Annotated in this window: 92 protein-coding genes and 1 tRNA gene (1 of these 93 cut by a window edge); 50 read left to right on the top strand and 43 right to left on the bottom strand. The window is 51.9% G+C overall.

Annotated elements, in window-relative coordinates; genetic code table 11:
• The 9 genes from F0P93_RS03190 to rpe form a co-directional block, all read right to left on the bottom strand.
• A protein-coding gene (locus tag F0P93_RS03190; RefSeq protein WP_150874903.1) for a hypothetical protein crosses the window boundary here: on the bottom strand, window positions 1-419 show its 5' end (the start). The gene continues 1372 nt to the left of window position 1, outside the view; 419 of the gene's 1791 nt are visible here — the first part of the coding sequence; the start codon lies at window positions 417-419; its stop codon lies off the left edge, out of view.
• On the bottom strand, window positions 307-2007 hold the full coding sequence (locus F0P93_RS03185; protein ID WP_150874902.1) for a hypothetical protein: 1701 nt from the start codon (window positions 2005-2007) through the stop codon (window positions 307-309). The genes F0P93_RS03190 and F0P93_RS03185 overlap by 113 nt, the downstream gene beginning before the upstream one ends.
• 69 nt (window positions 2008-2076) lie before the next feature.
• Complete coding sequence (locus F0P93_RS03180; protein ID WP_150874901.1) at window positions 2077-2988, bottom strand: transketolase family protein; 912 nt, start codon at window positions 2986-2988, stop codon at window positions 2077-2079.
• 122 nt (window positions 2989-3110) lie between these two features.
• Entirely contained in the window at window positions 3111-5108 is a 1998-nt protein-coding gene (locus F0P93_RS03175; protein WP_138994087.1) for an NAD-dependent epimerase/dehydratase family protein, read from the bottom strand.
• Window positions 5109-5191: 83 nt separating this feature from the next.
• On the bottom strand, window positions 5192-6007 hold the full coding sequence (locus tag F0P93_RS03170; protein WP_150874900.1) for a transketolase: 816 nt from the start codon (window positions 6005-6007) through the stop codon (window positions 5192-5194).
• Window positions 6008-7741, bottom strand: a complete 1734-nt coding sequence (locus F0P93_RS03165) for a glycosyltransferase family 39 protein (protein WP_310587978.1) — start codon at window positions 7739-7741, stop codon at window positions 6008-6010.
• 110 nt (window positions 7742-7851) lie between these two features.
• Entirely contained in the window at window positions 7852-9888 is a 2037-nt protein-coding gene (locus F0P93_RS03160) for an OmpA family protein (RefSeq protein WP_150874898.1), read from the bottom strand.
• A gap of 121 nt (window positions 9889-10009) precedes the next feature.
• Complete coding sequence (locus F0P93_RS03155) at window positions 10010-11425, bottom strand: alpha-amylase family glycosyl hydrolase (RefSeq protein WP_150874897.1); 1416 nt, start codon at window positions 11423-11425, stop codon at window positions 10010-10012.
• A gap of 40 nt (window positions 11426-11465) precedes the next feature.
• Entirely contained in the window at window positions 11466-12158 is a 693-nt protein-coding gene (gene rpe / locus F0P93_RS03150; RefSeq protein ID WP_150874896.1) for a ribulose-phosphate 3-epimerase, read from the bottom strand.
• Window positions 12159-12336: 178 nt separating this feature from the next.
• On the opposite strand from rpe, the gene ligA reads away from it, so the two are divergent.
• Both ligA and dapA read left to right on the top strand, forming a co-directional pair.
• Window positions 12337-14382 (top strand): NAD-dependent DNA ligase LigA, encoded by a 2046-nt coding sequence (ligA, locus tag F0P93_RS03145; protein WP_150874895.1) that lies wholly within the window; start codon window positions 12337-12339, stop codon window positions 14380-14382.
• An 88-nt stretch (window positions 14383-14470) separates the two neighbouring features.
• Window positions 14471-15367 (top strand): 4-hydroxy-tetrahydrodipicolinate synthase, encoded by an 897-nt coding sequence (gene dapA, locus F0P93_RS03140; protein WP_150874894.1) that lies wholly within the window; start codon window positions 14471-14473, stop codon window positions 15365-15367.
• Between the two features lie 45 nt (window positions 15368-15412).
• Here dapA and F0P93_RS31950 read toward each other — a convergent pair whose 3' ends face one another.
• The 4 genes from F0P93_RS31950 to F0P93_RS03120 form a co-directional block, all read right to left on the bottom strand.
• Complete coding sequence (locus tag F0P93_RS31950; RefSeq protein ID WP_310587977.1) at window positions 15413-17146, bottom strand: TSUP family transporter; 1734 nt, start codon at window positions 17144-17146, stop codon at window positions 15413-15415.
• Between the two features lie 49 nt (window positions 17147-17195).
• Entirely contained in the window at window positions 17196-17888 is a 693-nt protein-coding gene (locus F0P93_RS03130; RefSeq protein ID WP_150874893.1) for a hypothetical protein, read from the bottom strand.
• A 329-nt stretch (window positions 17889-18217) separates the two neighbouring features.
• Window positions 18218-18409, bottom strand: a complete 192-nt coding sequence (locus tag F0P93_RS03125) for a hypothetical protein (RefSeq protein WP_150874892.1) — start codon at window positions 18407-18409, stop codon at window positions 18218-18220.
• Between the two features lie 65 nt (window positions 18410-18474).
• Window positions 18475-20673: a carbohydrate binding family 9 domain-containing protein gene (locus F0P93_RS03120; RefSeq protein WP_150874891.1), complete on the bottom strand. Its 2199-nt coding sequence runs from the start codon at window positions 20671-20673 to the stop codon at window positions 18475-18477.
• A gap of 626 nt (window positions 20674-21299) precedes the next feature.
• On the opposite strand from F0P93_RS03120, the gene F0P93_RS03115 reads away from it, so the two are divergent.
• Window positions 21300-24137: a Kelch repeat-containing protein gene (locus tag F0P93_RS03115; protein WP_191908715.1), complete on the top strand. Its 2838-nt coding sequence runs from the start codon at window positions 21300-21302 to the stop codon at window positions 24135-24137.
• Window positions 24138-24236: 99 nt separating this feature from the next.
• Here the strand turns inward: F0P93_RS03115 and F0P93_RS03110 are convergent, their stop codons facing one another.
• A complete protein-coding gene (locus F0P93_RS03110) occupies window positions 24237-26813 on the bottom strand; it encodes a M14 family metallopeptidase (RefSeq protein ID WP_150874889.1) in 2577 nt (858 codons plus the stop codon).
• A 190-nt stretch (window positions 26814-27003) separates the two neighbouring features.
• Between F0P93_RS03110 and F0P93_RS03105 the strand changes: the two genes are divergently transcribed.
• From F0P93_RS03105 to F0P93_RS03095, 3 genes are all read left to right on the top strand, one after another.
• Window positions 27004-27075: transfer RNA gene (locus F0P93_RS03105), tRNA-Glu, on the top strand.
• A 1006-nt stretch (window positions 27076-28081) separates the two neighbouring features.
• Entirely contained in the window at window positions 28082-28351 is a 270-nt protein-coding gene (locus F0P93_RS03100; RefSeq protein WP_150874888.1) for a hypothetical protein, read from the top strand.
• Between the two features lie 532 nt (window positions 28352-28883).
• A complete protein-coding gene (locus F0P93_RS03095) occupies window positions 28884-29078 on the top strand; it encodes a hypothetical protein (RefSeq protein ID WP_150874887.1) in 195 nt (64 codons plus the stop codon).
• A 128-nt stretch (window positions 29079-29206) separates the two neighbouring features.
• On the opposite strand, the gene F0P93_RS03090 is transcribed toward F0P93_RS03095, so the two are convergent.
• Complete coding sequence (locus F0P93_RS03090; RefSeq protein ID WP_150874886.1) at window positions 29207-29485, bottom strand: hypothetical protein; 279 nt, start codon at window positions 29483-29485, stop codon at window positions 29207-29209.
• 207 nt (window positions 29486-29692) lie between these two features.
• Complete coding sequence (locus F0P93_RS03085) at window positions 29693-30442, bottom strand: SDR family NAD(P)-dependent oxidoreductase (protein ID WP_150874885.1); 750 nt, start codon at window positions 30440-30442, stop codon at window positions 29693-29695.
• 43 nt (window positions 30443-30485) lie between these two features.
• Here F0P93_RS03085 and F0P93_RS03080 point away from each other — a divergent pair, with 43 nt between their 5' ends.
• From F0P93_RS03080 to F0P93_RS03070, 3 genes are read left to right on the top strand one after another with little or no spacing between them, the layout of a single operon-like run.
• Complete coding sequence (locus F0P93_RS03080) at window positions 30486-31388, top strand: histone deacetylase family protein (RefSeq protein ID WP_150874884.1); 903 nt, start codon at window positions 30486-30488, stop codon at window positions 31386-31388.
• Between the two features lie 19 nt (window positions 31389-31407).
• The gene (locus F0P93_RS03075) at window positions 31408-31914 is read left to right on the top strand and encodes an immunoglobulin domain-containing protein (protein ID WP_150874883.1); all 507 of its coding nucleotides are present in this window, start codon (window positions 31408-31410) and stop codon (window positions 31912-31914) included.
• 29 nt (window positions 31915-31943) lie between these two features.
• Window positions 31944-33248 (top strand): hydantoinase/oxoprolinase family protein, encoded by a 1305-nt coding sequence (locus tag F0P93_RS03070; protein ID WP_150874882.1) that lies wholly within the window; start codon window positions 31944-31946, stop codon window positions 33246-33248.
• Between the two features lie 94 nt (window positions 33249-33342).
• On the opposite strand, the gene F0P93_RS03065 is transcribed toward F0P93_RS03070, so the two are convergent.
• The 3 genes from F0P93_RS03065 to F0P93_RS03055 all read right to left on the bottom strand — a co-directional run bounded on the left by F0P93_RS03065 (window position 33343) and on the right by F0P93_RS03055 (window position 36053).
• A complete protein-coding gene (locus tag F0P93_RS03065) occupies window positions 33343-34317 on the bottom strand; it encodes a transglutaminase domain-containing protein (RefSeq protein WP_150874881.1) in 975 nt (324 codons plus the stop codon).
• 81 nt (window positions 34318-34398) lie between these two features.
• Window positions 34399-35412 (bottom strand): bestrophin family protein, encoded by a 1014-nt coding sequence (locus F0P93_RS03060; protein WP_150874880.1) that lies wholly within the window; start codon window positions 35410-35412, stop codon window positions 34399-34401.
• Window positions 35413-35513: 101 nt separating this feature from the next.
• A complete protein-coding gene (locus F0P93_RS03055) occupies window positions 35514-36053 on the bottom strand; it encodes a DUF6580 family putative transport protein (RefSeq protein ID WP_150874879.1) in 540 nt (179 codons plus the stop codon).
• A 136-nt stretch (window positions 36054-36189) separates the two neighbouring features.
• Between F0P93_RS03055 and F0P93_RS03050 the strand changes: the two genes are divergently transcribed.
• On the top strand, window positions 36190-36684 hold the full coding sequence (locus F0P93_RS03050; RefSeq protein ID WP_150875838.1) for a DUF421 domain-containing protein: 495 nt from the start codon (window positions 36190-36192) through the stop codon (window positions 36682-36684).
• Between the two features lie 60 nt (window positions 36685-36744).
• Here the strand turns inward: F0P93_RS03050 and F0P93_RS03045 are convergent, their stop codons facing one another.
• Window positions 36745-37302, bottom strand: coding sequence for an RNA polymerase sigma factor (locus F0P93_RS03045; RefSeq protein ID WP_150874878.1), 558 nt, complete (start codon window positions 37300-37302; stop codon window positions 36745-36747).
• A gap of 410 nt (window positions 37303-37712) precedes the next feature.
• Between F0P93_RS03045 and F0P93_RS03040 the strand changes: the two genes are divergently transcribed.
• From F0P93_RS03040 to rplT, 8 genes are all read left to right on the top strand, one after another.
• On the top strand, window positions 37713-38267 hold the full coding sequence (locus tag F0P93_RS03040) for a DinB family protein (RefSeq protein ID WP_114409361.1): 555 nt from the start codon (window positions 37713-37715) through the stop codon (window positions 38265-38267).
• Window positions 38268-38331: 64 nt separating this feature from the next.
• Window positions 38332-38739, top strand: coding sequence for an EVE domain-containing protein (locus F0P93_RS03035; protein ID WP_150874877.1), 408 nt, complete (start codon window positions 38332-38334; stop codon window positions 38737-38739).
• Window positions 38736-39635 carry a class I SAM-dependent methyltransferase gene (locus tag F0P93_RS03030; protein WP_191908714.1) on the top strand — a complete coding sequence of 300 codons (900 nt, stop codon included), beginning with the start codon at window positions 38736-38738 and terminating at the stop codon, window positions 39633-39635. Before F0P93_RS03035 ends, F0P93_RS03030 begins: the two co-directional genes overlap by 4 nt.
• A gap of 135 nt (window positions 39636-39770) precedes the next feature.
• Window positions 39771-40895 (top strand): tetratricopeptide repeat protein, encoded by a 1125-nt coding sequence (locus F0P93_RS03025; protein WP_191908713.1) that lies wholly within the window; start codon window positions 39771-39773, stop codon window positions 40893-40895.
• 146 nt (window positions 40896-41041) lie between these two features.
• The gene (gene thrS, locus F0P93_RS03020) at window positions 41042-42991 is read left to right on the top strand and encodes a threonine--tRNA ligase (protein WP_150874875.1); all 1950 of its coding nucleotides are present in this window, start codon (window positions 41042-41044) and stop codon (window positions 42989-42991) included.
• Between the two features lie 207 nt (window positions 42992-43198).
• Window positions 43199-43759 carry a translation initiation factor IF-3 gene (gene infC, locus F0P93_RS03015; protein ID WP_114409339.1) on the top strand — a complete coding sequence of 187 codons (561 nt, stop codon included), beginning with the start codon at window positions 43199-43201 and terminating at the stop codon, window positions 43757-43759.
• A gap of 172 nt (window positions 43760-43931) precedes the next feature.
• Window positions 43932-44129, top strand: coding sequence for a 50S ribosomal protein L35 (gene rpmI, locus F0P93_RS03010; RefSeq protein ID WP_114409338.1), 198 nt, complete (start codon window positions 43932-43934; stop codon window positions 44127-44129).
• 206 nt (window positions 44130-44335) lie between these two features.
• Window positions 44336-44680 (top strand): 50S ribosomal protein L20, encoded by a 345-nt coding sequence (gene rplT, locus F0P93_RS03005; protein WP_114409337.1) that lies wholly within the window; start codon window positions 44336-44338, stop codon window positions 44678-44680.
• A 39-nt stretch (window positions 44681-44719) separates the two neighbouring features.
• On the opposite strand, the gene F0P93_RS03000 is transcribed toward rplT, so the two are convergent.
• Window positions 44720-45130, bottom strand: coding sequence for a nuclease A inhibitor family protein (locus F0P93_RS03000; RefSeq protein ID WP_150874874.1), 411 nt, complete (start codon window positions 45128-45130; stop codon window positions 44720-44722).
• A 131-nt stretch (window positions 45131-45261) separates the two neighbouring features.
• On the opposite strand from F0P93_RS03000, the gene F0P93_RS02995 reads away from it, so the two are divergent.
• Both F0P93_RS02995 and dnaK read left to right on the top strand, forming a co-directional pair.
• On the top strand, window positions 45262-45840 hold the full coding sequence (locus tag F0P93_RS02995; RefSeq protein ID WP_150874873.1) for a hypothetical protein: 579 nt from the start codon (window positions 45262-45264) through the stop codon (window positions 45838-45840).
• A 290-nt stretch (window positions 45841-46130) separates the two neighbouring features.
• The gene (gene dnaK / locus F0P93_RS02990) at window positions 46131-48062 is read left to right on the top strand and encodes a molecular chaperone DnaK (RefSeq protein ID WP_150874872.1); all 1932 of its coding nucleotides are present in this window, start codon (window positions 46131-46133) and stop codon (window positions 48060-48062) included.
• Window positions 48063-48133: 71 nt separating this feature from the next.
• Here dnaK and F0P93_RS02985 read toward each other — a convergent pair whose 3' ends face one another.
• Window positions 48134-48805 (bottom strand): class I SAM-dependent methyltransferase, encoded by a 672-nt coding sequence (locus F0P93_RS02985; RefSeq protein WP_150874871.1) that lies wholly within the window; start codon window positions 48803-48805, stop codon window positions 48134-48136.
• Window positions 48806-48906: 101 nt separating this feature from the next.
• On the opposite strand from F0P93_RS02985, the gene F0P93_RS02980 reads away from it, so the two are divergent.
• A complete protein-coding gene (locus F0P93_RS02980) occupies window positions 48907-49686 on the top strand; it encodes a hypothetical protein (RefSeq protein WP_150874870.1) in 780 nt (259 codons plus the stop codon).
• 1 nt (window position 49687) lies between these two features.
• On the opposite strand, the gene F0P93_RS02975 is transcribed toward F0P93_RS02980, so the two are convergent.
• The 6 genes from F0P93_RS02975 to F0P93_RS02950 form a co-directional block, all read right to left on the bottom strand.
• Window positions 49688-52141, bottom strand: coding sequence for a hypothetical protein (locus tag F0P93_RS02975; protein ID WP_150874869.1), 2454 nt, complete (start codon window positions 52139-52141; stop codon window positions 49688-49690).
• Window positions 52104-53156, bottom strand: coding sequence for a hypothetical protein (locus F0P93_RS02970; RefSeq protein ID WP_150874868.1), 1053 nt, complete (start codon window positions 53154-53156; stop codon window positions 52104-52106). The genes F0P93_RS02975 and F0P93_RS02970 overlap by 38 nt, the downstream gene beginning before the upstream one ends.
• Window positions 53157-53274: 118 nt before the next feature.
• Window positions 53275-55605 (bottom strand): glycoside hydrolase family 65 protein, encoded by a 2331-nt coding sequence (locus F0P93_RS02965; RefSeq protein ID WP_150874867.1) that lies wholly within the window; start codon window positions 55603-55605, stop codon window positions 53275-53277.
• 116 nt (window positions 55606-55721) lie between these two features.
• Window positions 55722-56294: a DinB family protein gene (locus F0P93_RS02960; protein WP_150874866.1), complete on the bottom strand. Its 573-nt coding sequence runs from the start codon at window positions 56292-56294 to the stop codon at window positions 55722-55724.
• A gap of 192 nt (window positions 56295-56486) precedes the next feature.
• The gene (gene pgmB, locus F0P93_RS02955; RefSeq protein ID WP_150874865.1) at window positions 56487-57152 is read right to left on the bottom strand and encodes a beta-phosphoglucomutase; all 666 of its coding nucleotides are present in this window, start codon (window positions 57150-57152) and stop codon (window positions 56487-56489) included.
• A 90-nt stretch (window positions 57153-57242) separates the two neighbouring features.
• Window positions 57243-59120 (bottom strand): glycoside hydrolase family 13 protein, encoded by a 1878-nt coding sequence (locus F0P93_RS02950; RefSeq protein WP_150874864.1) that lies wholly within the window; start codon window positions 59118-59120, stop codon window positions 57243-57245.
• Window positions 59121-59387: 267 nt separating this feature from the next.
• On the opposite strand from F0P93_RS02950, the gene F0P93_RS02945 reads away from it, so the two are divergent.
• Both F0P93_RS02945 and F0P93_RS02940 read left to right on the top strand, forming a co-directional pair.
• Complete coding sequence (locus F0P93_RS02945) at window positions 59388-61133, top strand: alpha-amylase family glycosyl hydrolase (RefSeq protein ID WP_374756766.1); 1746 nt, start codon at window positions 59388-59390, stop codon at window positions 61131-61133.
• A 95-nt stretch (window positions 61134-61228) separates the two neighbouring features.
• Window positions 61229-62125: an N-acetylmuramoyl-L-alanine amidase-like domain-containing protein gene (locus F0P93_RS02940; protein WP_150874862.1), complete on the top strand. Its 897-nt coding sequence runs from the start codon at window positions 61229-61231 to the stop codon at window positions 62123-62125.
• On the opposite strand, the gene F0P93_RS02935 is transcribed toward F0P93_RS02940, so the two are convergent.
• From F0P93_RS02935 to F0P93_RS02925, 3 genes are all read right to left on the bottom strand, one after another.
• Entirely contained in the window at window positions 62098-63114 is a 1017-nt protein-coding gene (locus tag F0P93_RS02935; RefSeq protein WP_114409311.1) for a GntR family transcriptional regulator, read from the bottom strand. The two genes, F0P93_RS02940 and F0P93_RS02935, sit on opposite strands and share 28 nt — an antisense overlap.
• Before the next feature lie 9 nt (window positions 63115-63123).
• Entirely contained in the window at window positions 63124-63948 is an 825-nt protein-coding gene (gene menB / locus F0P93_RS02930) for a 1,4-dihydroxy-2-naphthoyl-CoA synthase (protein ID WP_114409310.1), read from the bottom strand.
• Window positions 63949-64105: 157 nt separating this feature from the next.
• Window positions 64106-64564 (bottom strand): DUF2452 domain-containing protein, encoded by a 459-nt coding sequence (locus F0P93_RS02925; protein ID WP_150874861.1) that lies wholly within the window; start codon window positions 64562-64564, stop codon window positions 64106-64108.
• 175 nt (window positions 64565-64739) lie between these two features.
• On the opposite strand from F0P93_RS02925, the gene F0P93_RS02920 reads away from it, so the two are divergent.
• Together F0P93_RS02920 and F0P93_RS02915 are read left to right on the top strand one after the other, a co-directional pair.
• Window positions 64740-65792 carry an AMP-binding protein gene (locus F0P93_RS02920; RefSeq protein ID WP_150874860.1) on the top strand — a complete coding sequence of 351 codons (1053 nt, stop codon included), beginning with the start codon at window positions 64740-64742 and terminating at the stop codon, window positions 65790-65792.
• 44 nt (window positions 65793-65836) lie between these two features.
• Complete coding sequence (locus tag F0P93_RS02915) at window positions 65837-66616, top strand: hypothetical protein (protein WP_150874859.1); 780 nt, start codon at window positions 65837-65839, stop codon at window positions 66614-66616.
• Window positions 66617-66625: 9 nt separating this feature from the next.
• Here the strand turns inward: F0P93_RS02915 and F0P93_RS02910 are convergent, their stop codons facing one another.
• Window positions 66626-67885 (bottom strand): hypothetical protein, encoded by a 1260-nt coding sequence (locus tag F0P93_RS02910; protein WP_150874858.1) that lies wholly within the window; start codon window positions 67883-67885, stop codon window positions 66626-66628.
• 515 nt (window positions 67886-68400) lie between these two features.
• Window positions 68401-69501: a helix-turn-helix transcriptional regulator gene (locus F0P93_RS02905; RefSeq protein ID WP_150874857.1), complete on the bottom strand. Its 1101-nt coding sequence runs from the start codon at window positions 69499-69501 to the stop codon at window positions 68401-68403.
• A 73-nt stretch (window positions 69502-69574) separates the two neighbouring features.
• Here F0P93_RS02905 and F0P93_RS02900 point away from each other — a divergent pair, with 73 nt between their 5' ends.
• Window positions 69575-71005: an aldehyde dehydrogenase family protein gene (locus tag F0P93_RS02900; RefSeq protein ID WP_150874856.1), complete on the top strand. Its 1431-nt coding sequence runs from the start codon at window positions 69575-69577 to the stop codon at window positions 71003-71005.
• Window positions 71006-71078: 73 nt separating this feature from the next.
• Window positions 71079-72080, top strand: a complete 1002-nt coding sequence (locus F0P93_RS02895) for a hypothetical protein (protein ID WP_150874855.1) — start codon at window positions 71079-71081, stop codon at window positions 72078-72080.
• A 23-nt stretch (window positions 72081-72103) separates the two neighbouring features.
• Here F0P93_RS02895 and F0P93_RS02890 read toward each other — a convergent pair whose 3' ends face one another.
• Entirely contained in the window at window positions 72104-72544 is a 441-nt protein-coding gene (locus F0P93_RS02890) for a response regulator (RefSeq protein WP_138991940.1), read from the bottom strand.
• Window positions 72545-72708: 164 nt separating this feature from the next.
• Here F0P93_RS02890 and F0P93_RS02885 point away from each other — a divergent pair, with 164 nt between their 5' ends.
• The gene (locus F0P93_RS02885) at window positions 72709-75597 is read left to right on the top strand and encodes a hypothetical protein (protein ID WP_225309349.1); all 2889 of its coding nucleotides are present in this window, start codon (window positions 72709-72711) and stop codon (window positions 75595-75597) included.
• A 64-nt stretch (window positions 75598-75661) separates the two neighbouring features.
• Here the strand turns inward: F0P93_RS02885 and F0P93_RS02880 are convergent, their stop codons facing one another.
• Window positions 75662-76543, bottom strand: a complete 882-nt coding sequence (locus F0P93_RS02880) for a bifunctional 5,10-methylenetetrahydrofolate dehydrogenase/5,10-methenyltetrahydrofolate cyclohydrolase (protein ID WP_150874853.1) — start codon at window positions 76541-76543, stop codon at window positions 75662-75664.
• Between the two features lie 190 nt (window positions 76544-76733).
• Here F0P93_RS02880 and F0P93_RS02875 point away from each other — a divergent pair, with 190 nt between their 5' ends.
• Complete coding sequence (locus tag F0P93_RS02875) at window positions 76734-77075, top strand: hypothetical protein (RefSeq protein ID WP_150874852.1); 342 nt, start codon at window positions 76734-76736, stop codon at window positions 77073-77075.
• Window positions 77076-77230: 155 nt separating this feature from the next.
• Window positions 77231-78121, top strand: a complete 891-nt coding sequence (locus tag F0P93_RS02870) for a YitT family protein (RefSeq protein WP_150874851.1) — start codon at window positions 77231-77233, stop codon at window positions 78119-78121.
• Here F0P93_RS02870 and F0P93_RS02865 read toward each other — a convergent pair.
• Together F0P93_RS02865 and topA are read right to left on the bottom strand one after the other, a co-directional pair.
• Window positions 78099-78809 carry an SIR2 family NAD-dependent protein deacylase gene (locus tag F0P93_RS02865; protein WP_150874850.1) on the bottom strand — a complete coding sequence of 237 codons (711 nt, stop codon included), beginning with the start codon at window positions 78807-78809 and terminating at the stop codon, window positions 78099-78101. The genes F0P93_RS02870 and F0P93_RS02865 overlap by 23 nt on opposite strands.
• Window positions 78810-78973: 164 nt before the next feature.
• Window positions 78974-81526 (bottom strand): type I DNA topoisomerase, encoded by a 2553-nt coding sequence (gene topA, locus F0P93_RS02860; RefSeq protein ID WP_150874849.1) that lies wholly within the window; start codon window positions 81524-81526, stop codon window positions 78974-78976.
• A gap of 424 nt (window positions 81527-81950) precedes the next feature.
• Here topA and F0P93_RS02855 point away from each other — a divergent pair, with 424 nt between their 5' ends.
• The 8 genes from F0P93_RS02855 (at window position 81951) to F0P93_RS02820 (ending at window position 91397) form a co-directional block, all read left to right on the top strand.
• Window positions 81951-83669 (top strand): LIC_10190 family membrane protein, encoded by a 1719-nt coding sequence (locus F0P93_RS02855; RefSeq protein WP_150874848.1) that lies wholly within the window; start codon window positions 81951-81953, stop codon window positions 83667-83669.
• Between the two features lie 60 nt (window positions 83670-83729).
• The gene (locus tag F0P93_RS02850) at window positions 83730-84503 is read left to right on the top strand and encodes a glycosyltransferase family 2 protein (RefSeq protein WP_150874847.1); all 774 of its coding nucleotides are present in this window, start codon (window positions 83730-83732) and stop codon (window positions 84501-84503) included.
• 206 nt (window positions 84504-84709) lie between these two features.
• Window positions 84710-86977, top strand: coding sequence for an aconitate hydratase (locus tag F0P93_RS02845; RefSeq protein WP_150874846.1), 2268 nt, complete (start codon window positions 84710-84712; stop codon window positions 86975-86977).
• Between the two features lie 236 nt (window positions 86978-87213).
• Entirely contained in the window at window positions 87214-88551 is a 1338-nt protein-coding gene (locus F0P93_RS02840) for a sensor histidine kinase (RefSeq protein WP_150874845.1), read from the top strand.
• 117 nt (window positions 88552-88668) lie between these two features.
• On the top strand, window positions 88669-89817 hold the full coding sequence (locus tag F0P93_RS02835) for an FAD-dependent monooxygenase (RefSeq protein WP_225309347.1): 1149 nt from the start codon (window positions 88669-88671) through the stop codon (window positions 89815-89817).
• A gap of 27 nt (window positions 89818-89844) precedes the next feature.
• Window positions 89845-90414, top strand: a complete 570-nt coding sequence (locus tag F0P93_RS02830; protein ID WP_150874844.1) for a Crp/Fnr family transcriptional regulator — start codon at window positions 89845-89847, stop codon at window positions 90412-90414.
• A 151-nt stretch (window positions 90415-90565) separates the two neighbouring features.
• Window positions 90566-90916, top strand: a complete 351-nt coding sequence (locus tag F0P93_RS02825; RefSeq protein WP_225309346.1) for a hypothetical protein — start codon at window positions 90566-90568, stop codon at window positions 90914-90916.
• A 10-nt stretch (window positions 90917-90926) separates the two neighbouring features.
• Window positions 90927-91397, top strand: coding sequence for an SRPBCC family protein (locus tag F0P93_RS02820; RefSeq protein ID WP_150874842.1), 471 nt, complete (start codon window positions 90927-90929; stop codon window positions 91395-91397).
• A 9-nt stretch (window positions 91398-91406) separates the two neighbouring features.
• Here the strand turns inward: F0P93_RS02820 and F0P93_RS02815 are convergent, their stop codons facing one another.
• The 4 genes from F0P93_RS02815 to F0P93_RS02800 form a co-directional block, all read right to left on the bottom strand.
• On the bottom strand, window positions 91407-92183 hold the full coding sequence (locus F0P93_RS02815; RefSeq protein ID WP_150874841.1) for a LytR/AlgR family response regulator transcription factor: 777 nt from the start codon (window positions 92181-92183) through the stop codon (window positions 91407-91409).
• 162 nt (window positions 92184-92345) lie between these two features.
• Window positions 92346-93404, bottom strand: coding sequence for a sensor histidine kinase (locus F0P93_RS02810; protein WP_150874840.1), 1059 nt, complete (start codon window positions 93402-93404; stop codon window positions 92346-92348).
• Between the two features lie 30 nt (window positions 93405-93434).
• On the bottom strand, window positions 93435-94484 hold the full coding sequence (locus tag F0P93_RS02805; protein WP_225309345.1) for a sensor histidine kinase: 1050 nt from the start codon (window positions 94482-94484) through the stop codon (window positions 93435-93437).
• A gap of 15 nt (window positions 94485-94499) precedes the next feature.
• The gene (locus tag F0P93_RS02800) at window positions 94500-95570 is read right to left on the bottom strand and encodes a sensor histidine kinase (RefSeq protein WP_150874839.1); all 1071 of its coding nucleotides are present in this window, start codon (window positions 95568-95570) and stop codon (window positions 94500-94502) included.
• Window positions 95571-95757: 187 nt separating this feature from the next.
• Here F0P93_RS02800 and F0P93_RS02795 point away from each other — a divergent pair, with 187 nt between their 5' ends.
• The 3 genes from F0P93_RS02795 to F0P93_RS02785 all read left to right on the top strand — a co-directional run bounded on the left by F0P93_RS02795 (window position 95758) and on the right by F0P93_RS02785 (window position 98854).
• Complete coding sequence (locus tag F0P93_RS02795; RefSeq protein WP_150874838.1) at window positions 95758-97836, top strand: TonB-dependent receptor; 2079 nt, start codon at window positions 95758-95760, stop codon at window positions 97834-97836.
• Between the two features lie 89 nt (window positions 97837-97925).
• On the top strand, window positions 97926-98318 hold the full coding sequence (locus F0P93_RS02790; RefSeq protein WP_150874837.1) for a MauE/DoxX family redox-associated membrane protein: 393 nt from the start codon (window positions 97926-97928) through the stop codon (window positions 98316-98318).
• Between the two features lie 128 nt (window positions 98319-98446).
• Window positions 98447-98854, top strand: coding sequence for a DUF4332 domain-containing protein (locus F0P93_RS02785; RefSeq protein ID WP_150874836.1), 408 nt, complete (start codon window positions 98447-98449; stop codon window positions 98852-98854).
• 104 nt (window positions 98855-98958) lie between these two features.
• Here the strand turns inward: F0P93_RS02785 and F0P93_RS02780 are convergent, their stop codons facing one another.
• Window positions 98959-99669 (bottom strand): DUF2461 domain-containing protein, encoded by a 711-nt coding sequence (locus F0P93_RS02780; RefSeq protein ID WP_150874835.1) that lies wholly within the window; start codon window positions 99667-99669, stop codon window positions 98959-98961.
• Window positions 99670-99824: 155 nt separating this feature from the next.
• Between F0P93_RS02780 and trpS the strand changes: the two genes are divergently transcribed.
• The 4 genes from trpS to F0P93_RS02760 all read left to right on the top strand — a co-directional run bounded on the left by trpS (window position 99825) and on the right by F0P93_RS02760 (window position 103286).
• Entirely contained in the window at window positions 99825-100799 is a 975-nt protein-coding gene (gene trpS / locus F0P93_RS02775; protein ID WP_150874834.1) for a tryptophan--tRNA ligase, read from the top strand.
• 96 nt (window positions 100800-100895) lie between these two features.
• Window positions 100896-101465 (top strand): phosphatase PAP2 family protein, encoded by a 570-nt coding sequence (locus F0P93_RS02770; RefSeq protein WP_225309344.1) that lies wholly within the window; start codon window positions 100896-100898, stop codon window positions 101463-101465.
• Window positions 101466-101607: 142 nt separating this feature from the next.
• Entirely contained in the window at window positions 101608-102549 is a 942-nt protein-coding gene (locus F0P93_RS02765; RefSeq protein WP_150874833.1) for a ribose-phosphate pyrophosphokinase, read from the top strand.
• 173 nt (window positions 102550-102722) lie between these two features.
• Entirely contained in the window at window positions 102723-103286 is a 564-nt protein-coding gene (locus F0P93_RS02760) for a 50S ribosomal protein L25/general stress protein Ctc (RefSeq protein ID WP_114409278.1), read from the top strand.
• A gap of 166 nt (window positions 103287-103452) precedes the next feature.
• On the opposite strand, the gene F0P93_RS02755 is transcribed toward F0P93_RS02760, so the two are convergent.
• A complete protein-coding gene (locus F0P93_RS02755; RefSeq protein ID WP_150874832.1) occupies window positions 103453-106137 on the bottom strand; it encodes a sodium-translocating pyrophosphatase in 2685 nt (894 codons plus the stop codon).
• Window positions 106138-106361: 224 nt separating this feature from the next.
• Here F0P93_RS02755 and F0P93_RS02750 point away from each other — a divergent pair, with 224 nt between their 5' ends.
• From F0P93_RS02750 to F0P93_RS02730, 5 genes are all read left to right on the top strand, one after another.
• On the top strand, window positions 106362-108884 hold the full coding sequence (locus F0P93_RS02750) for a PIG-L family deacetylase (RefSeq protein ID WP_150874831.1): 2523 nt from the start codon (window positions 106362-106364) through the stop codon (window positions 108882-108884).
• 16 nt (window positions 108885-108900) lie between these two features.
• Window positions 108901-112713, top strand: coding sequence for a hydantoinase B/oxoprolinase family protein (locus F0P93_RS02745; protein WP_150874830.1), 3813 nt, complete (start codon window positions 108901-108903; stop codon window positions 112711-112713).
• Window positions 112714-112725: 12 nt separating this feature from the next.
• Entirely contained in the window at window positions 112726-113919 is a 1194-nt protein-coding gene (locus F0P93_RS02740) for an NRAMP family divalent metal transporter (protein WP_225309343.1), read from the top strand.
• 92 nt (window positions 113920-114011) lie between these two features.
• Window positions 114012-114815 (top strand): hypothetical protein, encoded by an 804-nt coding sequence (locus tag F0P93_RS02735; protein ID WP_150874829.1) that lies wholly within the window; start codon window positions 114012-114014, stop codon window positions 114813-114815.
• Between the two features lie 156 nt (window positions 114816-114971).
• Entirely contained in the window at window positions 114972-115340 is a 369-nt protein-coding gene (locus F0P93_RS02730; protein WP_225309342.1) for a hypothetical protein, read from the top strand.
• Window positions 115341-115343 lie beyond the last annotated feature (3 nt).

The raw sequence follows: 115343 nt of genomic DNA, 5'->3' as shown, positions 1-115343 counted from the left end.
AGCAAAACCACCAGACCGCTGAACCCGACCAGCGTGAGGTTATAGTAGTTGAGTTGACCAGTGAGTTTGTAATATAGAAAGAAAATGCTGCGGGTCCACACAATCCGGTGTTCCCAGTGCTGGTCGAACAGCCGACTGAGTTTGCGGAGGGTTCCTGTGTCGCTTTTCAGGGAAATCAAATGCGTCTGAACCAGGTAATCATCCCAGTACGGAAGGTCGATGGCGTATTTTAAAACCGTTGCGCCAACCAGAAAAACCGGCGTCAGCAGTAAAAATAGCGTGATCGATTTGCGGAATACCTGCATACTACCAGTTTTTCTTAAAGGATTCCAGCGGTTTTCCAGTCGAAACAACCTGGCGTCCGGTGCTATAAAACCGCCACTCCGAATCGGGGCCGACGGCCAGAATCTGGAGGTCATACGTACCCGCTTCCAGTTCGGCTTCGAGAAATTGCGCCGTAAAACCGGAGCCGAACGTGGCCGCCGGTTTAATCCATCGCTTGCGACTGCCGGAAAGATTCTGACGGGTTGGAAAAAGATAGATCCGGCGGGGCGACCGCACAATCAGGTAGGCACCCTGGTCGCGAATTCCCAGCGTCGGAAAGGAGTCTACCCGCATCACAAACTCGTTTCCGGATTTGTAAAGGGTATCCAACCGCATCACGGCTGCCGGTTTGGTTTCCTGATAGAGAGCCGACAACTGCGCATCGTAAAAAGCCGGAGCGTTATCGACCCATTCGCGGGTTTGGGCATCGATAGTTGAAACCGGCCGGTTTTGGGTATACGTCCAGTTGAATTGCATGGTGGCCAGGTAGTTGCGCAAATTGACGGTTTCGTCTAAATAGGTCGTATAAGAAAAAAAAGCGATCAGCAGACTGAAACCGGAAGCTACACCCGCCGTCAGAAACCGGCGTGAAGGGCGGGCGTTGGCGATCCAGAACGAAAACAGCAAAGCCAGCAGGGTTAAGGAGTAGATTTTGTAACGACTGGTCGTGAGCGTGCCCAGGCCAAACCCCACGCGGTTGAAGGCCACAATGAGGCCCGTTCCGACCAGAAAGGCCACACCACCCAAAAAAAACAACTGCCACGGGCTCAGTTTAATCCCGCGAAAACGTTGCCAAAGCATGGAAAAACCCATCCAGACGGCCAGTCCGACCACCGCAACGCCCAGAATCAGGCAGGTGAGCATGAAATTCTGAATTGGGAAAGCCTCGGCGGAAGCGCCGTTAAAAAGAAACCAGCCGTGAATCTGATCCAGCAACGTACCCTGATTGGCGGGATTGCCGGGCGGTTTTTGGTAGCTCAGAAAATAGAGCCGGAAGGTGACGGCCAGTGCGGCCAGCCAGCGCAGAACGCCCACGTAATCCTGCCGCAGAAAAATCATCACCAGACCCACGGGCCAGATCAACAGGCCATTGCCGCTGGTGATCGTGGCCGCAACGGCCAGCAGAATGGCCACCCAGCTCACCCGGTTTTTAAACGCCAGATCGGAGAAGGCGGCAATGGCGAGCACAACCACCGTGAAATTTTGCAGGGCCGCCATGCCCCAGAACATATTTTCCCAGTGGGACAGGTTGAAAAGCAGCAGCGAAACCGGCAGGGCCATCCAGACAGGCGCATCGGCCTTTCGCAAGGCCTTGACAAACACCATCAGTAGTACAACCAGGCTGAGGCTTCCCACCACCATGAGGTGGATGTAGTTCAGCTTACAGGTCAGGTTGTAATCCAGCCAGGTGATCAGCCGGTCGTAGACGATGCGGTGCTCGTTGTGTTGCCGGAAAAATTCGTACACCGTGTCGCGCACCGTGTCGGCTTGCTTCAGATTGAAGAGAAAGGTCTTCAAAATGTGGTCTTCAAACTTCGGAACATTGATGGCATACCGGCTGAATACCCAAAAATAGACCAGGATCGGGATCAGCAACACCAGCCCGCCCAGGAAGACGGATCGTTGAGAAACCGCTTTTGGTCGGATTTCCTGAACCGCTCCCGCTTGTGTTTTCGATTCCATACGGTCAACTCAACAAATCCTCTCTGATTCCCTCTGATGTTCTCTGATCAACCCTGTGTAACGATCGTATCACAAAAAAGCCGCCAGTTTTTCCTGAATAGACGTAGCATCCAGACCGGATTGCTGCTGGTGATAACTCTGATCGCCATACAAACCGTCGGGATAACCCTGCGCCGACAAACTGACAAACTGACGGAACGACAGGCCGTTTTCGAGCAGCTTAACCGACAACTGCTGGGCCAGACCGCCGATGCTGACGTGTTCTTCCACAACCAAAAGATTTTTTGCTTCCGCCCATTGCTGGCCCAGGCCCGTCGGCAAGTCCAGTGGCAGATTGAGGGCAGTATAGACGTCGAACTGGTTGCCCAGAGCATCGGACGTTTGCAGGGCTTTCAGCACATTGGCGGCAACCGGCCCCAGGGCCACAACGGTTCCTTTCGGATTTTCGCTGCTCACCACTTTCTTGAACGATCCGGTGGTTTCGCTGCCTTCGGGGGTTTTCGCTCCGGCGCCGAGCCGCAAATAGGCCGGGCGACCTTCGGAGACGATGCTATCAACAATCGAATCGATCTCGTCGGCAAAGGCCGGAATCCAGGTTTTTACGTTCTGCAAACCGCTCAGACAGGCCAAATCTTCGATGGCGTGGTGCGTGGAGCCCATGATGCCGTAGCCATAGCCTCCGCCGTTGCCAACCAGAAAAACCGGCAAATTGTGCAGACAGGCATCGTTGCGAAACTGTTCGAGACAGCGATACACCGCAAACGGCGCGATGCTGTAACAGAACACTTTATACCCTTTGTAAGCCATTCCGGCGGCCACGCCGACCATGTTCTGTTCGGCCACCCCCGCGTTGATGAAGCGCGGCCCCATGATGGCGGCCACGTTTTCAAGCGCATTATATCCCAGATCGCCCGTGATGAAGATGATTTTCTCATCAGCCGCAGCAATCCGTTCCATTGCAGCAGAAAATTCTTTACGCATGCTAGTATGGTTTTGGTTTCGCGGAGTTGAGCTGAGAAAAGGGGGAGATAAGCGGAGTTTTTATACCTCTCCGCTTATCTCTTCTTTTCTCAGCTCAACTCCGCGAAACAACTTTTACTTCTCTATTTTGTTTTTCTCGCTTCCACCAGCGCCCGGATTTCGGATGCGGTTTTGTAGAGGTGCTCGCCTTTTCGAACCTTGGTGCGGATGAATTTGGGTCGCTTTTTCGTTTCTTCAAAAATCTTGCTGATGTATTCGCCGACAAATGACACCCCCAGCAAATTGATGCCACCGAACAGCATAACCAGCACAATGATGGTCGAGATACCGGCGGGGGTGTTGGGGAAGAACACAAATTTAGCCAAAATCTGCCAGAGAATGCCCAGCAGCGACAGCCCGGTTAGCAGGAATCCGGCGTAGGACATCAGTTCGAGCGGGGCAAAACTGAAGGAGAAAATGGCTTTTTTGGCCCACCAGATGTTTTTCGTCCAATTGTTGGTCGATACGCCGAACATCCGCTCCGGCCGCACGTAACCGACGCCGGTTTGCTTGAATCCCACCCAGGCCCGCAGACCACGCAGAAACTGCTCGGTTTCGGGCAGGGCCACGAGTTCACGCACCACTTTCTGATCGATCATCGAGAAATCTCCCGCATCGACCGGAATGTTGATGTACGACATTTTCTTGAACAGCCGGTAGAATGTCCGGTAAAAGAAATGAACGTGGGGTGGCATTTCGCGCTGCACCCGAACGCCGTACGTGACGTCAAAACCCTGCTGCCATTTTTCGTAGAAGCTGGGAATGATTTCGGGGGGGTCCTGCAAATCGCCGTCCATCAGCACCACGGCGTCGCCCGACGAAATTTCCATGCCGCTCAGAAAAGCCGACTGCGAACCGAAGTTGCGCGAATGGGTAATGCCGATCACGTTGGGATCTTTCGCGCAAATTCCGTCGATGACTTCTTCCTGGTTGTCCGGTGAATTGTCGTTCACGAAAATGATTTCGTACCGCACCTTCATCTCGTTGAACGTCTTGACCAGCCGATCATACATATACGGAATGGCCTGTGCGTCTTTGTAGCAGGCAATGATGGCCGTGATGACGGGGTTGAGCGTCGGGTTGGCAAACGCAGGCAACACGCGTTCGGCATAGTCGTGCTGGATCTGCCAGTCGGCGGTTTTTCGGAGTCCGACGCCCAGGGGCGTCCGGGCTTTCCAGCCCAGGTCGGCGTTGGCGGCTTCGGGATCGCCATACCAGTCGCTGAGGTCCCACTGCCGGTTTCCCATGCTGCCCCAGACGGGATCGATGGTCAACCCAAATGTGTTGCGGGTTTCGTCAACCAGCTCGCGCATGGTTGTTTTCTGACCCGTTGCGATGTTATACGACCGTCCGCTGATGGTTTTGTCGACTTTCAGGGCGGCCTGAACAAAGGCTTCCACGCAATCGTCGATGTAAACAAAATCGCGGCTGATGTCGGGCGAAACCAGCGGAGGCAGGGTGTCTTTCCGGGCTTCTTCCACCAGGCGGGGAATCAGCCGGTCGGGTTCTTCCCAGCCGCCATAAATCGAATACAACCGCAGGTTCAGGGTTTTGAGGCCGTGGACGCGGGCGTAAAATTCCAGCATGTAAGCCGCCGAAACTTTCGAAACGGCGTAGTGGCTGTTGGGCTCGACGCGGTCGGTTTCTTTCGGGGCAGTGCAGTTAAAACCGTATTCCGAGCTGCTGCCGGCGTGAATATACACCGTGTCGGGCGTGCAGTTTTCGAGAATGTTGACCGTACCGTTGACGTTGGTTTCGTAGGTCAGGTTGACGTTTTTCTGTTTGCTGTAGGCCCCGTATGCCGCCAGGTTGAAGATGGTGCGGGGTTTGTAGCGGTCAAAAATTTCCTGAACCGATTTATGGGAAAGTATATCGCAGTGAATGACATTTTCCGTCGGAACGTTCAGCAACTTCAGCCGCCAGGCTTTGGTTGCGTCGTGCGTCAGGGCGTAGCAATCCTTGCGGAGCTGAAAAATCTGATCGAATAAATTGGCACCGATAAAGCCGCTGGCTCCGAAGACGAAAATGGGTCCTTTTAGTTGAAGGATGCTGTCCTGGTACGGAAGGATCTGTTTAGACATTCGTGGTTAACTGGTAAATGTAGTAACATTTTTACTGACACCTGTCAGGTTTTGAAAACCTGACAGGTGTCAGTAAAAATGTCTCAAGCGGTAAAATACCGGTCGTTTATATCGTTGCAGGCCTGGTCGTAGAGGTCGGCAGTCATCGGCAAATAATGCCATTCAAGCCGGTTTTCCATATACGAAACGCCTTTGCCTTTCACCGTGTGGGCAATAATGACTTTGGGTTTGCCATTGGTTTGCAGCCGTAGCGTGTCGAGGATCACGAGCAGGGCTTCCACATCATGACCATCAGCTTCGACCACGTCAAACCCGATGGCTTTCCATTTCGCCACGTCGGCCGTGTCGCCAAACACCTCGGCGGTGGGGCCAAACCCCTGCAAACCGTTCTTGTCGATCAGCACTGTCAGGTTATCCAGTCCCTGTTGCAGGGCGTAGTGGGCGGCTTCCCAGGTGGTGCCTTCGTTGGTTTCCCCGTCCGACATCAGCACATACACGGCGTTGGTGTTGCCCTGTAATTTGTTCGCGTGCGCAATACCCGACGCAATGGGAAAACCGTGGCCGAGTGAGCCGGTGGCAAACGGAATGCCTTTGTGTTTGTTGGGTGCGGGGTGAGCGGGCAGGGTGGTGCCGTTTTTGTAGAACGATTGCAATTGTTCGTCCGAGATTTCGCCCAGATGATTGAGGCAGACGTATAAGGCCGCTGCGGCATGACCTTTCGACAGAATGAACGTATCTTCTTCCTGTTTACGCAGAATCAGCGAGGCAATCATCATATCGAGGCAGCTCAGCGAGCAGCCAATGTGGCCGGCATGGGCCTTATTATACAATTCGAGGACCTTCAGCCGCAGTTGGCCGCTGAGGGTCGTAATATCGGTTGTGAGTGCTGGTGAAGTCATTTAATACCTGTATTTCGTTCCTTCGAGGTCAAAGATAGTGATTTTCTGGCCCGTCTTGCCTTTGACCAGTACAATCTTATCCCGTTCCATGGGGTCGATGCGCTGGAAATAGGTGGCGTCTTTCGGCAAATAGATGTTAACCAACTGGGCATCGATAATGGCATAGGGTCGACCGCTTTTGTCGATATCGGAGTATTCCCGGCGTTTCAGCGACGGGTACAAAACCGTATCGCCGGGGACATAGAGTGCTTCAATTTTTTTCGCGGATTCCCGAAACGGATTGGTGGTGCGGGGAACGGAAAACGACGTATACTTGGCTGCCGTATCGTTATAGATGCGTTGCAGCAGTTGAATGACCAAACCGCCCTGAATGATCAAAACCGCCGTCAGGGGTAAACTAAGCCATAATTTTTGCGTCGCGAGTTTTCGAATCAGGATGGCAACCAGGATGATCACGTACGGAAATGAAAAGCCCGAATACCGCTGGGTCAGCCCGTAGGTATGCCCGGAGCGGAACGCCATCAGGATCAGAAACAGAGTGGGAACCACGGAAAGCAATACCAGAAAAACGATCAACGGGCGGTCGTTCGTCCTGAAATCTTCCAGCAGAGCCACCATCATCAGGTAAAAAAGCGGCAGCGTCGCCGACAAAACCAGGTGCTGCAACGGATAGATGCTGTAGAAAGCCAGCCCGGCCAGCATCAGAACGGGCAGCACGAATTTGACCCATTGAGGGGGCTGGCGCTGGTTCCGATACCGGTAAATAAGAAATACCGATAGCAGACCGATGAGCAGTGCAACCCCCACATTCCGGTAACCGGCCGTTGCAGTCGCCAGGCCGTTGGTAAACAACACCAGATCGCTCCAGATGGGCAACGATCGCCAGAAAACGTTGGGAATCGTGGCTGGCAGAATAAGGCCAAATCCGCTATTTACAGGGTTTGTCAGCGCCAGGTTACGATAGAATACGGCCTGATGGTTTAGAGTGAAAAACGTGGATTGCCCCCCGCCGAAAATCATCCACAGCGATACGAACCCAATGGCAACGGCAAAGGATGCACCCAGTTTATACCACATCGGCCATTTGCGGACGTAGAGCAGGGTGTACAGACCGTGACACAGAAAAACCGTAACCGTCAGGTAATGAGATAGAATTGAAATAGCAATGAGCGCGCAATAGCCTGCATAGAGTTTTGTCGGAGCTTTCTTTTTCTGCTCTTTTTCCATGATGATCAGAAAAACGTGCGTCGACAGCAGCGTCAGAAAGAACGTCATCGAATAGTTGCGGGCGATGTGGCTGTGGGCAATGAACAACGGCTCGATGGCGGCAATGAACGCGCTGATGAACGCCAGCCGGGTCGCCGATTCCGGTTCCAGCCGGAAATGACGCTTGGCAAAAAAATAAACGAGTAAAACCGTTAGTGTGCTGAAGATGATCGAAGGAAACCGGATCGATAAATCGCTGAGGCCGAAAATCTCTTCCCAAATCCATAAAACCGCATAATAAGCGGGGCTGTGGCCAATGTCACTCCGTTGAACGGCTTCACTGAAGTCGGCGAAGGTTTTGGGTTTCCAGAACTCTTTGGGCGTAAAATAAGGCGAATCTTTCTTGTCGAATACATCGTGCTGATTAGCTCCTTCCATCGCAATGCACTGGCTGATGAGGAGCGTCGCCTTTTCGTCAAACCAGATACCGTAGGTGTCGGATCGGTAAATCCGGAGGATAAAAGCCAACAGAATAATTCCGGACAGAATAAAAACAGACGTTCGACGAGGGGGCGATAGAGACATTAATCCAATACTATAACTTTTCTGCGGGTAAAATTAAACTGATTTGTGGGACTTTACATTTTCAGGATCGTAAATTCTACTCTTCGGTTCAATCGACGCTTCTCTTCGGTCTCGTTACTGGCGATCGGTTTGCTCGGTCCCCAGGCTTTGGTCTGGATGCGGAGGTCGGGGATGCCCTGCGCCAGCAGGTACTCTTTCACGACCCGGACCCGGTCCTGCGACAGTTTCATGTTGAGGTCCCAAATGCCCTGGTTATCAGTGTGTCCATCGACCTGAATTTCCATCGTTGGGTATTCTTTCAGCATCTGCACCACGCGGTCGAGTTCGGCCGTGGAGCCGGTTAAAAGAATGGCTTTGCTTTGTTCGAACAGGACGTCGCGCAGGACGACCCGCTGCCCGGCTTTGATGGGCGTTAAAATGAGATTTTTCCGGATTTCCTTGAAGCGTTTGTCTTTGCTGAGGTCAACCAGTTCGGTAGACGGGAAGTAGCCTTCGCGTTTGGCCGTCAGGTTATAACTGCTCGACATGGCCAGCAACAGCTTGAAATCGCCGGTTTCGGGATCGTAATTAACCCGGCTGTTTTCTTTGTTTTCGGGGGCAATTGTTGAAAAAACCTCCGCAGCGACCGGCTTTTTGGTAACACCGTCGATGACCTGGCCCGACACGATGGCCACGGGATCGGGTTTGATGGCTGGGTACAGTTTCAGCCGAAAAATATCTTCGCCACCCATCGAATTCTGGATGGAACTCAGGTAGGCGTAATCGCCGGTGGCCGGAATGGTGAAATACCCATCCCATTCCGGGGTGTTGATGACCGGCCCCAGGTTTTCCGGTTCCGACCAGTTGGTCCAGGAATCATCGAGCCGTCGGCTGACAAAAATATCTCCATTGCCGTATTCGGGCCGCCCGGCCGACGTAAAATAGAGCGTGCGGGAGTCGGAAGCCACGAAGGGAGCCCCTTCGTATTCGGCGGTATTCAGAACCGGGCCCATGCTGAGCGGTTCGCTCCAGGTTTGATTCGGCTGTAAAAACGAGACGTATAAATCCTTGTTTCCCAATGAATTCCGGCGCTGAACAGACAGAATCATCGTTTTGCCATCTGGCACAATGGCGTATTCGGTGTAGGCATTGCGGTGCAGGTTGTGGTTGTTGGCAATTACACACTCGACCGGAAACGACCAGCCGTTCTTGCCCAGCGTCGACTTGGATAAACCGTAGGTAACAGAACCGTCGGGTTTGTAGACGTTGATGAGGTAAATGGTTCGGCCATCCGGCGACATGCCACTGACGGCATTATCGGCGGTCGTATTGATTGGCGGTCCAATGTTGATCGCGTTTCCCCATTCGCCATTGGGTTGCAGGGTCGAATACCAGACATCCTGGCTTTTGGGGTCGCCGGTATTGCGTTCGTGTTGACCCCGGGTGAAATAGAGTGTTTTGCCATCCGGCGAAATCACCGGAGCCACTTCCTGACCCCGCGAATTGACCTGCGAACCGATGTTTTCTTTTACCAGATCTTTTGGAGCGTCTTTGGACACGTTGATGGCAATGTCGATGGGCTGAGGGTCGGACGAAATCCCGATGGCGTCGATCTGGTTGGGCCCTTTAATCCGGTTGGGGCTGATGACCAGTTTAACGGTGTTGGCGGTGATAACCGGGTCGGTGGGGGCGATGCGAAGAATGGGAGTTTGGCCACTCTCGGCAATCTGGGCAGATGGCCCCATTTTGTACACGGGGATTTCCCGGCCCGAACCGTCGATGATCAGAACCTGGCTGATGGCTCCGGGGTTTCCGCTCTGGAAGATGGCGATCTGGTGAATGGGAATCGTTTCGGCAAACCGGACGGTAATCCACTCCTCGTTCGGACCGTCGGGGTAGAGCGGTGACCAGGCGCAGACGTTGTCACCGACCTGCGGGAGCCGATTCGGTTTTCCTAAAATCTGATTGGCCCGGTATTGCTGCGTGTAGGCTTCCCCCCGGCCTTCCGACGAAAAACCCACGACGGAGCTGGCCCACTGCACGGTTTGACCCGAAACCGCAGGTAAAAGAAGCACCACACATCCCAGCACCAGTAAGACTCCCCGGATCATGCAAGTTAATTTAGGATTGAAGAGTTAAGAATTATGAGTGAAGAATTAAGAGTTAAAAGGATGAATGCGCATCCTTAAACCAAGATAGCACTTATAATTCATAACTCTTCACTCATAACTCTTAATTGGTATACACCTTATATTCCCACGGTTTGAGTGCGAACGTCAGGGAGTTGCGCAGTTCGGCGGGCTGGCGGCTGAACACCTCGGTATAAACGCCCTCAAAACCGTCGCCGTTCAGCCGAATGGTTTGGGGCGTAGGGCTGAGGTTGACGATGACGATGACCCGGTCGTTTTCCTGCTGGCGGTAAAAAGCGTACACTTTGTCGTCTTTCTCCGTCGGAATTTTGATGAGGGAACCACCGGCCAGGCCGTTCCAGAGAGCGCGGTTGCGGTGTTTCAGCGTCAACAGGGTTTTGTAGAAATCCGTTTTGCTGTAATTGCCCCAGTAAATCGGGTCTTTTTCATAGAATTTCAGTCGTTTATTCAGGTTGGACTCCATTCCGTTATACACCAGCGGCATGCCATCGAAGGTGAACGCCAGTACCGTGAAGGCATCGACGCCATTGCCAAATAGTTCGGTTGGGGTGCCGACCCAGGCATTTTCGTCGTGATTCTGCGTAAACTGCATCTGATAATACCCACGCGGAAACCGTTCCTTATTGTGGGCCAGCAGCGAATCGAGGGCAGAAGCCGGGCGTTTGCCTTTCGCAATCAACTTCATAAGCTGGTAGGTACTCCAGCTATAATTCATGTTAAAACATTCCTTGAAATGCTCGGGCTTGTCTTCCCACTCGGCCAGCATAAAGACGGTTTTGATGCTGTCGAGTTTGGGGCGGACTTCGCTCCAGAAATCATCCGGGACATAGCCGGCGACTTCGCAACGGTAGCCGTCGATGTCGCATTCGCGCACCCAAAACTGCATGGCGTCCATCATGGCGCTCCGGAGTTCCGGGTTCTTGTAGTTGAGGTCGAACACGTCGGGTCGATCGGTCACCTTGCCCTGGTCGTCAATCGGCGGACTCATCTTGCCGTTGATTTGAGTATACCAGTCGGGGTGCTGTTTCACCCAGGTGTGCGCGCGGCCGGTGTGATTAGGCACCCAGTCAATGATCACGTGCATGCCCAGGTCGTGGGCCTGTTTGACGAGGGCCTTGAAATCGGCCAGCGTGCCATAGTCGGGATTGACGGCCTTGTAATCTTCTACGGCATACGGATTGCCGGGCAGGGTGCGCTGGTTTTCCTTGCTGATGGGGTGAATGGGCATGAACCAGAGAATATCGACACCCAGTTCTTTCAGGCGCGTGAGTTGCGTTTCAACGGCTTTGAACGTGCCTTCCGGTGAAAATTGCCGGATATTGATCTCATATATGGTCGCGTTTTTGGCCCAATCCACGGTAGGAATTCGACTTTGTACCACGCTCGAATCATTGACATTGGTCGGATCGTTCCCGGTGGTTGGTGTTTGCTTGCAGGACAGAACCGAGAACAACAGCAAACTTCCCAACAGTAAACCACAAAATATTTTCGTATACATGCCTGATTAAAAAGGTCGTGTAAATTGACTAAGCTTCCGTTTATACCGGCCGGGCGGTTTGGCCGAAGTGTTTCAGCGTATGAATCGCTTCAGTGGGGTCGTCGGCCCGAAAAACGGAACTGCCGGCCACCAGCACATCGGCACCAGCCTCTACCAAAGCCGCCACATTATCATTCCCTACTCCACCATCTACCTCGATAAACGCAGTTTGACCCGAAGCCGCCAGGAGCCTGCGCAGTTTCCGGATTTTCTGCAAGGTATGGGGAATAAATGATTGTCCGCCAAATCCCGGATTGACCGACATCAGCAGAATCAGATCAATTTCATCAAGCACATCTGCCAGCAACTCCACCGGCGAGTGCGGATTCAGCGCAACGCCCGCCCGGCAGCCGGTTTCCCGGATTTGGGTTAGCGTCCGGTGCAGGTGTGTACAGGCTTCAAGGTGAACGGTAATCGTGCCGGGTCGGTCGGGATGGGCAGCCCCCGCCCGGGCAAACGCATCGATATACCGTTCGGGTTGCACAATCATCAGGTGAACGTCTAACGGTTTGGTAGCGTGGCGGTTAACGGCTTCGCAGACGGGAATGCCAAACGAAATATTGGGTACAAAAACGCCATCCATCACGTCCACGTGAATCCAATCAGCCTCACTGCGGTTGAGAATTTCAACGTCGCGTTGCAGGTTTGCAAAATCAGCAGCCAGGATAGATGGGGCAATCAAAGGTGGAATCATGAAGGCGTTTTTAGTGAAATAATGTTTCCGAATTGCAAAAGTTGACACCAAAATTAATTCTTTTGTTTGAACAATTCGAACCGGATGCCCGAGTCCGTACAGGATTTAGTAAGATTGCAGTCTAATTCGATTTTACTGACGCTGTGAAAACCCGGTGCAATTTTAGTTTAAAAATAGAATGAATCCTCAGGAACGAATCGCTGAACTTACTGATCGGCTTAATCAGTATAACTTCCAGTACTACCAAAACAGTATTTCAGAGGTCGATGATTTTACCTTTGACCAACTGCTGGAGGAACTAACGGCCCTGGAACGGCAACACCCCGAGTTCAGCCGTCCCGACTCTCCGACGCACCGCGTGGGCGGCACCATCAGCAAGGAATTTGCCACGGTTTTTCACCGGTTTCCGATGCTGTCGCTGGGCAATACCTACTCGGAAGCGGAGTTGACGGAGTTCGATGTCCGGGTGCAAAAAGGGCTCAACGGAGCGGCTTACGACTACATCTGCGAACTGAAATTCGACGGCGTTGCCCTGAGCCTGGCCTACGAAAACGGGATTCTGGTGCGGGGCGTTACCCGGGGCGACGGCGTCCGGGGGGATGACATTACCGCCAATGTCCGTACCATTCGTACGCTACCCCTGAAAATAAATGGTTCCAACGTGCCGCCTTTGTTTGAAGTCCGGGGCGAAGGCTTCTTGCCACTCGCTGAATTTGAGCGCATTAACCGCGAACGCGAAGACATTGGCGAACCGTTGCTGGCCAATCCGCGCAATGCGGCTTCCGGCACCTTCAAGCAGCAGGACTCCGGGGCGGTGGCCAAACGGCGGCTGGATTGTTATCTCTACTCGTTTTTGTCGGACCCGGAAGTGTTTGAAACCCACGAAGAAAGTCTGGTGGTCATGAAGCAATGGGGCTTTAATGTGTCGCCCACCTGGCGGAAATGCGGTTCAATTCAGGAAGTGATGGCGTTCATCGCCGAGTGGGAAACCCGGCGGTTCGAACTGCCGCTGGCGACGGATGGCATTGTCATCAAAATCAATCGCTACGACCAGCAGCGCGAACTCGGCTTCACGGCCAAGAGTCCGCGCTGGGCCATTGCCTTCAAATACAAGGCGATGGCGGCCACAACGGTGCTCAACAGCGTCTCATACCAGGTTGGTCGGACAGGGGCGGTGACGCCGGTGGCCAATCTGAAACCGGTTTTGCTGGCCGGAACGGTCGTTAAACGCGCGTCGCTGCACAATTCCAACGAAATTCAGCGGCTGGGCGTGATGCTGAACGATGTGGTTTTTATCGAAAAAGGCGGAGAAATTATTCCCAAAATAACCGGTGTCGACCTCAGTCAGCGAACCGAGGCCAGTTTGCCCATCGTCTATCCGGCGGTTTGCCCGGCCTGCGAAACGCCTTTGGTGCGAAAAGAAGGCGAGGCTCACTTTTACTGCCCGAACGAGAAAGCGTGCCCTCCGCAGTTGCAAGCCCGTTTCGAACATTTTATTCAACGGAGGGCCATGAACATTGAAAGCCTGGGCGAAGGCAAGATCGAAATGCTGATCGACCGGGGGCTGGTGCGTAGCCCGGCTGATTTGTACGAGCTGACGGTGGAGAAACTGCTGGGTTTGGAGAAGGCATTTGTGGATTTGGAAACCGGTAAAAAGCGGGTCGTCAGTTTGCGGGAAAAATCCGTCGAAAACATCCTGACGGCCATCGAACGCTCGAAAGCCCAGCCCTTTTCGAATGTGCTGTTTGCCATCGGCATCCGGTATGTTGGCAACACGACGGCCGAAAAACTCGCGGATTATTTCGGCAACATCGACGCGCTCCGGGCGGCTTCCCACGAGGCCTTGCTGGGCGTTCCGGAAGTAGGCGATCGGATTGCCCAGAGCGTGGTGGCCTGGTTTGCCGACTCCGAAAACCAGGTGTTCATCGAGCGGTTGCGGCTGGCGGGTTTGCAAATGGAAACCGACCGCGTGGCGGTGGAGAAAAAAGGGGAGACGCTAGTCGGCAAGACTTTTTTGTATACCGGCACGTTCGCCAATTTCAGTCGCGAAGAACTCGAAAACGAAATTGAAGCCCACGGTGGAAAGCTGTTGAGCGGGGTTTCCAAGAAATTGAATTACCTGATTGTCGGCGAAAATCCGGGGCCGTCGAAAGTGGAGAAAGCCACCAGAATGGCGGTTCCGATGATTGGAGAGGACGAGTTTCTGGCGATGTTGAGCAGTTAGGTCAACAGAAATACGGTTTCATACTGAAAAACCGTACCTTTGTCCCAATTTCCGATTTGCATATTCCTTCTAATCCAGTACGAAATACATGAATGCTCGTTTCCACGGCGTTGGGGTCGCCATTGTTACCCCGTTTAACGACGACCTGACCATCGATTTCGATGGTTTTGGCCGGGTCGTTCAGCACATTACCGACGGAGGTGTCGATTACATTGTGCTGCAAGGTACCACGGGTGAATCGCCGACGGTGACGAAATCGGAAAAGAAACAGCTACTTCAGTATCTTAAGGAAAATAACCCGAAAAAATTGCCGATCGTCTACGGCATTGGCGGCAATGCCACGCCGGAAGTCATTGAAACCATCAAAGATACCGATTTCGAAGGCATCGACGCCATTTTGTCGGTGTGTCCGTATTACAACAAACCGGGCCGACGCGGGGTGATCGAACACTTTACGCGCATCGCCGACGCCAGCCCGGTGCCGGTTATTCTCTACAACATTCCGCCCCGGACCGGCATCAACATGACCGCCGAAACCGTGTGCACCCTGGCCGAACACCCGAACATCATCGGCGTAAAAGAAGCCTCGTGCATCATCGAACAGTGCATGGAAATTGTCCGCGACAAACCGGAGGACTTCCTGTTGATTTCGGGCGACGATGTGCAGGGCGTTCCCATCATCAGCATCGGGGGCGTTGGTGTGATGTCGGTAGTTGCCAATGCGTTACCGGCCAAGTTTACGAACATGATCCACGCGGCCCTGCAAGGTGATTTTGCGTTTGCCCGCACCGAACTCGGCCATTTCCTGCGCATCGATCCGCTGTTGTATGAAGAAGGAAACCCGGTGGGAATCAAGAAAATTCTGGAAATTCTCGGTCTGATTTCTTCCACGGTGCGTCTGCCGCTTTACACGGCATCGGACGATCTGGGCGACCGGATGCGGGAGGTTTTGCAACGCGATAAACTGGTGGAACTGGTGGCCTAAACCGTTCCGTCGAGAAAATACAGGGACTGAAAAGCAACCGGAACGCTATCCGGTTGCTTTTTTTCGGTATTGATCAATCGGTTTGAAGGGGCCGTATTTGTGTTGCTGTTCGGAAAAAGGGTCGGCAAAGGGGCCAAACGGGTGATCGACGGGTTTTCCTTCGATTCGGGGCCAGTCTTTCCGGAATTCCTTCAAGGGTCTGGGTTGTGAATTGATGTAAGCGGCTAAATCCCAGGCTTCTTCATCCGTGAGCTGCGGTTTGTCCCAGGTGGCTCCCAGTGGCATGTTGGCTTTGATATACCCCGCAAAGCGGGAAAGGCGGTACAAACCTGCTCCGGTGTTGTAGCTGTTTTTACCCCAAAGGGGCGGATAGACGAAACCTGAACCACCGGTACTGCGTTTTCCGCGACCGGTGAGACCGTGGCAGACGACGCATTTTTGCCGGAAAACCAGTTCCCCTTTCTCGGGATCAGCCGCGCGCTCCAGAAACGGCAGGGGCCAGATTCCCGACCCTTTCGGGCTTTCCCCTTTGGATACTGACTGTCCGACAAACTGGATGTAGGCCACCATCGCCCGCATTTCCCGACTGGCCGTGTCGGGAGGAAAACCGTTCAAGCTGCGTTCGAAGCAATCGCTAATTCGTTTCACCACCGTCTCCAGGCTTCCGGAGCGTTCGCGAAACCGGGGGTAAGTAGCTGCCACGGCTCCAAAGTTATTGCCCCAGGGCTTGGTTCCGGCATCCAAATGGCAATTCTGACAATTCATCCCGTTGGAGAGTGGGATTACCTTGCCTTTCGGACCCAGATAATAGGCCGTATTGGCAATTAATTCCCGCCCATACCGGACCAGTTGCGCATCCGGTTGTTGGGTGATTTCGGCAGGGTTCGGGGCTTTCCAGGGAATTTGATGGTACGAGCGTTGCCGTTGAGCAACGGTTTTGGCCGAAACCGGCGAAGGAGCAATCAGGATTTCGTGACTGAGAATAAACACGCACAGGGCAACTAAAAACCAGCCAAAAGTCCGCCGGAGCCAGTAGCCGGAAATAGACTTCGCATAGTGGGAACCAACCAGAATTCCGACGACTGAAAACGCGGTGAAGGCCGTTAAAAACGGCCAGTTGATTGAAATGACTGGCAGATCACCCCAAAAACTGACCAGAGATTTGATGGTGATGATCAATAACGACGTTCCGATCGCTTTTTTCATCGGCAGACGAACCAGCAAAACCAGGGCAGGAATAATCAGGAAACCGCCCCCGATGCCGACCACCCCGGTCACTGCGCCGATAAAAAAACCGGCTAAAGCGACGAGGGAATCGTGAAATCGAACAGAAGGCGTTGCGACGGTTGTTTCTGTGTGCCGGTCCCTTAGCATAGAAATGGAAGCGACGAGCATGAGCAGCGCAAAAAAAACCATGATGAGGCTGTCTTTGCTCAGCAGGTAGGTCTCGGTTAGCCACCAACGATCGGGTATTCTGGCCAGTAGAAAGTTGCGGACGAGAAAGATGGACAAGAGCGATGGAAGTGAAAAAATGAAAGCTACCCGGTAATTGATTTCGTCTTTCTGAATGGAGTGAATCGAGCCAATGAGCGAAGTGATTCCCACCACGAACAGCGAATAGGCCGTAGAAACTACGGGGTTGATTCCCAGCAGATAGACCAGCACCGGGAGGGTCAGCATACTCCCCCCGCCCCCCAGAAGGCCGAGACTGATGCCAATTAACAGCGAACAAAAAAAGCCAAGAACCTGCATGAGCGTCATACCAGGTTGGTGATGCATGACCTGGAAAAAAGACTGGCAGAACCGGAACGTCTACCAGCCTTCTTTTTTATCCCGCAAAAATGTAGGCACAGTTTTTCTCCTGGGCCCTTCCCAACGCCCACACACCGGAAGGGACCGGTTGAATACCCGGCAATAAACCCGCCATCCAGTCTTTTTTTACATCTTCCGCTTTCAGATTCATGCCCTGCGCCACGGCGGCTGAGTAAACGCCAATGGCCGCACTGCACACGCAAAACATGACCCCGCTCGCCTGTAATTCATTGATACCGATGGCCACTTCGCCAATCCCCGGAAATTTATACGCACCCGGTTTGGGTTTCCAGAACGGGTTGCGCGTTGAAGCGGTTTTGGTGGCCGGATCGTCGGCCTTGAAGAGTTCTCCGAATTTATACTTCTCCCACAGCCGGTCTTCGAAGGCATAGGGAATCGCGTCGTGTCGCAAAACCACCACCACACTATTTTCTTTTTCCGGTGTGCCCGTCGCTGCGTTGGTGAGCAGAAATACGCGGGGCCATGCAAAAGGAAACAATTCGTGGGGACGGGGTACATCAAAAACTACCCGGTGTTTTCCTTTGATCCCTTCAAACCAGGCGTTGGTATCATCCAGGTTGAGGGGTCGATCGGCAAGGGCAGCTTGCGCAGGTAGCAACGTGGCCACACTGAGGGCGGCCGCACCGGCGGTGAGTGAACCTAAAAATTCACGACGCCGGGTTGAGTGACGGGTTTTGGAAGATTTCATAATTCGAGGATGGTAGTTTGGACGTGAAATGTTTCCGGCGTCGGCCTGCAGGCTTTCCCGGGAAGGCAACTGAATGTAAGAGAAGAAGGTGACGTATTGTACTTTTACTTTACTATTCGGTCGAAGTTCTGATTTAACGGTTGGTGTGTACGTTGTTGTCTAACGTTATGATAATCAGATCATTGAAACCTATGAGAAAGCCGGTGAGCTGGAAAATGAAGGGCTGGAATGTGGCATTGGGCAAAAGAATCCGGTACGGCGGCAAGGGTATAAAAAAGCAGCTACTGGTTTGACGGTAGCTGCTATACGAATAAGGGGCCATTGACAAACTAATCGCTCCGGCCACCGCCGAACACTTTTCTAAAGAGCCAGATGGCCACGAATAACACGAGAATAAATCCTATGCCATAAACCCAAAGACCAGCTTTGAAAATATCGCCGACCAGTTCGCAACTGGTCATCCCGACCAGCAGAAAAAGAGAGATCGCCAGTGTAGACAGAAAATGAGTGAAATTACGCATGGTTTGTGGGGTTAATGTTCAGCTAATCAACTCCCGATTTTAAGTATTTGTTTACAGAAAGTAGACTACACATTCCACCAATAGGTGAGCTTCAGCACCAGCGCGCGGCTTTTGACCGAAAGGGAGCCCGGCAAATAGTTGTCGGTATACACCAGAAAGATGTCGGAAGCAGGTTGGTAGCGCCACTGGAACCGGGCGTTCAGATTCACGTTCCGGGCCTGTTCGTTGTACTGCATGAACGTCGTGAAAAAGACCCGGTTCGTCATCGTCAGGTCGATGCGGGGGCCAACCAGCCAAAATTTGGTCGAGGAGTTCGTTTCGGGCAACCGGATGTCGTTGTAATTGGCACTCAGCGCCAAACTCACGTAGGGCTGAAACCGATAGCCCAGATCGGTAGACAGAAACAAGCGGGTTCCGTTGGCGTAATACCCGCCATATCGACCCGAAAAAGCATAGGTAAACACACTCTGCGGTTTGGAAATGTAATCGACGCCAACAGCATTCCAGCGGTGTTCGGTTCCGCGTGCCAGCGTGTCGCGACCGGTGTTGGTGGGGTCGAACGGTTGCAAAAGCCGGACAAAATCACGCCCAGCCCAGACCGCGAACACACTCTTGGTTCGAAACGTTGTGAGGTACATCGCCACGGTTTCATTATCCGTCTTTCGGAACGATTCGTTGTAAACGTAGTAGGAGGTAATCTGCGGACCATGACTCAACACTTTTCCGCCTTTCGGAAACATCAGGTAACTGACCGTGGGATTGGCTTTGATGTACCCCCGTCGCGGGACGTACCCGACTTCGGCCGTGTAGTTATTGCCGACGTATTCATGCTGCCAGCCAACGATCCACTTGCGGGTACTGTACAGCAGGTTGGCGGCATGAACGTGGTTCCGCTTTCCGCCCGTTTGGGGATCGAACGACTTCATAAACAGGACCTTGCCCGTCCAGGCATTGTTGGATGAGGCTAGATTGTATTCCAGTCCGATGTTCCGGTTGTATCTGGAATAGGCCGGTTTTCCGGCTTCGGGCTCGTAGTTAAGCGATTCCTTGTTGATGAAAATGGCGCCGATGTTGGAGCGCGAGAAAATCCGCCGTTGCAGTGCGACGACCGCAAAATTCTGGGCGGGCAAGCCGGTTTCAGCCACTTTCCCGGTCTGCATATCCATCAAACCAATGCGCCAGTCCTTGTTGAGTTTGCCGCTCAGCCGCGCTCCGAAGCGAATGGGCACGCCCAGACCGATCCGACGGGAAAAAAACGGGCGAATGTTGGCGTAGCCGAAGTTGGTGAACAGGTCGCCGTTTTCCAGAAAAAACTGCCTTCGCTCCGGGAAAAACAACTCAAACCGGTCGAGGTTCGTCACCTGACGGTCGACGTCGACCTGGGAAAAATCCGGATTGACGGTCAAATCCAGATTCAGCGACGAAGTTACGGCCACTTTGGCATCCAGACCGACATCACCCCGGTAGGAAGACGGTTTTTGGTTGGCGTAGTCGCGCGTCAACCCGCCGAGGGCGTAGGGGATCAGCGAAATGTTGGAGCCAACCTGCGGAGGAGCCTGATCCCAGACGATGGTGCCGGTGTAGGCCAGCGAAGCCGTCGGAAACTGCCGCGGAACCGGCGCCCAGCTCGACTTTTCGGTGGTTCGTAAATCCTGGCGGCTGAAATTGATTCCCCAACGGGTAATGCCTTTTTTGTACCGGATGGTTTTGAACGGAATGGCGGCTTCGAACACATAGCGGTCGTCGTAATTTTTTACTTCCGAATACCACTTGTTATCCCAGCTCAGGTTGGCTTTTCCACCTTCATACAACAAACCGTCCCACTGCGCCCCAACGGCATTGGCCCCGAATGTAAAACCGTTGGTCTGGTCGTCGAAGGGGTCCATGAAGAAAATGAAATTGTCATTTTTGCCAAATTCCCAATCACGGCGGAGCGACTGGACAAACGGTCGGTTTTGCCGAACTGAAGCGGTGGGATCGTAATAACAAACCGCGATGATGTACAGATTTTGCTGATCGTACGTCATTTTGACGTCCGTCCGAAGGCGGGCAAAACTGGTGTCCATCGGCAGAACCATGTAAAAATTGGTCGCTGTATCGGCTTCGAGCCAGCCCGGCTCGTCCATCACCCCATCGATTCGGACGGGCGAGGTCGTCTGTCGAATGTGGTATTGATAGGTTTCGTTTTTCTTTTGGGCATAAAGGGAAGTACAAAAAATCAGGCAGGGAAGGAACAACCGGAAAAATCTCACAAATGCTCGCAATTTTAGTGGTTTTCAAAAGTAAACAGACAAAGATACGGCAAGTCATGGCGGGATGATTAAAATCGTATTTGTATTTTTTGTGGACTGAATTCCTGCCATTTCTACGCGTCAGCCGGGAGTGACATCAGGTTGATCTCTGCCATCAACTGCCGGATTTGATGCTTTTCCGGGTCAGCATAATGGGGCAAGTGTGAGTCTTTAACGTTTTGATAAGCAGAGAGTTATACAAAGAACTAGTAAGTCTGTCAGGGTAAATAGCCGGTGCTTTCAGGCTGATTTCTGTTTTTTTTAATCCCGGCAAGTTGCACACTTGTCGGGATTTTTTGTCTGGTAAAGTAGTAGCTTACCTTTTTTTTCATATGTTTAGATCTGTCATTAGTATTATTTTATTATTTATTCATATTTTGCAATGTCTTATAAATCCTGTCCCCTTATCGCTCAATTGAATGAAATTTACGCTACGGATTTCCCGATCTCCAGTCCCCGTTTTTAAGACGTATTTCCCGATTCTTACAACGGTTAACACCGCCTGATTGTACCTCTTTTCGTTCAGTATCTGATCCGGACATTTGATGCCCGGGGCAGCGTTTTATTTTACCCATTCCAAACCCTCTAATCCCTTTTTTATGAAGAAAAATTTCCAGTTTTCCTTGTCCTTTTGTCTGTTGCTTGCCTGGGGATTGCACATACCCGGTGCTTTGGCGCAGTGGACCACCGCCAGTATAAGCCAGAGTCGCAACAAGCTGGCCGGTACGAGTGCCGGTGGCAAAGCCTTTTTTGGGGGCGGTTTTGAAGGCCTGACGGCTACCAACCGGGTCGACATCTATACCCTGGGTACGGATTCCTGGTCGCAGGCCGATTTGAGCGAAAGCCGGGGTGACCTGACCGCAACCGCTTCACCGGATTCCGTATTTTTTGCCGGCGGAGGTAGTTTAGACCAGAAGGGTTTTTCCAAACGCGTAGACATCTACAGCGTTGCCAATGCTACGTGGTCCCAGACCAATCTCTCGGTGAGTCGTTCCTTACTGGCATCGGCCCAGGCAGGACGAAAAGTCCTTTTTGCCGGCGGTATTCACCTGGAAGGTAGTTTTATTAAACTCCTTACAACGGTTAAAACCGTCGATATTTACGATTTAATTGATAAAAACTGGACGACTGGCGAATTATCGGAAGCCCGCTCCAGTCTGGCTGGGGTTGCGGCCAATGGCAAGATCTATTTTGCCGGAGGGTACAAAAGTCTGGTGGGCGGTTTTTCAAAAAAGGTGGATATTTATGATGTTGCTACCAGCACCTGGTCGACAGCGAGTGACTTATCGGAAGCCCGGGGTGGTCTAGCTGCCGTGGTTGCCGGGGGTAAGATTTTTTTTGCGGGCGGTGTTAAAGGTTTATTAGATTACTCCGACCGGGTAGATATCTATGACCTCGCTACCAGTACCTGGTCGCAGGCTACCTTATCCAGTAAACGAACCAATCTGACCGCAACTACCGTGGGTGACAAGGTCTTTTTTGCCGGCGGTGAAAATCTTTCGGGGAGCTCGACCGTCGTCGATGTTTACGATATGACTTTAGACACTTGGACAACGGACAATCTTACCAAGAAGCGGAAAGATCTGGCATCAGCCAGTGTCGGAAATAAAGCGCTTTTTGCCGGAGGCTTTGTTGGCGTTTTGGACGGGGGATCAACGGTTCTGGTCGACATTTACACGGCAACAGCCGTTGATCAGCAACCATCCCCCGGTTCGTCTACGGTTTGCCAGGGCAGCACCGTTACCACGACCATCACGGCGTTGGGTGATAACCTGACCTATCAATGGTACAAAGGATCGGCCAGCACCTCGGCTGCCGTCGTGACGGATCAAACCTCGGCTACCCTAACGTTGACGAATGTGCAGACTACCGATTCGGATTCTTACTATTGCCGGGTTAGCGGTGACGGTGGAGTCGCCTGGTCGGAAGCCTTCGCCCTGACGGTTCTTTCGCTGCCTCCGACTCCCACCGTGGCTTTCTCGGGCCAGAGCAATGTGACGGTTTTTCAGAATACCCCTTTTACGAAGCTTTCTATCACCGGTTGTGAGGCCGGGTCGGTATCGTGGACAGGGCCGGGTGGCAGCAGTGGTTCCGGCACCAGTATTTCAGTACCGACCTCCGCAACGGCGACCCTGGTTTATTCGGCAACCTGCACCATTGGCAGTTGCACAAGCTTGCCAGGAAGCGCCACGGTTGTCGTGGCGCCAGGTACCGCAGTTGGTAGTTTCGACGGCTTTATCTACGGTGCCGATTGCAGCACGTTCCGGGGCTGGGCCTGGGATCGTAACAAGGTCAACACCGCCGTTTCAGTTGAAATTCTGGATGGGCCAAACGTTATTGCTACCATTCAGGCGGATGTTTTCCGGCAGGATTTGCTGAACGCGGGCAAAGGAAACGGGAAGCATGCCTTTCTGTTTGCCATCCCGGAATCGATTAAAGACAACCAGTCGCACCTACTGTCGGCCCGGGTGACCAACAGCAGCTTTATTCTGAAAGATTCGCCAAAAGCTCTGATTTGCCAGGGCAGCGGGGCCAATCCGGGCAACGAACTGCCCAAACCACCGACTCCGACGGTCATGATCGCCCCCCTGGCCGCCCAGGTGGGTGTACCGTTTTCGGCCACACTGGTCGCCTTTACCGATCCGGAAGGAACGACGCTTTCGTACGGGTTGACGGGACTTCCCAGCGGTTTATCCCTGGATATGTCCACCCGCATCATCACCGGAATTCCAACGGTGGACGGAACCTTTGTGTTAACGTATCAGGCCACGGATGAGGGTGGAGCCAGCAACAGTGTGAGCTTTCCGCTGACGGTTAGCCCGGCTTCTTCCGGTGGTGTTACCGGCGATTTTGAAGGCTATCTGGACAAAGTGGAATGCGGCACGATTCGCGGCTGGGTCTGGGATCGCAAGAAGCCCAATGCCCCGGTGACGGTCGAATTCTATACCATCAGCACAAGTACGGTGTGGGGCAGCACGGTGGCCAACATTTACCGGGTCGATTTGAAGAATGCCGGGAAGGGCAACGGGTCACATGCCTACAGTTTTGTGGTGCCGGAAACCCTGAAAGGCATCGGTCCAACCGTAATTCACGCCCGGGTGCAGGGCAGCACCTACATTCTGAAGGATTCCGGCAAAACCCTGAATTGTCCTTCCCCGGGTCGGCTTTCGGCTGAACGGACCGAAGGTATTCAGGTGACTGTGCTGGGCAATCCGGTGAACGATCGGGTAGAGGTGGAAGTTCGCGGAGCCGAAGGCCAGCCGCTGCGGTTTTCTCTGACGGACGTTCAGGGCCGGGTCATTGGTGAGCGCCAGATTCAAAAAGCGGCTCTCAATGATAGACAAAGCTTCGGTATTTCCGGTGTTCCGGCAGGTCTGCTGTTTCTGAACGTGAGCAGCAACGGCCAGAGTCAGACGCTGAAGCTGGTTAAAAGGTAGATCAGACTAGAGAGAAAAGACAAGAGAGTAAAGACAAACCGGTTTTTTGAAAACACGGCTAATCTTTACTCTCTTGTCTTTTCTCTTTCCTCTAAAAACTCAATTCCCCACCATAAACACGGCATTGCCGAACAACAACTTCCCGTTGTACCAAAAACCGCGGAACAGCGGGTTGTCCATCATGTAGACGATGCTTCCTTTGCCGAGTTCCTGCACGCCATACAGCAAGGTATTGTTGAGCTTCGACCGGGCATTTTTTCCCACAAAACCGGCCACGTAATTGTCTTTCTTCAAATAGCCGACATTCCAGCCATCTTTCAGGAAATCATAGTCGTAGACGTTCTGAACCAGCGCGTGATAGCCGTTGGGATAGCCAAAGGCCAGCGGATGCGTCCGGTCCAGATCGACGCGGTAGACACTGCCCGGCGTTTCTTCCGAAATCGCTTCGCGTTCGCGTTCGCCGTATTCCCGCAGCGACTCGTCGGTATCAGTACCCGGCTTTTTATCAGTTTTCTCTTTTTTGGCGTCCGGTTTATCCACCTTTTTCTTGAGACCAAAGTCCGGTTTTTCGGCAAAAAATGAGGTGACGCGTTCCATCACAATGAGTTTGCCGCCCGCCTGAACCCATTCTTTCAACTTGGTCAACGTCCGGTCGTTCAGAATTTTTCCGTAGCCGTATCCCTGCGGCATAATCAGCACATCGATCTCGGCGAGTGAAGCATTCGGGAAGGAATTGGCTTCGATCAACGTCAGTGGATAATCGAGGTCCTGATCAAAATAATGCCAGACTTCGCCCATGGACGTCGGGGAGGTGACGTCGCCGGAAATAACGGCAACCCGGGGGGTTCTGAGGGAGAAAACACTACCCGAACCAAAGTCGGCTCCTTCAGCCACAAAACCGGTCGATGCGGGGATGAGCGGGATGTTCCGTTTGCTGGCTTCCTGCTGGATGATCTGGTAAAAACGGTCACCCAGGCGTTCGTTTCCGGCGCGGGTGATGATGAGTGTACCCGCTTCAAACCGTTGTTCGCCCTGCTTGAACGTCCGTTCCGCCACCCGAACCCGCACTTTGTTTTTCAGCAAACCAGCCAGGAACTGCACCTCCTGCGCCGATTGCCAGCGCACCAGGTAGGCATACGGTTTTGGCCCGGAACCGGTGGCTCCCGGTACCGTCGCAGTCGCCGGACTGATATACGCCACCGGCGTCAGTTTTTCCTTCAAACCGTAGGCTTTCAAACCGTAGGCGTAGGGAATACACCAGGAGGTGATGTCGTAGGTCACCGAATCTTCCAGCGTCGATTTGGGTTCGAAGAGAATTTTCAGGAGCGTTGATTTGGGTTGGTAGGCGCTGATCACCAGGTCATTACTTTCCGTCGTGACTGCTTCGTTTTTCTGGTTTTGGTAATTGAAACCCGTCAGTTTCTGGGATTTCCCGGCCAGCCCATAGCAGATCTGGTTGTTGTCGAGCAGTTTCCGGAGTGCCGTTATCCGGCCTTCATCGTTGGCGGTTTTGATGACGTAACTTTTGAATTCACCCACTGGATTGGTCAGCGATTTTTCGAAAAAGCGGTTGAAGTTTTTAACGACATCATCCGGGCGGTCGGCCACGGATTCGAGGGTAGCGAAACTGGCAGTGTAGTGGTGGTCGATGCGTTCGCGCAGGGTGAGCGTGTCGCCGTCATTTTTGCGATAGGCCAGTCCGGCCCGGCCACCACCGCCCTGCTCAAAGGTCATGCCGATGGCGCCGTTGTAGGTTGGCCAGGTATCGCCGTAGCTCGGATAGAACAAGTCGAAATTCTCCCGCGTGTAATACAACCACCCGTTTTTATCAAAATACCGGGTGTTGTACTGTCCGATAATCTGCTGGAATTCCCGCTGCCAGGGCGTAATGTCTTCGTGGTAAGGCTTGGCCGAAGGGGCAAAATAATACGGACTTTCCGGTCCCATTTCGTGAAAGTCACCGTGCAGGTGAGGCATCCATTGTTGGTATAGTGCCATTCGTTGCTGCGTGATTTCCTGGGTTTGCCAGGCCCAATCGCGGTTCGGATCGAACAGGTAGTGGGTGTAGCGGCCACCGGGCCAGGGCTCGCTGTGTTCGCGCGCCAGGGGCGTTGGGTCGGGGTTGGCTCCACTCATCTGGTTATACCAGTTGACATACCGGTCGTGGCCGTCGGGGTTCAGGCCGGGGTCCAGGATGACGACGGTATTGGACAGGATTTTCTGGGAAACCGAATTCGTGGGATTGAGCAAATCGTGGAGGACCAGCATGAAGGCTTCGGAGCTGATGGCTTCGTTGCCGTGGACGTTGTAACTCAGCCAGGCAATGGGCGGCTGCGTCGAATTAGCGGCCTGTGGCGTTGCAGCGGGGGTATTTCCCAGCCCGATCTGTTTGAGGTGCGTGGTACGGATTTCTTCCAGCCGCGCCATGTTTTTTTCGGAGGCCACCACCACCGCCAGCAGTTGGCGACCTTCAAAAGTGGTTCCGTACGGAATTATTTTTACCCGCGAAGGAGCTTGCCGGGCAACCTGTTCGGCGTAGGCCAGCACCCGGTGGTGGGGCGAAAACCGCTTGCCGATGGTGTATCCTAAAAACTGATCGGGATGTTGTAACGTGTTCTGAGCGAGCGTAGTCAAAGCCATTAACAGGCATAGACCAAATAAGGAGAGTCTTTTCATGAAGTGCAAATAATGAATTTATCGGGCAATCCCCAAAAATAAGTCGAAACCACAAAACCCCGTCAAATCGCAGAAAAATCATTTTTTTTTAGTTGGAGATTTGCAGCTATCAATTTTAGCCGTATCTTTGCACCACAATTTCAGAATCAGGGTTGGCAAATGAGTCGCCGACCAACTGAAAACTGGATATGGCCGATTCGTCTAGCGGTTAGGACGCGGCCCTTTCACGGCTGAAACACGGGTTCGATTCCCGTATTGGTCACTCCGATAACCCCGACAAACTTTGTCGGGGTTATTTTTTTGTGGAAAATTGACTCCGCCCGCTTCGTCAAAACTACTCAATTTCGGATGCTGCATTCCTTCAATTGCACCAGTTGAAAAAAAAACGTGCCCGACGATAAAATTCGTGCAATGAGGCTCAGAGCCAGTCCCGGTTTTATTGTGCATAAAAGTGTTGAATAATCGTAGAATCGTACCATATTTTGACGGTTATCAGCCCTAATTTTGCAAGGAAGGCTCATAATCTTCCGTTAATAGAGATTGGTAAGCAAACAGACCCGGAATCATTTCACGGGTCTTGTTTTTAAGACGAATGCCGAAACGCGCTTTCGGCTTCTTCTGGTCGTTTTTTTTCCTGTAGATTGGTATTTAGACACGTATTTATGGCTCGCCCTGCAAAGAGGTCGGGCTATTTTTTTGCGTTTTCTACCCGTTTTGGACCGTATTATCAATATTCAGAATTCAAGATTAAACCGGCATCTGATTTGATTGTCATAGTATTCAATTAATCATTTGAATAATTGAGTATGTTAGCGGATCGATCAGTGCTTGTGTGGCAAAATTCACTGCACCAGGCATTTGCTCATCCCATCGAACACTAGACCGGAAAAAAACGAAGCGTGAAAACCTACAAAGTAACTTTTTTAAAAGGGGATGAGTCCTGGACCACCTATGTTGAAGCGAGCAACCGGCTAGATGCCAAACGAAGATTTCTCGCCCAAAACGCGGGAACACTGGTTAGGGTTAACAAAGCCATTACCAAATACGATGGTAGTTCGACTGCCAATGTGGAAGAAAAGCTTCTATAAATTCACCAAAATGATTGGTTCCGGTGGCTGATTGCAACCGGCATCAGGTAGGTAGTCATAACGGCTGGTCTGGGAGTCTTTCCGGCACCAAGCCAGTGTTGTCGGATTGGGGCTGATTGCACCCTGTTTTTGCAACAATCCTGCGGGAATGCGGGTTAATGCAGTCAAACCCTAATATCCATGAAAAAGCTGCTGACACTCTTTCTGACGGCTTCTGTTTCTTTCACCCTCCTGAGTTGCGATCCTCTGGATAAAAAATACGATCCGGAAAAGTATTCGAAAGTAATGGAAGCTCATGCCGATTCTGTGAGTCGGTCGGCATTCAACCGGGCTACGGTTGAAAATGAAATCAATGACGTCCGCAACGAAGATTTTACCTACCAGGAATTAATTGAACAGGGCAAGGTCTTACAGAAAAAAGAACAGATTAATAAAAATGTGGCACGCTGAATGTGCACCTTTTTTTTAAGATGAATACGTGCAACCTAACCCGGCAAAGTATATTGCTTGTGCAATAAATTATTTACAGCTTGTAAAACAAAAATGTCCGAATGCAAAGCTTCCGGACATTCGTTTCACCATCGTAAAGTAAATCTGATCTTTATATCCGAAACAGGGAGAGGTTTTCCGAGATAAATGGGGTCATTCTGACGGTATAGACCCGAATAGAGGAGCAATGGTTGCACAGAAGCAGCCAAAAAGAAATCTGTTCGTCTTTTTAAAATAATTATAAATTAAGAAAATATGTAATTATACATAGTGCTCTTGGTTTGATTTTTGCTCGATTTAAAAGGAGTTGATAACTCATTAGACCGGTAATCAAAATTCGTTTTTCCATTCTTTTTATTCGTAACCTCCGCCCTTTAATTCGAGTAAATTGCGAAAAGACTTCAATGAGTTGAATTGATTTTGATTGCCTGTCTGTACGGTTTTAATGCACCCCCTCTCTGTATGCTGAACTTTAATGATCATGAACATGGAAATGAAAACTCTGCGAGGAACCTTGAACAAAAAGAAGTTCAAATGCACGGTATATGCCAAAGATGGCACGTATTTGGCAAGCCGCATTTACAATTCATACACGGAAGAAGGGGCACTCATGCAGCTTGAAGAGTGGCTGGAGGTGCATATTCCAACCACTTATGATCCGGGTACCATAAAAGTTGAAACCCTGTAGAACACCACGAAAATTGACTGCAAAAGAAACCCCGGCACCTGTGCCGGGGTTATTTTTTATGTAGGACAGAGAAAAGCGGGAATGCAGATTGGAACGCGTGCCGGGTTGAAAACCCGATTCAGAATCCATTACGTCCGGAGTTGATTGAGTTCCAGATCGATCTGGTCTTTGAGTTGAATCAAAATCTGGCTGTGAGCGTGTTTTTTTTGCAGTCGCTCCACCTGAGTTGAAACAACGGATTCAATCTCGGTCAACGATTCGGCCAAAAGGTGGGTCAGTGTATCCAGCACATGCTGCTGCAGGGTTGTCAACCGAAAAACGGTTTTCTGATTGTTTACCGGATTTTGTTCTAGTTGTTCGATCAGGTCAATCAATACATTGTGTTGCTGCTGGATTTCATTTACCATAGTCAACCATCGGGTTTCAATCACCGAATGACTGGGTAAATTAGTTTCCTTTTTGTTTGACATTTGAGCAACCACGCGAATGGCGATCTACCGTAAATGACTAAATCGTTGCGTAAAAATACATAAGTAATTATACATAAAAAACACATGTAAGTTTATTTTTTTTACTTGGCATTAAGTATTTGTCGATCAGTAAGTTATGACCAGTTATGTATAAATCATTTTTCGCGAAATTCCGCCGTCTACAGTGAAATTTTGTCCGGTAATAAACGAGTTGGAATCGTTGATCAGAAAAAGGATCATCCGGGCGATGTCGTCGGCCTGTCCAACCCGGCCGGCGGGATGCTGCGCGTGGTCCTCGGGTCGGAGCTGTTCGTTCCGGGCTTTGCCTTTTTTCTTCAGTGCCGCCACATCGATCCAGCCCGGACTGATGCAGTTGACCCGGACGTCCGGCCCCAGACTAACCGCCAGCGAGTGGGTCAGGGCAAAAATACCGCCCTTCGACGCCGAATAGGCAAAGGTTTCCGGTTCCGACTGAAAGGCACGGGTAGAGCAGAGGTTGACAATGCTGCCCTGTTGTTCGGCGAGGTGTGGGGCGGTATATTTGGAGCAGAGAAAGGTGCCAGTCAGGTTGGTGCCAATGACTTTATTCCAGTCTTCGAGCGTAAACCGTTCGAGCGGTTTTTCAATCTGGATGGCGGCATTGTTGATCAGGTGATTGATTTGTCCGAATCGCTCGATGGTGGATTTGACCGCGTTTTTTACGGCGGTTTCGGAGGTGATGTCACAATTGAGCACGAGCGCCTTGGAGTTCGACGATTTCATGGTTTCGCTGAACTCTTCGAGCGCTTCGGCGTCGCTTTCCCAAATGGCAACCCGGTAGCCGTGGGTCAATAAATACTGAGTCGTTACGCGCCCGATACCCTGGGCTCCTCCGGTCACAATGACAGTTTGCATAAGTGGATACATAGCTGGTTACTGTCCGCTAACTTACCGATGGATGTTGAAAATTGCTTATAATCCTATTTACCGACACCCGCTACCCGAAGGCCACCGCTTTCCGATGTCGAAATATGAATTGATTTATGATCAGTTGTTGTATGAGGGCACGTGTCGGCCTGGTAACTTTTTTTCCCCCGGTCTGGTCGATGATCGCTGGGTACTGGCGGTTCATACTTCCGACTATGTCCGGCAGTTAAAAACGCTGAGTGTTCCGCCGGTTATGGTGCGCCGGATCGGTTTTCCGCTGTCAGAGGGCTTAATTCAGCGGGAGTGGATGATTACGCAGGGAACCATCGATTGTTGCCTGATTGCCTTAAAATCCGGTATCTCCCTCAACATTGCGGGCGGCACCCACCACGCCTTCCCGGATCGGGGCGAAGGGTTTTGCCTCCTGAACGACGTGGCCGTGGCGGCCCGGTATATACTCGATCAGCAACTCGCGCAGAAAGTATTGATTATCGATCTGGATGTTCACCAGGGAAACGGGACGGCAGTTATTTTTCGGCAGGAGCCGAGAGTTTTTACCTTCAGTATGCACGGCAAAGACAATTACCCGTTGCACAAGGAACAGTCGGATCTGGACGTGGAATTGCCGACCGGAATGTCCGACAAAGCCTACCTTCAACAGTTGGCCGATACCTTGCCCCGTCTGGTAAAAGAACAAAAGCCCGATTTTCTGTTTTATATTTCCGGTGTCGATGTGTTAAAGTCCGACCGGCTTGGGAAGCTGAGCCTGACCCGTGAGGGCTGCAAACAGCGCGACGAGTTTGTCTTTGAGCAGGCCCGCAAAGCTGGCTTGCCGATCGTGGTTTCGATGGGGGGCGGTTATTCGCCCCGAATGGCCGACATTGTGGAAGCGCATTGCAATACGTTTCGATTGGCAGAAAAACTTTACTTTTGAGCGACGAAAACGAAAACAAATGAAACTACAACTGTTGATACTCGTGTTGGGAATGGGATTTTCGGCATCTGCCGTAGCCCAGCAAACGACGCCAAACCAGGCAAAAGAAGACACGCAACGGCGTTTGCGCCGTACGGAAACCCGCACCACGACCACGAAACTGTATCCGGAGCGGGATTCAATTCTGGTACTGCTCAAAAGCCGCATGGCCGTTCTGAATCCTGGTTCGGGCACCCCAAGCAGTGTAGCGACCTGGTTTTCGGAAGAGGCAAAGATCACCGATTCGGACGGTAGCCGGAAATCCCCGGCGGAATACCAGGCGTCGGGTGGAAAAATAAAGTACCAGAATTATCGCGTCCGGAAGCTGGAAATCAACGAAAACACGGCCCAATCCGTTGAAGTATACTCGTATGTTCCGGCCGAAACGACCGGTTCGGCGTCCCGTTCTGCAACGGTAACCAGCCAATTACGGAAAGACCCGGACGGCCGGTGGCGGATTACGGACATGCGCATTACGTCAAAGTAGAATCGTTTCTCACAGCCAAAAAGACTACCATGAGTCGTTACCGTTTTAGCATTGATTTGGGAGAAACGTTTACGGATTTTGTGTTGATGGACGACGCTGGCCGTCTATCCATCAAGAAAATTCCCACCACCATTCATGATTCAACTGAGCGATTGGTTGAGGAAATCGGGTATTTCATGGCAGAAAAAAATGTGGATCCGGCGGTGGTGGAAGCCCTGGTGGTGGGAATGAGCGTACAAATTCCGCCGTCCATGGCCATCACCTGCGCCCGGGATCTGGAAGAGAAACTGTTGGCGGCCGGTTGGGCAACACCGATTCGGCTGGTAACCGGCCACGGACGTCTACTTCTCCTCGATGAAGCGGTTGAACATCCCGAATCCATTATGTCGCCCCGGATTGGCGGGCTCATGACCGGGCGGTATTTTGGGGACCAGATCGGGCAGAAAAACCTCGTGGTACTGCGAATTGGCGGATCGTCGGCGTTTGTCTCCCTGCAGAACGAACTGTCGGCCACTTCGATGGATTCACTGGATCAATCGCTGGAAAGTCAGGTACGCAGTTTCGATATGGGAGGCAATAGTTACATCGGGCTGAATGAAAATAAAGAACCCGTTCTGCTTGCCGAGCATGCCACTCCCGGACCTGGCCCGGCTTGCTTCGATCGGGGGGGGACCGTGCCGACGTTGACGGATGTGGATTTGGTGTTGGGGTATCTGAATAAAGATTATTTTCTATATGGGGCCATTCCCCTCAAGGTGGATTTGGCCAAAAAGGCCATTCGGGAACACCTCGCAACGCCCCTCAACATTTCGGTGGAAGAAGCCGCCATGCGGGTCTCCAACGGCGTTGAAGCGAATCTGACGGCACAAATCCGAGAATTAACCGGGGCGCATACCGCTGAACTGGAGACGTATAGCCTGTTGGCGTTTGGGGGTGCCGGACCGGTTCATGCCTGTGAAATTGCCCGGCAGTTGGGCATTAAACAGGTGGTGGTGCCGGTAGGAGCCGGGGTGTCGTCGGCCTTGGGGTATCTGCTCGTGTTGGCCGAAAATGACCCGGAATGGCAAATACCGGCGGCTATGCAGCGCGCTGGCTACTACAACCCAACCCATCGGACGGGTGATTTTCACGCCCTGAAAGGCTATCGCTCGGTGTATTACGAGAAGGATTTGACTCCCTGCGGTTGCCCGATCTACGACCGCGCCGGTATTCGCTCCGAAGACACTTTGTCGGGACCGGCGATCATTGAAGGCCCGGAATCCACGGTGGTGATGCACGAAAAAAGCTACGCCCGCATGGACGCCTTCCGGAATCTGCGGATTTTTTTGCGGTAGGTTAGAATAGATAAGAGAGGATAGACAAGAGAATAGAGAATGGGAAACCTTCCTGTTTTGGTCTCTACTCTCTTGTCTATCCTCTCATGTCTATTCACGAATTATAGATCGAGAACGACGCGATGCAGTCGTATTTCTTCACGCGGGCGTTCCCACGGGATCGGGCAAAAATATGGAGCGTCGACCAGCCCCGGATCGGGACGTTGAACTGCAACTGGTGCTGATTGCCGGAACGGGCCACTCTCACCGGAACTTCTGACCCCTTCGATTGTCCGAAGCGACTGACCGTGCAGAGGTATTCCAGCGCCTGTTCGTTTTGTAGGGTCAGTTCGGCTTTTCCCTGAGCCCGAATCTGGCCGTCGCGCGGGAAGTCCGGCCCAAATCCCATCTGGAAATACGGATCATAGAGTTTGGGAAACCGGTCGAATTCACTTTTGCTGAGCGGCTGATCCAGAAACTGCCAGCGGGAGTCTGTAGGAAAGTGTTGGGAAACGAATACTTCAGGTGGCGTCAGGAAATAGAAATCATTGCTGCCAGCCCCTTCCGAAGCGGTGGTAACGGCCCAGGCCAGATCCAGCAAAAACCATTCATCCTCAATGTTAACGGCGTTCCATTCGTGGTCGACCACCGCAACGGGGCGTCCCGCTTCCTTATCCTCCGTGCGCGCATACCCCCGGATGTTGACGGCCTGAACACCCGCCCGTTTCAGGAGGTATTTGAACAACAGCGCATACCCGGTGCAGAGCCCTTTTCGCTGGCGCAGAACGCGGTTGGCGTATTCAAATTCAGAATAATACTTTTGCGAACTCCGGTTGTGAACGGCCTCCTGATCGTAGCGGATGTGGGAAACCATCCAGGCGTAAATCACCCGAACTTTGTCCATATCCGTGCGGGCAGGAGCCGTCAGGTAGTCCGATAAACTGGTAATGCTGCGGGCGTACGAGTCCGGAGCATGACGCGCGTAGTAATCGATCTGGCCGTAGTGATCGCTGGGCGACACCACCGACGCAGGCTTCAATCCGACGCAAAAAACCAATACAAGTACGATGGGCAGGAATCGGCGACACATATTCGTTCTACACTTGTCGATAAAACTGAAAACCGCCCCCGTTTATTGTTTTCCGCCGGTGAATTCCTCCTCTGGTGCCATCTAGAGCAGAATATTATCAACGGCCTGCATGCGCTCCGGCAGTTTGGTTTCGCCCAGCATTTCACGCAAATCAATCTCCACATTGCGGCAGATGGCCGTCATCGGCACGTCGTTGATGCTGTTTTCGAACGGATTTTCGCTCGTATCGCCAATGATCTCCATCGTATTGAATACCCAGGAGATGAGGGTATAAAACGGAATGGTGAGCCAGACGTACCAGTCGCCCAGTTTAGCCATTTCGCCGAGCAAACCGTAGGGCAGAATCAGGACGAAAAGCCAGATGAAGATGTAGCTGAAAAAGGCGTACTGGCGGGGAAACGGAAACGTCTTGATCCGTTCGCAGGCGCCCTGCTGGCTGTAACATTCGACCAGCAGGCGTTCCATTTCAGCGTGATAATACTCCGAAATCAGCCCTTTGGCCCGCAGTTCTTTGAGCTGGGCGGATTGGTTCCGGATCAGGTGCGTGGCGGCATTCTGTCGCTTGATGATCAATTCCATTTCTTCGGGGGCTAAAAACGGCGCCAGGTCTTCATCCAGTTGGTGTAGCCGAAAGGCTTCGATGCGTTCGATCAGGGTATGTTCGGCCCCCACACAGGCTTCCCAAACCGTGCGACGGCGGAGCTGGAGCCGCAAGGCATTCAGAAAGGCCAGTTGGCGGTAGATCAAACTTTGGTGGGCCGCCTTTACTTCCTGCTCCGAAACCGGCCCGGTGGCGTTCAGGGGGGTGACATAGTCTAGCACCATGATGGCCCACGACCGGCTGACGTTGACGAGACTGCCCCAGATCCGTCGCCCTTCCCACAGCCGTTCATAAGAGGAATTGTTTTTGAAACCGACGTAGAACGCAACGGCGGTTCCGATCAGGCCGATGGGCAGAAATGGGATGGCCAGACACTGCCAGCCCGCCATGACATACAACAGACAAATGAGGGTGGAATAGCCCAGAAAGAATAAAACCGAGCGCCAGGCGAACGGAATAATAAGGTGAAGAGGAACCCGTTTGGAGGTATACATGATGGATAGGAAGTTGGTTGAGTCGGTGGAAGATCACTAAAAAAAGACCTGCAAGGTTTGAAAGCTTACAGGTCTTTAGGGTATCGATAAGATGACTGAATTTATCGGGCGAGCCTGAAAACCGGAAACTGTCGTTGTAAAAGGTAATAACTGCCGAATAAAACCGTGCTGAAAGTCAGATCGCCCAGCACGGCATTCAGAAAAAACGATTGGCCGTTGTAGAACGCCAGACCGGCTGCATAGCTGGCCAGGAGGCCCTGGGGTGTTTGCGGGTAAAATGAGCTGCCGTACCAAACCGCGAAATTAGTGATCAAAAAAAACAGGGCGGAAGACAGGAGCGAAGCGGTTAAGACCCGGCCAAAGGTGACTTTGCGTAACAGAACAACGCCCAGCAACCAGATTACGGTGAAAGCACTGTAGACGCTCATCATCCCGCTGTGAAAACCAAGAAAGAGGTCACTGAGCAACATGGCGGCCAGCGGAATGGCCAGCCCGAGCCATTTGCGCTCAAAGGTGGCCGCGCCAAAAAGAGCCAGGGCAGCAATGGGTGTAAAATTATACGGGTGAGGTAACAAGCGACTCAGAGCCGTTACTACGATGATGGCTGCTAACGATGCCGTACGAATGTGAATAAGCTTCATGGCGTGAAGTTACACCGAAAATTAAAAACTGTCAAAACCTCAATCGAATTGGGAGGCCAAACGCTCAATTTGCTGCTATCTTTCCGCTGCTTTCTGGAGCGAATCCGTTTCAGATGTCTACTCTACTACAGACATGATGGAAAAACTAATTGGCGTCGACTGGCAATCCGTGTTCATACCCACAACGTCCATTCTGGAGATGGTGATCCGCGGGACATTGACCTACTGGTTTATTTTTGTGTACCTGCGGTTTTTCAGGCGCGGCACCGGGCAACTGAATCTCAGCGACTTGCTGCTCATCACGATGATTTCGGATGCCGCTCAAAATGCAATGGCCGGGCCGTACGAATCCGTGACGGAAGGTTTCGTTCTGGTCGGAACACTGGTTTTCTGGGACTATTCGATCGACTGGTTGGGGTATCAATCCGTTCTTCTGAAAAGAATCGTGGAGCCCGATCCCATTTTACTGGTGAAAGACGGTCAGTTGATGCGCCAGAATATGAAGCGGGAAATGATCACGGAAGAAGAATTGGTCAGCATCCTCCGGGAAAAGGGCGTTGACGATTATCAGAAAGTAAAAAAATGCTACCTCGAAGGCAGCGGAAACATCAGCGTAGTCGAAAAAAAATAACCGGGTAAAATGGCCTGAAATCCAGACGGCTTTAGGCCATTTTACCCGGTCTATTCGGAATCAATTCAATTGATAAAAAATGAGTATATCTTTTACTTTATCCCGAACGCGTTTCAGTCGCATCTTGACGGCACTGTCTTTAACCTGTAGTAGTATTGCCATTTCCCGGATGTTCATGTTATCTTCATACTTCATTCGCAAATACATCGACTCGCTGGGGGCGATTTTTTCCAGAATCAGATCCACGAGCTGGTAGCGTTCTTCCATCCCGGCGTAATCGTTGGTTTCGGCCAGCGTCTTGACGATCTCGTGATCCAGTTCGACCCAGTCACTTCGCCGGCGGCCCATTTTCATGCGATCCATGCAATAGTTGGTCGAAACCGTGTAGAGCCAGGTCGAGAAGGTGGACTTTTCCTTGAAATTGTGTAGCCCGGACAAAACCCGCATAAAAATGTCCTGCGTGAAATCTTCCGCATCGACGGGGTCTTTGGTAATGGTCAAACACCGGCGGTATACCTTGTTTGAATAACGCTTGTAGAGTTGACCAAAATAGTCGCTTTGTTGGGTAGCAAGGTAATACCGTACCAGCTCCTCGTCGGTGTGACGATTGGTGTTCATAAGTTGATAGCACAGAAATCGTGAACTATGTATTGAACACAAAGAGGAGGCTGACCCTTTGAGTAATAATAACTGAGCAATCGCTCAATGATCCAAAACTATTGATTGTCCATACAAATGTCAAGGGGTAACTTTACTTTTATTTGATTTTCACCATTAGTTTATAAACAGTCCATCCTGAAAAAATATTGGATTGATTATAGGAGATGAACCGGATTCAGAAGACGGACTTGTATTATTGTCAGGAGTGGGAAAAAGTGCCTTTTTAGTCATATTCTTCAATAAGTTATATCTTTTTTTTGGGATAGAATCGGGAAGTAACACAATGAAAAAATAACAAACCCTTTTACCTTTGCCGAAAGAACCGAAAGAGGCCTCACGCCCTCCGATCATTTTTCAACACGATTCCAATGGTACAGAACGACGAATTGATACGAATCATTGACCTGCTCAATACCACCTACGAAGGGGAGGAAGCCTGGCACGGGCCTTCACTGGTAGAAGTGCTGAGTGGCGTTTCTCCCGAAATGGCGGGTCACCGGTTGACGCCTAACACGCATTCCATCGCCGAACTGGTTTTCCACATGACGAGCTGGCGGATTTTTTGCGTTAAAAAAATGCAGGGAGATAAGGATTTCGACATCAAGACGCCGGAGAAAAATTTCGGGTCGTTTCAGGTTATCGACGATTTTGAATGGGAAGCCCTGCAAATGGAACTGAGCCTGAGTCAGGAAGAATTGATCAACGAACTCGACAAACGCGACGATGATGAATTTCTGGAAGATATCGTTCCCGGTAGGGACTATACGTACTACGATATGTTACACGGGATTATCAACCACGATACCTACCACTCCGGGCAGATTTCTATCATTAAGAAAGGACTGAAATTCAAAGGGCTGGACGAAGACCATTCGCACGACGAGTTCGGGTCCAAATACGGCGACGAATTCGACGACTATTAAACCGTCGGCGACCCGTTCCAGCCTTTTTAACCATCAAACCAAAACCATTTAATACACCAACGCTTTGAACTACTGGCTCGTTAAGTCCGAACCGGACGCGTATTCGTGGGACGATTTCGTCAGGCAGGGAAAGGCCGTGTGGGATGGCGTGCGCAACTACCAGGCCCGGAACAACCTTGCTTCGATGCGCCTGGGCGATCCGGTCCTGTTTTACCACAGTGTGGAGGGCAAAGAAGTGGTCGGATTGGCCAAAGTGAGCCACGAAGCCTATCCTGATCCGACCATTCCGGAAGATCCACGGTGGGTGGTGGTGGAACTTGAGCCCGTCACCCGGCTTTCGAGACCGGTTTCACTACAGCAGATCAAAGCGGAACCGCTGTTGCAGAATCTGTTGCTGGTCCGGCAGTCCCGGCTGTCCGTCGTTCCCGTGAGCGTCAACGAATTTGAGTGTATTTTAGCCCTGGGCTCATGAGTAACAACCATTTGACGCTGCTGACCCCCGAAAGCTGGTCTTCCTATGAATTAATCGACACGGGCGGTTTTGAAAAACTCGAACGCTTTGGCTCCGTTGTCCTCAGTCGCCCGGAACCGCAGGCCATCTGGCCCAAGTCATTGACGGATGCTGAATGGCAAAACCGGGCTCATGCAGTTTTCAAAAAAGACAAGGGATCGCAGGAAAAAGGGGAGTGGGTGCTAAACGCCAAAATGGACGAGAAATGGTTCATTCCGTATCAGCAACAAGGTCTGGATCTGACGTTCAAACTCTCGCTTTCGTCCTTCAAACACGTCGGAATTTTCCCGGAGCAGGCCGTCAACTGGCCATTTATTCACCGGAACGTATCGGCACTACCCGTCGAAAAACCGCGTATTTTGAACCTGTTTGCTTATACCGGTGCGGCATCGCTGTCGGCCCGGCAGGCTGGTGCGGAGGTGACCCACGTCGATGCCGTTCGGCAGGTCATTACCTGGTCGCGGGAAAACATGGAAGCCAGCGGGCTCGACAACATCCGCTGGGTGGTGGAAGATGCGCTGAAGTTTGTGAAACGGGAAGTTCGTCGGGGCAACACCTACCACGGCTTGATTCTGGACCCTCCGGCCTACGGTCGCGGACCGGAAGGGGAGAAGTGGCTGCTGGAAGAACACCTCAATGAGTTGTTGCAGGTTTGCGCCGAATTACTGGACAAGGAGCAGTATTTTTTGATCATCAACCTCTACTCCCTCGGTTTTTCCGCGCTGATTCTGGAAAACCTCATGAAAGCCCATTTTGGCGAGCGTGCCAACTCCGAATTTGGCGAATTATATCTCCGCGATGGTTTTTCCAAACGCCTTCCCCTGGGCGTATTTTATCGGTTTTCTTCCATCGAATGACCTATATTTGCAGTTGGAAACGAACTGGGCTGTCTGGCCATCCGGTATTTCGGAAGCGGCAGTCCGCCTTGATTTCCGGGAATTAGAATGGGCAAATTTTGTAGCCTCTGGTGTCTGATTACTGTTTGTTTTCTGATGGCCTGTTCCGACGATGACCGCCGGCAGACCCGGATTCCGGCTGTGCCGGAAAATTCGGCTGACATCCGGAATCAGGCCGCTCTGGAAGCCCTGACGCGGGCGATCAACCAAAGCGGCCCGGCGTCGGCCTACGCCAAACGGGCGGCTCTGTACATGGATCTCGGAAAAACCGATGAAGCCCTGGCCGACATCAACGAAGCCCTCGAACGGGAAAACAACGAAGGGCGGTATCACTTTGTGAAGGCGCAGGTATTGCGGAAAAAGCAGTTGTATGACGATGGGCTGGAAAGTGCCTTACGGGCCGAAGGGCTGGGCGTCAACACCCCGGAATTATACATTGCCATCGGGGATTTGCTCCAGCACGAAAAACAGTTGGACCGCGCCCGGTTTTACCTCGTGAAAGCCCTGCAAATGGCGCCCTACGAAGGCGAAGCGTTTTACCTGAACGGTCTGGTAGCGGCCAAATCGGGAGACACCACCCGGGCGGTTACGTTTTATAAACGGGCCCTGACGCTGAAACCCCGGTTTCTGGAACCGTATGTGCAGTTGTCGATCATCCATTCTGTTCGGGGTGATTATGCGTCGGCCATTGCTTACAACAAACGGGGTGCCAGTTACTTCCCGAACGACCCCGGTTTGCTGTATGCCCTCGGCCACATTTACCAGCAAACGGCTGCGTCCGACAGTGCCTACTTTTTTTACCAGAAAGCCTTGCGACTCGACCCCACCATGGTGCAGGCGCATTTTCAGTCGGGTCTGGTAATGATGAAGCTGCGGAACATGGCGCAGGCCCTGCAGCATTTCGATCAGGTGGTGAAACAGGCCCCGCAATTTCCCCGCATCCATTATTACATCGCCATGTGCTACGAACAATTCCGGGAGTGGGAACAAGCCGGTAAACAATATGCGTTAGCGATGCAGGAGAATGCCGCCGATCAGCAGGCCTATTATGGCTACTGGCGGGTGCAGAAGAAAAAAATGTATGGCGATGCCACCGATCTTCCGTACGAAGAACGCCCCGCTCCGCTAACCCGTCCCGGTCAGGTGCTCGACACCACGCGCGTTCGCGTCATGATGATTCAGCCCCGATCCCGATTTAGCCGCGATTCAACCAGAAATTGAGATGAAGAAAAATGCTAAATGTAAAATGAGAAATGGTGAATGTAAAAGTAGTTAGAGTGTATTCAATTTTACATTCACCATTTCTCATTTTACATTTAGCATTCAAAAGAATTGCCGATTGAGTACCACTGATAAACTTTATAAAAATGAGTGACCAAATTCGCATTACACTGCCCGACGGCAGTGTCCGGGAGTATCCCAACGGAGTAACCAGTCTGGAAATTGCCCTGAGCATCAGCGAAGGGCTGGCGCGCAATGTGTTGGCTGCCAAAGTGAATGGCACCGTGCAGGATGCCACGCGCCCCATCACAACGGATGCAGCGGTTACCCTTTTGACGTGGAACGATACCGAAGGAAAAGCGACATTCTGGCATTCATCCGCCCACTTGCTGGCCGAAGCCCTGGAAGAACTGTATCCGGGCATTCAGTTCGGGATCGGACCGCCGATTGAGAAAGGCTTCTATTACGACGTCGATCTGAACGGGCAGCATTTCTCGCAGGAGGATTTTAAAAAGGTGGAAGACAAAATGCTCGAATTGGCGCGGCAGAAACAGGAATTTATCCGTCAGCCGATCAGCAAAGCCGAAGCCGTCGCCTATTTTGAAAAGAAAAGTGATCCCTACAAACTCGACCTGCTGGAACGGCTCGAAGACGGAACGATTTCGTTCTACACCCAGGGCAACTTCACCGACCTCTGTCGGGGACCGCACATTCCGCATACCGGTTTTATCAAAGCCGTGAAACTGATGAATGTGGCTGGGGCCTATTGGCGGGGCGACGAGAAGAACAAGATGCTGACCCGCGTCTATGCCGTCACGTTCCCGAAACAGAAAGAACTGGACGATTACCTGCACCTGCTGGAGGAAGCCAAAAAACGCGACCACCGGAAACTGGGCAAGGAACTGGAACTGTTTGCTTTTTCGGAAAAAGTCGGCGCCGGTTTGCCGCTGTGGTTGCCAAAAGGAACGATGCTGCGCGAACGGCTGGAGAATTTTCTGCGGAAAGCGCAGGTTCGGGCCGGTTATCAGCAGGTCGTTACGCCCCACATCGGTTCGAAGCAATTGTATGTGACCTCGGGCCACTGGGAGAAATACGGTGAAGACTCGTTCAAGCCCATTCTGACGCCGGAAGCGGGCGAGGAGTTTCTGCTGAAACCCATGAACTGCCCGCACCACTGCGAAATTTACAAAACCAAACCCCGTTCCTACCGGGATTTGCCCCTGCGGCTGGCGGAGTTTGGCACGGTTTATCGGTATGAACAAAGCGGTGAACTGCACGGCTTGACCCGGGTTCGCGGTTTTACGCAGGACGATGCACACATTTTCTGCCGCCCGGATCAGGTGAAAGAGGAGTTTATCAAAGTCATCGACCTGGTGCTGTATGTTTTCAAATCGCTGGGTTTCGACGATTACAGCGCCCAGATCTCATTGCGCGATCCCGAAAACAAGCAGAAATACATTGGTTCGGATGAGCTGTGGGAAAAAGCCGAAGCAGCCATCATCGAAGCGTCGGCCGAACGGGGCCTGAGAACCGTGACTGAACTGGGCGAAGCGGCTTTTTACGGCCCCAAGCTGGATTTCATGGTCCGGGATGCCCTGGGCCGCAAATGGCAATTGGGAACCATCCAGGTCGACTACAACCTGCCCGAACGGTTTGAACTGGAATACACCGGTTCCGACAACCAGAAATACCGGCCGGTGATGATTCACCGTGCGCCGTTTGGTTCGATGGAACGGTTTATTGCGATCCTGATCGAGAACTCGGGAGGCAACTTCCCGCTCTGGCTGTCGCCCGACCAAATTGCGGTTTTGCCGATTTCGGAGAAATATGAGGACTATTCCAACGAAGTTTTCCTAACTTTGCAGGAAAGCGACATTCGGGGGTACGTCGATCACCGCGATGAGAAGATCGGTCGCAAGATCCGGGATTCGGAATTGAACAAGGTGCCATTCATGCTGATTCTGGGCGAAAAGGAGCAGGCCGAAGGGCGTGTTTCCGTTCGCAAGAAAGGCGAAGGCGACATTGGATCGATGACCATTGATGAATTTGTGGCGTTTTTCCAGAATGAAATCAAGCCCGTAGCGAAGGCCGTTTGATGAAATATATGAACAAGGAACGGGGTTCATGAACAGACCGGGTGGTTTTCCACTATGCATTACGCCCGGTTAATTGTTCATTAACCTCATTTTCTTGCTCCGAATGCTCAAAATGCGTATTTTACGGGAAACTTTATAATACACATTACGTTATAGGCACGTAATCACCCGCAACAGCGGACCCATTTTCAACTCTAAATATTATCTATGGCATTACAGCGCAGACCCATGCGCCCACCGCGTGTGGTCGAAGAACCTTACCGGATCAACGGCCGTATTCTAGCCCGTTCGGTTCGGGTAGTTGGTGAAAACGTCGAACAGGGCGTTTACGATATTCAGCAGGCCCTTGACCTGGCCAAGTCGCAGGCCCTCGACCTGGTCGAAATTTCTCCCAACGCCGTGCCGCCCGTCTGCCGGATTGTCGACTACTCGAAGTTCAAATACGAACAGAAGAAGAAGCAAAAGGAAATCAAGGCGAAGGCTCAGAAAGTCGTTATCAAAGAAATCCGGTTCGGTCCGAATACCGACGACCACGATTTTGAATTTAAATTGAAACACGCCATTAACTTCCTGAAAGAAGGTTCGAAGGTGAAGGCATACGTCCAGTTTGTGGGGCGTTCCATCGTCTTCAAAGAACGCGGTGTTGAACTGCTCCAGCGGTTTGCCAAAGGATTGGAAGACATCGGCCGCGTTGAGGCTGAGCCCAAACTGGAAGGCAAGCGGATGAGTATGTTCCTGGCACCCAAAGTGGTTCAGGTGAAGAAATAAATCCGTTTAAGGTTTAGTACGATTTGAGGTTTAGCGTGTGAAGTTTAACGTTGCCACTATCCCGGTAACGTTAAACCTTATACTTTAAACCTCAAACGCTTACTAAACCTTACACTTTTTTTGCCTATCTTTGCGGCCTGTTTCACAATCAGCAACATTTCTGTTTAAAGCAATGCCAAAAGTAAAAACCAATTCGGGCGCCAAGAAGCGTTTCAAGCTGACTGGTACCGGCAAAATCAAACGGAAGCATGCCTTCCACAGCCATATCCTGACGAAAAAGTCGACCAAACGCAAGCGGAACCTGGTTCACGATGCGCTGGTTTTCAAAGGCGATGAGCGTCGGATCAAGGTTATGCTCAACCTGGCGTAAGCAACGCCCCCTTTCGCGGATTCTCCGCGCGGTTTCATGTTCAACCCGATCTCAGGCCTTTCAAGTGCAGTTAAAGGTTAAAAGTTAAAAATTAAAAGTGAAAACCGGTTTTCGAATACTGCGGTGTTCAGGCCTATTTTTAACTTTTCATTCTTAATTTTTAATTGATTTTTGTCGCCTGTTGTCAAAAACAAACAAAATCAAAAATGCCACGTTCAGTGAACCACGTAGCCTCCAGGGCGCGTCGCAAGAAAGTAATGAAATTGGCCAAAGGATACTTTGGTCGTCGTAAAAATGTTTGGACGGTAGCGAAAAACGCGGTTGAAAAAGGCCTCGTTTATGCATTTCGCGACCGTCGCCAGAAGAAACGCGATTTCCGCGCCCTCTGGATTCAGCGGATCAACGCCGGTGCGCGTCTGCACGGTGTTTCCTACTCGGCCCTGATGGGAAAAATTCACTCAGCCGGTATTGAATTAAACAGAAAGGTATTGGCTGATCTGGCCATGAACCACCCCGAGGCTTTCAAAGCCGTTGTTGAAACTGTGAAATAACTAGTCCGCAGGCAGCCCTCACCGGCTGCCTGCTTTTTTTTAGGTTTCTACGACCAGCGTTTTCAGTCCCACCCAGCAGCCGTCCGCTTTTCGGCCCAGCAAATACAACCCCACTTCCGTTTCACCAACCCGAAACACCTGACGATCGCTCAAGGTAGCCTGAACGGTTTTTTGCAGTTCGATAAACCGGGCCGTTCGCTTTTTTTCATCCTCATCATACCAATCCTGATCGGTGACAACCGGTTTCCAAAAACCGTCTTCCGGGATTTCTTCAACGTAAATTTCTGGCGTTATCAGTAACAAATCCTTCACCTGGCTAACGGTCAACGGCGGCTCGAAATCAATCGTATAGTCCACGTATTCAACGGGTTCGTCCGACTCGCTGGGATAAAACAGGTCGGTCAGGAAATCAGGCAGGGAAAATTCGGGGGTAGATTCTTGGGGCGGCATTGTTACAATCCATAATTAATTGCGTCTCAATTAAACTGATTCCGTACCGGGAAGTTATTACAAAGAAACAGTATAACTCGGTCAGTCCGGAACTTCATAGTATTTTTTAACCACTCAAAACACGTACGATCATGATGGAAACCCTTATGAACTTGATTCGCCAGCAGTCGGGCGATGCAGTCATTAACAACCCTGCCATACCGAACCACCAGAATGAAGACGCTATGCAGGCTATCTCGAGCGGGATTCTCGGGGGGTTGCAACAACAGGCCCAGGGTGGTAATCTGGGCGACTTATTGAGCATGGTGACCGGCCAGGGCAATGGAGCCAATGTGCAGGAAAGCCCGGTGACTCAGGGTGTGCAGCAGAATGTGCAACAAAACCTGATGCAAAAACTGGGAATTTCGCCCCAGATGGCCATGTCAATTGCAACGGTGGTAGTGCCGATGGTGTTGAGCAAGCTAATGAACAAATCCAGGGATCCGAACGATTCAAGTGTCGACGGTAATCAGATTCTGGGAGCGGCAACTGGTAATCAGGGCGTCGACTGGATGGGAGCGGCCAGCTCGGCTATGGCCGATGGCAAACTGGACATGAACGATTTGATGCGCGTTGCGGGCGGTTTTATGGGTGGCGGAAACAACGCCCAGCAAAATCAGTCGAACAGTGGCGGACTGGGCGGTTTGCTCGGTGGGTTGTTCGGGAAATAACGGAAATGCCTCCAACCCCTGAAAGCACTAAAATCCGGGTGTCGAAAAGCCGTTTTCTGCGGGTTGGGGTGCGTCTCCGGATGGTCATGCCAGGAAAGATGCCGACGGACTCAGCAGTTTACAATCTTGTCAGAAAACGCCGAAAAAATTTTAACCAGTAAAGCCATTCAGTCAGCTTTAGCTGTCAATCTGTCACGTTTTGGGGCAATTGCGTGGGCTGGCATAGGTCTTGTTCATTAGGCAATTGTAGTTTGTCAAACGACTAAAAGCAAGACATTCGTAAAAGTATCATGGGAAAGATTATAGGAATTGACTTAGGAACAACCAACTCGTGCGTGTCTGTCATGGAAGGCAACGAGCCGGTGGTCATTGCCAACAGCGAAGGCCGTCGGACCACTCCATCGGTGGTGGCCTTTATGGACAATGGCAACGGCGAACGCAAGGTCGGTGATCCGGCCAAACGCCAGGCCATCACAAACCCCAAGAACACGATTTCATCGATCAAACGGTTCATGGGGAAACGTTTCAATGAAGTTCAGAACGAAATTAAAACCATCGCTTACACGGTCGAACGGGGGCCTAACGACACACCCCGCGTCCGGATTGGCGATCGTCAATATACGCCACAGGAAATTTCGGCCCTGATTCTGCAAAAAATGAAGCAGACCGCCGAAGATTATCTGGGTCAAACCGTTACGGAAGCCGTTATTACCGTACCGGCCTACTTCAACGATGCCGAACGTCAGGCGACCAAAGAGGCTGGTCAAATTGCCGGTCTGGATGTCAAGCGGATCATTAACGAACCGACAGCGGCTGCCCTGGCTTATGGCCTCGACAAGAAGCATCACGACATGAAAATTGCCGTGTTTGACCTCGGTGGTGGAACGTTCGATATTTCCATCCTGGAACTGGGCGATGGCGTGTTCGAAGTAAAATCGACCGACGGTGATACACACCTGGGTGGTGATGACTTTGATCAGGTGATTATCGACTGGTTGGCGCAGGAATTCAAAAACGACGAAAACATCGACCTGCGGCAAGATCCAATGGCGTTGCAACGGCTGAAAGAAGCGGCTGAAAAAGCGAAGGTGGAACTGTCCAGCTCCAGCTCGACGGAAATCAACCTGCCGTACATTATGCCGGTAAATGGTATTCCGAAACACCTGGTGCGGACTTTGAGCCGTGCGAAATTCGAGCAACTGGCCGATTCGCTGATTCAGCGGAGTCTGGAACCCTGCCGCCGGGCGTTGAAAAACTCCGGGTATGCGGCCAGCCAGATCGACGAGGTCATCCTGGTCGGTGGTTCAACCCGGATTCCGAAAGTGCAGGACGAAGTAGAAAAACTGTTTGGACGGAAACCGTCGAAGAGCGTTAACCCCGATGAAGCTGTGGCCGTTGGTGCCGCCATTCAGGGTGGTGTTCTGACCGGTGAAGTGAAAGATGTCCTTCTGTTGGACGTGATTCCGCTGTCGCTGGGGATTGAAACGATGGGTGGTGTTTTGACCCGCCTGATCGACGCCAATACAACCATTCCGACCAAAAAATCAGAAACATTCTCGACGGCTTCCGACAATCAGCCGAGCGTTGAAATCCACATTTTGCAGGGAGAACGTCCCCTGGCGAGCCAGAACCGCTCACTCGGACGATTCCACCTCGACGGTATTCCACCGGCCCCGCGTGGGATTCCGCAGATTGAAGTGACGTTCGACATCGACGCCAATGGGATTCTGCACGTGACCGCCCGCGACAAAGGAACCGGCAAAGAGCAGAAAATCCGGATTGAAGCCTCGAGCGGTTTGAGCGATGAAGAAATCAACCGGATGCGCGAAGAAGCGAAGGCCAACGAGGCTTCCGATAAAGCAGAACGGGAGACGATTGAGAAAATCAACCAGGCCGATTCACTGATTTTCCAAACCGAGAAGCAGTTGAAAGAGTATGGCGATAAATTGTCGGAAGGTAACAAAACCGCCATCGAAGGTGCCTTGAGCGAATTGCGTTCGGCCCACAGCAGCCGCGACGCAGCTGCGATCGAAAGCGGTGTGGAAAAACTGAATGCTGCCTGGGCAGCCGCTTCGCAGGAACTGTACAACGCCACGGGCGGTGCGCAAGGCCCCAACCCGGCCGACGGTTTCGCGGGTGACGGCGGTCAACCCAACGGGCAGACTGGTCAGCCAACCGGCCAGGATAACGTTTCGGATGTGCCCTTTGAAGAAGTAAAATAATACGTGCCGATAGAATTGGGAAGCCAGTCTGTGATAAACAGGCTGGCTTTTTTTGCTCCTTTCTTACCGGCTTACCTGACCGCTTGTTCCGGGCGTCCGACAGCGGTTTTCTGCCAGCAACCACTCAGAATCATTTTCCCAAAAAAGGCTTTTGATTCAACAGGGCGCAAAGAAGGCAGCGAATTCAGTAGCGTTAACCAATGGGGCAGTCGATGCGCTTCAATGTGACTCAGCGTGCGGAAAAACCGGTATTGAGCCCACAGTAGCAGGCGTTGCCACCCGTAAACCGGTTGGTCGAAATCGCAGCAAAACCAATACCCGTCCCTGTGTAGGCAGTCCAGCAGCCGGGGCAGCAGCTGGGTTTGCAGACGTTCCTCCGTAAACAGATCGAGAACAAACGGCGTAAAGAGGACATCAACCCCGTCGCCGGGCCAAATGGCGGTTTCGGTGCCAACCCGGAAGATGACCCGACTGTCGTTTTTTACTTCTTTTTTTGCCAAAGAAATCATGACTGGTGACGCATCGATGTAGAGAACGGATCGGGGATCGCAAACTGCCAGAATGCGCGACAACAACCATCCCGAACCGCCCCCCAACACCAGGATGTCCGCTTTTTGGGGAACCGATCCGAGCCAGTAAACCTGCGCTTTTCGCAGCGAATTACCGAAAACCAGCCGCGAAAGGGCATCGTAAAAGGGGGCTATGCCATCAAATCCAGTGTCAACGGGTGTAAAAGCGGCCATAGCGGAAGAACCAATTTGCGGTTCACATTACAAATGAAGGCAATCGGGATGACTTTTTTACCGGATTTGCGTCTAAGGGAAACACATAAACCTGTCGACGGATGAAAAGAAAACTACGCCCCGGTTTCAGTCTGTTTCTGCTCGGTATGAGTATTGTACAGGCATTCGCTCAGCCCAAATCAACGTCGCCTAAAACAACTTCACAACCCGCAAGCGTCGCGGTTCGGGCCGGACTCAATCAATTGTATGGAGATCTGAAAGATCCCATATCGACTCCGTTCGCCGGGGCTTCACTGCTAATACCGATCACAAAAACCGTGACGGTCGAATTGCCGTTCGATGTCGGAAGGTTGCAATCCCAACAGGATGAGTATTATCATTCCAGTGCCAAAACACGGTTTATCCAGGCAGCCGGTGCCGTGTCTGTGGATATACTGGAATGCTTCAGGCAGGGGCAGAAGCTGGTGGAACTACGCCCCTATGGCGGTGCAGGTCTGGTGTTTTTCCGGGCAGAAGCCCTGGATCTGACCACGGGAGCGGTACAGCGGGTAACCAACAGCCCGGGCAGTCACCGTTCGCGCGACGGAGTTGAAGCGCGCGGAAAAGCCGGGGTCAAACGCACCCACGAACTGGTTTGGCTGGTGGGGCTGCGGGGCGCAACCGCCCTGTCGCGCCGGATGAGTATTTTCGGGGATGTCCGGCTCAATCTCGTCCGTACTGACAAACTGGATGCTACCCTGGACGATAACAACCAGGTGATGCAAACAACGGGTCCGGCGTTTACGGAAGGAAACCACTATGGGAAAAACAGCCCCGACAAATGGGGCTTTGTGACCGTGGGACTGAATTTGTATTTCGGTGAGCGGTTTACGAAAAACTGAGTCATTTCCCGGCCAGGAAATCCGAATACGTCGCACATTCGCGAATCATCTCTTTGTGAAACCGGGTTTGCGCATAGACTTTGGCCAGTCTGGTCAGGGAGGCACTGTACTGTTGCCGACGCAGAGTTTTCATTTCGGTGTCGAACGGTTTGGGATCGATGGTGTAATTGCGCTTGGCATATTCAAGTTCCTGCCGAGTGCGAAACGCATTTTGTTCGCAGCGAGCGGCCATAAAGCAGGCTTTGGCAGCCAGTTCCGGATTTTTGGCAGCCGCCATTGCTTTCTCGAAAAAAGACTTAGCAGTTGCATTGGTATAGTAATCCTGCTCGCCAATCAGCCGAAAACCGCGATCCCGTTGAGGTTGCTGAACCTGCCGGTAAGTATACTGATATAGAACCGGTTCGGCACCGCTCCAGCGCGCCCGCACCAAGAGCCAGGCATTGCCAAACCAGCTCAGATTGAACGCTCCGCAGCCCAGTTGGTAATACAGGTCGGCGGCTTCATCGCCCGATGCGGTTTTGGCCTTCGATTCCAGGTCAACCATTTTTTTGAGAAAGGAAACCGGGGTGTAAGCGTTGGCGGTTTTTGTTCCTTGCGGCTTACCGAGAAGATTGACGACGAACGGATTTTCGCTGAAATAGGACGAAAAAGGCTCGGTTTTCCAGGTTTTTTGGGAGACGTTCGCGTAGGCTTCCGCGGCTTCGGCATACTGGTTTTCGGCCAGAAGCCGTCTTCCCAAGAGCAGATAGAGGGCGTCGTTGGTAAATCCGGTGAGTTTCAAGAGCCGTTGGTCAAACCCGGTAGGATTTGGGTTGGTGGCAAACTGAACGACGTTCCGAATCGTGGCGGATGAGGTCGTGTCTTCAATGTCGTATAAATCGGAGTGGCTGTCAAAATACAGGTCATTCCGGTTGAGTTGCGACGACGTCAGGGCGGTGAGTAAAAACGCTTTGGCGGTTGAAGGGGCGTCCGACTGGCCGGACTTGGACCGAAAACAACCCGCCAGCCAACCGCCCGATTCTTTTTCAACCGGTTTTCCGTACCCGTATTTCTGAGCCAACTGTTTACAGGTTTCAACAAACGCATTGGTCATGTGAAAGCTTGTTGAATTGCCAAACTGTTCGAGGTAGCCAATCAACTGGTTTTCAACATCCGGGCTGAGGGTTTCTGTTTGGGCGGTAAGCAAAAGCATCTGTTGAAGAACGATTTGCTTTTTCAACATCGGGTTGGTGGTCGGTTGCTGAGTGGCCAGATCGAGGTTGGTCTTGGCATCAGGATAGGCTTTAGCCAGATAGTCCAGGTACGCGGTTGCCGTGTACCAGAATGCCGGATTGCCCAACTTTGTATTTCCCGCCGACTGCAGCGCAAAGTCCCGAAGCTGTTGGAAGTAGTCGGGTGCTTCGTTTTTCCGATTCACAAAGTTGAGCGAGTCCGTCCGCGTTTTGTCATCATAGACGCTGATGGGTGACGAATCCTGAAAGAAAAAATATTCATTTCGATTGATCTCCCGTGCCATCACCAATTCAATCAGCGGATTTTTTGGGTTCAGGCTCGCCATTTCTTTCAAAAACGGCAAAGCATCCTGTTTCGGCTGAATGGCACAAATGGCATAGACGGCGGCTTTTTCGCGGTCATTTTTGCAAAAATCAAGGGCTTTTTCCCGAAACCGAATGCCGTAAATCCGCAGACTGGTTTCGGCTTCGCGACGGCGCGACGGGCAGCGGTCAAAAACCTGCGCGAATTCATACAGGGCCAGGGCCGTATCACCCAATGCCATCGTCGCCCCCGCGTGACGGCACAACGACCAGTCACTCAGGAAGGTTTTTTTGGACAACGGGCGAACCATTTCATCGTAAAGCGTGCGGCTCAGGGCATACTTCTTCGACATAGCCGCCAGTTTGACGGCCTGAAAAGCGTAACGCTCCTTCAAAAACGGATCCTGCGTTGACTCAAAACCGGCTCTGGCTTCGGCCAGAAGCGTCGGCAACACTGAGCCTGAGGTGTCCTGACGAACGGAATCTGCTTCCCAGGCATTGACTGGACGGGGTGCGGCCGCTTCGGCTTGCCAGGCCAGCTTCAGATAGGTCAATGCGGCCGGATTGGCGGCTGCGGCCCAACGGACCAGGCCGTTCGACGGCTGGTTATCGCGGCTGTACAAAGCGGCAGAAATCTCGGTGTCAGGTGCTTTGCCCCGGCAGTAGGCTTTCCAGGCCAGCACATTCTCGTCCGTTACAACCGTGTCTTCATCCGTATCGAAATACTCATCGTAGCGGTAGAGTTGTGGCGTAAAGTGGTAAATTTGGTCACGGAGGGAGGTCTGGCTGCTTTCCGGCATGAAAAAACTCATAAACTCGTTGATGTCGTACGAACTCGGGCCACAGGCAAAACCAATCAGAATGGCAACCGACAGCAGGGCGCTACGGAGACGACCGGACAAGAGAGTGAAGAAACGCATTGGTATAGGAGGAGGTTACGGTAGAATCGAGATGATAGAGGGCAAATGTAAGTTTTTGATTTCGAATTTTCGATAGCAAAAGGTGCTTCCCCGCCGTCAAATCATCGATTTGGCAGGCTTCTGCCCGGAATACATCGCCCCGGCGGATGGAAAAACCAAGGGCGCTGGTGTCGCGGTTGGCGACGAACCGGTTTTCGGTCTCCGGTTTCAAAAAAGAACAGGTCGTCAACGTTTTGGAATCGAGGTTGTTGAGCAAGCTCAGGAACCGGTTGTTCCGGTAAACGACCGTCCAGCGAAACAACGGCAGGACCACATCCAGCGGCAAGGGATAGCGTTCCAGAAAGTCGGTGTAGCGCAGGGCTACAGCCAGATCATAAATCGAATTGCGGGTTTCAGCGCGTTTCCAGTCGGCCATGTTATAAAACATCAACATGCCCCGGTCGACGGGTGGCAACCCGGTTTGTTCCGGATACTTGATCTGGTGGAGCCGGATGGTGGCCGAAACCGGACCCTTGAAGCGGTTCTTAAGCTCCCGGAGCAGGTGAAAATATCGCTCCCGGCTTCCCGCGCTCCAGTCGCAATCCAACTGGATTTCCGGACTGTAAATGCCATTCTGCCGGGAGATCTGCGTAATTTTTCGAAATAGATTTTCGGCCAGCCCCGAAATGGCCGACACAGGGCAGCGAAGAAGTGTCTGGTTCGTGATAAATACCACCGGAACGATGGTCAGTCCGGCAGGCTTTTGGGCAAACCGGACGACCGCTTTCGGAACCGCCGATTGGGTGGCCGGGTCCCAGTCCACGTCGAAATACCGGAGGTAAAGCTTCCGGATTTGAAGCTGATCGAGCAACCGACGTTCGGTAGGGGAAGGGCTGTAGGTGGTTTGCCAGAAATAAAAAGCCGGAGTGAGTTGTTTCGAATCGGGCGTCTGGCAGGAAAGGGTTATCAGGAAACCCGTTATGGAAAGTAGGGCCAGCCCACTGGGTAGCTTGAAACGGCAACGGGTTTTGTTCATGGGGTGGACTACTTCTTCAAAATTCCCCGTTAGGTGCTGCCCTTGCTACCATTCGGAAAATGGCATTCTACAAAAAAAAGAACTCCGGCTGGTTCATGCGCAGGAACCAGCCGGAGTTTTAAATCGCGTCAGACTCAGTCGGACGCTGCACGGTTTTCTGGCTTTTCCCTTCCAGCGTCAGCAGTTTTCCGAAGAGCAGAATCTCAGCGGGTTTTTCCGAAAAGTTCTGCACACTTGCATCGGTCTGTGTCACTTTAATTTCCAGCAAGGCCCCCCGAAACCGGACTTTGAATGCCAGCGACGCCCAGTTGTCTGGGCAATGCGGCTCTAAAACAACCTGCTCATCCTTGATCCGGAAACCGCCGAACCCTTTCACCACCGCTAGCCAGGTGCCAGCCATCGAGGTGATGTGGCAGCCGTCTTCGGTGTCGTTGTTGTAGTCGTCGAGGTCCAACCGGGCGGTGCGCAGGTACATCTCATACGCCTTTTCCTTCATGCCCAGTTGCGACGCCAGCACCGAGTGGACGCAGGGCGAGAGTGATGATTCGTGAACGGTCATCGGCTCGTAGAAATCGAAATTCCGGCGTAACGTTTCCCGGTCGAAGTCGTCTTCAAAAAAATACATGCCCTGCAGCACGTCGGCTTGTTTGATGAAACAGGAGCGCAGAATCCGGTCCCACGACCAGTGCTGGTTCAAGGGGCGTTGCCCTTTTGGAATCTCGCTCACCGGCATCAGTTCTTTGTCCAGAAACGATTCCTGTTGCAGAAAAACCTGCCGGTTATGGTCGTAAGGTAGGTGTATATTCTCCGCGATGTGCAGGGCGGTGGCTACTTCCTTTTCCTCCCGGAAATGAATCCGGTCGCACAACTCGTTGAATTTCTCCGGATTGAGCTGCTTCACCCGACCAACGGTTTCGACGGTATAGCGTAATGTCCAGGCGGCCAGGTAACTCGTGTACCAGTTGTTGTTGACGTTATTTTCGTATTCGTTCGGCCCGGTCACGCCCAGCATCACATACTGTTGTTTGGCCTCCGACCAGTTGACGCGCTGGCTCCAGAACCGGCTGATCGCAATCAGCACTTCCAGGCCATAGTCTGTCAAATACTCCGAATCGCCCGTATACCGGACGTAATCGTAGATGGCGTAGGCAATGGCGCCGTTGCGGTGGATTTCCTCGAACGTAATTTCCCACTCATTGTGGCACTCCTCGCCGTTCATTGTCACCATCGGGTAGAGGGCTGCCCCGGCTTTGAAACCCAGTTTTTGGGCGTTTTCGATGGCTTTTTCAAGGTGCTTGTACCGATACAGCAACAGGTTTCGGCTGACTTTCTGATCGGCCGTGGCGAGGTAAAAAGGCAGGCAATACGCTTCGGTGTCCCAATAGGTCGAGCCGCCGTATTTCTCCCCAGTAAAGCCTTTCGGGCCAATGTTCAGCCGTTCGTCTTCGCCGGTATAGGTCTGGTTCAATTGAAAAATCGAAAACCGGATGCCCTGTTGAGCCGCAACATCGCCTTCGATGGTAATGTCGTTCATCTTCCATTTGTCAGCCCAGGCCTGCTGTTGTTCGATCAGCATCCGGTCAAAACCTTTTCCGGTAATCCGCTGCAGGTATTTTCGGGCTTCCGAAACGACTGAATCGCTGTCGTAATTGAGCGACGACAGGTTCACGGCGTATTTATAAATCGCCGTTTCCTGTCCTTTCCGGCAATCCAGCGTCAGGCGGTTGGCGACGTATTTTTCCTGCCGGATGGGCTGGGATTGAAAATCGATCCGGGCGTTGTCCTGCTCAATTTCGATGGCCATGCCCGTGCAAACGTGAAAGCCGGTTTTTCGGGTCCGTAGCTCGATGTAGGCTTCCCCGTACCCGGTTTCTTTCCGCACTTCATCCCAGAACGTTTCGTCGTAGTTGGAGTCGCGGTTGCGGATGTTGCCGTCAATGTACGGTTCGATGGTAATTTTGGCGTCGAAATTCAACGGCGTCAGGCTATACCGGATCACCCCGGCTTCGTCGTCGACGATGGAGCAAAACCGCTTCGCATTCACCTGAAGTTCTTTTCCACTTTTCAACAACGCCACAAACGACCGTTCCAGATACCCTTCCTGCATGTTCAGCACCCGCCGGAAATCGCGGACTTCGCAGGTGTTTAGATCCAGCGTTTCGTATTCGATGTTGATGGAAATACCGATCCAGTTGGCCGCGTTCAGCACTTTGGCGAAGTACTCGGGATACCCGTTTTTCCACCAGCCAACCCGAGTTTTGTCGGGGTAATAGACCCCGGCGACGTAGTTACCCTGCAAGGTTTTACCCGAAAAATTCTCTTCAAAATTACCCCGTTGTCCCATGCGCCCGTTACCGAGGCTCATGACACTCTCCGTAATTTCATTGTAGGAACGGTGGAAATCCTCTTCAACAATCAGCCAGGGGTCGTGCTTTAAGTACTGTTTCATTCCGGGTTAAGGTTATTTTTAGCGAGATGGAAAACACTATGTGATAGGGTGCGCTGTTAATAAATTGATTGGTAAATACTTATGGTTTTTTGATCGAGGGCTGGGCGTAAATATACTTATTTCGCCAGAAAACCAGCGGCTTCCTGCTTGACCCGCAGCGCCTGGTTGAGGTGACGCTCGGTGTGGGCCACCAGCATTTGAAACGCATCGCCGACGTTGATTTTAAGCCAGTTGCCAAAGAGGGTCATCATTTTTTCCTCGTTCCAGTCGATGTACGGGGCCTTATCGAGCAATTCGTGCAACAGTTGCTGCAATTCCACAAACTGCTTCATCACATCGCGGGCGTCCAGATCGTTGCGGGGCGTCATGAACGAAACCGTCGGCAGTTTCATTTTTGTATTCGGGTCGATGGCTTTGCGCAGCATTCGGCCGACCAGCGTGCTTTTTAAGGGTTGATCGATCGGGCTGGTCTGAATGAAGCCCAGGTCATCCACTTTTTTCTGGAGGTTTCGAATGTAAAACCGTTCGGCCAGGTTGAGGTGTTGCAGACACTGCGTGATGCTCCAGCGTTTAGTATCGGGTTTCCAATTAAGTTGCTCATCGGACAGCGGACGCAATTCCCGCTCAACGGTTTCCAGAACCGTTTTGATCCGCTGCTGGAGTTGGTGCGCGGTTTCTATTTTTTGCATATTTTTCTAACCCGGTTAGCGCCGGGTCATCGCATGATCGGTAGACCCTGACAGCGGTTTTGATTTAATGAAAAGGATAGCCGCTGCTGGCATGATATGATCGGTTGAGCCACCGTTCGACCGCTGATTGGGTTTCGACCGCTGTTAGGGTTGTCGATCATGCGACGGCTCTGGAGGAGGTCTTCACCGCTGTCAGGGTCTTTCGACCGCTGACAGGGTGAAAACCTCCTCCAGCGTCAATTTCGCCAGCGACGGAACCACCAGATCGGCTTGGGTCAAGACCGACGGCAAGCCAATGCCAACGGCCAGCATCCCGCCCCGTTTGGCGGCCTCGACACCCGCAACGGCATCTTCAAAAACCACGCATTCGTCGGGCCGGACGTGTAGTTCGGCGGCTCCTTTCAGAAAAACCTCCGGATCGGGTTTGCCCCGGCTGATTTTGGTGCCATCGATGATGGAATCGAAATCGTCGATCATGCCGATGCGTTCCAGAATCAGGCGCGCATTTTTACTCACCGAACCAATGGCGGTTTTCAGGTGGGCGGTTTTAACGGCCACAAAAAAATCCGTAACGCCGGGCAGAATTGCTGCGGGGGTCATCTGTGAAACCAGTTCCAAATACCACTCGTTTTTCTGCGTAGCCAGCGCCAGTTTATGATCTTCCGAAACCGTCAGGCCACCGTGAGCCAGAATAATTTCCAGGGATTCGGTTCGGCTGATGCCTTTCAGTTGCTCATTGAATTCTTCCGTAATATCGAAACCCAACGAGTTGGCCATCCGTCGCCAGGCTTGATAATGGTAAATGGCGGTGTCGACAATAACGCCATCCAGGTCAAAAAGTAAGGCTTTTATGGGCATTGGCTGATTGATTATGCAGGTTGTGTACTGCAATAAAGCGATAAAAATGGACTTATCCGTCAGCGTTCGCCCGTTTTCATCCAAGCCAGATCAGAGAGTGAGTTCGAGCACCACCGCAGTTTTGGCCGGTAATTTCAGGGTAATCAAGCTGTTGATTACCTCGTCGGTCAGCACATTTCGGGCTTTGGTGAAACCCGCCATGCGTTCGGCAAACCGGCCGGTTTCCAGACTGATTTCCTGCTCCGTCGAATTGGTGGCCACCAGCACGGTTTTGGACGAATCATAGCGAAAATAGACGTAGGTGCCGTTTTGGGGAATAAACTGCATGAGTTTCCCCGACTGCAAAGTCGGCGTATTTTTTCGGTAATTCGCCAGTTTTTTGACAAAATTGAAGGCGTCTTTTTCTTTTTCGCTTCGCCCGGCATCGGTAAACTTATTCGCCGGATCACCGGGAAAACCGCCCGGAAAATCCCGGCGTACCTCCGCATCCGACGGGTTTTTGGTGTTCTTCATCAGCACTTCCGTTCCGTAATACCAGGACGGGATGCCGCGCGTCGTCAGGAGCCAGGTGACGCCCATCTTGTATTTGGCGTAATCGTCGCCAATCACCGACAGGTAGCGGTCGGTGTCGTGGTTGTCCAGAAACGTAACCAGCTTTTGCGGATCCGCATAAACCGCATCCGTCGCCAACGCCTGATGAACCCGGTTGACGCCCGAATCCCAGCCGAAAGTCTCTTTCAAAGCTGCATTCAAAGCATCATAGAGCACAAAATCCAGACCGCCCGGCTGGTTGGATTTGAAGGGCTGATCGATCCGGTTCTTGACAAAAAAGGCCTGCGCCACCGGGTTTCCTACCCAGGCTTCTCCGAAAATATGAAGTTTGGGATACTCACTTAAAAGGGCCTGATTACAGCGGTTCAGGAAGTTCAAATCGTTGTATTTATAGGTGTCGACGCGCCACGCATCCAGTGAAAAAAGCTCCGTGCACCAGATCGCGTGCTGAATCAGATAGGTTGCCAAAAAAGGATTTCTCAGGTTCAGATCAGGCAGAAAAGGTGTAAACCAGCCATCCAGCAACACTTTTCGGTCGGATGCCGCGGAATAGGGGTCGTACAAGGCCTGTTCTTTGTGCGAACTGCCGGTGTAGGCCGACCATTGGTTGAACCAGTCTTTGAACGGCTGATTTTTATAAAGCCAGTGGTCGTCGCTCACGTGGTTATAGACCGCATCCTGCACCAGTTTCATGCCGCGCTGGTGGAGTGCCTGGCCCAATTTTCGGTAGCCCTCCGTGCCGCCAAACCGCTTGTCGATCTGGTAGTGGTCCGTAAAATGATAGCCATGGTACCCCGCCTGCATCCGGTCGGGAGCTTCCTGTTTCAAGGTTTCGTCGTTCACCAAAACCGGCGTCATCCACAGGGCCGTGACACCCAGTTCCTGCAAATAATCGAGGTGGTTAGTGATGCCCTGCAAGTCCCCGCCGTGCCGCAGATGCGGAACTGATCGATCGGCTTTGGTGTCGAGCAGATCCGAAAACGCATCGTTGGCTGGGTCGCCATTGGCAAAACGGTCGGGCATGATCAGGTAAATAAAGTCGGCCGCCGAAACGCCCTGCCCTTTCGGCCCGGTTGTTCGAGGCTTTAATTCATAGGCTCGGCTGACGGTTTCGGAGCCGGTTTTTCCTACAATCCGAAAGATGCCCGGTTGGGCCGTTGTGGAAATAAGCAAATCCAGAAAAACAAAATCGGGGTTTTCGGCCTTTTGTGTTTTTACCAGTTTGACGCCTGGGTAGTTGATCGTGTACGTCATCGATCCGGCTTTGGGGCCGTAGACCAGGAGCTGGAGGTTGGGGTTTTTCATGCCGACCCACCAGTTGGTTGGGTCGATGCGTTGGATGGCAGCGGACTGCGCCAGGGCCCGGCACAAGACAAGCTGGATGACCAGAAGCAGGAGGGTAATCGAACGATTCATAACGGTTAGCGGAGAGATGGAAACGCGATTTTAAATATGGTAAAATAAAGGATTTGTTTTCATATTGCCAGCAATTTTGAAATTTGACGCTGAAACTGGTCGGCCGGGTCGGGCAGACCGTGCTAAATTTGTATCTTGGACATGAAGACGAATTCATCCGCTCCAGATTCCATAAAAATAAACCGCCGGGCTTTTGCCGGTGGACTGGTGGCTTCCGGTATCCTGCATACCCTGGCGGCTTATTCCGTTGAACCCTTACTGTCGAACATGAATACAGCTGTGCCCATCGAAGAAAAATCAGACAAACTTGTTGTTTACCAAATCTTTACGCGTCTTTTCGGTAATCAAAATACGACCAATAAACCCTGGGGAAGCCGGGATGAAAATGGAGTTGGCAAATTCAATGACATCACTGCCAAAGCCTTGCAGGAACTGAAGAAGTTTGGGGTTTCACACGTCTGGTACACCGGTATTATCGAACATGCGCTGATGACGGATTACTCGGCATTCGGGATCAGGAAAGACAATCCGCAGGTGGTGAAAGGCCGGGCGGGTTCGCCCTATGCCATCAAAGATTATTACGACGTGAACCCGGATCTAGCGGTCGATGTGCCGAACCGGATGAAGGAATTCGAGGATTTACTGAAACGGTCGCACACCAACGATCTGAAAGTGCTGATCGATTTTATTCCCAATCACGTGGCCCGGGAGTATCATTCCGACGCCAAACCGGCGGGCGTGCAGGACATGGGAGAAGGCGATGACACCAGCAAACCCTTCGATCCGAAAAACAATTTCTATTATTTGCCCGGTCAATCGTTCCAGGTTCCGCAGGGCGTTGTTACGCCGGAAGAACCGGTGGCGAATTACGTTGAGCAACCGGCCAAGGCGACGGGCAATGACGTGTTTAAAGCCCGGCCCGACCTCAATGACTGGTATGAAACGATCAAACTGAACTACGGAGTCGATTACCTCAACAACCGCCAGACGCACTTCGATCCGGTTCCGTCGACCTGGGTGAAAATGAAGGACATTCTCCTGTTCTGGGCGGCCAAAGGCGTCGACGGTTTTCGTTGTGATATGGCCGAAATGGTGCCGGTCGAATTCTGGGGCTGGGCCATTTCGCAGATCAAAGCGGCTTTTCCCGACGTGATTTTTATCGCCGAAATCTACAACCCGCAGCAATACCGCAACTATATTTTTACCGGCAAATTCGATTACCTCTACGACAAGGTTGGCCTGTATGATGCCGTTCGGCGGTTGATGGAAGGACACGGCACGACGGAAGACATTACGCGGGTGTGGCAACAGGAGTCGGGCGATTATGCCAATCACATGCTGCGGTTTCTGGAAAACCACGACGAACAGCGCGTGGCCTCCCGGTTTTTTGCCGGTGACCCCTGGACGGCGGTTCCGGCCATGACGCTTTCGGCGACCTTGCACACCGGCCCGCTGATGATCTATTTCGGGCAGGAACTGGGCGTCAATCCGACGCAGGCCGAAGGGTTTCAGGGGGAGGATGGCCGGACGACCATTTTTGATTACTGGGGCGTTCCGGAATTTCAGGCCTGGACCAATGGCAGCGTTGGCAAACCCGCGAAGTTCGATGGTGGCAAGCTCACGGACGACCAGAAAAATCTGCGCAAATTTTACCAGCAGTTGAACCAGTTGGTCAACATCAGCGACGCCATCCGGACGGGTGCTTTTTACGACTTGCAATACGCAAACAACACCGGCAAAAGCCCCGGCTACGACCAGCACCGGCTGTATAGTTACCTGCGGCACTCGGCCAAACAGAAACTGCTGATTGTCTGCAATTTCGACAAACAGAAAACCGCTAAAACGACGGTGCGCATTCCGGTAGAAGCCTGGAAAACGATGAAGCTGGACGAGGCCAAAACGTATTCGTTTAGCGATATTTTTCGAACAAAGACCAAATTGAAATCAGCCGCGACTTCCGGAGTTCCGGTCGAATTGCCACCGTTGAGCGTGCTGGTTTTGGAAATCAAATAAAAAGGGTGCATTGGCATCATGACCCGATTTTTTCTATTTTCACGGAAAACCGGTCTTGCTTTTCCAATCCTGCGTTTTCTTAACCACCGTACTTGATGAAGAAACTGTTTACCGTTCTGCTTGCGTTAGTGCCTTTTACCCGTTCGATTGCCCAGGAAACCGTGCCAACTTCGCCACTCCGGCAGGTGGCCGTTGCGCCCGGAATCTCCCCGGCCGAAACGGCAATTGCCATCAGTAAATCGTTTCAGGGACGGCCGTATGTGGCCCATACGCTCGACGGCAATGAAACCGAACAGTTGGTGGTCAATTTTCGGGCGTTCGATTGCACCACGTTTCTGGAAACCACCCTCGCGCTTTCGCTGGCCCGTCATCAGTTGCTCAACGAGCAGGATTCCGTTCAGTTCGACCGGCTTTTTCGCAAGAACCTGACCAGACTGCGGTATCGCAACGGCACCATCGACGGGTTTGCCAGTCGTCTGCATTACTTTTCGGAATGGCTGGTCGATAACGAGCAAAAGGGGATTGTACAGGATGTGACGCGAAAAATCGGCGGTATGCAGGTGTCAAAACCGGTCTCGTATATGACCAAAAGCACCTGGAAATACCCGCAGCTTTCGGACCCGAGAAACCGCCAGCAGATCGCGCTGGTAGAGTCAGCCATCAGCCAGCAGAGCTTCTGGTTTATTCCCAAAAAACGCATCAAAGAGATCGAAAGCAGCCTGAAAGAAGGCGACATCATCATGCTGACGGCTTCCCGGCCCGGCCTGGATATGAAGCACGTCGGCTTTGTGGTCTGGCAAAATGGCCCCAACGGGGAGAAAAGGGCTCATTTGCTGCATGCGTCGTCGCATTATGGTGAAGTGATGATTTCGGAAGAACCGCTGGCCGATTACGTGTTATGGAACCGGCAATTTTCGGGAATTCGGGTGGCGCGTTTGAAAGAAAACAGTCCGCAAAACCTCTCTTACAAAGACGCCCGCCGAATCAACTGAAAGGGGTTTTTTACTTTTTCGTGTCGTTTTTCCAGAATTAGCCGGGCCGCGGTTTCGCCCATTTTTTCGTGATCGGTAGAGATCACCGCAATGCCGTCGGCCAGGACTTCTTTCAGGGGCGTTTCGTTAAAGGCCAGCACCCCGATGTCCTGCCCCAGCTTCAGGCCCCGCTGTTTGACCTGCCGAACTAGTTCGACGAGGTCGCCATCTTCCAGCACAATATATGCCGTACCGGTTTGCAATTCGCGCCCCGTCAGCGTGTCGAGCAGCTCGAACTCTTTATGGTAATGCACGCAGAAATTGCGAAAACCGCGTACGATTTCCCGGGGATAATAGACTTCTTTCGGGAAAACCAGTGTTAGTTTTTTGTACTTTTCCAGCACGTCCAGGCCCGATTCTAGGGCTTCATAAATATCGCGGTCAAACTGCTGGTAAATCGCCGAATAGTTGCCGTGTAATTCCGAAATCTCCCGATCCAGAATGATCAGTTCGTTGGCCGGAATCTGCTCCAGCAACTTGACGACGTTCACCTGTTCGGTTTCCTCGTAAAAATGCGGCATCACCACGTAATAGTGGTATTGCCCCAGATTTTCTTCCAACAATTTTTTGAACCGCTGTGCGCTGTGGTGGTGAATGCGCAGGTCGACCACGGCGTTGTGGCCCAGGGCATTCACCAGCGAATAATAAATGATTTTTTTGTAGGCGCTAAACTTGTTGATTAGAAACAGAACCCGCAACTGGCCTGGACCATCGCGCCGGATAAAAAATCCTTTGCCCTGAACCGCCTGAATCACCCCTTCTTTTTTCAGGAAGTTGTAGGCTTTCTCGACCGTATCGCGGGCCAGGTAATATTCTTCACTCAGTTCATTGATCGACGGCAATTGCTGGTCCCGTTTCAGGGTGCCAATTTCAATGCCATTAATCACCGCGTTGACGATCTGACGGTATTTCGGAACGCTCGACTGAGATTCGATATGAAGATCAATCATGGACAGGGTTTAAGGGAATTTTGGAAATTTACTGAAATCCGGTTTGCGTTTCTCCAGAAACGAATCTTTGCCTTCTTTCGCTTCATCCGACAAATAATACAACAGGGTGGCATCACCCGCCAGTTGCTGAATGCCGGCCTGACCATCCAGTTCGGCATTGAACGATGCCTTCAGCATCCGCAGCGCAATCGGACTTTTTTCGAGCATTTTACGGCACCATTCCAGGGTGGTTTCTTCGAGTTGTTCCAGCGGAACCACTTTGTTGACCAGCCCCATTTGCAGGGCTTCCTGGGCGTCGTACTGGTCACACAAATACCAGATTTCGCGGGCTTTTTTCTGTCCGACAATCCGGGCCAGATATGAGGCTCCAAAACCGCCGTCGAAACTCCCGACTTTCGGGCCGGTCTGGCCGAAGCGGGCGTTTTCGGCCGCAATCGTCAGGTCGGAAACCACGTGCAGGACGTGACCACCGCCGATGGCCCAGCCGGCCACCATCGCAATCACCGGTTTTGGAATCCGCCGGATCTGCATCTGGAAATCGAGCACATTCAAGCGCGGAACGCTGTCTTCACCCACATAACCGCCATGGCCCCGGACGGACTGATCACCGCCACTGCAAAACGCTTTGCCGCCTTCACCTGTCAGAATCACAACACCCACGCGCTCGTCCTGGCGGGCGAGTTCCATGGCTTCACTCATTTCCCTGACCGTCAACGGCGTAAAGGCATTGTGCTTCTCGGGTCGATTGATGCTGATTTTGGCAACTCCTTCGTAATACTGAAACAGAATCTCGCGGTATTCTTTAATGGTTTCCCAAGGATATTTGCTTTGCATTGATTTACACGTTAAAGTTTTGTGGTTAAATGGTTAACTATGGATGGATGGTTAATTATGGTTTTATGGTTAAAGGGCTGAATGACAACCAACTAGCCATTTAACCATTTTAACCATCAAAACCATTTAACCATAAAACCATAGTTAACCATCTGATTTATTCTTCTGTAAACTCACTATCGTGGTAAACCACGTCCCAGGTGTGGTCGGCCATCATGCGAACCGTAGCAACACACCGGCGAAACGGATACGTCCGTCCCCACTCATTCGGTGCGATCATGGACAATACATCGGTCCCGTCTTTTTTCTCGTAGAAATAATACGTGTGTCCGACAATGGGTTCAAAACCCATTTGGGCACCGTAAATCCGTTCCGACACTTCCACGCGGTTACGGATAGCCGTCGCCTGTTCTGCCAGCAACTGCATCTGCCGGTATAACTGCGACAGTTGCAAATCCGTTTGTTCACGCATGGCCGTCACCGCCCGGCCTTTCATTTTTCCTTTATCTTCCGGTTTGATCAATGCACCACCGACCGAGTGGGCATATTCGAGCAATCCGGGTTTATCCGTAACTTTATCGACTGAAATCGGATTTACAAACGCTTCGTTCGCCATAGTAAAGTGGGTCAGTTTTAAGTTTACGGCTCATTGTTTCGGAAAGCGTGCTCATGATCCGTAACGATAAACCAGAAACGATAAACTTGAAAACCGATGCGGGCCTTCAGAGTTTTGTCAGGAACAAAAATCGGGGCAAAAGTAGCTTATTTTTACGATTCATACCGTACTCTCCATGCGAATAGCACCCGGTAATTTACCGATACCCCAAACGGAATACGAAGCGAAGGCCATTGCGTTTTGCCGGGCCTGGCTTTCCGGCCAGTCGGAATTCACGCTCCGTACTTCCGGATCGACCGGAACGCCGAAACCGATCACCCTGAGTCGACGCCAAATGAAAGCCAGTGCGCTCCTGACGGGCCATACCTTCGGTCTGGTGCCGGGCGATCACGCGCTGGCTTGCCTGAATGTGGATTACATCGCCGGGGTCATGATGCTGGTCCGGGGGCTTGAACTCGGGTTGGTGATAAACGTCGTTGAACCGTCGTCCAATCCGTTGCTAGCCCTCAATCCGGAAACCGAACCGGTTAATTTTGCGGCTTTTGTTCCTTTACAGATGCACGCGATGCTCGACCATCCGGGGCATTCGTTGCCTATTCTGAACCGCATGAAGGCAATTCTGGTGGGGGGAGCCGCCGTGGATCGAACGTTGGAAGACCGGTTGCAAACTGTCTCGGCTCCGGTTTTTAGTACCTATGGGATGACCGAAACCGTCTCCCACGTTGCGGTCCGGCGCATCAATGGTCCGAATCGAACGGATGTATTTCAGGCACTGAAAGGCGTTGAAATCGGGGTCGATGCGCGCAATTGCCTTTTTATCAAAGCCGCAGCTTCTGACTTTGCAACGATTCAAACCAATGATGTGGTCGACCTGATTGATTCTTTTCATTTTCGCCTTTTAGGCCGTGCCGACTCGATCATCAACAGCGGGGGGGTGAAAATTCAGCCGGAAAGGGTGGAGGAGGTGATTGCCGAACTACTGGCGAAGGAAGGCATGGCTGCCCGGTTTTTTGTCGCGGGTGTGCCGGACGAGCGATTGGGGCAGCAGGTGGTATTGTTTCTGGAAGGAAAAGAATGGCCGGAAAGCCGTCATGCGGTTATTAAAGAAGCCGTACAGCTTTCCATGGGACCATATGCCGTTCCCCGGAAAACCGTGCAGGTGCCGGTTTTTTCCGAAACACCCACCGGGAAGATCGACCGAAAAGCGATTGTTTCGGCATACCAGTAGCCGGGCGTCTTTTTTCTCCGGTCTTTAATCCCTATTCTTGCAACATGATTGAGCAGCGCTTTAAAATGATCGAAATCCGGTACCAAACCGCTCTGGTAGTTCCACCACCATACGCCCATTTTTTTACCATCCTACTGCATCCGACCAGCGACGGCCGTTTGTCGATCAACCTGACGATGACCTACACCGATCGGGAAGAACTGGACGAGGAAGAAATTACCGGCGAAGGCTTCACCACCACGGATGACTACCAATGGTCGGGGCATCTGTCAGCCGTATGGGAGCAAACCGTTGGCGATCTGGCTCGAAAAGTCCAACTCAAAGCGTTTGACGAAGAAAAGTTAAGTGATAATCAGGACTACTTTCTGGTCACCATCGACACCCATGCGCAGGGCAGCCAGTCCGGAACGCCTTCTCATCGTTCCGAATGGCAGTTTTTGAGCCAGGAATTGATTCAGGCCGTGTACGAAGTTTCGGGGAAAGAAAAACCGTTTGAAGCGACTTATCTGGAAATCGAGTCGGGCAGCCGGACGGAAGCGCACCTGACCGCATCGTTTGCCGGACGGGAAGTGCGTCTGGAAACCCGGCGCGCGAACCAGACCCAAACCAAAACCCTGCCGTGGAAAGAACTGAAGGCGCTGATGGAGGTTTTTTTCGCGGTGGATTACAACAGCGAGGAAGCCCTGCTCGATGCTCCGCGCAAACCCGGTCGGTATCTGAATCTGGGAACGCCGGAATGGTATGAAACCAGTACGGCCATCATCGGCGATGAAGGAGCGGTTGGCAAGCTTCGCAAATTACTGGTTCGGCTGAGTCAACCGTAACCGGCTGGTTCATAGCGTCACGGTTTGCTGCGTCATGATGAGCTCCGATTTTCCGTCGGCTTCTTTTAGCAAACACCCCAGGCGATAGTGCCCCGGTTGCGTGGCTTTTAAAGGCACCGTGGTCGAAAAACCGTTCCCAAAATAAACCCCTTCGGTGAGCAACCGACGCCAGCCCGCCATTTTGGGCAGCGTTCCGGCGAGATACGTTCGCCGGGCGGTTTCATCGTACAGCACCACAAACAATTCGTCGCGCAACTGCCGACGGCGGAGCGGAAATTCCAGCGTTTCAATCAGCAACTGCGGTGGACCGTTTTCTTCGTGAAGGTACTTCTTCGTCTGGAAAACAAGGGGTTTGAAACGATTTTGCTGCAGAGTAGCTTTCAGCTGTTCGTCAAAACCGGCGAACCGTTCCGGGACTTGCCAGAAACCCTGCTGATAGGCGGGTACCAGAAATTCAATGCTGCTTTCGATGGAGCTGAAATTGCACAACTCGGTTTGATTCTTCCGCCAGTTATAGGTGTCGGCAACGTAGCGGGTGTATTTATTCGCTACTTCAGGCGTGTAAAAAAAATAGGAGTTAACGTAAAAAAGCAGGGCAAAAATGACAAAGGAGAAATAAACAACCCGGCGTAGTTTAGGGAATGTATTGAGTAAAAATAAATAAAAGAAAACGGAGCTTAGGGCGGCATAAATTTTAAAGCGGTTTTCCAACACAATCTCGGAGGACGCCCGAAAAACCGTAATCAATCCCGTTGTTAAAAATATAAAGCAAAAAAAAGCAAATATTGTATGGGTAATTGGCGGTTTAATTGTATTTTTTTGAAAAGATTTGTAAACCGCATTCAGCATGTAGGGGATGACCAGAATACAGATGAGTGTTCCCCAAACGATCGGGGCTCCGATGGATAAAAAAGGCCAGACCGATAGGTTTGCTCCGATTTTAGCCACAAAAGAAGCGGGAATAAGCGGCCAGTTGATGCTGCTTTTGACCCCACTGCCGGGTGTATAGCCCGCCAAATAACCGGCGAGCGCGACCATCATGGCCAGAGTCCAGGGAAGCAAAAACGTGTAATAGCGGTTAATTAAGAGAATGAAAAAACCGGTAGCAAAAACCAGAATACCATTACCGTGGGTGTAGGTGGCCAAAAGTGCCAGGAAAACGGCTGAAGCTACCCGGACCGGTGACGGTTCCTGGAGCAGAATCAGGCAGGCGCAAAGCAGAAGCAGGAGGGTGATGTGCTGCAGACCGGTTAATGCCCAGATCGTCACTTCGTGGTATTGAGGCTGGAAGATCAGCAGTGGAATGGGAAGAAAATAAGCCAGAGGAAGTTTTAACTGCCGAAACAGGACATAGATGTAACCTGCTACTAAAATTAAATTGATCGCGGCAATAAAAATATAACTTCTGAAATTTAAATGGCCGTTAAAAAGGTAATCGATGTAGGAAACAAGCCGGGGGACGAAAATACGGTGGTCATTATCGGCCCGAAAAAAAGTAGAAATCGTTTCTGGCCAGCTTAATCCTTTTCTTAATTCAGTAATTAACTGAAGAAAAGTATTATCATCCTGAAAAGGAAAGTTGACGGAATAAATGGTGATATAATAGATAAAAAATATGACAGCCCCGACGCTCACCAGCCCAGACATCCAATTTAGTGTACGGATAAGGATAGCGTTTTTTGTCGTCGACTGATTGATTAACAAAGTGTTCACACTAGTAAGTCGGTAACGTTTTCAATATACTTTTATAAGCGAACTGTACATTCGGATGATGACACTAGGCATTATTTTTTCTGAATGCGATCCAGCTCATACTGCAAATCTTCAACCAGGGTTCGAATGCCATCCAGAGAAGGGCTGACTTCGGGCATTTGCTGACTGATAAAAGCAGAGATTTCCCATACTTCGAGCACGTCGCGAATGGAAACTTCCCGGCTGCTGATGGAAGGCTGATCAGATGACAACAGCAGCGTTCCTTTCAGTTTGACCTGATTGAAAACCCGACGGCACACGATGCCCTGGTTCTGGATCAGCAAGACATGCAGCTTGTTGTCGGCAATGTCATACCAGTTCCGAATGTACTTGCCAATGAGTACTGCGCCAGGATAGGCAAATTCTTCCCCCGCTTCAAAAGCCCGATAGGTGTCGGGCGGGAGCAAAGGTAACTGTAAAATCGCCAACCGGTTTAGAAAATCGGGTTGCTGATACCGCTGCATGTAATCACTGAACTGACGTTTTCGAACGTAAGCAATTGTACTGGTCGAATACGTCTCGGCACTACTGCGGTGTTCGGCGGCCGGGCTGGTTACCGATCTCGTATTATCGTAACTATTATTGAAGGATAAAGGTTGTGGCGATGGTTGATTACCGGACAAAGAATAGGGAGAAAATCCTTCGCGACGTGAAACGGGTCGTGGAACAATCCGTTGCGAGACCAGCTTGATCTGCGGCTGGGCGGTCGGGTACGTATCGACCGGTTTTTGAAAGTTTATTGGCGGCTTGGTGGCCGGTTGCTGGTAGTATTTTTCAAGAACGGACGACAATGCCTTGGGAGCTGTTGCCGTATTTTCAGTTTCGGTAATGTCTTTCGGCAGGGGCGAAGCCGGAAAAACGGTAGGAGGCTGCGACCCTGACGACGGCCGGTCGAGTGGCAGCGCCAGATCGGGTGTTTCACGGATTTTCCGCAAATCACTCTTCAAAAGATTATCGACCGTGGTGCTGAATGCGCGGGCAATCGACATCAGATTGTCCAGATTGGGGTTGGCCCGGGCTTCTTCGTAGGCCCCCAGCAGGGAGCGTTTGATGCCAATCCGCCGGGCAAACTGTTCCTGAGTCAACCCATTGAGCCGACGGAGGTATTTGATGTTGTTGCTGACAATACTCATCGGGCAGTGTTTTGACAAAAATATTAGTATTTCTGTATTATTACCTGTTTTTTCATGAAAACGTAATCATGCAATGATTGGGCCTGCTTTTAATCGCGAAAATAGTACACAGATCCGGGATTTGTTCGATGCACAGCGTCGGCAGGCCGCTTTTCTAAAGGAATCCACGGCGGAGGAACGAATTGCCAAACTGAAAAAGATGCAAGCATATCTGCTGGCGAACCGGACGGGTTTAGCAAAGGCACTCTATGCAGATTTTCGAAAACCGGCAGCCGAAACCGATCTGACGGAGGTGTATGGAACGATCAACGAGCTAAATGTGGCCATCCGGCATCTGAAAAGGTGGATGAAATCCCATCCGGTGCCCACTCCGCTGGGCCTGCTGGGAACCACTAGTTTTATCCACTATGAGCCCAAAGGTGTAACGCTGATTATTTCGCCCTGGAATTACCCCATCTACTTGACCTTGAAACCGCTTATTTCGGCGATTGCTGCCGGGAACACGGCGTTCATCAAACCGTCGGAGCACTCCCCCGGAGCTTCTGCTTTCCTCCGAACGCTGGTCGAAGAGCTATTTTCGCAGGAAGAAGTGGCGGTTTTGGAGGGCGATGCTACGTTGGCTCAATACTTATTGGAATTACCCTTCGACCACATTTTCTTTACGGGTAGCTCGGAAGTGGGGAAAGTGGTGATGACGGCAGCGGCCCGAAATCTGACGTCGGTGACCCTTGAACTGGGTGGCAAATCGCCCGGAATTATCGACGAAACCGCCGATATCCGAACCGCAGCCCGGCAGATTGCCTGGGGAAAATGGATCAACAACGGGCAGACCTGCGTGGCTCCGGATTTCATCCTGATTCAGCGGTCGGAAAAAGACCGGTTTATTCGGGAGGTTCGTGAAGCGATTCGGGCCATGTATGACCCAGAGGGAAAAGGAGTTCAGCGTTCGGAAAGTTACGCCCGGATCATCAACGACCGGCATTTTCAGCGGCTCAAATTCTGGTTGGACGATGCCATACAGAAAGGAGCCACTGTGTCGATTGGTGGGCAAACGGATGCCGATGACCGGTTTATGGAGCCCACGCTGCTCGAAAATGTGACGGTAAAAATGGCCATAATGCAGGAAGAGATTTTCGGCCCTCTTTTGCCGGTAATTCCATACGACACCCGCGAAGAAGTGGTTCGTTTTCTGGCCGGTCGGCCCAAACCGCTTGCTTTGTATGTTTTTAGCGGGAAAGAATCGAACCGTCAATTCTGGCTGAACCGGACGACGGCCGGGAATACCGTCCTGAATGACACGATGATTCATTTTGCCCATGCTGAACTACCGGTGGGCGGAATTAATCAAAGTGGGATTGGAAAATCGAACGGTTTTTATGGTTTTCAGGAATTTTCCAATGCCCGCGGTGTGGTAAAGCGTCAATTTGGAAACTTAAAGTTACTTTATCCGCCTTATTCAGACAGAGTTAAACGAATCATCAAAATAATTTTGAAATACTTTTAAACGGATCGAATCCGTATTGGGTCAATCAATAAGATTACTATATTAGTACCAGTTTTTACTCAACAGTTTCTGTATGATAAATACGTCTCCCACCTCTATCGACTTGAAAGAAACGGTTCCCGGTACTACACAGGAACAAAACAAAAAGTCGGGAGGACGATCGGGAATCCCGATCATCTTCGTACATCAGCGCTACAGTTTTTATCTGGAATACACCCTTCGCCAAGCTGCTCATTCCAATCCCGACAGCCCGATTCATCTTCTGGGCGATGTAGAGAATAACCGGTTTCCGTTTCTTATCCATCACAATGTCAGCGACTTACTAAATCCGGAAACCGACTGGTTTAAAAGCGTGTATCAGCACCAGTCTCCCAATCATTACGACTACGAGCTGTTCTGCTTTGTACGCTGGTATCTGGTGAAAGAACTAATGCGACGCGAAGGCTATCGTCAGGTTTTTGTGGCCGACTCGGATGTGATGATTTATTCGGACATTACCCACTATGTAAACCAGGCCGGATTGACAAAATACCAGGCAGCCTACAATATCGGTGTTGATTATCAGTGGGTTCGGTCAGCTTCGGGCCATTCATCGTACTGGACCTGGGAAGGAATCAGCCAGTTTTGCAACCTGATGAGCAATCTCTACACCGAACCCCGGTTCATGACGTTCATGGATCAGATCCGGGCAGAGAAGATCATCAAAAATGACCGGGCCGGTATTTCGGACATGACGGCTTTGTATATTTTTTACGAGGAGGAAAATGCGAAAATCCGGAATCTGTCGGCTTGCCAGAACGGGTCGGCTTTCGATCACAACATTTCGATGGCGACCAATTACGATCTGGATGAATACGAATTCGGATTGGGGCGGAAGAAAATCGTAATTAAGAATGGACATCCTGTTGCCTACAACGTGTTGCTGAAGAAAGAAATCGTTTTACACACGCTGCACTTTCAGGGCAATAGCAAAAACATTATCCACCGGTACTATACTGGAGGTGGTTTGTTGGCAAACAAGACGTTCAGGGAATTGCGTTTTCGGGCTTCCGTTCTCTATCACATGGTGAAGTAAGTCCGGGACGTATACAATACGCGTCAATATTCGTTGTAGGGTAGGTTGACCGTGTCCCGCCAATATGTCGTGACGTCACTAATCATCTGAATCAACTCCGTAAACTGGATGGGTTTGACGAGGTAAGAATTAGCCCCCAACCGGTACGCTTTTTCCACTTCCTGCCGCGATGAAGTCAGAATCAGCACGGGAATATTTTTTAACTGGTGGTCGGACCGAATGGCCTGAAGGGTCTCCAATCCATTCCGGAGGGGCATATTGATGTCCATAATCACCAGTGACGGAAGCGGGTTGACGGCCTCCGGGCCAATGCAGTTCATCAGGTAGTCGATGACCTGATCCCCATCTTCGACAAACCGTCCGCAGTCGAACAACCCATTTTGCATAAACGCTTCATCCAGCAATAGCCGATCTTCTTCATCGTCTTCGGCAACTAATATGGTAAAAGGTCGGTTGGGCAACATAAAGAATTGGATAGCCACCGGCTGATGGCCCGAAATGAGAGATTGAAGGTAGCAGTTTTCCGGTTTATTGCCAACTCGCAAATCATATTTCGCCCCAGTTCGATTGTTTAGCGCTTTTGTGTACCTTACCGGTCCAATTTTTTTTGATGGCCTCTTTCGAAATTATGCGCTATTGGTTGCCGGTTATTCTGCTTACAACCCTGTCGGCTGCGGCTCAGACCCTCCCTGTTCTGGATCAAAATCCCCCCCGCCTGCCCTGGTATCAACTGCAAACACCCCACTTTCGGGTTCTGTATCCGACCGGTTTCGACCAAACCGCCCAGCAAACCGCCCGGCGGCTGGAACAGGTATATGAACCCGTCAGTGAAACGCTGCAAAAAAGGCCCCGCAAGTTGTCGGTGGTTCTCCAAAACCAGACGATGGTCAGCAACGGTTTTGTGACGATGATGCCCCGGCGCTCGGAGTTTTTTGCCATTCCATCCCAGGACCCTTTTCTGGCCGGAAACCTCGAGTGGCTCGATTTGCTGGCCGTTCACGAGTTCCGGCACGTCGTTCAATACGATAAAGCGTTGCAGGGACTGACGCGGCTGGCGTATACGGTTTTTGGAAATTCCGCCTTTTCTGCCCTGACCCTGGGCGTGCCGGACTGGTTTTGGGAAGGCGATGCCGTGGGTACAGAAACCGCCCTGACGCTGGCCGGTCGCGGGCGTATTCCAAACTTCGACCTGGGCATGCGGGCCAATCTACTGGCCGGAAAACGATTCCGATATCCCAAAGCTGTCAGCGGATCGTACCGGGACAATGTGCCCAATCATTACGTTCTGGGATACTTAATGTCTACGTATCTAAAGCGAACCTACGGCGCAGATGCCTGGAGCAAGGCCCTGAATCGCTATTACCGGTTTCCCCTGTATCCGTTTTCGTTTTCCAACAGCGTTAAAAAAACGACAACCTACCGGATTGAAGAACTCTACCGACGGTCGATGGACGATATCGAAGAAAGCTGGCGGAAACAACAGGAAGGTCTTCGTTTAACCGATGCGGTTACTTTTCCGGTAACTGCATCGGGAAAGGTGTTTACCAATTACCAGTATCCGCAGTATGTGTCAGACCACGAGGTGATTGCCTTAAAATCCGGGTTGGGGGATATTGCGCAGTTTGTAAGGCTGGACCGGAATGGCGTCGAAACCAAAGTCATGGTACCCGGTTTATACAACAACCCCGAAATGCTTTCGGTGGCGGCCGGAAAAATCTGCTGGACCGAATTCCGGTATGACATTCGTTTCGGGCAGCGGATTCAGTCCGAAATCAAGCTCTTCGATTTGAAATCCCGCCAACTCAAACGATTGTCCAGCCACAGCCGCTATTCGGTGGCGTCCCTGTCGCCCGATGGAACCCGCGTGGTGGCCGTCCGCAACGACGAATCGTATCAAATTCGGCTGGTCATTCTCGACGCCCAAACCGGTCAGGAACTGCGGGTTCTGGACAATCCGGAAAATGACTTTTATGGTCAGCCCCGCTGGCAGGACGATAACCGAACGCTAGTGGTGGTGACCCGGACCAAAGCCGGAAAAATGATTCAATCCATTGATTCCGAGACGAATACCAAGCGGGATTTATTGCCGGTTTCCGGGCAGAACATTAGCCATCCCCTACCCTGGAAACAGTATATTTTCTACAATTCGCCCCAGTCCGGCATTGACAACCTGTATGCGCTCGATACCAAAACCGGGCAGTCGTATCAGGTAACCTCCCGGCCACTCGGGGCCTACCACCCGGCAGTCTCCGCCGATGGCCAGAAACTGAGCTTCCATGATTTTCACGCCGAAGGCTACCGCATTGCCGAAATGCAGCTCGATCCGTCCCGGTGGACTCCCGTCGGCGAGGTTCGCGATGGCTCCGTCCGCTATTTTGGCCCCTTGATCAGTCAGGAACCGGGTGGTGCGCAGGTGCGGACGGCCCTGGCCGATTCGCTGTCGCCAACGGCAGATTTTCCAAAAAAACGCTTTAACCGGTTGCTGAACGCCGTCAATGTGTACAGCTGGGGCCCGGTGGTGGGCTCCGACGGCCAAAGCGGAACGGTCGGGTTGCGGTCGCAGGATCTCTTGAGCACCACCCAAATCGACCTGGGTGTGGGGTATGACCAGTCGGAGCGAACGGTGAATTATTACGGAAATCTCAGTTACCAGGGGCTTTTTCCGATCCTTGACCTCGGTTTTCAGCGGGGCCAGCGGTCCACGTCCGTCTACATCGACCGCCGGGCACCGCTCGATTCGTTGCGGAGCGACGCCTGGAATTACAACCAGTTGAACGCCGGTTTCCGGATTCCGCTTCAGCTCACGACCTCAAAATATTTTCAAAGCGCTTCTTTGTCTGCGTATTACAATTTGCAGCAGGTGAGTGGATATGACTTGCCGGTGCGTCCCATCACGGAAGTCGGTTTTGACCGCGTGCTACACGGCATGTCCTACGCGGCAGCCTATTCACGCACCCTGAAACAGAGCAAACGGGATGTCGGCCCCCGTTGGGGACAGGCAGTTTCGGCCGTCTGGCGAAATACGCCCTTCGGCGGAAAGCTAACCGGCGAGGTGTGGGCGGTGCAGGGAAGTCTGTATTTTCCGGGGGTCGGAAAACACCATTCGTTGCGGTTGCGGGCGGGCTATCAGCAGCAAATGCAGGGAACGTATCGGTTTGCGCCGGCGGTTTTCTATCCGCGCGGTCAGTCGTACGTCAGTTATGATCAGTTGATGACAGGCAGTGTGGAATACCGCCTGCCGCTGCTCAATCCCCACTGGTCAATCGGGCGGTGGCTCTACATCCAACGCGTCAAAGCCACCGGTTTTTACGATACCGCGCTGGGGGAGAGCCAGGTGCTCGTGCAGGGGCAAAACCGGGTCGTCACCGATCAGTATTATACAACGGGGCTGGATCTCTCGTTTGTCTTCAACGTCATGCGGTTGCGTACGCCGTTCGAAGCGGGGATCCGAACCCTCTACAACCTCAAAACCGGTGAGCTGCTGGTTCAGCCACTGGTGATCGGGCTGGGATTCTAATCTTGATTGAGTGATTTGTGATTGAGTGACACTGCATCCTTCTCATCACTCAATCACAAATCACTCAATGATAAACTTCCTTGCGGGCCGATTTGAGCGTATTTTGCATCAGGGAGCAGATCGTCATCAGGCCAACACCACCGGGAACGGGGGTGATGTAGCTCGTTTTGGGGGCCACCTCGTCGAATTTTACATCACCTTTCAGGGCAAAACCGCTTTTTTTTGAGGCATCCGGTACGCGTTCCAGCCCGACGTCGATTACCACAGCCCCTTCTTTCACCATGTCGGCGGTGATAAATTCCGGTCGGCCCAGAGCGGCAATCAGAATATCCGCCGAACGACAAATTTCCGGCAGATTTTGCGTCCGGCTGTGGGTCATGGTCACCGTGCAATTGCCGGGGTATGTGTTGCGCTGCATCAGGATGCTCATGGGTAAACCCACAATCTGACTGCGGCCCACCACCACGCAGTGCTTGCCGGCGGTTTCGATCTGATACCGTTGCAGCATTTCCAGAATGCCCTGCGGAGTGGCCGAAATATAGGCCGGTAATCCTTTGGCCATCCGGCCAATGTTGATGGGATGAAAACCGTCCACGTCTTTGGCCGGATCGATGGTTTCCATGACTTTGTCGGCCGAAATGTGGGCGGGCAGGGGCAACTGAACAATCAGACCGTCCATGTCCGGATTGGCGTTGACGGCCTGAACGGCGTCGATCAGCTCCGCTTCGGAAACCGTATCCTCGAACCGGATGAGCGTCGAGGCCATGCCGATTTCTTCGCAGCTCTTCATTTTGCTGGCTACGTAGGTTTCACTACGCCCCGCCGTGCCGACCAGAATGGCGACCAGGTGCGGAGTTTTGCCACCCTGGGATTTAATTTCGGCGACTTCAGCCGCGAGTTCCTGTTTGATTTGCTGGGAGAGAACTTTTCCGTCGAGGAGTTGCATGCGCTAATTCGATAAAACGCAAAGGTAGCGGTTTTACGCAGACGATTGGCCGGTTTTCTTGCACATTGTTTGAAAGCAGGCTGGCTTTTTAGCGAAAAATTTAGTATACTTGTAAAATCCGCACTGTGGGATTTACCATCGTTTGACTAAAAATGATTCTTTGATGCCCTTGTATCGCCCCCTTTTTCATGTGATTTCTTTCCTCCTGATCGGGTGGACGCTGGCCTCCCGGGCCGGGGTGTCTGCTGAACAGGGGAAGGAGCCGTCCCTGAAAGTGGCGACGATTGATGTGTCATCCGGTTTTGAACTGACGGACAATCTAACCGACGGTTTTACTCAGTTGTTTGTTCACGAAGCCCTGGTCACCCCCACGGTTTCTCACCAGATTCCGTTGCCCTTTTTTGCAATTATTTCTGCAATTGGGGTGTCGATCAACGGTGTGGCGCTTCCTCTCCGGCGCGATGTCTTCTATTATTTTTTCGCCTGGTTTCGGCGTCTTTTTGGCCACCAGATCGCCATCAACGCCCCCTGAGATTACTGTATTTACTCCTGAAATCCTTGCGACCTTTCGTAGGAATTCTACCGTTCAGCCGCTGACACAATCTGTGAGGTCAACGGATCAGGAAGAGACTGTAAATATATATGGTTTTGATAATCAGTTAATTATCCACAATCAACTCAGGAATCATGGTGAAAAAACGCATACAACGCGCCCGAAATTCGGCCGTTTTTCGTGAAATTAAAGAAGCTATATTTATTGTACTGGGCGTTCTCTGCGCCGGAATGGGACTAAAAGGATTTTTATTACCCAATGATTTTCTGGACGGGGGCGTTATCGGTATTTCGCTGCTGCTTCAGATCAAAACCGGTATTGACCTGTCCATATTGGTGGTCGTGGTCAGTTTACCGTTTATCTGGATGGGATTTCGACAGGTTTCCTGGGTGTTTGCCATCAAAACCGCCGTCGGAATTGGATTGCTGGCTTTGTGCCTCGCTTTTATTCCGTATCCCATTGTGACAACGGATAAACTGCTGATTGCCGTCTTTGGTGGGTTTTTCCTCGGTGCCGGGATCGGGCTCACCATGCGGGGGGGCGGAGTTCTCGATGGTACGGAGGTACTTGCAATTTACGTAAGCCGGCGGTCACCCTTGTCGGTAGGAGATGTCATCATGGTGATTAACGTCCTGATTTTTGGGTCAGCCGCCGTGTTTATCAACGTTGAAACCGCCCTTTACGCCATGTTGACGTATCTCTCAGCCTCTAAAACCGTTGATTTCATCATCCACGGAATTGAGGAATACATCGCCGTTATGATTGTTTCGGATCGGCACGAAGAAGTGCGCCAATTGATCACGGAAGAACTCGAACGCGGGGTCACCGTTCTGAAGGGTGAGAAAGGATTCGGCAAACGCGGCATGCGGGAAAACGACATCAATATTCTGTACGCGGTTGTTACCCGCCTGGAGATCACCCGCTTGAAAGATAAAATTAGTGAAGTCGACGAAAAAGCCTTTCTGATTGAACACAGCATCGCCGACGTAAAAGGCGGGATGATCAAGCCCCGCCCGCTGCATTGACGATCAACTGCTCGGCCAGCCGCGACAATCCCGTCGTGGCTGGTTCGGGAATAAACGTCAGATTTTTGCGGGGACGTATATCCGGCACGTTCGGATCGACCACGTAAATCGGGACCCCCGGCCGAACGTAGTCGATCAAACCGGCTGCCGGATAAACCACCATCGAGGTGCCGACAATGATCAGAATGTCGGCGGCATGGGTCAGGTCAACGGCAGTTTCCATCATCGGCACGGCTTCGCCAAACCAGACAATGTGGGGGCGCAATTGCGCCCCTTTTTCACAGCGATCGTTCCGTTTCAACTCCCAGCCGTCGATGTCGTACACCAGGTTTTCATCCCGCGTGCTGCGCGACTTGAACAGTTCGCCGTGCAGGTGGATCACCGACGACGAACCGGCTTTTTCGTGCAGATTATCTACGTTCTGGGTGATAATGGTCACCTCATAAGACTTCTCCAGGGATTTTAACGCGAGATGGCCGGCGTTGGGCTGGGCGGCCAGGGCCTGTTTCCGGCGCTGGTTATAAAATTCAAGCACCAGATCCGGATCTTTCGCCCAGCCTTCGGGCGTGGCAACATCTTCGATGCGGTGGTTTTCCCACAGCCCGTTGGAGTCACGGAAGGTTTTCAAGCCGCTTTCGGCACTGATCCCGGCACCGGAAAGCACAACCAGTTTAAGACGTTTGGGCATGATACATACTACAGAATGCGCGCTTAAAGTAGTTCAACTTTCGGAAACTAAAAAGCGGCTGTTTCTAACCATGACTGCTCGGGCAGGAAAGCGCCCTGATGAAATGGTAAAAAAAGCCACTCAATTTTGATTGAGTGGCTTCATACCGATGGACGGAGCGGTATTTACTTCTTTTTTACAGCGGTTTTCTTGGCCGCAGCGGGACGTGTTGCCGGTGCTTTTGACACTTTCTTTGCTTTGGGTTTTTCCTCGCTACCCGTATCGCCCGCCAGTTTCAGGCAGTCTTCCAGGGTCAACGTTGCCGGTTCAACATCCTTCGGGATTTTGACATTCCGTTTTCCGATGGCAATGTAGGGGCCATACATACCGTTGACGACTTTCACCGCCGGATTTTCCGGAAACTCCTTGATGTATTTATTGCTCTCCGTCAAGCGTTTGGCCTGAATCAGTTCGATGGCGCGTTCCAGCGTCAAACCGGCAGGCGATTCGCCTTTCGGCAGCGAAATGTATTTGTCGTCGTGTTTGACATACGGGCCAAAACGGCCTTTTCCGGTGGAAATCAGCTTGCCTTCAAACTCCCCGATGGATTCGCTGATGTTTTCCAACCGCTTTTGCTGAATCAGTTCGACGGTGCGTTCGGCCGTAATCGTGTAGGGATCGTCTTCTTTCGAAAGCGAGACGTACTTGTCGTCGTGCCGGACATACGGGCCAAACTTGCCAATGCCGATCACCATCGGTTTGTCTTCAAAAAAGCCGACTTCGCGGGGCAGCGAGAACAGATCGAGGGCATCTTCGAGTGAGATGGTTTCGATCAACTGGTCTTTTTTGAGGTTGGCAAACTGCGGTTTGTCTTCGTCGGTGGCTTCCCCAATCTGGACGTAAGCGCCGTATTTTCCGAGTCGGGCCGACACCTTTTTGCCCGATTCAGGGTGAATTCCCAAATCCCGGCTACCCGGTTTCGAGCCCGTTGGAGCGGCACCCTGCACGGTTTCTACGTTCCGGTGGAAGTCGCCGTAGAAATTCTGAATCATGTCCTGCCAACCCATTTTGCCGTTGGCGATCTCATCAAATTCCTTCTCGACGTTGGCCGTAAACTTATAATCGACAATCCCTTCGAAATATTCGACCAGAAAATCGTTCACCACCAACCCCATGTTGGTTGGGAAGAGCTTGGCTTTTTCGGAACCGTAATTTTCTTTGCCGGTTTTTTCCTCGATTTCACCCTTTTTCAGAATCAATTCCTTGAAATCGCGCTCTTTGCCGGGCCGGTCTTCCTTGATGACGTACTGCCGTTTAACGATGGTCGAAATCGTCGGCGCGTAGGTCGACGGCCGGCCGATACCCATTTCTTCCAGTTTTTTCACCAGACTGGCTTCCGTATACCGGGGAGCAGGGCGGCTGAATCGTTGAGAGGCTTTCATCTGATCCAGATTCAACACCTGACCAATCGAAAGTGGAGGCAGCATGCCTTTGCTTTCTTCGTCTTCGTCGTCGGTAGATTCCAGATACACTTTCAGAAAACCGTCGAACTTGATCACCTCACCTTGTGCAATCAATTCTTCCGGCGTGGTCGAAATGCCGATGGTGGCTGTCGTCCGTTCCAGTTGGGCATCTGCCATTTGGGAGGCAATGGAGCGTTTCCAGATCAGGTCATACAAGCGTTGTTCGTTGCGGTCACCCCCGGCGGTTTTGACCGAAAAATCGGTTGGTCGAATGGCTTCGTGGGCTTCCTGCGCCGATTCGGATTTGGTTTTGTATTGGCGGGTATGAACGTATTTCTCCCCAAAATCGGTCGTAATCGCCTGTTTCGCCTTGTCGATGGCTTCCTGCGACAGACTGATCGAGTCCGTCCGCATGTAAGAAATCTTCCCGCTCTCGTACAGTTTTTGCGCCAGGGTCATGGTTTGCAAAACCGAGAATGACAATTTGCGGGAGGCTTCCTGTTGCAGCGTCGAGGTGGTAAAGGGCGGTGCGGGCGATTTCTTGGCGGGTTTGGTTTCCAGATTTTTGATCGTGAAAATGGCTGCCCGGCATTTGTCCAGAAAAGCGCGCGCTTCGTCGAGCGTGCCGAAATTTTTGGGCAATTCGGCGTTCAGAATCTTGCCGTTGTCGACAATGAACTGGGCCGTCACCTTGTAGCTGGATTTCGTGCTGTGGCCGTCGATTTCACGTTCGCGCTCCACTATGAGCCGAACCGCAACCGATTGCACGCGACCCGCCGATAAGGCCATCGAACTGCCCGATTTGATCTTTTTCCATAAAACCGGTGACAATTCAAACCCCACCAGCCGGTCAAGAACACGACGGGCCTGCTGGGCATTCACCAAATCAATATCGATCAGACGGGGTGAATCAATGGCGTTCTGAATCGCTTTTTTGGTAATCTCATGAAAAACAATCCGTTTGGTATCGTCTTTCAGACCCAGTGCTTCTTTCAAATGCCAGGAGATGGCTTCCCCTTCGCGGTCGTCGTCCGTTGCGAGCCAGATGACCTCAGATTCCTTTACCAGTTTCTTTAATTCACTGATAACCTGTCGTTTATCGGGAGAGACTTCGTAGATCGGACGAAAGCCATTCTGGATGTCAATCGCCATATCATCTTTTGGTAAATCCCGAACATGACCATAGCTCGATTTTACCACGAAATCTTTACCCAGATACCCTTCAATGGTCCTCGCCTTCGCGGGTGATTCCACGATAACCAGGTTTTTTGACATATAGATTCAGGTTGAATGTTAAAACTGCACCGACAATCGGTCCCCACGTCTCGTGCCAAATATAGAAGCAAAAGACGTAATACTTACAAATCTATAGGCGGGAAAGGTGGCCGGGCGGGTGATCGTTGCGTTTTTATAACGATTTTGGGGGGCTAAACGTTCAGGAAAACTAGGTAAAAATGATCAGATTCAACCGCAGGATTGGGGCCGGAAACTACGTTGAGGCAACGGCTTTGGCGGTTTAACCCTCTATTATTAATCAGGTTGAAGCCCTTGAGTCTGCCGGATGATGACGCCGTTTAGAAAAGAAATAATTTTATTTGTGAATTCAACCCCTAAAATGCCTAATGTTGAAGGATGAAACGATCCGCCATGGCCACTTCGGCGGACGATCTTTCGGTTTTAATCGCTTCAATCTCTTAAAATGATACTTCTGGTTCTGTGGGCGGTTCTGGCGTCCGGTTGTTTTGCTTACGGTTTATCTTTCTACAAACTGTTGATTCGATGGCGCTTGATCAATGATTCGGAGCCGGTCAAAGGGAGTGATCTGGTGTTGGTCGGGCTGTGTCTGCTGGTTGTGTTCGTGCAACTGGCTTCCATTTTCCTGCCAGCCAACCATTACCTGGCTCTGGGCTGGCTGGCCGGGGCGGTTTTGATGGCCGCAGGGTCTCCGCCCTCCGTTTTGGCTTATTTTCGGCGATTTACGCGGCAGCAGAAACAGATTCCGCTTTTCTGGCTCTTTGTGGTGGTTGTATTGCTCTACTCAGCCCTCGAACCGGCCAACATCGACAGTGGGATGTACCATTTGCCTTCCATGCGCTGGTACGAACGGTTTCGGGTCATTCCCGGTTTGGGTAATCTGCACGGACGGCTGGCTTTTAATTCCAGTTTTCTGGTCACTTCGGCGGCCTTTGGTTTCACGGACTGGGCAGGTCAGACGCTGTTTCCGCTCAACGGATTTCTGTATCTCGTCGTCTGCTGGCGGCTGTTGAGCCAGATCCGCTCGGCCACGCCCGTCCGGTTTTTAGCCGTTGTCATTCTGAGCCTTCTGCTTTTCTACCAGATTCGGCAAGTCTTTTCGCCGACGCCCGATGTGTGGGGGGCGCTGCTGCCCATTACCATCTTCCTGATCTGGCTGGAACTTCGACCGGTTTTTTCCATTCGACACGTCCTCCTGTTCATGCTGGTTTGTGTTTGCATTACAGTCAAATTAGCAACGATTCCCATTGCGCTGGGTCTGGTGCCGCTTGCCTGGGCGGTCAGAAAGCAGCTTACCGTCCGTCATTTCGTGTGGATGGGCGGGTTGGGTCTGTTGACGGTTTTGCCCTGGATGGTTCGGACAACGATTCTGTCGGGGTATCTGCTGTATCCTTTCCCGGCGCTGGACCTGTTTTCATTTGATTGGAAAATTCCGGTGGAGCGGGTGCGTTTTGAAAAGGATTTTGTCGAGTTCTGGGCCAAATTCCGGATTATCGAACCGTATTATGACGCATCACGTCTGAAAACACCGGCGTCGGAATGGATTCCAGCCTGGTGGCAATACAAAGATTATTATTTTCTGAACAAACCAACCTGGCTGCTGGCCGTCGTGTCACCTTTTCTGGCCCTGAGCCATTTTTTTAGTCCCGTGCGCCGAATCCGTTTTCAACCGCTGGTGATGCCCTACGGGGCTGCATTGGCCGGTTTCCTGTTCTGGTTCTTATCGGCTCCGGAATTCCGGTTCGGGTATGCCTTTGTCTGGATGACCGCTTTTTTGCCCGTTTTACCCTTCCTGCCGGCTAAAACCAATTTCTGGAATATCATGCCCTGGACCAACACCCTCGTGGTGGGGCTGATCGGCATTTTGCTGGGGTATTATGGGTATGTTTTTCTCTGGAAAGAGCGGTTCCCACTGCAAACCTATGCCCTGTTTCCAAAGCCACTGACCTATCGTGATTACGGTACGGTGGCCGAACTGTTTACCCGCGAACGTACCCAAAGTGGCTTGGTGGTGCTGGTTCCGGTCAATACCCCCACCGTGCAGAGTTGTTTCGAACTGGAAGAGCCCTGCTCGCCGTATTATTATCCGGATCTGGAATTGCGGGGCCAGTCCGTCGCGGACGGGTTTCGCAGTACGCTCGTCCTTCAAAATAAAAATTTGTAACCGTTTTGTCGATAAAGTAAATAAAAGCTGTTAAAATAGGGGATAAACTCACTTTTTTCTATGCTTTTATCGATTATCATTCCTGCTTACAACGAGGAAAAAACCATCGGTTTCGTTTTGAAACGAGTGGCCGGAGTCGGCCTTCCTGGTCAGTTGAGTCGGGAAATTATCGTCGTAGACGACGGTTCTACGGACCAAACCGAATCGGTCGTCCGGCGGTTTAAAGAGCATCATGCCGACACCACCGTTCGGTATATCAAACAGGCTGTTAATCAGGGAAAAGGCGAGGCATTGCGGGTAGGCATTCAATGCGCGCACGGGAATTTTATCATCATTCAGGATGCCGACCTGGAATATGATCCCGAAGAATACGGTCATTTGTTGCAGCCGTTGCTGGCCGGTCGGGCGGATGTGGTATACGGGTCCCGTTTTATGGGGGGGCGACCGCACCGGGTATTGTATTTCTGGCATACCGTTGGCAACCGGTTTCTGACGCTGCTCTCGAACATGCTTACTGATTTGAACCTGACCGACATGGAAACCTGTTTCAAGGTGTTCCGGAGCGAGATCATCAAGTCGATCGACCTGACCGAAAAACGGTTTGGGTTTGAACCGGAAGTAACCGCTAAGATCGCCCGTATTCCGGGTATCCGGATCTACGAAGTTGGCATTTCGTATTATGGCCGGACGTATCAGGAGGGGAAAAAAATCGGTTGGCGCGACGGTTTTCGGGCCATATTCTGCATTCTTAAATACAATTTGCTGGACTGGAAATCCAGCTCCCAAACCGACCTCACGGTGGACACCCCGAATGCCATGTCGAGTAGTAATTGACTTCTCCAGACTTGTTTCTGCAAATAGCCCCCAAAAAGGGAACGGAATATCGATAACGTTTACAAATTATCGGGAAAATTCCATCCTGTTTTATTTTAGAATGAAAATCACCTAATTTTGACACGCTCATCAGGAAACTCATTTTCCGGTAGCCGGTGTTGTTTATTCAAATACATTTTACTATTCACTGCTAATTCCTCCTGTCTATGGCTTTTGATTTTGACATGATTCAGCGCGTATACGATGGTTTCGGCGAACGTGTCGAAGCAGCCCGACACGTTGTGGGACATCCGCTCACGCTGTCGGAAAAAATATTGTACGCCCACCTTAGCAACGGAATCGCCCAGAAGGCGTTCAATCGGGGCAAAGACTATGTAGATTTTGCTCCCGATCGCGTGGCAATGCAGGACGCAACAGCCCAAATGGCGTTGTTGCAGTTTATGCAGGCCGGCCGTTCCAAAGTGGCTGTGCCGTCAACCGTTCACTGCGATCACCTGATCCAGGCTGAAGTGGGGGCTGTGCAGGATCTGGAAAATGCCAACAATAAAAATCGGGAGGTATACGCCTTCCTGGCGTCAGTGTCCGACAAATACGGAATCGGTTTCTGGAAACCGGGTGCCGGGATTATTCACCAGGTCGTAATCGAAAACTACGCGTTTCCGGGCGGTTTGATGATCGGGACGGATTCGCACACGCCAAACGCCGGTGGATTGGGCATGATCGCCATTGGGGTCGGTGGTGCTGATGCCTGTGACGTCATGGCCGGTTTGCCCTGGGAACTGAAAATGCCAAAACTGATCGGTATCAAACTGGTCGGAAAACTGTCGGGCTGGGCTTCGGCTAAAGATATCATCCTGCGCGTAGCCGGTATTCTGACCGTTAAAGGTGGAACAGGCTGCATCGTGGAATATTTTGGGGAGGGCGCGGATAGTCTGTCGGCCACCGGAAAAGGCACCATTTGTAACATGGGCGCCGAAATCGGAGCAACGACGTCGATTTTTGCCTACGACGAAAAAATGGGCGATTACCTCCGGGCTACCGACCGCGCCGACGTGGCCGATGCGGCTCATGCCGTTCGTCAGCACCTGCGTTCGGACGACGAAGTATACGCCGATCCGGCTTCTTACTACGACCAGGTGATCGAGATCAACCTGTCGGAACTCGAACCCCACGTCAACGGTCCCTACACGCCGGATCTGGCCTGGCCGCTGTCCAAATTTGCGCAGGCTGTGAAAGAAAACGGCTGGCCTGAAAAACTGGATGTCGGTCTGATCGGTTCCTGCACCAACTCGTCGTACGAAGATTTGACCCGCGCGGCTTCGATTGCCCGTCAGGCCATTTCCAAAAATCTGAAAACCCATTCGGAATATACGGTAACGCCAGGCTCGGAACTGGTTCGGTTTACGACCCAGCGCGACGGTTTACTAACGACCTTCGAGCAAATTGGCGGTGTCGTTCTGGCCAATGCCTGCGGACCCTGTATCGGGCAATGGGCGCGTCACATCGATGATCCGAAACGTCAAAACTCCATCATTACGTCCTTTAACCGGAACTTTGCCAAGCGGAACGACGGTCTGGCCACCACCCACGCCTTTGTGGCTTCACCCGAACTGGTGACGGCGATGGCGATTGCCGGTAGTCTGACGTTTAACCCGATGACGGACAGCCTGATCAGCGAAACCGGCGAATCGGTGATGCTGGACGAACCACAGGGAATCGAATTGCCCGTCAACGGTTTTGCCGTGGATGATGCCGGTTATCAGGCTCCGGCCGAAGATGGCAGCGGCATTCAGATTGCCGTTAGCCCGACTTCGGATCGTTTGCAACTGCTCGAATCGTTCAAAGCCTGGGAAGGAACCGACCTGACGGGCCTGAAACTGTTGATCAAGGCGAAAGGCAAGTGTACGACCGATCACATTTCGATGGCGGGTCCGTGGTTGAAATACCGGGGTCACCTCGACAATATTTCGAACAACATGCTGATCGGGGCGGTCAATTTCTACAATGAAAAGACCAATACCGTCAAAAACCAGTTGTCGGGCGAATTTGGCGAAGTACCGGCTGTGCAGCGGGCTTACAAAGCGGCCGGCATTGGTTCGATTGTGGTGGGTGACGAAAACTACGGCGAAGGCTCGTCGCGCGAACACGCGGCTATGGAACCCCGGTTTTTGGGTGTTCGGGCCATTCTGGTGAAGTCATTCGCCCGGATTCACGAAACGAACCTGAAAAAACAGGGCATGCTGGCCTTGACATTTGCGAATCCGGACGACTACGAAGACATCCGCGAAGACGACACGATCGACATTCTGGGCCTGACGGAATTCAGCCCGAACGGACAGTTGACGATCCGGTTGAATCATTCCGACGGAACGAGCGAAGAATTCCAGGTTAATCACACTTACAACGAAACGCAGATCGAGTGGTTTAAAGCCGGTTCGGCCCTGAACCTGATCAAACAGAAGCAAAACGCGTAAGTTGTTGCGATAACGTGTTTGAAAGAGTTGTTTCGAGGAGTTGAGCGGAGTAAAAAGGAGTTAAACAGAGAAATCATAATAGAAAACTCTGCTTAGCTCTTTTTTACTCCGCTCAACTCCGCGAAACAACTCTTTCTTATATACACTTCACCCACCATTTATACCGTTTCATCGAAAAAAGTGTTGATTCGTTGGTAAGTTTGCCGGTACCTTAACGCACAAGCCCTGCGTACCCTATGAGCTATGAAGTCTGGCAAACCATGTTCATCGGCATGGTGATTTCGATCCTGCTGATCAATGTTGTTCAGTGGATTACCTACCGGGAGCGTATTTACGGGTTATACACGCTTTACATGCTAACCTGGCTGACGTATTTCGCCATCCGGTTCGATGGGTTCCAGAAAGCGGTTTCTCTTTCCAACAACGATTGGTATTTCATCAGGGCCTGCGCGCCCATGATAGCCTATTTTATTTATTTTGGCTTCACCGATGCCTTTATCGGATTGCGGAAACGAATGCCGGATTTGTTCCGGATTTTTCAATACACCCGACTTTACATCGCCTTTTACGTCAGCCTGCAATTTATTCTCTGTTACATCACCGACGATTGGTACCCCAGAGTGTACGATACAGCACATACCGCCATTCGCCTGGGAATGATCGGATTGGCCGTGTACGGGATCTACAGGATTTTGCAATTGAAAGATACCGTCGCACGGTATTTCATCATCGGCTCGGCCTGTCTGATGGTGGGAGCGGTGACCTCCATGATTTTGACCCATCTGGACACCTATGCCGGACCCAATTCGCCATTCTGGACGGCACCACTGACCGCCATCCAGATTGGCATCATCCTCGAACTGGTTTTTTTTTCGCTGGGACTGGGCTACCGCCAGCGGAAAGCCGCCATCCGAACGGCGGTTCTGGAACAGAAAATAGAACGGCAACAGGAAAAACACGAGCGGAAACAACTCGAAACCGAGCTATCGGTTCAGCAACTACGGCAGGAAATGTCCGAAGTGCAGATGCGGGCATTGCAATCGCAACTGAATCCGCATTTTCTGTTCAATTCCCTTAACTCACTGTCGTCGCTGATTGCCGATGAACCTTTGAAAGCTGAGCAGTTTGTGGATGAAATGGCGAGTGTGTACCGCTACATTCTGCAAACCAACGATGTCGAATTGACGACATTGAAACGCGAACTGCAATTTATTCATTCGTATTTTCATCTGTTGCAAACCCGCTATGCGCGGGGCATAGCGCTTACTATTGAGGTAGATGAGTCCTTTATGACGTGTCGGCTTCCCCCGTTGACGCTGCAATTGCTGGTTGAAAATGCTGTTAAACACAACATCGTATCCAGCGAGTTTCCGCTGAAAATCCACATTTTTACCACCGACTCCGCCCTGCTGACCGTTCGGAACAATCTGCAAAAAAAATCAGTCGATCGGGTCAAATCGACCCAGAAGGGGTTACTCAACATCCTGACAAAATACAAGATGCTGGGCCAGCCGACACCCACAGTTGAAGAAACCGATCGCGAATTTGTGGTTACCCTGCCCTTAATCCCCTGACAGCGTCGGTTCACCGGGGGCTTTTTCCGGTTCAGGAAAGTTGACGTGGGTTTGCTGGGATTTATGGGGCACATTTGCGCTACAGGTAACCCATAGGGCCAATCAAAGAACCACATCATGAAAAATATGAATCGATTTACCATCATCGGTGGTGGGATTGCGGGACTGACCACCGCCATTGCTTTGCAAAAAATCGGGATTCGGGCGACGTTGTTCGAGGCCGCTCCGGCCATTAAACCGCTGGGGGCGGGACTCGTACTGGCCGCCAACGCCATCAAGGCTTACCAAAAACTAGGCATTGCGGAAGCTATTCTGCCCGCTGGTCGGGTCATCGACACATTTGTCATTCGAGACGAACAAGGCCGGGCCATTACCCGCACCGACAGCCGCGCTGTTAGCCAGAAATACGGGACCGATAATTTTACAATCCACCGGGCCACACTGCACCGGGTTTTGATGGATCAATTGATTAGTAATCCGATCATTCTGGGCAAACGGGCCATTTCCATCGATTCAAGTAACGAAGGTATCATCATACGGTTCGACGACGGAACCATACACCAGACCGACTGCCTGCTGGTGGCCGACGGCATTCATTCGGCCATTCGCCAGCAGTTGCTTCCCGATTCCAAACCCCGCTACGCAGGCTACACCTGCTGGCGGTCGGTGGTGGACGCCACCGGACTGAATTTGACCGAAGCAACTGAAACCTGGGGCACACAGGGTCGGGTGGGTATTGTGCCGCTTGCCAACAACCAGATTTACTGGTTTGCAACGGCCAACGCACCCGCGAACGATGGACGGATGCGAACCATTCGGGTCAATGACCTGATGACCCGATTTGCAGACTACCACGCGCCCATTCCGGAAGTTATTGCCCGAACCACCGATGGCGGCTTACTCTGGAATGATATCATCGACCTGAAACCCCTGCCCCGGTATGCTTTCGGCAATGTGCTGTTGCTGGGTGATGCCGCACACGCTACGACGCCTAACATGGGACAGGGCGCTTGCCAGGCCATTGAAGACGGGGTGGTTCTGGCCGACGAACTGGACCGGGGCGGGTCGGTTTCCGACGCTTTCAAACGGTTTGAGCAACGGCGGCTGAAGCGAACGCATTCGATTGTGGAAAGATCCCGGCGCATTGGCCAGGTGGCCCAGGTGCAGCAGCCCTGGCTGGCGGCCGTGCGCAACGGCTTGTTTCGGATGTTACCGGATTCCCTGAGCGAACGACAGTTGGAAACCTTGTATAAAGTGGATTTTTAAGTATATTTCTGCCCCAACTCATTCTCTATGCATCGGGTTCTGTTCAATATTGAACGCATCGTTCGGCCGTCCAGCGAAGAAAAAACCGCTTTTGAGCAAATTATTCAGTACCGCGTGCTGGCGAAAAATGAGCTGTACGTGCGGGAGGGAGACGTTTGCAACACCATCGGCTTCATCGAAAAAGGATGCGGGCGGTTATTTTACGAAATCGACGGCTGGGAAGTGTCGAAAGAGTTTTTATTTGAAAATTCGCTTCTGGGTTCATTCGTCGGTTTTTTTACCCAAAAACCGTCTCATGTCAATGTGGCGACGTTGGAAGAAACGCACCTGCTCGAAATGCACTACGACGACGTGGTGGCGCTTTGCCGAGCCTATCCGACCTGGCAACGCTTCGCTACCTTGCTGCTGCAGGACCAGTTAATGCGGGTTGAAAAGCGGGAGGCTTCTCTCCTGAAAGAAGCCCCGGAAGACCGGTATCGCCGGTTGCTGGAAGAACACCCGAAAGTATTGAATCGCATTCCGTCAGAATTTGTCGCCAGTTATCTGGGAATTACTCCCGAAACGCTGGGTCGCTACCGGTCGGGTATCGGGGTTTGAAGTATATTTGTGGTTGATTGTGGTGACATCAAATCGTACGGATCCGACACCTAAGGTACATAATGCCGTGAATGAAATTAGCAGAATAGAAAACGAAGAAGGGGACGTTTACGCCATTTTACGGTATGAACCCACGAAGAATTACCTTCTCATGAAGTGGATCGGCTTTTGCACCGATGAGGAACTGATGCGGGCGACGCTCAAAATGCTGGATTGGCAGCAAGCCGAGGGGCAGCAGCGGGCATGTCGGTTTCATGTGCATGACACGAAGGAATTTGACGTGGCCTGGGCCGGAACCGTCGACTGGATTGTGAATGATTACTTTCCGAGGGCTTATGCCGCCGGAGTGCGCTACAACATCAGCATTGTGTCGCCGGATTTGTTTTCGAAACTGTCGTCAGAAGCCCTGTTTGAGAAAAGCAACCCGGTGCTTCCCACGAAATTATGCGAAACGCATTCGGAGGCCGAACGTTTCATTGCCGGGCAAAATCCCAACTCCTAAACCGCCTTTCATGATTACCGTTCGTCATTCCGAATTGATTCGATTGCCGTTAACGGAAGTCTACGGATTGCTGGGCTGTTATGAATACGATTTGCTCTGGCGCAGCAATTTGTTCGCCATGCAGCAGGACGTACCCGGTTTGGCCCGCTCGGGCATGAAACTTCGGCAGGAACTCCGGCTTTTTGATCAGGAAATGACGATTCTGGCCGAAGTGACGGCAGCCGCACCGAACCGGCGGACGGCCCACGAGAGTGTCGATAGTCCGGTTGACCTCTGGGAGCAGCGGTTGTTTGAGCGGGTAGACAAAGAAACCCGGGTGACGTATGAGCTGAGCCTGGAACTCAGAGGGTGGCAGCGGTTGATGGCCCCTTTGTTGATTCACCAGTTGCAGCGGCAGTTTCGGAACGACCTGATGCGGGCCAAACAATTGCTCGAAGACACCCCAAATCCGCTGATCGAGCTACCGAAACGACTTTTGTAGCGACGGTTTTTATTTTCCCATCCACTTCTTAAACTCCGTGGCGCGTTCGCGGCTCACCAGCACCTCCTCTTCGGGAGCCGGTTTTAACGTCAGTTTCAGTTTGTTGTTGAAGTAGGGGTGAATCTGCTGAACGCAGTTAATGTCGACGATAAATTGCCGGTTGGCCCGAAAAAACTGCAAAGGATCGAGCATCGCTTCAAGTTCATCGAGCGTGTAGTCTACCGAAAATTTCTGATTCGTTCGGGTCCGGAACAAACTGACGCCTTCTTCCGAGTAAAAATAGGCGATGTCGGCCACCTCGATGGGCATCCACTGCGAGAGGTGTTTGACCAGAAACCGTTTGCGGTATTCGGCGGGCTGAATCTGCTGACGGAGTTGCTGAACGAGTGCGTCGATGGCCATCCGGCCGCCGGTTTCGGGTTCGGCGGGGTTGCGCAACTTGCGGTGTTTTTCCAGACTCGCTTCCAGTTCGTGCCGTTTGATGGGTTTCAGCAAATAATCGATGCTGTTGACCTTGAACGCCCGCAGGGCGTATTCGTCGTAGGAAGTCGTAAAAATAACCGGCGATTCGACCGGCGTCTGCTCAAAGATTTCAAAGCTTTGTCCGTCAGCCAGTTCGATGTCCATCAAAATCAGATCCGGCGTCGCATTGTTTTGCAGCCACTGGACGGATGCGCGTACGCTGGCGGCCGTTCCAACAATTCGGATGGAATGATCGACGTCCTGCAGCAGTTTGGTCAACTTGCGGACAGCCAGTTCTTCGTCTTCAATTACCAGTACATCCATACGAATCGGTCGTTATTTTTTCGGAGAGGGGGGTTAAGGTGTTACGGTTCAAATCGTACCTACAAGTAGCAGATTCGGTTCGTTTTTTCCAAATCACCTTCCGTTGAAACCGCAAATTGGTGGGTCAAACCGGTATTGTCCGGCCATGAAATGCATCCTTCTTCAGTTGACGCCAATCCGTTCCTGCAGCAGGGGAAGGGTTACGATAAACTGTCCGTCCTTTTCTTCAATAATCGGACTGGGTTGTTTCAGCAGCTTGTATTTGGAAGCGATGTTTGACAAACCGACGTGGTTCGACTCCACCCGAACGTTTTTGCGTTGCAGGGTATTTTTGATCTGTAAAAAACCGTCCGTCGTCTCAATTTTGATTTGCAATGGCTGTTCAGGCAACATGGTATTGTGCTTGACCGCATTTTCGACCAGCATTTGCAGCGTCAACGGAGGCAGCAAAGCGTCTTTGTCCTCCTCCCGAACCGCCACTTGCAGGGAAAGCCCCGAACCATAACGGGTTTTGAGCAAATGGTAGTAGGAATCGATAAAATCCAGTTCTTTCCGAAGGGGCGTCAGCTCGCGCTCGTTGGTTTGTAACAGGTAGCGGTATACGCTGGCCATGTCGTCGACAAATTCTTCGGCCAGGGTTGGATTTTCGGAGATAAGCGACGAGAGCGTATTGAGCGAATTGAACAGAAAATGCGGATTCACCTGGTTTTTCAACACTTCAAACCGGCCCTGCCATTGCATACGCAGCAAGGCTTCTTTTTCGAGATTGGTTTTTCGCCATTGAATAAACAGGTAAGACCCTTCATAAATGCCAATGTATAAAAAGTGGTAAAAAATTTGAATGCCGATGGTTTCCAGGTAGCTGATGAAGAAATTGACATCCCAATCCACGATCGAATCTCCGTCGTGTGGATAGATCAGCGTATGACCAAAAAAACGGAGAAAATACCCGATGTTGACCAGGATAGGAAACGCCAGAAGCAGTAAATAAAACCGGTAGCGAGTGTTGGTCAGACCCGGATGCCGGCGCTGAATCCGCCGGACGAGCCATCGGGTTATGTTCCAGCAAATATAACCGGAGGTAATTCCCACAATAAAATACCGGATCAACTCAATGCTGGTGTAACTGAGCAGCAGTTTAACCCGGAAAAATAACGCCCCAAAAAAGAACAATACCAGTGGCCCCGTCAACCGAAGGCGGGTATCGTTAAAAGTCATCATAGCATCGGATTAAAAGCCAGGCATTCGGGTTTATTTAAGTTCGTTCGTCATCAGGGGCAGGGTGACACAAAAACTGGTTTCCGTGTTCAGGATTTCCAGATTTCCCTGTCCCAGCAATTGGTATTTTGTGGCGATGTTGGCCAAACCGACTCCATTGGAAGCCACGCGGAGGTTTTTCAACTGCACATTGTTCGAAACAATCAGCCGACCGCTCTGTGTGGTTTCAATGCGAATCTGGAGGGGTTGATCAGAAAGTATGATGTTGTGTTTTACCGCATTTTCGACCAGCATCTGGAGCGTCAGCGGTGGTAATTGCGCTTCCCTGAAGCCATCGGCGACACGTACTTCCAATTCGATGCCATTTCCATACCGGGTTTTCAAGAGGTGGAAATACGATTCAATAAATCTCAATTCATCGCGAAGGCTGGTCAGGGCGTTTTCGTTGGTCTGCAATAAATACCGGTATACACTCGATAATTCCTCGATAAACAGTTCCGCTTTTTCAGTGTCTTCATCAATCAGGGACGAAAGCGTATTGAGCGAATTAAAGAGAAAATGCGGATTGACCTGCTGTTTTAAACTGTCAAGCTGGCTCTGTAAGTTCGCTTTTTTAAGCTTTTCGGTTTCGCTGATGGTTTGTGACCATTTCTCAAAAGTATACACACTTTCGTGAACAATGTTGGCGACAATGTTGCCAATAATTCCCAGGGTAATTGCCCAGAAAAGGCGGTTGCTCCCGAAGGTATAGCCCGGAAAATGAATCCACTTATACACGTAAAACAGAAAAGTTATGGCAACCGAAGACATCAGAATGTGAATCGACAGGGCCAGGCACAGGCGCATCCAGGTCTGGCGAATGTGCGGAAATCGTTTGCGAAGATAAACCGCCGGCACGGCGTGGAGAAAAAAAGCCGGTGTCCAGATCAGTGTCGTCAGCAGCGAAGCTCCCAGAAAAATATCCAGCCGTTGGAAATAGGGCTTCCCGAGCATCATGTAGTTCAGGAAAAGGTAATAACCCGGCAAAAGGCCGAGTGCGATCCAGGTGTCACGGTTGGTATAACGGATAGATTTCAGGCCCACATCGGTAGGGAAAAGTCAGGGTAAATTTACCAAAAAATCGGCACCTTTGACGATCAGTGGCACCCGAACACTAAACTGCTGACCGTCGTCGGTGATCACCGGGCGCGGCAAGCGCAGGAGGGTAAACCGTTCGGTGAGTTGCCGTAAACCGCCGGGCTGCTTATTAACCTGTACATTTTTTCGCTGAATGTTGTTAGTCACCCGCAGGGCAACAATCCCGTCGTTGATCTGCGTTTCGGCCTGGAGCGAGATCACGAGCGGCCGGTCGGCCAGAATAATGTTGTGACGAATGGCGTTTTCGATCAGCGTTTGCAGGCTGAAGGGCGGCAAATAACATTCCAGCAGGCACGATTCGATGCCGAGCTGCAATTCGATGGCCGGGCCATACCGGGTTTTTAAGAGGTAAAAAAACGAGTGGATGAAGTTCAGTTCCGTCTGGAGTGATACGAGCTTGCGCTCATTCGATTGCAGCAAATACCGGTACACACTCGATAATTCTTCCAGGAATTTGTTGGCCTGCTGCTTGTCTTCGGAAATCAGAGCCGACAGCGAATTGAGGCTGTTGAACAGAAAATGCGGATTGACCTGGCTTTTCAGGCTGTCGAACTGACCCTGAATCCGGGATTTTTGAATCGCTTCGGCTTCGGCAATGGCATTGCGGTATTGTTGCAGGTAATAGATGATTTCGTAGGTCGTCCCCAGAATCAGGGAACAAAAGATACCGATTCCGATGTAAGCCTGATAGACTCGTGCCGTGATGGGAATAATGGCCAGCCCGGTCAGATCAGTCAGAAAGATGAACAACGACTGGCACAAAACCGCCAGTAGCCCGTAGCCGGTGAACGTGATGACAATCCGCCGGAAGGCGTGCCGGGCGTCCGGGAAGTTTTTGCGGACGTAATGCACCCAGCTCACGGAACCTTCCCAGGCCAGGGTCATGTAGGCCATGCCAATAAAGACCCAGCCTGAATACAGAACCGGGTTATGCTGGTACTCTTTCAGGTAAAGGATATTGCCCAACAGCACCATCAGCGGAATTCCTATCCAGCGGAGCCATCGGTCGTTCGGTCTTTCCAACGTCGTCACGTACTTTGCAATGGTTTATTATTTTTTGTAAAATAAAGGGGAATTAACCGTTGGCTCAATACAGATTGGATTGAAACGCCGACTTTTGGGGTTGAATTGAGGTTAGTTGGCCCTAAAGAGTATAAAATCATTTTGAGCGATTAGTTTTACGTAAGAATCCCAGAAACAACCCGAATCCGGCAAAGACATGCTTAAATACAGTTTACTTTTTCTATTTCTTCCCATTCCCCTTTTTGCCCAGCAAACGCCGTCCAGCCGTTCCGTTACCGATTCCATTCAACTGGCGGAAGTGACCGTTCGGGGCTACGAGACAAACCGCCCGCTGCTCGAAACGGCGGCATCGGTCAATGTGCTTTCCGGCAAAGAACTGAATCAGCGGTTTGGTACCCCGGCCCTCGTCCCGGCTTTCAACACCCTGCCGGGCGTTCGGATGGACGAACGGTCGCCGGGCAGCTACCGGCTTTCGATCCGGGGGAGCCTGATCCGGTCGCCGTTTGGCGTTCGGAATGTCAAAGTCTACTGGAACGAATTGCCGATGACCGATGCGGGGGGCGGCACTTACCTGAATGCGCTGGACGTTCGCTCCATTGGCCGGGTGGAAGTGATCAAAGGACCCTCAGGCAGCTTGTACGGGGCCGGAACCGGTGGTACGGTTTTGCTCAGCGGGCAGGCCAGCCCATCGGGTGAACAGGCCAACCGGGCCGAAGTGAGCGCGCTGGCGGGCTCCTACGGGTTGTCGGGTCAAAACTATACGATTCAAACCGGTCAGAATAATTCGGCTATTTCGTTGAATTACGGGCATTTACAATCGGACGGCTACCGGGCCAACAGCCGGATGTACCGCGACAACCTGTCGTTGAACGCCACCTTTGCCGTCAACCCCAAGCAAACGGTTTCGATCATGGGGCTATACTCGGATTTGATGTACCAGACGCCGGGCGGGTTGACCCAGGCGCAGTTTCTGGCCGACCCCCGCCAGGCCCGGCCCTCGACGCGGGTCTCTCCCGGCAGCGCGGATCAGCGGGCGGCTATTTACCAGAAAACCGGCTATCTGGGTTTCTCGCACCAATACCGCTGGAACGACCGCATTCAGAACACGACGGTTTTGTTCGGTTCGCTAACCGATTTTGCCAATCCGTTTATTACTAACTACGAAAAACGCGCCGATCAGGGCATTGGGGGGCGGACGGTGACGCGCTGGCAGATGATCGAATCGGGCGTTCCCACCCAACTGATTTTTGGGGGCGAGTGGCAGCACAATTTCACCATCACCCGCAATTATGGCAACCGCCGTGGCCAGCCCGACACGCTGCAGTCGGACGACGAATTCCGGGCGTCGCAGTCGGTTTTGTTTGCCCAGTTGGAAGCCAGTCTGCCGTTCGGAATCATTGCCACAGCCGGGTTGAGCCGCAACGAAGTATCGTATCGGTTTACCCGGTTTTCGGATCAGCCCATTGTCCCACAACCGCGTGGCTTTCAGCCGGTCTGGTTGCCGAGGGTAGCGCTGTTGAAGAAAATCGGCGATCACGTGTCGGTTTTTGCCAGCGTCAGCACCGGCTATTCCGCCCCTACGATCCAGGAAGTCCGGCCATCGGCCGGAACCTTTAATCCGACGCTGGAGCCGGAACAGGGTACGAACCTAGAAGCTGCCGTGCGCGGGCAGTTAAACCGGTTTCAGTTCGACGTCGCCGTGTATCAGTTCCGATTGCGGCAAACGATTGTCCGGCGGTCGGTGGAAAGCGGAGCCGAATACTTCATCAATGCAGGCGCCACAAATCAAAAGGGGCTGGAAACGCAACTGTCGTATAATCTGGTGGTTCCGAAACCCGCTGCCTTCTGGCAAACCGTCCGGGTCTGGAACAGCACCACGGTGACCAATTACCGGTTTAAGAATTACCAGCAGGGCACCGCCGATGTGTCTGGTAACCGCGTCACGGGCGTCCCCCCGTTGGTGGTCGTCACCGGTTTTGATGCTGAAACCCGGCTGGGATTCTACGCGCACCTGACGCACCAGTTTATCGATAAATTCCCGCTCGATGATGCCAACGCTTTCCAATCCGACATTGCCCGGATGCTGAACGCGACGCTGGGGTTCCGGAAAACGCTGGCCAAACGCTGGACGCTCGATGCGTATGTCAGTGGTGACAACCTGCTCGATCAAACCTACAGCCTGGGCTATGACCTCAACGCGTTTGGCGGCCGGTTTTACAATGCCGCCCCGCGCCGGAATTTTATGGGTGGCGTGAGGCTGGCAGTTCGGTGGTAAATGAGTTTACAGTACTCGGTTTACAGTTTTCAGTCGCTGACAAGGCAAGCGAAAGCTACCGGAGACGGTAAACCGAAACCATAAAAAACATGTCACGAGGAAGCTTTTCAAGGAATACGGGTCAGTTTGCGCTGCTGATTCTGCGACTGGGCTTAGGCGTCGATCTGGCGATGCACGGTCTGGTTCGAATACCCAAGCTGGCGAAGTTTGCCGATAAAATGGTGAGTGATTTTTCGGCCACCATTCTGCCCGAGTTTTTTGTCCGCGGCTTCGCTTTCACGTTGCCCTTTGTTGAGCTGGCCATTGGCGTTCTGTTGTTTTTGGGAGGGCGGTTTCTGGTCTGGGGCGGTTTGTTGGGCGGATTAACGATGACCGCCCTGATTTTCGGAACAGGTTTGCGGGAAGAATGGAATACCGTTAGTATTCAGTTAATTCATGTACTGGCTTTTTACTTTCTGCTGAAGGAAGCAGAAGAGCGGTAATGCCTCACGTTGGCTTCAACCATACGAGCGCGAATGCAATTCCACCGTTTATTTAGGAGTCTGCGTTACTTTTTGACCTGAAAGCGGTCTCAAGTAGGTAGTCATATTCCTAAAATAAACCGAATCTCATGAGTTTACCCGTTCAAGAATTGAAAGGCATTACTGCTGATCTGGCCGAAGCCTTGAAAGCACAGGGTTTGACCAACACCGACGCCCTGCTCGAAGCCTCCAAAACTGTGCCTTTGCGCAAAAAACTGGCGGCTACGGTCGGTGTAGAAACCGCCGTGATCCTGGATCTGGCCAACCGGGCGGATTTGAATCGCATAGCGGGGATTGGTGGCGTCTATAGCGATTTGCTGGAAGAAGCCGGCGTCGATACCGTCAAGGAACTGGCCCATCGCTCACCGGAAAACCTCTTTGCCAAAATTATGGAAATCAACCAGGAACGGCAGCTTACACTGCGGCCCCCGACGCTGGAAAAAATCACCGATTTTATCAATCAGGCCAAAACTTTACCCGCCGGGTTGGAGTATTGATCAAATAATAAATGTAAAATGATGAACGCCAAATGTAAAAGTGAAGAGGGAAGCACCCGGATACTTTTACATTTGGCGTTCATCATTTTACATTTATCATTCATTTACAACGTTATCGACTCGTCTTTTTCTTCGTAAAACAGGTAATTGAGGTAATCGCAATACGGTTTAATCAACCGGGCACCTTTCACAACTTCATCCACAAAATCCGGTTTTATCACCTCCTGGTCCGAATACCGGTGGAGGAAAAACAATTCTTTCCGGCGCAGTAAGCCAATCTCCGGATGGTCGGCTGAATAGCCTTTGGGCGATGTTTTCATGGTTTCACCGGATATTTCCGGAAAATAGGCCTTGAATTCCGGGGCCTCGATGATGTCTTTCAATTCATCGACGTTGTAGTCGATTTCCTGCCGAAACTTGGCGAGTTGGGCCGGTGTCGGTTGCCACATGCCCGCGCCCAGAAAGGTTTCGCCACCGGGTTGCAGGTGGAAATAATAATCGATCCGACCCGAATGCCGACCACCCGGACCCACAGCAGCCGCCAGATTTTTCTTGTAAGGCGCCTTGTCTTTGGAAAACCGGATGTCGCGGTTGATGCGGAAAATGCAATCCTTTACGGCGGTGTTGGGCAGTGGCTGAAACGTTTCGATACCCTGCAGCAACTTGCCTACAAAACCTTCAAACTCGGATTTAGCCGCATCGTAGCGGGCGCGGTTCGCCTGAAACCACTCCCGGTTGTTGTTTTGAACCAGATCGCGCAGAAAGTCAAGTGTTTGAACGGAGAGCTGAGAATTAGGTGCGTTTTTCGTCTTCATACAGTTCCAAAGCTAGCCAGAAATAGCGAAGTTTGTACGGAAATTCAATTGTGAATGAGTGAATGAGCGAATGAGTGAATAGCTCCGCTGAAAGCATGATTCTGGCGAAGCTATTCACTCATTCGCTCATTCACTCATTCACTCATTCAAAAAATATGTCTCGCATTCTCACTGGTATTCAAAGCAGCGGACGACCGCATTTGGGTAATATTCTGGGGGCTATCAAACCCGCCATCAAACTGTCGGAAGAACCCGGTAATGACTCCTTTCTGTTCATTGCCGACCTGCATTCCCTAACCACCATCAAAGACGGTGCCTTGCGCCGGGACTACATCCGGGCGGTGGCGTCGGCCTGGTTGGCATTTGGGCTTGATACGACCAAAAACACCTTCTGGCGGCAGTCGCACGTGCCGGAGCATACCGAGCTGGCGTGGTACCTAAACTGCTTTACGCCGTTTCCGATGCTGTCGAACGCCCATTCGTTCAAGGATAAGTCGGAGCGGCTGGCGGATGTCAACGCCGGTTTGTTTACGTATCCGTGTCTGATGGCAGCTGATATTCTGCTGTATGACGCCAACCTGGTTCCGGTTGGAAAAGACCAGAAGCAACACGTTGAAATGACGCGCGACATGGCCAGCGCGGTCAATCACCTGGTGGGCGAGGAGATTTTTGTCTTGCCCGAATCCCGCATCGATGAGCGGATTATGACCATCCCGGGCATCGACGGCCAGAAAATGAGCAAGTCATACAACAATTACATCGACATTTTCGTACCGGCCAACGAGCTTTATAAAGTGATCAAAAAGATCGTTTCGGATTCGACGCCACTCGAAGAACCGAAAAATCCGGCTACCGATATTACCTTCCAGTTGTATGCACTGCTGGCGGATGAGGCTCAGGTGGAAACCATGCGCCAGAATTACCTGAACGGCGGGTATGGCTACGGCCACGCCAAAAAGGAATTGTATGAACTGATTATCAGCCAGTTTGCCGAAGCCCGCGAGAAGTTCAATTTCTACATGGAAAACGAAGAAGCACTGGAACGCGAACTGCGCAACGGCGAAGAAAAAGCCCGTGCCGTTGCCTCGGTCACGATGGAACGGGTTCGACGGAAATTAGGCTACAATTAATGGTGAATGAGCGGATGAGTGATTGAGTGAATAGCTTGCCGGGATCTTCGCACACTATTCACTCAATCGCTCATTCACTCATTCACTCATTCAAGTTTGGAAACACTCAAGCAACTCGACACCGACCTCTTTCTCTGGCTGAACGGCTTGTATGCGCCGTGGCTGGATCCGGTTATGGTGGGGGCCACAATGCGCAATACGTGGATTCCGTTCTATGCGTTACTGATTGGCTGGTTGATTTTTCAATATCGGAAACAGGCCTTCGGTCTGGTGCTGACGTTGGTGCTGGCCGTGGTGTTGAGCGATCAGATGGCGTCTGCGGTCATGAAACCGCTGACACTCCGGTTGCGCCCCTGTCACGAGCCGGCCTTGCAAAAGCTCATTCATCCGGTGCTGGAATGTGGCGGCACCTACGGTTTTGCGTCTTCCCATGCCGCCAACACCTTTGCGCTGGCGATGGCATTGTGGTTGTTGATCGGGAAGCGGTTTGGCTGGGTCAGGTGGGTCTTTCTGTGGGCCGCTGTCGTTTCCTACAGCCGGATTTACGTCGGCGCTCATTATCCACTGGATGTTTTGGCGGGTGCCGGGATTGGTGTGATCATGGCTGTTTTGTGTGTGAACGGTTACCAGTATGTACAGAAACGGTTTGATAGGGTGAGAAAATAAGGTGTCTTCGCCGTAAATATTCAATATAATGTTATAATAATCTTATAATCAATCTTCTACAAGAAAACTTTAAGGTTCTCGTCCCAAGAGTCAAATACTATTTGTATTTTTGCGGACATTTTCGGCACTGATTCAGCACTGAATGGCATCCCTCAACACGGTTAAGATTTTTTCAGGTAGTCAATCGACGTATCTGGCAGAGAAAATTGCTCACCATTACGGTAAGAATCTCGGCGGTTACACCCTGCGTAAATTCAGCGATGGAGAGTTGTCTCCGAGTTATGAAGAGTCGGTTCGGGGTTGCGACGTTTTTCTGATTCATTCGACAAACCCGCCCGCCGACAACCTGATGGAGTTGTTGCTGATGGTCGACGCAGCACGTCGGGCCTCGGCTCACTACGTAACGGTCGTCATTCCGTATTTCGGTTACGCCCGGCAGGATCGGAAAGACAAACCGCGGGTGGCCATTGCCGCCAAACTGGTGGCCAACATGCTGGCGGCTGCCGGGGCAGATCGTCTGATGACGATTGACCTCCACGCCGGGCAGATTCAGGGATTCTTTGATTTTCCGGTCGATCACCTGGAAGGAACCTCGGTTTTCGTTCCTTACATTCGAAACCTGAATCTGGATAACCTGCTGATTGCTTCGCCGGACGTTGGTGGTGCGGCCCGCGCCCGGACGTTTGCGAAGCATTTCAATGCCGACATTGTCCTTTGCGACAAACACCGCAAGCGAGCCAACGAAATTGCCTCGATGCAGGTCATCGGGGATGTGGAAGGTGCCAATGTCGTTCTGGTCGATGACCTGATCGATACGGGCGGAACCTTGTGTAAGGCGGCTGAAATTATCCTGGAGAAAGGAGCCAAATCCGTCCGAGCAATCTGTACGCACCCGGTGATGTCGGGCAAAGCGCACGACAACATTACGAATTCGGTGCTGGAAGAACTCGTGGTGTCCGACACCATGCCGTTGCGCCAGCTGAGTCCAAAAGTAAAAGTGCTGACGGTGGCGGACTTGTTTGCCAAAGCCATCGGCCGCATTCGCGATCATGAATCTATTAGTTCATTGTTTATAAATTCTTAAATGGAATACATGGTTTCGATGGTTAATTGGTTTTAATGGTTAAAATGGTTGTACGGTTAAATGATTTAGAGAACTAGAGCATTTAACCGTACAACCATCAAAACCAGGCAATTCCTTTTAACTATCCAGCCATTAAAACCATTTAACCATCAAAACCATAAAATTCATATAAAATGAAACAACACGAGATTGTAGGGTATAACAGAGCGAATCTCGGTAAGACAGAGTCGAAGGCTCTTCGTATCGAAGGAAATGTACCCTGCGTATTGTACGGAGGTAAAACTCAGGTCCATTTCTATTCGCCGGCTATCCTGTTCCGCACCTTGCTGACAACGCCAGACGCGTACGAAGTGACTCTGAACATTGAAGGTGACGAATACAAAGCCATTTTGCAGGACGCGCAGTTCCATCCGGTGAACGACCAAATTCTGCACGCCGATTTCCTGGAAATTGTTGAAGGAAAAGATATTAAAGTGGAAGTACCGATTCGTTTTAGCGGTATTTCTCCCGGTGTACAGCAGGGGGGTAAATTAATTCAGAAAATGCGTAAACTGAAACTGAGCGGGCCTTACACAAAGATTCCCGATTACGTTGAGGTGAACATTTCGAACCTGGAACTGGGTAAAACGGTGAAAGTAAGCGCCATCCAACTGGAAGGTGTCGAAATTCTGGATAGCACAGCTCTCCCGATTGCTACGATTGAAATTCCGCGTTCTATGCGGGGAAAAACCGCTTAACACCGGTTTGATTGCTAATAGATTAGACGTAAAAAGCCAGCCCTTATTGATTGGGCTGGCTTTTTTTGGTTTACGGTTTTCAGTTTACGGTGGCTGACGCATGCTCATAAGCACTAGGTATAATGCATCAGCCACCGTAAACCGTATACTGAAAACCGTAAACCAATCACTTCTTCGTCACCCGAATCGAAATCCGGCGGTTTTGGGCGCGGCCTTCTTCGGTGTCATTCGACGCCACCGGATGTTCCTGTCCGTAGCCTTCTGCATCCAGCCGGCTTTTGTCGATGTCCAGATTGGCCAATTCGTTTTGAACGGATTTAGCCCGGTCGCCCGAGAGTTTCAGGTTGGAATCCGCATTGCCGGTATTATCCGTGTAACCGCCCAATTTAATGGCGACACCCGGATAGGCTTTCAGGATTTCGGCGATGTTTTTCAACTGCTCCTGCGACTCGGGTTTAAGCGTGGCGCTGCCGGTTTCGAACGTCAGCCGATCGAAGTCAAACCAGGTTTCTTTATCGACCGCTTTTTGGTCATCCTCGATGAAGGCCAGTAGTTTGTTTTCAACGCCCAGTTCAGGTAGGGAGAGTTCAGTGCCGTTTGTCAATTTAACCGGTTGAAACGCGCCCAGATTGGGCGTGCTAACGGTTTCATTGTCAGCCCCCGTTGATTTTTCCAGATCGACGCCTTCCATGCCGCCCACCGCAACCTGACCTTCCTGCACAAATTCCGTGGTTTCAGTCGATTGCACGGCGATGTACGGCGCAATGACCAGCGATACGATCGACATGAGCTTGATCAGAATATTCATTGATGGACCGGAGGTGTCTTTAAACGGATCACCAACGGTATCACCCGTTACCGACGCTTTGTGCGGTTCCGATTTTTTGTAATATATCTGCCCGTTGATTTCGACGCCTTTCTCGAAAGACTTCTTGGCATTGTCCCACGCGCCACCGGCGTTGCTCTGGAAAATCCCCATTAAAACGCCGGAAACCGTGACCCCTGCCAGAAAACCGCCCAATACTTCGGGGCCGAAAATGAAACCGACGATGACCGGTGAAATCAAGGCGATAGCGCCCGGCAGAATCATTTCGCGAATCGACGCCTGGGTTGAAATGGCGACGCATTTTTCGTATTCCGGTTTGCCGGTTCCTTCCAGAATGCCCGGAATTTCGCGGAACTGACGACGAACTTCCTCCACCATTTTCATGGCCGCCCGGCCCACGGCGGCAATCGCCAGCGACGAGAAGATGAACGGAATCATTCCGCCGACGAAAAGGCCGGACAACACATCGGCTTTGTAAATGTCGATGCCGGTGATGCCCGAAACGCCCACAAAAGCGGCCAGCAGGGCCAGCGACGTCAGGGCGGCTGAGGCAATGGCGAATCCTTTACCGGTGGCAGCTGTCGTGTTTCCAACGGCATCCAGGATATCCGTCCGTCCCCGAACTTCTTCGGGGAGTTCGCTCATTTCGGCAATCCCACCGGCGTTATCGGCAATTGGACCAAAGGCGTCGATGGCCAATTGCATGGCGGTCGTCGCCATCATCCCGGCGGCTGAAATCGCCACCCCGTACAGACCGGCAAATTTGTAGGAAATAAAAATACCGGCGGCCAGCGTCAGAATCGGCAAAACGGTCGATTCCATGCCCACCGATAAACCGCCGATGATGTTGGTTGCGTGACCGGTTGACGACTGGCGAACGATGGTCATCACCGGACGGCGACCCATCGCGGTGTAATATTCGGTAATAATCGACATCAACGCCCCGACCACCAAACCGGTCACGATGGCGTAAAACACATCGAGCCGTGTGAACTCAACGCCCCGGATTTCCAGGATGCCGGTGGGCAGAACCGCGTTCACCAGAAAATAGGACGCAACAACCGTCAGGATGATGGATGCCCAGTTGCCCATGTTCAGAGCCGCCTGCACGTTGCCGTTATCGTCTTTTACCCGCACAAAATAGGTGGCAATGATGGAGAAGATCAGCCCCATGCCGGCAATCAGCATCGGCAACACGATGGGCGCGTGACCAAAAATGTTGCTCACATCCGGAATCCGGATTTCCCGACCCAGCACCATCGTGGCCAGAATGGTGGCCACGTAGGAACCGAACAAATCGGCACCCATCCCGGCAACATCCCCGACGTTGTCACCCACGTTATCGGCAATGGTGGCCGGGTTCCGTGGATCATCTTCCGGAATACCAGCTTCAACTTTTCCCACCAAATCCGCACCGACGTCAGCCGCTTTGGTGTAAATACCGCCCCCGACGCGCGCAAACAAGGCTATCGACTCGGCACCCAGGGAGAAACCGGCCAGCACTTCCAATGTTTTTTCCATGGGAATTCCGTTCACATCGCCGGTGGCTCCCACGTAAATGGAATAAAAAATGATGAATAAAACGCTCAGCCCGATCACGGCCAGACTGGCCACGCCGATGCCCATCACCGAGCCGCCGGTGAACGAAACCGCCAGCGCGCGGGTCAGGCTGGTCCGGGCGGCCTGTGCCGTGCGAACGTTCGCTTTGGTGGCGATTTTCATGCCGATGTACCCCGCGAGAGCCGAGGTGAAAGCCCCGATGGCGAAGGCAATCCCGATGGGCCAGTCGGAGTTTTCAACTAAAGTACCGGCAAAACTGAGCAGGAGGGCAACAAAAACACCGAAGATTATGAGGACCCGCCATTCGGCTTTTAGAAAGGCAATGGCACCGTCGGCGATGTAGGATGCGATCTCCTGCATCCGTTCGTTACCAGCATCCTGGCGCGAAACCCATACAAATTTGGTGTACATCACCACCAGGCCAATGAGACCCAGAATGGGAACAAGGTAAATACTCGAATTCATGCTGTAAGATTAATGAGGTTTAATTTTTGCAAAGTCGCAAATATAATTGGATTGACAGCAATTGAAAATCGGGAAACTGGTTTTGATAGATTTTTTAGAGAAAAACTGTACTTATTTTTAGGGATCAAAAAAAACGGACTTTTAATTCAAAATGCGCCGAAGCCGGTAGTAATTCGTTCGGTTACCCTGACTATTTTTGTTATTCATGTGACTGCTTCCTTCTGATGATCGACAGACCTTATTTTAAATTCTGCTGCTATACCGCGTTCGTTCTCACCGCGTTCGCTTCCCTTTCGTTCGGGCAAAACAAACCAGCCGCGGCCGGAACCATCTTGCAGGGGCTCAAAAAACTAAACGTGGTAGGGTCAGTCCTGTATGTGGCAGCCCACCCGGACGACGAAAATACGCAGTTGCTGACGTATCTGGCCAATGAGCGACTGCTCCGAACCGGCTACCTTTCCATGACGCGGGGTGACGGTGGGCAGAACCTGATCGGACCCGAGCAGGGCGAATACATTGGCGTGATTCGGACGCAGGAATTGCTGGCTGCCCGGCGCATCGACGGGCCGGATCAGTTTTTCAGCCGGGCCAACGATTTCGGTTTTTCCAAATCGACGGACGAAGCCGTTCGGATGTGGGGGCAGGAGCAGGCCCTGGCCGATGTGGTCTGGATGATTCGGAAATACCGCCCGGATGTGATCATCACCCGGTTTCCGCCCGACAGCCGCGCCGGTCACGGACACCACAGCGCATCGGGGTATCTGGCTGAGGAAGCCTTTAAGATTGCCAACGACCCGACCAAATATCCTGAGCAGCTGAAGTGGGTGAAACCGTGGCAGCCCAAACGGATTTTCTGGAACGTGTTTATTCCGGGGGCGTTTATGAGCAACAAAAAACCGGACGAACCGGGCGTGATTTCGGTGGAAACCGGTCTCTATAATCCGTTGTTGGGAAAATCGTACGGCGAAATTGCCGCCGAAAGCCGAAGCCAGCACAAAAGCCAGGGCTTTGGCGTTCCGGCCAATCGGGGTGTTAAAATCGATTACCTGGCCTTGAAAGGCGGAGAACCGGCCCCGAATGACCCCTTCGATGGTGTCGATCTGAGCTGGAAACGCGTTGCGGGCAGCGAACCGGTGCAGCAGTTGATCAATCAGGCGATTGCCAATTTTAAACCCGAAAAACCGGTCGCTTCGGTACCGGTGCTGGTGCAGACGTATAAGGCACTCAGTCGGCTCGATACGGCCAATATCTACGTCAAAACCAAACGCCTGGAAATCGAGACGTTGATTCAGCAGTGCATCGGACTCTGGTTTGAAACCAACCCCGGCAACTACGCAGCCGCGCCCGGTGAAGCCATTCGGGTGACGAGCAGCGTGGTGAACCGCACCGACTACCCGGTCAAGCTGATCGGCATGCAAATGCCCGCGATCCAGAAAGATACGGTTACGAATCTGGTTCTGAAGCCGAATGATGTGGCTGCGTTTACAACGACGGTGAGCATTCCGGCCAACCAACCGATCTCGCAGCCTTACTGGCTGGAAAAACCGGTGGTGAAAGGCTTGTTTCAGGTGAGCAACCAGGCCCTGATCGGCTACCCCGAAAATCCGCCCGCATTCACGACGCTTTATACCTTCGATATTGATGGCCAGACGTTTACCTTTAGCCGTCCGTGGAGCTACAAATCGACCGATCCGGTGGATGGCGAAATCTACCGCCCGTTCATTATTCAACCAGCCGTTATGGTCAACCTCGCCGAGCGGGTGTATGTATTTGCCGACAATACGCCCAAAACCGTCGATGTAATTTTGAAATCCGGCCGGGCAAACGTTTCCGGGACGTTAAAGCTCGAAGTTCCAGCGGGCTGGCGGATCGAACCGGCGCAATTGCCGTTCGAATTGAAAGAAAAGGCGCAGGAGGTGCGGGTCTCGTTCCGGGTATTTCCGTCGGCGGCCTACAGCGAGGGCAAACTGCGCGCGGTGGTCAGCACCGAATCGCCGGAAAAAACCGGGTATGCCAGCAGTCTGCGGGTGGTGGCGTACAAACACATTCCCACCCAGACCCTGTTCCCGGCGGCTGAAGCCAAATTGGTGAAACTGGACGTCAAGGTAAAAAGTAAAAACATTGGGTACATTGCGGGAGCAGGAGATGAAGTTCCGGCAGCTTTGCAGCAGATCGGTTGTCTGGTCACTCCGCTTGGGCCCCGTGAACTGAACGCCGACCTGGCACGCTTCGATGCCATTGTCGTGGGGGTTCGGGCCTACAACACGGAAGAATGGCTTCGCTATTACCAGCCGAAGCTAATGGATTATGTTAAAAATGGTGGCACCATGATCGTCCAGTACGTAACCCCGGGTGGCTCCTTCATTCAGAATGGCCTGAAAGTGAATCAGATCGGGCCGTATCCCTTCACCGTTGGCCGGGACCGGGTCACGGAAGAGGAGGCCAAAATGACCTTTTTAAAACCGCAACATCCCTTGCTCACTACACCCAACAAGATTACGGATCAGGATTTTAGCGGCTGGGTTCAGGAGCGCGGCATCTATTTTGCGCAGGACTGGGACAAAGCCTATGAACCCATCTTTTCGGCGCACGACACCAATGAAGCCGCCAAAGACGGGAGCTTGATTTATTGCAAATACGGAAAGGGACACTTTATGTACACTGGTCTGGTGTTTTTCCGGGAACTACCGGCGGGTGTTCCAGGAGCCTATCGTTTATTCGCCAATATGATTTCGGTTGGGAAGTAACTCAGGCATCAACAGAATGTGGCAAATCTGGATTGATACCGGTGGAACCTTCACGGATGGTATGGCCACCGATCCAGGGGGTACTGTACAGCGCACAAAAGTACTCAGCAGCAGTTGTCTTCGGGGGATAATCACGTCTGATAATGGGCTTCATCTGGACGCGCAATGGCTTCAGGCTTCCATTTTTAATGGCTATCGGTTGCGAATTTTGGAAACCGGTGAAGAAGCAACGGTTTTAAACCTGGATTTATCGGGTAATCTTCTGTTGGATAGAGTAATAAGTCTCCAAAGTGAAGTAACGGTTGAGTTATTCACGGGGGAAGAAGCACCGGTTTTAGCCACGCGATTACTGACCTTAACACCGTTAGATAAACCGTTTCCGGTGCTGGAAATGCGTCTGGGAACAACCAAAGGAACGAACGCATTGCTGGAACGAAAAGGGGGACGGGTCGGGCTGATTGTTACCAAAGGCTTTAAAGATTTGCTCAAAATCGGGACGCAGCAACGGCCCCATCTTTTTCAACTGAATATTCCTCCGGCTGAGCTTGTCTACGAATCCGTGTGGGAACTGGACGAGCGGATGGATGCCGACGGGCAACCGGTTAAGCCTCTGGCCGACGTATCGGTGACCCAGCTTCTGGAACATCTCCGTTTGGCCAAACCGGATGTAGTCGCCGTTTCTCTGATGAACGCCTACCAAAACCCGGAACATGAACAGCAGATAAGCGCAGCCTTGCGCAAAGCCGGTTTTCTGGTGACGCTTTCCAGTGAGCTTTCCTCCGCCATTCAGTATCTGCCTCGTACGCAAACGACGGTAGTCGATGCCTATCTGACCCCGGTTTTGCGTTCATACCTGTCCAATTTGACCAGGCAACTGGGCGGGAATCCCGTTCGGGTGATGACCAGCGGAGGAGGGCTAGTGAAAGCCGACCTGTTTCAACCCAAAGACAGTTTGCTGAGTGGCCCGGCCGGTGGAGTGATTGGCGCCGGGCACGTTGCCAAAAGCCTGGCTGATTTTTCAATTAACCGGACGCTGACCCTCGATGTCGGCGGCACCAGCACGGACGTGGCCCGGTTCGATGGTCGGGTCGACTACCAGTTTACGACCAAAGTAGGCCCTTTTGCGCTGCAATCGCCTTCGCTGGCCGTAGAAACCGTGGCGGCCGGGGGCGGTTCGGTTTGCTGGTTCGACGAAACTGGTTCGACGTTCGGGCAATTGCGGGTGGGGCCACAAAGCGCGGGCGCATCGCCGGGTCCGGCTTGCTATGGAGCGGGTGGTCCACTGACGATTACCGACGTCAATCTGTTGCTGGGACGGCTGCATCCGGCCTTGTTTGGCATTCCGGTACAGGTCGAAAAGGCAAAATTGGCTTTGCAACGGGTTCAGAAACAGGTGGAACAGAAAACCGGCAAAGCCGTCGATGAAAAAAGTCTGCTGCTCGGATTTGAACGGATTGCCAACGAAACGATGGCCGGGGCGATTCGTAAAATTTCCGTGGCCCGTGGGTTTGACCCGAGAGACTATGCCTTGCTGGTTTTCGGTGGTGCCGGGGGCTTACACGGATGCACCGTGGCTCAGTTGCTGGGTATTCAGACGCTGATTCTACCGTTCGACGGCGGGTTGCTGAGTGCATTTGGAATCGGTCAGGCCCGGATTGAGCGGATGGCCGCCCGGCAAATCCTAAAAGCACTTGAAAAAGCCGCGCCCGAATTGAAACAAGTGGTCACTGACTTAATCAACGATGCAACAGCGGTTTTACGGCAGGATATTGGTGAACAAACGGCAGTTGAGGTAAATAACGTTCTGTTTTTCATGCGGTTGAAGGGCCAGGAAAGTGCGATCGAAGTCCCGTATATCGAAATGATGGACCAAAAAACCGGGTCGGTTTTGGATCTGGAAAAAGCCCTCGAAGCTCGCTTCCGGGAACGGTATCAGCACCTTTACGGTCATTTTCCAGCCAATCGGGTGATTGAGCTGGAAAACATTCGGGTCCTGGTCAGTGAAAAAAGCAAAGAACTGATTTTCAGCCAGGATGGTGTACGAAACATACCGGCAACACCAGCTTTTTCCGTCGGGTCGGTTCCTGTTTATGAGTGGATAACGCTACCGGAAGGTGCGTTTTTCAAAGGCCCGGCCTTGTTATTGAATACCACGTCCTCCGGTTTTCTGGAAGAAGGTTGGGAAGTTACCATCGGCCCGAATCGAAATGCAGTCGCCCGGTATACGGGTGAGTCTCAAACCGCCGATGCACCCTTGCTGGAAGCGGCTCAAACGGAATTGTTTGCCCGCCGGTTTACGGCCATTGCCGAAGAAATGGGCGCTCAGTTGCAGCGAACGGCTTTTTCGGTGAACGTGAAAGAACGGCTGGATTTCTCCTGTGCCTTGCTGAACGAAAAGGCCGAATTGCTGGTCAATGCGCCCCACATTCCGGTGCATCTCGGAAGCCTGGGAATTTGTACTCGCTTGGTCTTGAACAAATTGTCGCTGGGTCCGGGCGATGTGGTGATCACCAACCACCCCAAATACGGCGGATCGCATTTGCCCGATGTGACCTTGATTGCAGGTGTTTTTACCGAAACCCAGGCCTTGATTGGCTACGTCGTCAACCGCGCCCATCACGCCGAAATTGGTGGAAAAGTGCCCGGTTCGATGCCGCCCGATGCTACACGACTGATGGAGGAGGGTGTGGTGCTGGAACCGCAATACCTCGTTAAAAACGGCCAGTTTTTGTGGGATGACGTCCAGAAACGGTTTACGGAAGCCACTTTTCCAACCCGCTCGCTGGCCGAAAACCGGGCCGATATCGAAGCCGCGCTGGCGTCACTGCGGGCCGGAGAAACCGCTTTGCAGGCCTTGGTTGGTCAGCACGGGTTAGCAACGGTCCACGGCTACATGCATCGTCTTCAGCAGGCGGCTGCCCATTCATTAAAACCGGTTTTGGAGCAGTTTGCCGGACAAACCTTTTCGGCGCAGGAGTCGCTGGACGATGGAAACCGGATTTGTGTCATCATTACCGTTGAGAAGGAGTCGATTCTCTTTGATTTTGCCGGTACGTCGCCCGTTCATGTCCATAATCTGAATGCCAACCTGTCCATTTTATACAGTGCGGTTTTGTACGTGCTTCGGTTATGGTGTGGACAGGACATCCCTCTCAATGAAGGCCTGATGGCCCCGGTTTCGCTTCAATTGCCCGAGTGCTTTCTCAATCCCACGTTTTCGGATGATCCGGCAGACTGTCCGGCCGTGGTAGGCGGCAATACTGAAGTCAGCCAGCGGCTGGTGGATACCTTGCTGAAAGCCCTGGGGTTATCCGCCTGTAGTCAGGGTACGATGAATAATTTCCTGTTTGGTAATTCGGCGTTTGGCTATTACGAAACCATCGGCGGGGGCGCGGGGGCCGGACCCGGTTTTGCGGGTCGTTCGGCGGTCCATCAACACATGACCAACACCAAACTCACCGATCCGGAAGAACTGGAACGGCGGTATCCGGTGCGCCTGCACCGGTTTGACATTCGGGCCGGTTCGGGAGGAGCGGGCGCCTGGCCCGGTGGTGATGGCATTGTCCGGGAAATCGAATTTCTGGAAACCGTTCAGGCCACCTTGCTCAGCCAGCACCGGGTAGAAGCACCGTATGGATTACAGGGCGGAGAGCCGGGTCAAACCGGACAGCAGACGCTGATTGAGCCCGATGGACGAGAGACCGCCTTGCCGGGAATTTTTACCCGCTCTATGATCCCGGGTGAGCGGATTCGGATTGAAACGCCGGGCGGTGGCGGTTTTGGCAAGCTGAAATTAGACCTAACTAGACTCTTAACGCTTCATTCTTAACTCACTCTTTCTGTGCAAAAGTCACTCTCGTTACGCTCCGGTTTGGGTAGTATTCTTTTCTGGTCTGTTATCTCGGCGGCCTTCATTGGTCCCGGTTCAGTTACAGCCTGTACGATGGCGGGGGCGCAATACGGCCTCAGTCTGCTGTGGGTTCTGACATTTGCCACGCTGGGTACGGTCTGGTTGCAGGAAGCCGCATCCCGCATCACCATTGCAACGGGCCGGGACTTGGGTCAGACCATTGCGCTGGCCAATCAAAAAACCGGCAAAACCATTCCGGCGCTGTTGTTTTTTGCCATTCTGCTGGGCTGTGCCGCCTATCAGGCCGGTAACATCCTCGGTGCGGTTTCCGGTCTGGTACTGTTGACGGGCTGGTCGGCCCGTTGGCTAACGCTGGCCGTTGGGCTGGTTTGCGTGCTGCTGCTCGCCATGGGCTCGACCCGGTGGATTGCTAATTTCCTCGGAATCATCGTGTTTGTGATGGGTGGAGCTTTTGTTTACGTTGCCGTCGGGGCGTCGCCACCAGCCCTTGAAGTGGCCAAGGCATTGCTGGTTCCTTCCTATCCGGCGGGTTCATTGCTGCTCATCAACAGTCTGATCGGAACCACCATCGTTCCGTATAATCTGTTCTTTGGTTCGGGCATTACACAGGGACAGACGTTGTCCGAAATGCGTCTGGGCATCTGGATTGCCGTGTTGCTGGGTGGACTGATTTCGGTTGTTTTGCTCATTGCCGGGCTGCTGGTGACGGGCGGTTTTTCGTTTATGAACATGGCCGCCGTGCTGAGTGAGCGCGTTGGTGCGTGGGGTGGGCTGTTGTTTGCCTTTGGGTTGTTTGCCGCCGGTTTTGCATCCTCGTTGACAGCGCCATTGGCGGCTGCGGTCACCGCCCAGAGCTTGCTGGGGTGGCCGGTCAGCTCGTGGAAATACCGGATCGTGTGGTTGCTGGTAATTGCAGTGGGGCTGGCGTTTGGGTTATCAGACTACAACCCAGTAACGATTATTGTGGTGGTTCAGGCTGTTAACGGAATTTTATTGCCCGTGGTTACGGTATTTCTATTTCTGGCGGTCAACAACAAAAAGCTCATTCCCGAAACTTTCCGGAATTCGGTGCTGCAAAATCTGGCGATGCTGTTCGTGGTGGCCGTCTCTTTACTTTTCGGCGGCTGGAATGTGTGGCTGGCCATTCAGAATTTGGTGAAATAAACAGATTAAACCCGTTCCCGTTCGTTCATCACAAAACCTTTTGATTTTGGTTCAGGAGAATTGTATCTTCGGTTAATCAAACAAATGATGGTATGAAAACGAGGAAAACTATACTGGCTTTATCGATTTCAATCGCATTGCTGGCTGGATTAAGCGGCTGTGCGACAAAAGTATACCAACTCAAACCGGTTTCCGGCGATGTGGCCCTGATCGACGGCCGGCCGACCACCAAAGCAGAACAGGATGGGATTGTGGTCGTGGCTTCTTACGAACGGCTGGATTTGCAATACGTAGCGCTTGATATCGAAGTGAAGAACAAAACGGACCGCCCGTTCGACGTCAATCCGGCCAAATTTGAATACACGGCCCTGGATGAAGACCAGCACACGGTTTTCCGGACGGCCAGTTCGCCCCAGAAACCGCTCATGTTTTCGGCGGCTGACCCCATTCACGAAGCGGATCGCACAGTTTACAACCAGGAGCGGGAAGTGAAACGGCTGAAAACGGCGAAAGTCATCAATACCGTTTTGCTGGTGGCGGCAGTGGCCAGTGATGTCGCCAGTTCGTCGTCCCGCAACAACCAGCGGCCCGAACGCTGGGTGCAAAACCGGATTAACCACAACAATATCTATACGGCCATTCAAGCCAAACGCATCATCGACCACGGCATGTTTGCCGACCGGATGCAACGCTACGATTACGAATCCTACCGCTGGAAAGAAGTTGCGCTCAAACCCACGACCTTACAGCCCGGCGAATCCGTTCGGGGCCTGGTGTATTTGCCCATGAGCCGCGATGCCAAACACATGCTGGTCAACTATCCGGTGTCTGAATATGAATCGGTTATGATTACGTTTCAGCAGGGATGGGTGAAAGCGGAAAAGCGGAGGAGGTAACATGCACAAACGGTATCCCAACCAGCTTTCTTACGGAGCGAATAATCTCGTCGTGGCTTTATCCGAAACCGAAGTGGCCAAGGTTTTTCGGGGGATACGCGTTCGGATATCGGATCGGAAGCCGAAAAGCTGAAGATTGCCAATCCGATCAATGGATTGGTTGCCCGGTTTATGCGACTGGATTACGACGAAGCGAGCGAGTGGGACATGTTGGTGATGGAACGGCTTTATCCTCAGGATTTCTGTAGTATTGAAATTTCCAAACGGGAATTGTTGCTGGATGTTTTTGAGGATGAATTAACAGAACTGCACAAGGCCGATTTTGTCCACCGGTATATCCGGCGCCCTTCCGATCAGAGCGGAGAGAAATACGACAACATTATGCTGACTGAAAAAGGGTTACGGTTGATTGATGTCGGAATTTCGGCTTTAAAGACTCAGGTGGGTGAGAAGCTGTTTGGAAAATACCTGGAAGTTGAACTGGCGGAATTGGATGAATTTGAGACCTATTTTTTAAGCCGATGAGCA

Origin of the sequence: Larkinella humicola (assembly GCF_008727875.1) — a bacterium.
In the GTDB taxonomy this organism is placed as follows: Bacteria; Bacteroidota; Bacteroidia; order Cytophagales; family Spirosomataceae; genus Larkinella; species Larkinella humicola.
Note: the sequence above shows the minus strand (reverse complement) of the source record. Positions and strands in the feature narration are given on the sequence as shown.

Excerpts from the sequence above, each read along its gene's own strand:
- rpmI (WP_114409338.1), top strand. The coding sequence starts at position 43,932 with ATGCCAAAAGTAAAAACCAATTCGGGCGCCAAGAAGCGTTTCAAGCTG.
- F0P93_RS02945 (WP_374756766.1), top strand. The coding sequence starts at position 59,388 with ATGAATACAGCTGTGCCCATCGAAGAAAAATCAGACAAACTTGTTGTT.
- thrS (WP_150874875.1), top strand. The coding sequence starts at position 41,042 with ATGAGTGACCAAATTCGCATTACACTGCCCGACGGCAGTGTCCGGGAG.
- F0P93_RS02845 (WP_150874846.1), top strand. The coding sequence starts at position 84,710 with ATGGCTTTTGATTTTGACATGATTCAGCGCGTATACGATGGTTTCGGC.
- F0P93_RS02935 (WP_114409311.1), bottom strand. The coding sequence starts at position 63,114 with ATGATTGATCTTCATATCGAATCTCAGTCGAGCGTTCCGAAATACCGT.
- F0P93_RS03115 (WP_191908715.1), top strand. The coding sequence starts at position 21,300 with ATGAAGAAAAATTTCCAGTTTTCCTTGTCCTTTTGTCTGTTGCTTGCC.
- F0P93_RS02745 (WP_150874830.1), top strand. The coding sequence starts at position 108,901 with ATGTGGCAAATCTGGATTGATACCGGTGGAACCTTCACGGATGGTATG.
- F0P93_RS02735 (WP_150874829.1), top strand. The coding sequence starts at position 114,012 with ATGAAAACGAGGAAAACTATACTGGCTTTATCGATTTCAATCGCATTG.
- dnaK (WP_150874872.1), top strand. The coding sequence starts at position 46,131 with ATGGGAAAGATTATAGGAATTGACTTAGGAACAACCAACTCGTGCGTG.
- F0P93_RS03000 (WP_150874874.1), bottom strand. The coding sequence starts at position 45,130 with ATGCCGCCCCAAGAATCTACCCCCGAATTTTCCCTGCCTGATTTCCTG.
- F0P93_RS03110 (WP_150874889.1), bottom strand. The coding sequence starts at position 26,813 with ATGAAAAGACTCTCCTTATTTGGTCTATGCCTGTTAATGGCTTTGACT.
- F0P93_RS03170 (WP_150874900.1), bottom strand. The coding sequence starts at position 6,007 with ATGACTTCACCAGCACTCACAACCGATATTACGACCCTCAGCGGCCAA.
- F0P93_RS02980 (WP_150874870.1), top strand. The coding sequence starts at position 48,907 with ATGAAAAGAAAACTACGCCCCGGTTTCAGTCTGTTTCTGCTCGGTATG.
- menB (WP_114409310.1), bottom strand. The coding sequence starts at position 63,948 with ATGCAAAGCAAATATCCTTGGGAAACCATTAAAGAATACCGCGAGATT.
- F0P93_RS03045 (WP_150874878.1), bottom strand. The coding sequence starts at position 37,302 with ATGAACACCAATCGTCACACCGACGAGGAGCTGGTACGGTATTACCTT.
- F0P93_RS03030 (WP_191908714.1), top strand. The coding sequence starts at position 38,736 with ATGAGTAACAACCATTTGACGCTGCTGACCCCCGAAAGCTGGTCTTCC.
- F0P93_RS02755 (WP_150874832.1), bottom strand. The coding sequence starts at position 106,137 with ATGAATTCGAGTATTTACCTTGTTCCCATTCTGGGTCTCATTGGCCTG.
- F0P93_RS02825 (WP_225309346.1), top strand. The coding sequence starts at position 90,566 with ATGAAGTGGATCGGCTTTTGCACCGATGAGGAACTGATGCGGGCGACG.
- F0P93_RS03070 (WP_150874882.1), top strand. The coding sequence starts at position 31,944 with ATGAGTCGTTACCGTTTTAGCATTGATTTGGGAGAAACGTTTACGGAT.
- F0P93_RS03080 (WP_150874884.1), top strand. The coding sequence starts at position 30,486 with ATGTTGAAAATTGCTTATAATCCTATTTACCGACACCCGCTACCCGAA.
- F0P93_RS02940 (WP_150874862.1), top strand. The coding sequence starts at position 61,229 with ATGAAGAAACTGTTTACCGTTCTGCTTGCGTTAGTGCCTTTTACCCGT.
- F0P93_RS02925 (WP_150874861.1), bottom strand. The coding sequence starts at position 64,564 with ATGGCGAACGAAGCGTTTGTAAATCCGATTTCAGTCGATAAAGTTACG.
- F0P93_RS02840 (WP_150874845.1), top strand. The coding sequence starts at position 87,214 with ATGAGCTATGAAGTCTGGCAAACCATGTTCATCGGCATGGTGATTTCG.
- ligA (WP_150874895.1), top strand. The coding sequence starts at position 12,337 with ATGAATCCTCAGGAACGAATCGCTGAACTTACTGATCGGCTTAATCAG.
- F0P93_RS02865 (WP_150874850.1), bottom strand. The coding sequence starts at position 78,809 with ATGCCCAAACGTCTTAAACTGGTTGTGCTTTCCGGTGCCGGGATCAGT.
- F0P93_RS03085 (WP_150874885.1), bottom strand. The coding sequence starts at position 30,442 with ATGCAAACTGTCATTGTGACCGGAGGAGCCCAGGGTATCGGGCGCGTA.
- F0P93_RS02850 (WP_150874847.1), top strand. The coding sequence starts at position 83,730 with ATGCTTTTATCGATTATCATTCCTGCTTACAACGAGGAAAAAACCATC.
- F0P93_RS02880 (WP_150874853.1), bottom strand. The coding sequence starts at position 76,543 with ATGCAACTCCTCGACGGAAAAGTTCTCTCCCAGCAAATCAAACAGGAA.
- F0P93_RS03155 (WP_150874897.1), bottom strand. The coding sequence starts at position 11,425 with ATGTATACGAAAATATTTTGTGGTTTACTGTTGGGAAGTTTGCTGTTG.
- F0P93_RS02750 (WP_150874831.1), top strand. The coding sequence starts at position 106,362 with ATGATCGACAGACCTTATTTTAAATTCTGCTGCTATACCGCGTTCGTT.
- F0P93_RS03125 (WP_150874892.1), bottom strand. The coding sequence starts at position 18,409 with ATGCGTAATTTCACTCATTTTCTGTCTACACTGGCGATCTCTCTTTTT.
- F0P93_RS02915 (WP_150874859.1), top strand. The coding sequence starts at position 65,837 with ATGATTGAGCAGCGCTTTAAAATGATCGAAATCCGGTACCAAACCGCT.
- F0P93_RS03160 (WP_150874898.1), bottom strand. The coding sequence starts at position 9,888 with ATGATCCGGGGAGTCTTACTGGTGCTGGGATGTGTGGTGCTTCTTTTA.
- F0P93_RS02820 (WP_150874842.1), top strand. The coding sequence starts at position 90,927 with ATGATTACCGTTCGTCATTCCGAATTGATTCGATTGCCGTTAACGGAA.
- F0P93_RS02965 (WP_150874867.1), bottom strand. The coding sequence starts at position 55,605 with ATGAAACAGTACTTAAAGCACGACCCCTGGCTGATTGTTGAAGAGGAT.
- F0P93_RS02780 (WP_150874835.1), bottom strand. The coding sequence starts at position 99,669 with ATGAAGACGAAAAACGCACCTAATTCTCAGCTCTCCGTTCAAACACTT.
- F0P93_RS02870 (WP_150874851.1), top strand. The coding sequence starts at position 77,231 with ATGGTGAAAAAACGCATACAACGCGCCCGAAATTCGGCCGTTTTTCGT.
- F0P93_RS02855 (WP_150874848.1), top strand. The coding sequence starts at position 81,951 with ATGATACTTCTGGTTCTGTGGGCGGTTCTGGCGTCCGGTTGTTTTGCT.
- F0P93_RS02950 (WP_150874864.1), bottom strand. The coding sequence starts at position 59,120 with ATGAATCGTTCGATTACCCTCCTGCTTCTGGTCATCCAGCTTGTCTTG.
- F0P93_RS03090 (WP_150874886.1), bottom strand. The coding sequence starts at position 29,485 with ATGGTAAATGAAATCCAGCAGCAACACAATGTATTGATTGACCTGATC.
- F0P93_RS02970 (WP_150874868.1), bottom strand. The coding sequence starts at position 53,156 with ATGAACAAAACCCGTTGCCGTTTCAAGCTACCCAGTGGGCTGGCCCTA.
- rpe (WP_150874896.1), bottom strand. The coding sequence starts at position 12,158 with ATGATTCCACCTTTGATTGCCCCATCTATCCTGGCTGCTGATTTTGCA.
- F0P93_RS03175 (WP_138994087.1), bottom strand. The coding sequence starts at position 5,108 with ATGTCTAAACAGATCCTTCCGTACCAGGACAGCATCCTTCAACTAAAA.
- F0P93_RS02985 (WP_150874871.1), bottom strand. The coding sequence starts at position 48,805 with ATGGCCGCTTTTACACCCGTTGACACTGGATTTGATGGCATAGCCCCC.
- F0P93_RS02765 (WP_150874833.1), top strand. The coding sequence starts at position 101,608 with ATGGCATCCCTCAACACGGTTAAGATTTTTTCAGGTAGTCAATCGACG.
- F0P93_RS02810 (WP_150874840.1), bottom strand. The coding sequence starts at position 93,404 with ATGATGACTTTTAACGATACCCGCCTTCGGTTGACGGGGCCACTGGTA.
- F0P93_RS03075 (WP_150874883.1), top strand. The coding sequence starts at position 31,408 with ATGAAACTACAACTGTTGATACTCGTGTTGGGAATGGGATTTTCGGCA.
- trpS (WP_150874834.1), top strand. The coding sequence starts at position 99,825 with ATGTCTCGCATTCTCACTGGTATTCAAAGCAGCGGACGACCGCATTTG.
- F0P93_RS03050 (WP_150875838.1), top strand. The coding sequence starts at position 36,190 with ATGGAAAAACTAATTGGCGTCGACTGGCAATCCGTGTTCATACCCACA.
- F0P93_RS03065 (WP_150874881.1), bottom strand. The coding sequence starts at position 34,317 with ATGTGTCGCCGATTCCTGCCCATCGTACTTGTATTGGTTTTTTGCGTC.
- F0P93_RS03095 (WP_150874887.1), top strand. The coding sequence starts at position 28,884 with ATGAAAACTCTGCGAGGAACCTTGAACAAAAAGAAGTTCAAATGCACG.
- F0P93_RS02900 (WP_150874856.1), top strand. The coding sequence starts at position 69,575 with ATGATTGGGCCTGCTTTTAATCGCGAAAATAGTACACAGATCCGGGAT.
- F0P93_RS03040 (WP_114409361.1), top strand. The coding sequence starts at position 37,713 with ATGGTACAGAACGACGAATTGATACGAATCATTGACCTGCTCAATACC.
- F0P93_RS03055 (WP_150874879.1), bottom strand. The coding sequence starts at position 36,053 with ATGAAGCTTATTCACATTCGTACGGCATCGTTAGCAGCCATCATCGTA.
- F0P93_RS02960 (WP_150874866.1), bottom strand. The coding sequence starts at position 56,294 with ATGCAAAAAATAGAAACCGCGCACCAACTCCAGCAGCGGATCAAAACG.
- F0P93_RS02830 (WP_150874844.1), top strand. The coding sequence starts at position 89,845 with ATGCATCGGGTTCTGTTCAATATTGAACGCATCGTTCGGCCGTCCAGC.
- F0P93_RS02760 (WP_114409278.1), top strand. The coding sequence starts at position 102,723 with ATGAAACAACACGAGATTGTAGGGTATAACAGAGCGAATCTCGGTAAG.
- topA (WP_150874849.1), bottom strand. The coding sequence starts at position 81,526 with ATGTCAAAAAACCTGGTTATCGTGGAATCACCCGCGAAGGCGAGGACC.
- F0P93_RS02815 (WP_150874841.1), bottom strand. The coding sequence starts at position 92,183 with ATGGATGTACTGGTAATTGAAGACGAAGAACTGGCTGTCCGCAAGTTG.
- F0P93_RS02995 (WP_150874873.1), top strand. The coding sequence starts at position 45,262 with ATGATGGAAACCCTTATGAACTTGATTCGCCAGCAGTCGGGCGATGCA.
- F0P93_RS03130 (WP_150874893.1), bottom strand. The coding sequence starts at position 17,888 with ATGAAATCTTCCAAAACCCGTCACTCAACCCGGCGTCGTGAATTTTTA.
- F0P93_RS03185 (WP_150874902.1), bottom strand. The coding sequence starts at position 2,007 with ATGGAATCGAAAACACAAGCGGGAGCGGTTCAGGAAATCCGACCAAAA.
- dapA (WP_150874894.1), top strand. The coding sequence starts at position 14,471 with ATGAATGCTCGTTTCCACGGCGTTGGGGTCGCCATTGTTACCCCGTTT.
- rplT (WP_114409337.1), top strand. The coding sequence starts at position 44,336 with ATGCCACGTTCAGTGAACCACGTAGCCTCCAGGGCGCGTCGCAAGAAA.
- F0P93_RS03025 (WP_191908713.1), top strand. The coding sequence starts at position 39,771 with ATGGCCTGTTCCGACGATGACCGCCGGCAGACCCGGATTCCGGCTGTG.
- F0P93_RS02790 (WP_150874837.1), top strand. The coding sequence starts at position 97,926 with ATGTCACGAGGAAGCTTTTCAAGGAATACGGGTCAGTTTGCGCTGCTG.
- F0P93_RS31950 (WP_310587977.1), bottom strand. The coding sequence starts at position 17,146 with ATGCATCACCAACCTGGTATGACGCTCATGCAGGTTCTTGGCTTTTTT.
- F0P93_RS02895 (WP_150874855.1), top strand. The coding sequence starts at position 71,079 with ATGATAAATACGTCTCCCACCTCTATCGACTTGAAAGAAACGGTTCCC.
- F0P93_RS03180 (WP_150874901.1), bottom strand. The coding sequence starts at position 2,988 with ATGCGTAAAGAATTTTCTGCTGCAATGGAACGGATTGCTGCGGCTGAT.
- F0P93_RS03060 (WP_150874880.1), bottom strand. The coding sequence starts at position 35,412 with ATGTATACCTCCAAACGGGTTCCTCTTCACCTTATTATTCCGTTCGCC.
- F0P93_RS02920 (WP_150874860.1), top strand. The coding sequence starts at position 64,740 with ATGCGAATAGCACCCGGTAATTTACCGATACCCCAAACGGAATACGAA.
- F0P93_RS02785 (WP_150874836.1), top strand. The coding sequence starts at position 98,447 with ATGAGTTTACCCGTTCAAGAATTGAAAGGCATTACTGCTGATCTGGCC.
- F0P93_RS02890 (WP_138991940.1), bottom strand. The coding sequence starts at position 72,544 with ATGTTGCCCAACCGACCTTTTACCATATTAGTTGCCGAAGACGATGAA.
- F0P93_RS02835 (WP_225309347.1), top strand. The coding sequence starts at position 88,669 with ATGAAAAATATGAATCGATTTACCATCATCGGTGGTGGGATTGCGGGA.
- F0P93_RS02905 (WP_150874857.1), bottom strand. The coding sequence starts at position 69,501 with ATGAGTATTGTCAGCAACAACATCAAATACCTCCGTCGGCTCAATGGG.
- F0P93_RS02975 (WP_150874869.1), bottom strand. The coding sequence starts at position 52,141 with ATGCGTTTCTTCACTCTCTTGTCCGGTCGTCTCCGTAGCGCCCTGCTG.
- F0P93_RS03100 (WP_150874888.1), top strand. The coding sequence starts at position 28,082 with ATGAAAAAGCTGCTGACACTCTTTCTGACGGCTTCTGTTTCTTTCACC.
- pgmB (WP_150874865.1), bottom strand. The coding sequence starts at position 57,152 with ATGCCCATAAAAGCCTTACTTTTTGACCTGGATGGCGTTATTGTCGAC.
- F0P93_RS02795 (WP_150874838.1), top strand. The coding sequence starts at position 95,758 with ATGCTTAAATACAGTTTACTTTTTCTATTTCTTCCCATTCCCCTTTTT.
- infC (WP_114409339.1), top strand. The coding sequence starts at position 43,199 with ATGGCATTACAGCGCAGACCCATGCGCCCACCGCGTGTGGTCGAAGAA.
- F0P93_RS02885 (WP_225309349.1), top strand. The coding sequence starts at position 72,709 with ATGCGCTATTGGTTGCCGGTTATTCTGCTTACAACCCTGTCGGCTGCG.